Source organism: Dysgonomonas sp. GY75 (genome assembly GCF_015234155.1).
GTDB lineage: Bacteria > Bacteroidota > Bacteroidia > Bacteroidales > Dysgonomonadaceae > Dysgonomonas > Dysgonomonas gadei.
The window spans coordinates 1-115,343 of record NZ_JADCLQ010000017.1 but is presented as its reverse complement, the minus strand read 5'-3'; the positions used below and the strand labels follow the sequence as shown (position 1 = coordinate 115,343).

The window sequence follows — 115,343 nt, the reverse complement described above, 5'->3', positions numbered from 1 at the left end:
GATTTCGCAATTGAGGACTGTAACGGTTATATTCTGACTTTTTCTCAGGAAAATACAAAATAGGGTAGGTTTTTCTTAAATAATAGCCCAAGAAATTCGTTTTATCAAGAGTTAACAAAAACATTGTATATTTGTAAAACGTTAATATTCTTGATGAGAAAACTTACATTTATATCTTTTGTCTTTATCCTTGCGGCATGTAATACTACTAAGAACATTCCGGAAGGGCGCTATCTGTTGGATAGTTATCAGATCAAGCATGATACTAAAAATGCTACGGCCGATTTGGAAGATTTCGTTCGTCAGCAGCCTAACACGAGTCTTCCTCTGCTTGGAAAAGTCCGTCTGGGTATATATAATATGGCCGGACAGGATACAAGTAAGTGGATAAACCGTACTATACAAAAGCTGGGACAAGCGCCGGTCTTGTATAGTGCATCGCAGACAATCATGTCGCAAAATCAGTTGAAGAAGCAACTGAATAACCAGGGCTATCTGAATGCTGAAGCCGATACTACCCTGAAAGTGAAAGGGAAGAAAATGTCTGTTACCTATAATCTGAAAGGCGGTATTCCATATCGTGTACGTAACTATACGCACCAGATAGGCGATACGACTATGGCCCGTATTATGGGAAAGATACCTATCGAGCCATTACTCAAAAAAGGTGATATGTTCGACATGGGCATGTTGGAAGAAGAACGATTGCGGATAAATACCATTATGCGTAATGTAGGCTATTCTACTTTCTCCAAAGAGTATGTATATTTCCGGGCCGATACTACACTTAATTCGCATGAAGTGGATTTGTATCTCGATATTTATCCGAATAAGGATAGTTTGCCTTATCCCCGATATAAACTGAATAATATTACGATTATTTCAGGGGTCAATTCTGTTGATAATGTATCAGGTTCCGGAGGGCAGATAAATACTAACCGATGGTTTTACAGGAATGCAGATACAACGGATTATTATGGGACTAAGATAATACGTGGCAGAAATAAGTTCCTGCGAAATTCTGCCGTGTTGCGTAATAATTATCTGAAGAAAGGGGCATATTATTCCGATTACAATATAACCCGTACATACGAGGCCTACACGAATATGGAGGCTATTAAGCAGGTAAATATTACTACTCAGCCTTCGCGCGAAGACAGTACACACCTGCTGGACGCCACAATCATACTGCTTCCCGCCAATGCTCACTGGTTTAAGGCCGGGCTTGATGGGACCAATACCGCCGGAGATATAGGTATTGCTCCAAGTATTTCATACCAGCATCAGAACTTATTTAACGGATCGGAGCAATTGAGTATCAAACTAAAAGGCGCTTATGAGTTCATCGCCGGAGACAAAAGCGGGGATGTGATGAACAGCAACTTCTATGAGTACGGAATAGAAACGGGCCTTACCTTCCCTCAATTTCTTTTCCCCTGGTTGAAGAAAAGCTGGAGAGAACTGCCATCTTCCAGTACACGGTTTACTGTAGGGCTGAATAACCAGCACAGACAGGAATATACCCGTCAGTTTTTTAACTTAGGCGTAAATTATAGCTGGAATACATATAAGAACAGACTGCGTCACGGTCTGGACTTACTCGATGTAAACTATATCCGTATGCCGTGGGTGTCAGATTATTTCCAGAAGAATTACCTCGATTCTACTAATAATGTCTTGTTGAGAGAGAGTTATAGCGACAAGTTGGTGGCACGTACTGCCTATACGGTTACTTTGGTAAACGGACGCCGCTTCACGGGGCTGTATCCTACCTATTCATTGCGGATGTCGATAGAAGTCGCGGGAGCTTTACCACGTTTGGCAACAACAATAGGCGGGGCAAAAGAGAATGAATTCGGAGAAAAGATGATATTAGGCGTGGCATATGCGGAATATGTGAAAGGAAGCGTCGATTATGCCCATACCTTCTATTTCTCTAAGAAACATTCTGTAGCTTATCACTTGGGACTGGGACTTGCGCAGCCTTACGGTAATTCCGGGATTCTGCCTTTCGAACGGCGTTTTTTCTCGGGAGGAGCCAACAGTGTAAGGGGTTGGAGTACCCGTTCTCTGGGTCCCGGATCATATAAACGCCAGGGAAACAGTGACTTTGTAAACCAGGCCGGAGATATGAAGCTCGAACTTAGTATCGAAAACAGGATGAAGATAACCGATCTTTTCGAATTTGCCCAATTCATCGATGCCGGAAATATATGGACATTAATCGACTATGAGGAGCAGCCGGGAGGACAATTCAAATTCAAATCGTTCTATAAAGAAATAGGCCTGTCTTATGGGATCGGTTTACGAATGGATTTAAGTTTCCTGCTTCTTCGTTTCGATGCGGGGATGAAAGCCTATGACCCGGGGAGGGACCAGTCGGATCGTTTTATTCTTTTCAAGCCAAGGCTGAATAATATGGCATGGCACTTTGGGATAGGATATCCATTCTGATTTGTAGTAAACAGTCTTTAGTTAATATCTTGTATTTTATTACTCTCTTTGAATAGAAACATAAATTTTCAAAGAGATGATAGCTGTCTGTGCATAGATAGTTTATAAAGAAATTATATTTATTTCTGAGAATTTCGGATATTTTAGATTCCTTTAAATTAGCCAACTAAGATAATGCGCTTATTTTTTCGTAATTTTGTATCCATTTTTTGAAGAGATTATGTCAGAAGAGAAAAATATATTTATAAAAGGTGCACGGGTAAACAATCTGAAAAACATTGATGTAGAGATTCCCCGAAATAAATTTGTGGTAATTACAGGACTATCCGGTTCGGGTAAGTCTTCGCTTGCATTTGATACGCTCTATGCAGAAGGCCAACGCCGCTATGTGGAAAGTTTATCGTCGTATGCCCGTCAGTTCTTAGGCCGTATGAATAAGCCCGAAAGCGACTATATCAAAGGCATTCCGCCGGCTATTGCTATCGAGCAACGGGTAAGCGCCCGTAACCCGCGTTCCACAGTAGGTACCTCGACAGAGATATATGAATATTTGCGGTTGCTTTTTGCCCGTATAGGGAAGACTATTTCTCCCGTATCGGGGCAGGAGGTGAAGAAGCATCAGGTGAGCGATATTGTAGAAAAGATGCAATCATATCCGGAGGAAACGCGTCTAGCCATTCTGACTAAAATAATTCTCCGCGACGGCAGGTCTTTGAATGAACAACTCGAAATTTTACAGAAGGAAGGCTTCTCAAGAGTAGAGATAGCCGGTAAATTCGAACGGATTGAGGATGTTCTGGCATCCAAGACCAAATATAAAGCGGACGAATTGCTTCTGCTTATCGACCGCCTTACCTGCGATAAAGACGCGGCCAATATCAGCCGTTTCTCAGAATCCATAGAAACCGCTTTCTTCGAAGGAGAGGGTGATTGTGTGATTCGTTTCTATGTTGATGATAAGGCAGAAAGTTTCGATTTTTCGAGACATTTCGAGGCCGATGGCATCCAGTTTGAAGAACCGTCCGACCTGATGTTCAGTTTCAACAGCCCGGTAGGAGCCTGTCCCGTTTGTGAAGGCTTTGGCCGTGTGATGGGGATAGATGAAGACCTTGTGGTTCCCAATAAAAGCCTGTCGGTATATGAAGACGCCGTAGTCTGCTGGAAAGGAGAGAAAATGAGCGAATGGAAGATGGAGTTTATCCATGCCGCCTCTAAGCATAATTTCCCTGTTCACCGTCCTTATTTCGAATTATCGGATAGCGAACGTGATTTGCTCTGGCATGGTGCGAGAGGCTTGCACGGCATAGACGATTTTTTCAAAATGGTGGAAGAAAACCAGTATAAGATACAATACCGTGTAATGCTTGCCCGTTACCGGGGAAAAACGACTTGTCCGGCTTGCAAAGGTTCGCGGCTTAAACCTCAGGCATTGTATGTAAAAGTAGGCGGTAAAACCATTGCCGACCTCGTATTGATGCCTATATCCGAACTGAAAATATTTTTCGATTCCCTTGATTTGAATGAAACAGATGCGGCTATCGCTAAGCGCCTGTTAACCGATATAAATATCCGTATCCTGTATCTTATGAATGTCGGGTTGGGATACCTTACTTTAAATCGTTTATCGAATTCCCTCTCTGGAGGAGAGAGCCAGCGTATCAATCTGGCTACATCGCTGGGAAGCAGTCTTGTGGGTTCGCTCTATATATTGGATGAACCGAGTATCGGGTTACACTCTCGTGATACCGATTTATTGATCAATGTCTTGCAGGAATTGAAAGCTATTGGTAATACTGTGGTTGTGGTAGAGCATGACGAAGAGATAATACGTGCCGCTGACTATATTATCGACATAGGTCCTAAAGCCGGACGATTAGGCGGTGAGATCGTATATCAGGGAGATGTGGCCGGCCTGCAGAAGCATACCGAAAGTTATACTGTCCGCTATCTGAATGGAGAAGAAAAGATAGATGTTCCCAAAGTAAGGCGCAAATGGAATAACTTCATAGAGATAAAAGGCGCACGGCAAAATAATCTGAAAAATATCGACGTGAAGTTCCCGCTAAATGTGATGACCGTGGTAACAGGTGTCAGCGGTTCCGGTAAATCATCATTGGTATGTGATGTTTTCTATACTGCCTTGGAGCGCCATTATAAAGGAAAGGGAGACCAGATAGTGCAATACAATGGACTGGAAGGTGACCTGAAGCTGATAAAGGATATAGAAATGGTAGATCAGAATGCCATTGGGCGTTCGTCTCGTTCCAATCCTGTGACCTATATAAAGGCTTATGATGAGATTCGCAAGTTATTTGCAGAGCAACCTCTGGCAAAACAATTGCATTTTACTCCGGCTTTCTTCTCCTTCAATGTAGAAGGCGGAAGATGTGAAGAATGTGCAGGAGAAGGTAAGATACTGGTAGAGATGCAGTTTATGGCCGATGTACTGCTCGAATGTGAGGTATGCAAAGGAAGACGTTTCAAGCAGGATGTTTTGGATGTACAATACAGAGGTGCAAGTATCCACGATGTGTTGGAAATGACAATAGATCAGGCTATCGAGTTCTTTGAAGAAGGAAAAGGCAACACGGAAAAGAAAATAGTAAAACGCTTGAAACCATTGCAGGATGTAGGTCTGGGATACGTAAAATTGGGACAGTCGTCTTCATCTTTATCAGGAGGAGAAAACCAACGTGTAAAACTGGCGTTCCACCTTGTGGACGAGAAGCCTGAGCCTACTCTCTTTATATTCGATGAACCTACTACGGGATTGCATTTCCACGATATAAAAACCCTGTTGAAAGCGTTCGATTCTCTGATAAAAAGGGGACATACCATTGTTATCATCGAGCATAACATGGATGTTATCAAATGTGCCGATCATATTATCGATATAGGCCCCGAAGGGGGAAAAGAAGGCGGCTATGTGGTCTGTGAAGGTACTCCTGAGAAGATTGCCAAATGTGAGAAGTCGTATACCGGGAAGTTTTTAAAAGAGAAACTTTAAACACTTTCCAATAACAATTCATATAATCTGAACCATTTCAGATGTTCATATCCCAGTTGTAAATCGACCGTGGCTATATATGTATAGCCCAGTTTTTCATATAATGATATGGCTGCTGCATTGTTGACAGAGACATCCAACCGGATTGATCTCATTTTCAGCCGAATTGCATATTCCTTTGCAAAAGTCATAAGCTTAAACGCCACACCTTTTTGCATAAAATGCGGATGCACTACAAGAGTGTGTACTACAAATACATCTTTGTGATCCGCAGATACATTCCAGTCCGCTTCTTCATAGGCGGTTTCCTGCTTATGGTTCAGAATGATACTGCCGGCTATCCTGCCGGCGGTTTTTAAAACAAACAGGCTCTCGTCTTCAATACCTTCAAGTGCTGTTTGCCGTATAGGGTAAATATGCTTGATCCAGCCGGGATAATTAATATTGGATTCCAGATAATCATTCAGATCATTGTATAGGTCTTCCAGTTCATCTATGTCGTTTATTGTCCCTTTTTCTATAATCATGTGCCTTTTCAACATTAAAACCCACGTTGCCTCATAGCCTCAAAGGTGAGAACGGCAGTGGAAACGGAGACATTCAGCGAGTCTATTTTTCCCCGCATCGGTATTTTTATCCTTGCGTCCGCGTTGGTGAGCCAGAAATCAGTCAGTCCGTCCGCTTCCGTACCCATTATTATAGCCGACGGAACAGAAAAGTCCGTATCCTGGTACCATTGCGAGGTCTGCAATTCGGCAGCAAATGATTTTATCTTCTTATGCCGGAGGAAATCCAACGCATCCCGTGATGAACATACAGCCGTTTGCACGGTGAAAAGGCAGCCTACACTGGAACGTATAGCATTGGGATTGTACAGGTCGGTGGCCGGGTCGCAGATGATGACGGCATCAGCCTGCGCCGCGTCGGCCGTGCGGAGTATCGCCCCCAGGTTACCGGGTTTTTCTACCGCTTCAAGTATGATGATAAATGGGTTTTCAGATAGTTGCAGATCTTTTAAAGTATGGTTTTTCGGTACGGCAAGAGTCAGTAGTCCGTCCGAACCTTCACGGTATGCAATTTTTTCGAACACTGCCTCCGATACTTCGAACAGTTTGTTTTCACCGATAGAATCGAGAACATCCGGATAATCTGTCTTCCGGAATAATTCCGGGCAGACATATACCGAATTTATCTCATAATCAGCCGTCATGGCTAGGCTCAGTTCCCTTGCTCCTTCTATCAGGAAGAGATTTTGTTCCTTGCGCTCTTTGTTTTTGGCGAGTTTTGTGATATTCTTTATTCTTGGGTTTTGCAGGCTGGTTATTTTTTCCATTTGTTTTTTACATCCTTTTCATTTTTAACCGGGTTGCCATAAAAGGCAAAGACAAAAATAACAACTAAGGCGGTTATTTTGTACCTTTGTGCCGGAAAAATCAAAATTAAGGAGATTTATGAGATATATGTGGATACTTTCAATCGGTATTCTATCTATGATAAGTTGTAGTTCGAAAGGGCAAAGCGACGAGGAGAAGCCAGCGGCCGAAGTAAGGAAATATAGCCGTTTTAACGGGAATTACAATAAAACGTTTGCCGATTTGCAGGATGTCCAGATTGAAGCCGCCATCGCAAACGGGGTAGGCCCCCTGGTTTCCAGAGCGGATACAGCCTTGTATGAAGGACAATTGGTACGCATACCGAACGAACTGGATATATACAAGGTGGATAAGCTGAAACACTCGATGCCTTTCCTTGTACCGAAAGCGGCTACCCTGCTGTCGGATATCTGCCTTAATTTCAGGGATTCGCTTATCAGCAAAAAAATGGTCTTATATAAGCCGATTGTTACCAGTATTACACGGACGGATGATGATGTAAAAGGGCTCTCAAGACGTAACAGGAATACGAGCGACAACTCGACACACCGCTATGCCACGACATTCGATATCGCCTGGACACGCTTCGAGAAGGTAAATCCATCAGATCCGCGTACTCTCGACGATGGCAGGCTAAAAGCCGTACTGGGACAGGTCCTCCACGACCTGCGGCAACGCGACCGATGTTATGTGAAGCACGAAAGAAAACAGTCTTGTTTTCATATAACGGTAAGATAAAAAAGTTTTTAGCTGTTAGCTTTTAGCTGATAGCTAGAAAATAATCAAGAAAGCTAATAGCTAAAGGCTATCGGCTAAAAGCTAAGATGAAACGTTACTTCATATATTTATCATACAACGGGGAAAAGTATTGTGGATGGCAGATACAGCCTAATGGCGTATCGGTACAGGAAACAATAGAAAAAGCGTTGTCCACCTTGCTGCGTATGCCGGTATCTATTGTGGGTGCCGGGCGTACCGATGCGGGTGTACATGCCCGTATGATGACAGCGCATTTCGACAGCGAACAGGAAATTACGGATCTGTTATTGCTGGCAAATAAGCTGAACAGCCTCTTACCAAAAGATATTGCCATACAAAAAATAATAGAAGTAAAGCCGGATGCCCATGCCCGTTTCGATGCTGAATCGAGGCTGTACAGATATTATATTACAACCGATAAAGATCCCTTTCTGCATCATCTGAAATATAAGATATACGGAAATCCGGATATAGAAATAATGAATGCCTGCGCAAAGGTATTATTCGATTACGAGGATTTTACCAGCTTCAGCAAGTTGCATACCGATGTGAAAACGAATAACTGCACGATTATGCTTGCCCGGTGGGAACAGGCCGGGAACGATTATATATTCACCATCAAGGCGAACCGTTTTTTGCGTAATATGGTACGTTCCATCGTGGGAACACTGCTTGAAGCCGGACGGGGAAAGATAACCACAGATGATTTCCGGCGCATTATTGAAGCTAAAGACAGGTGTAAAGCCGGGACTTCTGTTCCGGGACATGCCCTCTTTCTGGAAGAAATAGAATATAATAACGATATATTTAACAACGATGAGGATATCTAACCTTTTAAGTGGCAGAACACTGCGTAGATTTATGGAAAGTGAGAAGTCGGGAGGACTTACTCTCATCGTATGCACATTAATATCGATACTGCTCGCCAACTCCAGTATTGGGGCAGGTTATCGTGGTATATGGGATTTTCATGCAGGCAGCCATACTGTCGCAGAATGGATAAACGACGGATTGATGGCTATCTTCTTCCTTTTGGTAGGATTGGAACTGATCCAGGAAATTTATGAAGGTGAGTTGTCGAATATAAAAAGGGCCATGCTGCCTATTTCGGGGGCATTGGGAGGGATGTTGATCCCCGCAGCAATATATATGTCCCTCAACTTCGGAACGGATACACACGCCGGATTTGGGATACCTATGGCAACGGATATTGCTTTCGCTCTTGGTGTACTGTCTTTGCTTGGCAACCGCGTACCTGTTTCGCTGAAAGTATTTCTTACCGCTCTGGCGGTTATCGACGATTTGGGGGCTATCATTGTTATCGCCATATTTTACACTACGTCACTGGCATGGGTGTACCTGATTATCGCATTGGGTATGTTTGTATTATTGCTCACCCTGAATAAGAAATTCAAAGTAACCAATCTTATCCCTTATCTTATAGGCGGTGCCATTATGTGGTACTGTATGCTTCATTCGGGTGTGCATGCGACTATTGCTGGGGTATTGCTCGCCATAACAATCCCGTTCAGGAGAGGGGATGCGAAATGCCTGTCCAACAGGATGCAGCATGCTTTGCATTATCCGGTCGCATTCTTCGTATTACCAGTATTTGCTTTAGCAAATACAGCTATGGTAATAGAGGGTAACTGGGATCAGTCGGTTGGAGAGCCGTTCGCAATGGGTATTCTCCTAGGCCTGATTGTCGGTAAACCTTTAGGTATAACGTTATTCAGCTTTATCTCGGTGAAAACAGGCTTATGCGCACTTCCCAGAGGTGTGAACTGGAAAGCATTGCTCGGAGCAGGTATGCTGGGAGGTATAGGATTCACTATGTCTATATTTATTACTTTACTGGCATTCAAAGGAAATGTGCATTATATCAATGAGTCGAAATTGATGATATTATTGGCGTCTCTGGCATCGGGAATTATTGGTTATGCATGGTTGAGTAATGTGTTGAAGAAAGAAAAGGGATAAAGCAATGGGGGTAACAATACACTATGAAGGAAAGTTGAAATCTGCAAATGATTTTAATGATGTAATAGAAATAATACAGGAATTTTCGGAGTTTAATAATATGTCATACTCTGTCTTTGAGGAAAGCAAGAAATTATTAAAGCGTGTAAAAGATGAACAGGAATGGGATTATGTAAGCTCTGTGAAAGGAATAAGACTTCAACCTCATGAAAATACAGATCCTCTTATTTTCGAATTTGATGAAAATTATTATATACAAGATTATTGCAAAACGCAGTTTGCCGATATAGATATCCATATAAAAATAATATCCGTATTGCGAAAAATAGCTCCTCATTTCGAAGACCTGATCGTAATAGATGAAGGAGAATATTGGGATACTTCAGACAAAGAATATCTACAGCAACTTATTGATGATTGCTTTGATAAAATAAATGAAGTAAAATCACAAAATATTAATATGGAAGGTCCATTCCGTATAAAGTCGGGAAGGATTATTGATCTAATGGAGAATTAAATTATATGTGGTTAGCGCTTGCTTTTGTTTCGGCATTCTTTCTCGGATGCTATGATATATGTAAAAAGAAGTCGGTTGACGGAAATGCTGTCATACCTGTATTGTTTCTCAATACGCTGTTTTGCTCCCTGCTGCTCTTGCCCCTTGTCCTTATATCCAAAGTTTCGCCCGATACGTTAAGCGGTACGATAGGATATGTACCATCCGTCTCTCTTGAAACCCACGGGTATATCTTTATAAAATCGGTCATTGTCCTCACCTCATGGATATTCGGATATTTTGCCATAAAACATCTGCCTCTGACCATCACAGGTCCGATAAATGCCACCCGTCCCGTAATGACATTACTCGGTGCGCTGTTTATATTCGGTGAGCGTTTGAACTTATTCCAGTGGATAGGGGTAATTATAACCATTATCTCCTTCTTCCTGCTCTCTCTTTCGGGCAAAAAGGAAGGGATTAGCTTCCATAAGAATAAATGGATATTCTTTATGGTTCTGGCTTCTGTAGCAGGGGCTGTGAGCGGCCTCTACGATAAGTTCCTGATGCAGCAGTTCAGTTCTACGGCGGTTCAGTACTGGTTCAATACATACCAGTGCCTGCTGATGCTGATAGTTCTTCTTACACTGTGGTATCCTAAACGGGACAAAACGACTCCGTTCCGGTGGAAATGGAGTATAATCCTTGTATCTGTATTCCTTACCATTGCCGATTTTGTCTATTTCTATGCATTGACAGACTCTGATGCCATGATTTCGATTGTATCCATGGTAAGGCGTAGCAGTGTACTGGTATCATTTGCCGGAGGAGTACTGTTCTTCCATGAAAAAAACTTAAAAGGAAAAGCTATAGACCTCGTTTTAATAATTGTAGCAATGTTTTTCCTATATTTGGGGACGAAATAAAAACAGTCAGCAGTTATCAGTTAACAATATATATAATGAAAAAAATAGTATTCACAATAGCCTTTATTATAACGAGCGTAATCTCTCTTCCGGCACAGGAAATAGGCAGTATATTCCTTACCATGCCTGAGAATATTATCTTCGGCCTGGAGGCTGCCCAGAAAGATTTGCTTATTTCTAATCCGGGCGATACAACAGAAATAAAAATTGACAGGGAAACATACGGAGAAGTAAAGAGACTGGCTATGTCGTCCGATTTTATTTCATTACAGACCTCGGAAGTGGGTACAACACAGATAAAGCTGCTGCCGTTGATAAACGATTCCAAGATCGTATGTGTTGTAAAAACCGTATGCGGAAAGGATAGCCTTTGCGATAGCCAGATACAGTTCTATACAACGAAATGGCTACCGATCAATCAGGGAGACCTGTTTCCGAAAAGAGATAAAAACTGGTTTATAAAAGCCGATGCAGACCGGGATACACAGGATTTTAAGAATGCTTATGCGGCTCTGGATATGAATCCGATGAAGATAACCTTGTCTTCTGCCGATAATTCTTTGACACTGGTATATGAAATTAAAAAGTATCTGTCGGAAGAAGATTATAAGAAGATAGAGCCATATCTGATTGAAGATCCTAAGATATTTAACTGGGATAAGTCATCGTATAAATAGGAAGCATTACCGAATTAGTATTCTCAATATACAAAAATAAAGAGGGCGGATATTTTATACATCCGCCCTCTTTATTTTTTATAATCTGGAATATCTATCCCTCATTTCCTGCCACGATATCCTCATACTCAGGATGACGTTGTATATATGCTTTTGTATAAGGGCAGATTGGACGTACCTTATAGCCGTTGTCCCGGATATAATCGAGTAATGTCCTGGTCAGAGCGCCTGCAATGCCCCGCCCTTCCAGTTGAGGGGGAACTTCGGTATGCGTCACCAGAAAAACATTATCCCTCTTCCTGTAATCTACAAGGGACAAGAAACCTTCCACTTCTGTTTCGAAGCGGCTTTTTTCTTCGTTATGTATGATGTTATATTCCATGACTATAATTTTTTATAATTACATATATTGCTGACCGATTGCAGCCAACAGATTAATTTCCTCCGAAGCTGAAGTTTACAGGTATATACATCGGTGATGCCACAGGAGTATTGCCGATCATAAATGTCGGTTTGAGCTGTAGTGATACATTCGATTTCTTAGAACCGATACCCAGAAAGTTTTTGGCAATCTCTGTTACAGCGTCTTTCGAGTTATTCTTCATCAATTTCGCCAGATCTACACCGATAGTAAGCGGCAATGTCTGGGTCTGTCCCGAGGCAATATTCAGGGTCTGGTTAATAGAACCGGTAGTAAACTCGATATCATCCACACTGACGATATATTGCAGGCCATGTAGCAACGCAGCCGATTCATTCGGGTTCTTCACATTTACGTTCAATGTAAAATTGAGCGGAATAGAGGTCGCAGTTCCCGATAGAATGGAGGTTATCTTAGGAATAGATGTTACGGATAAGCCATTGGAAAGATTCATTCCGGATATGGTTAACCCCGTAATCGACTTATAACTGTATTCACAGTTTATCAAGTTATAAGTACTTCTTAATCCCTGTTGAACGCTGTCGCAACCAACCAGTGTAGTTACAACCAATAATAATGCTAAAATTCTCTTTTTCATTCTGATAAATTATTTAGTTTGTGTGTAGTTGATGCTATTTTATTGTGACCATTGTAGCCCCGTATCCGTATTCCCGGAAAGAAGCATCCTGATAATAAACCGATTTATAGTTTGAGTTTAATTCCTTTAGTACCGCATTTTTGAGAATGCCATCCCCTTTGCCATGGATAAAGACTATTTTCTGACCTTTGTTCCGTTTGTTTTCATCCATTACTTCCCTGAACTTCTTCAACTGATATTCCAGAATATCACCTGATGATAAACCGTTTGTATTATCTAAAAGTTCATCGGCATGCAAATCTATTTCGAGTACCGTGTTTTTTTCTTTCTTCACTATGGGTTGTATGCGCGGACGGCCCTCTTTCTGTTTCATGGCCGTTTCTATTTCCGCGGCCGAAATGACAAGTTCTTTTTCCGCAAGGTCGTGGCGGGCTATCGGGTATATAATCGCTTCGTCTTCGAAATAGTCGTTTTCTCTGAAACTATGGAGTTTGTAGAACTTCACGGTATCTATATGTACTTCGACGGAATATGCGTTCTTTAGAGCGAAAGGCTTTTCCTTCTTATAGGCAAAGAACTGGAGGCAGATATGCTCGATATCGTTCAACTCCATTTTGTCGAATTCCTCGATGAACAGCTTTGTATTCGGCTCTATTACGTTTGCATTCCGGCTTACCCATCCGTTGTCGCTCCTGCTCATATAATTGAAAGACAGATAGTAGTTGCTGTCATTTATAAGGTAGCATTCAAAAGCCGTTGTACTCAGGTTTTTTATATCTACAGGCAGGTAAGCAAGGAAAACCGATAATTGCTCTCCCTCTTTCGTCTCTTCCGTTTTATAATCCTCATATTTTTCTTCAACCTTGCCTATTACGGCTTTTTGCTGAACTTCAGCCGTTGGTTTCGATGTTTGTCTTACCTGTGCATCGTTGGCAGGTTCTATGACCACGCATTCGCGTATCAGCACGGGAATGTCGAAGCCCTCGTCGTCTTCTACCAGGGCTATGTCTTTTCCCTGAAACCCTTTTACCACACCGCCTCCTGTTGTGTTTAGAAAGCGGACTTTATCTCCTGTTTTCATAAATCTTAATTATTCAATTTCATTAGTCGTTTTACATAACCCGGCATAATCAAAATAAATTTTGTTTCTGCTCTCGCTATTTAAAACGTTCTTTTAAGCTCTCCTCCGGCTTTTTTATTCACGCAAAGTTGCTTATTTTTGTCGGATAAAAAAAACGAAAGTGGAAGTATCAGTTTTCCGGGATATACGAATTAACGATTACGATTACGGCTTACCCGACAGCCGCATTGCAAAGTACCCTCTGGTTAAACGGGACGAATCAAAACTTTTTGTATACAAGGGGGGAAAAATAACAGATGCCCGTTTCTGTAATTTAGCGGAGTATTTGCCGGACAATAGCCTGATGATTTTCAATAATACAAAAGTGATTCAGGCGCGGTTGCATTTTCAAAAAATAACGGGCGCGCAAATTGAGATTTTCTGTTTAGAACCACATTCTCCAAACGATTATCAATTAAATTTCCAGCAAGCACAGCGATGTTCATGGGTTTGCCTGGTGGGTAATCTGAAAAAGTGGAAAGAAGGGGACCTTATAAAAGAACTGGTTGTAAATGGTGAACCTGTGATGTTCAAAGCTCGCAGGATACAGACCAACGGAGACTCCCATATCATAGAATTTGAGTGGGACAATACCGGTGTTACATTCTCCGAATTGCTCGAAGTAGCCGGGGAATTACCTATTCCACCCTATCTGAACAGGGATACGGAAGAACAGGATAAAGAGACATATCAGACCATTTATTCGAAAATAGACGGCTCGGTAGCTGCTCCTACGGCAGGATTGCATTTCACGCCGGAAGTCTTCGAATTATTGGGTAAGAGCGGAGTAAAGACGGCAGAGGTTACACTTCACGTGGGCGCAGGAACCTTCCGCCCTGTAAAAACTGAGGAGGTGAAAGACCATGTGATGCATTCCGAGTTTATCTCGGTGAAAAGGGATGTAATAGAGCAGCTGCTAAATCATAAAGGAAAGGTAATTGCTGTGGGAACAACCTCTGTACGTACACTCGAAAGCTTGTATTACATTGGTGAACTACTGGAAAAAGACAATTCGTCCGGAGAATTGAAAGTAACACAATGGCAGCCTTATAAAACCTCTACTGAAAAAGAACTTTCGGTAAAGGAATCCTTAACGAATATTCTTACATATCTGGATAAAAATAACCTGACATCGCTTATTGCCGAAACACAGATCATTATAGCACCGGGATATATTTATAAAATTGTCGATGGAATAATCACGAATTTCCATCAGCCAAAAAGTACGCTGCTTTTGCTGGTATCGGCATTTACGGGTGGAGATAACTGGAAGGCTATTTACAAACATGCACTGGATAATGACTACCGCTTTTTAAGTTATGGCGACAGTTCATTATTACTAAAAGAATAATTGATATGATGGAATTATCGGTAATACAAAGCAAGATATACGAGATACGAGGCTGTAAAGTGATGCTCGATTTTGATTTGGCGGAGTTGTACGGAACAGAAACAAAGCGCTTAAAAGAGGCTGTAAGGCGCAATATCAGAAGATTTCCATCTGACTTCATGTTCGAATTGTCAAAAGAAGAATATACCTCTTTGAGGTCGCAAATTGCGTCCTCAAATACAAGAGGGGGAACGCGATATATGCCGTTTGCATTTACGGAACAAGGAGTAGCAATGCTTTCTTCGGTACTTAACAGTGATGCCGCAATAGAAATAAACATCAATATCATGCGGGCCTTTGTTGCTGTACGCCAACTATTAATTAATCCCCCCCTTAATGAAAGCAAGCAATTACAGGATGAAGTAAAAGAACTAAAAGCATATATTGAGGAAGTCTTTGCCGACTATAACGATATGCATGAAGATACACGGATGCAACTCGATCTTATCAATGAAACATTAGCAGAACTTCAGACCAAGCATGTAAACAAACCTCGCAAGCCTGTAGGTTATATCAAACCGGAAGAATAATTCCTCACGTAGATTTGTTTTGCTTGCGAGTTGCTTATAGAGTTCAGATAAAACACGGTTTGCAAAATTGCGCTTGGGGTATTAATTAAAAGCTGAAATAACTGTTACTTTTTCTCCATCATTTTATCTATACGTTACAGATAATAAGCCTGCTATCTGATGAAAGGTTACAATATAAAAAATAAGAAAAAGGTGTTACCTTTGTTACCTTTTAACAAGTAGTAAGTATTAAGTGAAAAACGAAAAGTGAAGAACGGAAAATTATACGGGATACAGATTGTTCACTGTTTACTGACGAGATGTTTCACTCTGTCTGACAAGCTAATTATTAATTTTTCATTTTTAATTATTAATTGTTTTCTGTTACTTTTGTTACTTTTCGATTATGATGTGTTACTATTAAAAGAATAAAGCCGAAATGAAAAAGAAGATTTTATATATCTTTATTATAATTGCTGTTATAGCCATAGCAGCCGGTGCATACGGATATAGTATTATAAGCACGGGATTTAATATAGATAAGACCGTTTATCTCTATATAGATGAAGATAGAGATTATGATGCATTGCTAAAAGAGTTGAAAGATAGTGCGAAAGTAAAAAATATAAGTAATTTCGAGCTGTTGGCTTCCGTTATGGATTATAAAGGTAATTTAAAGACAGGGCGTTATGCTGTCAAACCGGATATGAATATCCTCGATCTTATGCGCCACCTGCGTAGCGGGCATCAGACACCTCTGAACTTGAAATTTAATAATATACGCACCAAAGAAGATTTTGCCGAACGTATTTCCAATCAGTTGGTGTTGGGCAAGGATGATCTGTTAGCAGCTCTAAATAATCCCGAAAAATGTAAAGATCTGGGCTTTACTACAGAGACGGTAGTTGCCATGTTTATTCCCAATACATATCAATTTTACTGGGATGTTACTCTCGATGAATTTCTTCGGAGGATGAAGACTGAATATAGTGATTTTTGGAATAAGAAACGGATGGCGCAGGCAGAGGAATTAGGCCTGTCTCCGGTCGAAGTATCAACACTGGCTTCCATTGTTGAGGAAGAGTGTACTTTTGCCGATGAATATCCGGTTGTGGCAGGATTGTATCTTAACAGGCTCCGTTCGGGCCAGGCATTGCAGGCAGACCCTACGGTTAAGTTTGCAGTGGGTGATTTCAGCCTGCGCCGTATATTGAACAAGCATCTCGAAGTAGATTCTCCATACAATACGTATATGCATACAGGTCTGCCTCCCGGCCCGATCCGGATACCTTCGATCAAAGGGATTGATAGTGTGCTTGATTATACAAAGAGCGACTATCTGTATATGTGTGCAAAAGAAGATTTCTCAGGACGTCATAATTTTGCCCGTACCTATGCTGAACATCAGAGGAATGCGATTAAATACAGAAATGCATTGAATGCGAGAGGGATATATTGAACTGGGCGGTTGTTTTCTTTAGAGATTGCAGCTTAGAACACCTTTAAGATGAATTTCGAATACTATTTTTTCGCCTTCAATTCATCTTCCAGTTTAATCACCTGATCGCGAAACTGGGCAGCTTCCAAAAACTCGAGTTTCTTAGCGGCAGCAGACATCTGCTTGCGTGCTTTTTCGATCGCTTTTTTGAGTTCGTCTTTGGTCATATATTGTATTTTGTCTTCCGATGCTATCGCAATAGATGAATCCTGAGTATACGATTTCACCGAGAATTGTTCCTCTTTACGCAGGCTGAATACAGAGGTACGCGCCTTGCGTATTTGCTGTGGGGTGATGCCGTGTTCTTTATTGTAAGCCATCTGTATCTCACGACGGCGATTGGTCTCGTTTATGGTCTTCTCCATGCTTTCCGTAATCTTATCCGCATAGAAGATCACTTTTCCGTTTACGTTACGGGCAGCACGCCCCACAGTCTGTGTCAAAGAGCGGTGAGAACGCAGGAAACCTTCCTTATCCGCATCCAGGATCGCAACAAGCGATACTTCGGGCAGGTCGAGTCCTTCACGCAACAGGTTTACCCCTACCAATACATCGAATTCCCCGCTGCGTAAGTCATCCATTATCTGCACACGGTCCAGCGTATCCACATCGGAATGGATATAGCTGCACTTCATCCCATTGTTTAGCAAATAGGCTGTTAATTCTTCTGCCATCCTCTTTGTCAACGTGGTGACAAGCGTACGCTCGTTCTTATCCACCCGTGTCTGTATTTCTTCCATCAGGTCGTCTATCTGGTTAAGACTTGGGCGAACGTCGATAGGAGGGTCGAGCAAGCCTGTAGGGCGTATCAATTGCTCAACGACTATACCTTCCGATTTCATCAGTTCATAATCGGCAGGAGTGGCGCTTACATATATCGTTTGAGGTACAAGCGATTCGAATTCTTCAAATTTCAGAGGCCTGTTATCCAGTGCCGCAGGTAAACGGAAACCATACTCTACCAGATTCTCTTTACGGGAGTGGTCTCCACCGTACATTGCCCGTATCTGGGGAATGGTCACATGGCTCTCGTCTATTACGAGCATAAAATCCTCAGGGAAGAAGTCTAGCAGGCAGAACGGACGTGTACCCGGTTTACGGTTGTCGAAATAGCGGGAATAGTTTTCTATACCGGAGCAATGTCCTACTTCACGGATCATCTCCAGATCGTATGTTACACGTTCATAAAGCCGTTTTGCCTCCAGCTGCTTACCTATCGACTGTAAAAAATCGACCTGACGTCCGAGGTCTATCTCTATTTCGGCAATAGCTCTCACCATACGGTCCTTAGTAGTTACGAAAAGGTTGGCAGGATAGATACGAAAATCGTCATACTTATCTATCTTGACTCCGCTCAGAGGATCGAGGCATTCTATACTCTCTATTTCATCTCCCCAGAATACTACCCTCACTATAGGGTCTCCATAGGCAAGAAACACATCGACAGTGTCGCCCTTTACCCTGAAATTTCCGGCTTTTGGCTCAATTTCATTACGGGAATACAGCGCACTCACCAACGCACGCAAAAACACATCACGCACAAGTTTTTGACCGACATGTATAGAGATGGTCGAATTCTCAAAGTCCTCCGGATTTCCCATACCATAAAGGCAGGAAACGGATGATACCACTATAACATCGCGCCGGCCCGACAGCAAAGATGTAGTCGTTGCCAGCCGGAGTTTTTCTATTTCTTCGTTTATCGAAAGGTCTTTTTCTATATATGTATTTGTGGAAGGAATATATGCCTCGGGCTGATAATAATCATAATAAGAGACAAAATATTCGACTGCATTGTCAGGGAAAAAAGTCTTAAACTCACTGTATAGCTGGGCTGCCAGAGTCTTGTTATGGCTAAGTACTAAAGTGGGCTTATTCACATTCTGGATAACATTAGCGACCGTAAAGGTTTTTCCGGAGCCTGTTACTCCAAGCAATGTTTGTGAAGGAAGATTCTGTAAAATGCCCTCCGACAGGGCCGCAATTGCAGCAGGCTGATCTCCGGTGGGGTTGTAGTAAGAAGTTAATTTGAAATCCATCGTTCTGTATCTTTCGGAATTCCAAAGGTAATAAGAATTATGCAGTTATATATTGAAATAGTGCCTATTAACTATTTGGTGAAAATATGTACAATTTTATGAAAAAGCAAAGCAGGGGGTAATCATTATTACCCCTGCTTTTACAATTTGATTATTATTATCAAAAAAAGTATCCTATTGACAAAGAAATATTCCCCGACTTCATCTTACTGCCTTCCGCCCCATTGATATCGGCAAGGCCTATTTGATTATTCAGGCTCAACACAAGTTTATTTATCTCTATACCGACTCCTATACCCACTCCATAGTCCCAGCGTTTCATATCAGAACCTTTCGAAAATATTTCTGTATCCTCTGCCTTGCCATTTATTTTCCCTTTTGCTTTGCCATACATATTATAGCTCAGATAAGGTCCTCCATATACAAATATCTTTTTATCGCCCAATCCGAATGAAGCTTTCAGGTTTACAGGCAATTGCACGGAATTCAGCGTTATATGTCCATCCGACATCCCGAATGAATTCTCTTTTTTCAGGTTCGCTCCTCCGTTTGTATACATCAGTTCGGGCTGTATTGCAAATATATCTGATAATGAATACTCCATCATACCTCCGAAGTGATAACTTACCCTTGCCTTATACTGGTCCGAATTTATACCCTGATTATTCCCGCTTACATACAGATTCGAAAGGTTAGTTCCGGCTTTTACCCCGAAGCGGATTTGGGCACTCATAGTAATAGTTGCGAAACAAAGAACGATGGTAGTTAAAATTAGCTTTTTCATAATAATTGCTTTTATTGATTTAATATTTATTTGATTCCGATTATTTATACTGCGAAGATAAAGCGTGCCGGAAAGTGCTTTTGGAAAAAGAGACGAAATGCTTTATATCGCATACCAAATGCAATATCCGGTATATCAGAGTCAAATTAATATTTTTGAGAGACTGTTTGTATCCGTAACCACTTCGTGGAAAAAATTTAAACAGACTCTTAATTAAAAAATGTATTTTTGCATATTGAACCAGAATATCATGATTATGAAGAAAGTTATTCTCTTTCTGTACCAGTTGTTCATCTTCGCCCCCCTATTTGTACTGGCGACTATTATCACAGCTGTCACAGTAATGATTGGCTGTCTTATAGGTGACCGGACGTTTTGGGGTTACTATCCGCCGCGCCTTTGGAGTAAACTGGCATGCCGACTGGCCTTATGCAGGATTAAGGTGGTACGCCACGGGAAACTCGACCCAGACCAATCGTATGTATTTGTACCTAATCATCAGGGTGCTTTCGATATTTTCCTTATATACGGGTATCTGAACCAGAATATAAAATGGGTTCAGAAACAGGAGTTACGCAAAATACCGTTTGTAGGCAAGGCTTCGGAGATTGCAGGCCATGTTTTTGTGGACCAGTCGAATCTGAAGTCGAGGAAAGAAACTATTATCAAAGCTGAAGAGCAGCTTGGAGAAGGTTCTTCGATGGTAATATTCCCCGAAGGAGCAAGAACAAATACAGGCAAAATGGGGCGGTTCAAACGCGGAGCATTCGTTATTGCAAAAGAAATGGGCCTGCCGGTCGTACCTGTTACAGTAAACGGGCCATTCGACCTGATGAAGATAAACACATACCTCATCAATCCATGCAAACTCGAACTGATCGTCCATGAACCAATTTCGACGGACGACCTTACGGATGAGAATATGCAGCAGTTTATTGACAACTGCCGGGAAATCGTATATTCCGGATTATGGGAAAAATATAAATAACAAAGACTAATAAAAAACGTTATATCTGAATACGAAGCCATTTTTTTGTATTTTTGTGCCTTTACTTAACAACAATCAGCATGAAATCTAAATTTAAGAATATACTGTTCCTGTCATTGATTCTGTTAGCTGCATCTGCATTGAACTTGTCTGCTGAAGGATATAATGATTTGAATATAGCGGGTGTCTCTACTACTGCGCAGGCACCGGATGCTGTTATCACACATACTGTAGTGAAAGGAGAGACTGCATACTCCATAGCCGCTGCGTATAACACCACTGTGCAATCTATTTACAAATTGAACCCGAAGGCCGAAAAGGGAATAAAGACAGGAGATAAGCTGAAAATAGAGAGAGTGAGGAAAGTGACAAACTACAGCAGCCATCTGATTGAATCGAAAGAAACGCTCTATTCCGTATCGCGGATGTATCATATATCTGTAGACGACCTCAAAGACGCGAATCCGGGGTTGGACGAAAAGACATTCAGTAAGGGTAAGACTATCCGGATACCTATGTTTACAGGTGAAACCACAGTTATATCTTCAACTGCAACAAACGGAGGATATGCAAGCCCGAATATGGAATATAAAGTACAGAAAGGAGAAACGTTATACAGTATTGGCAGAAATCAAGGCATATCCGTAGAAGCTCTCCTGAACTCAAATCCTTCGTTGAAAGACGGTGGATTGAAAGACGGAATGACATTGATCATACCCAAAAGACAGATACAGGAGCCGAGAATGACCGGTAATGGGCAAAAGGCTGTACGTGTAGAGACTCCTTATGCAACAAAAGGTGAAACAGTACGCGTAGGAGTATTGCTCCCTTTCCTGGACAAGAACGGCAGTATCCAGAAAGAAAAGCTGGCTGAATATTATGAAGGCTTCCTGCTGGCCGTTAAGGAGATGAAAAGCAAGGGGCTGAATGCCGAAATATATGCATTCGACATTGGTGCCGAAAAAAATACAAAGAAGCTCGAGAGCCTTTTGGGTACAAACGAAATGAAGAATCTACATCTTGTGATAGGAGGTGTGTCTAAACAACAAATAGATGTATTGACCAAATTTTCTAAAAAAACAGGAATTAAATATGTTATACCTTTCGGTTCCACAAATGACATCGAAAATACACCTACCTTATTTCAGATGACCACATCCCACTCCAGCCTGTACTCTGAAATATCAGATGCATTCAAGGACAAGTTCAGGGATTATAATATAATCTTCGTATCCGAAGCCGGTTCCGATAATGATAAATCTGATTTTATGAACATCCTGAAAAAAGAACTGTCAAAGTCGAATATACCGTTCAAATCTACTGCAAGCTCCGACAACCTGATTACAGATATAAGGAATGTGATGGAAGGTACAAAAAAGAACATACTGATCCCTACCTCCTCATCAGAAATCACTTTGCGCAAAATGCTGGCTGCAATGAATTCGCTTACTACAGACGCGGTAACCCTGTTCGGCTATCCCGAATGGCAGACATATTCGCAGCATACAAGCGGGCTGCATAAATATGATTCTTACATTTACAGCATATTCTTCCTCGATGAGCAACAGAATGATGTCAAAGACTTTGCAGGTGAATACAAAAAATGGTACAATAAGAACCTTATAAATTCATACCCTAAATACGGCTATCTGGGATACGATGCAGGACTTTACTTCCTTACAGCCCTCAACAGATACGGCAGTGGCTTTGAGAACAGTATATCTAACCTTAAAGTTCCAACCCTGCAATCTGCTGCACACTTCCAACGCGTAAACGACAGGGGAGGATTTATCAACAACGGATTATATCTTATCCGGTATAAAACAGAGTCAGGCATTGAAAAAACAGATATCAGCAGATAAAAAATGACAAACAGATTCTTTATCCTATTATTCTTATCGTCACTCTTTACCGTTGTTGTAAACGGACAGAACAAAAAGTTCGAACCTGAGTGGAATATAGGTGTCGGGTTCGGTCCCACGCTTTCATCTGTTAGCTTCGACCCTAACAGGGCGCTCAATTACGGGGGAACTATAAGCACTAAAAACCTCCAGCAGTATGCCGGGGGACTTGCTATACGCTATATCACCGAAAAGAATCTGGGGCTTATAGCCGAACTGAACTATTCCCAACAAGGGTGGGAACAATACTTTGAGCCGAGCGAAACGGGAGTACCATCCCCATACGAGCATTCCCATCAATTAAATTATCTGGAACTACCTATCCTTACCCATATCTACTTTGGTAATAAGGTACGTGTATTCTTCAATCTGGGGCCCAAGCTAAGCTTCCTCCTCAGTGACAGCGAAAAGATGAATCAGGCGCTCTCCGACGCACTGGCAGGTGGCGATCTGGGTACTTCTTTTATGACATATCAGTACTATCGTAAAGCCGAAAGAAAGATAGACTATGCCCTTATGGCAGGCATGGGGCTCGAATTCAGGTCGGGTATCGGCCATTTTGCATTAGAAGGCCGCTATACATTCGGCCTTGGAGATATTTACAAAAACAGTAAATCTGATTTTTTCAACCGCTCTGCCAACAGGGTTATTTCTGTTAAGTTGACCTACTACGTTAAGCTATTCTGATATGCCGCGCATATACAAACTTTCAAGGACAGGATTGAAATTATTATATAAAGTACGCCATCACCGGGGACATGGCATACATTCTCCCTTTGTATTCAATCTGGTGACAAAGGTAATAGAAGAAAAAGCGCCTTATCACGCTTATGATGATATAAAATTCGCGCTCGACAGCCTGACGGAAAAACATTTTAAGCTAAATAAACAGAATAAGCTGATGTTTAAGCTGGCCAATCATTTCGAGGTGAAACGCGTTTTGGAAATAGGTTCCGGCTTTGGAGTCAACACCCTTTGTCTGACTGCGCCGTCTTCGAGTATAGAATGTACATGTGTCGAAATATCGGAACAAAAAGCAGCGTTGGCCCGGAAGTTGCATCATAACTGGCCAAGAAAGATAAATTTGTACACGAAAGAAGAATTGCCTGTTTTAGCCGATAAACAGGACTGTATATTGATAGACCTCAACAATTATAATCATCTGCCTGCGGATATAAATAAGTACTTGATGGAACTGTCACATGAAAAAACATTCATTATTGTGAAAGGTATCCGAACAAACAAACGCTATCAGATGTTATGGAGAAGTATTTTAAATATAGAGTCGCGGACAGCTGTACTCGATCTGTTTAATACCGGAATTTTGTTTTTCGACAAACAGCTGTACAAATGGAATTATCAGATCAGTTTTTAAATAGCGTCAGAGATTTTCGTTTGGCAAGACAATAAAGCGGATCAGCATTCGTATTTACTATCTAAACATATCATTGATAAATGAAAAAAAGCTTGGTATATACTAAAACCGGAGATAAGGGAACAACTTCCCTTGTGGGGGGAAAACGGGTAGTTAAATCCCATGTCAGGCTCGAAGCCTATGGGACTGCCGATGAACTGAATTCTTTTGTTGGATTTCTGACAGAAGAGATAGACGATGAGCACGATTTGGAAACATTATCATATATTCAGCACAAATTGTTTACGGTAGGTTCATATCTTGCCACGGAAACCGAAGCAATACCTCCCAAAGCAGCAAGTATAATTACAGAAAAAGATATTGCGCTGCTGGAAAACGAAATGGACAGGATGGACAGCGAACTGCCACCCCTTCGCCAGTTTGTACTACCGGGAGGGAGTGAGTCGGCATCACGGGCTCATATATGCCGGACAGTCTGCCGGAGGACCGAGCGTTGTATATACCGGGTGAAGGAAGAATTTCCGGTCGATGAACACGTGCTAATGTTTGTAAACCGGCTTTCAGACTACTTTTTCTTACTAGCCAGGAAGGAGAGTAATAAGAAAGGAAAAGAAATATTTTGGAATCAGACTTTGATATAAGAAATAAAGTTATATTTTTGCGAAAAATATAACCAAACTGGCAAATAAATAAAACTAAGATATTATGTACTGGACTTTAGAACTTGCATCGAAATTAGAAGATGCGCCATGGCCTGCAACAAAGGAAGAGCTAATAGACTATGCTCAACGTTCAGGCGCACCCCTGGAAGTGATAGAAAACTTACAGGAGATCGAGGACGAGGATGAAATCTTTGATACTATCGAAGATATCTGGCCGGATTATCCGAGCAAGGAAGATTTCTTTTTCAACGAGGATGAGTATTAGCTTTAAGAAGCTGTAAAAGAATCTTAAAAAAGGTAACAAAAAGAGGTTGGGGTGAAAATTCACTCTAATCTCTTTTTGTGTTTTCCCCGGATCTAAAAAGGACGAAAAAACTACGTTAGCATAATACACCAAACTTATGCTAATAAAATTGGTATTTTTTTTTGGATTTTGAACTTATCATGTTGAATTTCTTGAAAATATTATATCTTTATACCGAATTAAAACATAAAAGAAAGGAGTGTACGAGTAGAAACATAACATATTAACAACATATAATTGAGCTTATGCTCTTATTCTCTCAAATCCGAAATTCTACCAAAAAATTTCCTCGAGAATAAGGTTGCGAAGGTTCACGCTCATAGGGCGTGAACTGTTCGTGCTTATTTGAGGAAAAGGTTTTGGTAGAGCCGGGATTTGAAAATAAGCAATTAACGGACAGTTTCACGCCTCTTTGTTTTTGTCGGCTTATGAGAATAAGGGTTACGGTTTGCGAAAACAAAATGAGCGAGCGATTCAAACAAACATTATTATTGCAACCTCATTTTATTTTATAGTAATATATTATTTTTAGAGGTTGCGCCCGACACAAACTTAGGGATTTAATGAGATGAAAAAAGTAATTTTGAAATGTTGTTATTTACTGCTCGCGGTAAGTATGGTAACGGCAGGCTTTGTTTCCTGCTCCAAAGATGAAACACCCTCGCTGCCCACCGATGAGCAAATAGAGGAGATAATCCAAGAGATAACCCCTGAAGCCAACAACGCGTTACTGAGTGAGAATCCTGTAGCTGAATTTAAAAAGCTTGCGGAGGAATATAAAAGTAAGGAAGGCGTGGAGCATGTGGAAACGTCGGAAAGAAGCCTTACCATCGAATTTACAAACGGCGAAATACGCATGTGGTTGAAAACGCCTAAAGAAAGTCAGGAACCTGCCGCTAATGCATCTAACAAGTCATATACTTTGTCCGGATTGTACAAGACAGCGCAGACATATTCTTCTGGAGGTACTCCGCCCAAAGTTTGCCTTATCAATCAGCAATACAATGACGAGTCACGTAAAGTGTACAAAGACAGTATCAGCCATTTGCACACTGCTTTTCAATCGGCAGGCTGGGACGTTACGGAAGTAAACGGCAAAGATTTTACGGCAGACTTCGCACTGACACGGTTGAGCGAATTCGATGTGGTTTATATAATTACGCACGGCGGCATCATAGATGATTATTCCTCTGTAATAGTAACAGGAGAAGAACCGGGAAATTCCTCTAATTCAAAATCTAAATTTGAATGTACTATCAATGAATATCGTGGTGGTAAAGAAGTGGCTGTGAATTACTATGGCATAACAGACTATTATATAAAAAAATATTATGTGCAAACCGATAATCACTTTCCAAATTCATTAGTTTACTTTACAGCGTGCGAGGGTTTGAAAAAGCCGGATCACTTCGGAAAAGCGTTTGCAGATGCAGGCGCCCAAGCAGTTGTAGGGTGGGACGAAACAAACTCTATCGGAAAAAAAACGGGCAATATATTGATGTACGGGTTATTGGAAGGCTATTCCTTGAGTGAAGCGATAGAAAGATTACCTTCGGAACGCAAGACAGAAAATGGTGCGGAAAAGGATGAGAATGGAAATATACAACTCTTTATAGCCAACCTCACTGTTTATCCGCAAGGAGCTAACTTTAAATTTCCAGTGAAGCTAAAACAGGTGAAACGTATGGAACGGTATTATAATGAAGAATTGTCGGCGGCATTCGCTTTTAATTATGATGCGCAGGATAGGCTGACAAAGATAGAAACGAGGAGATACATTATGGAGAGTAGCGAAGACGAAGAACAAGTGCTTACTTTTCCAAACAACAAGATGATTGTAATGACCTACGATGACGGAGACATCGCCACCGCCACGCTGAACAATGATGGAACTGTAGCACGTCTTATCTGGAGTGGCGATCCTAATGACCCTGAATATGGTAATGACAACGCCGAATATACCTATACTGATGGTTATCTGACCAAACAGGAGGATGGGAACGGCGAATCTGAGACTTGGACGTGGGAAAATGGTTGCGTAAAAACCTTCGATACTAGTACTTTCTGGTACACTTTAAACATCGTATACAAGCCGTGTAGCATTGATCTGACAAATATGATGTTCGACAGTGGTTTCGACTTTGGCTTTAGTTCGGCTGGCTGGTTCGGCAAATCGTCCAAATATCTGCCCGACCGCAAGACAGAGTTGGCTACGCATGATTTTAACGGCGACGGCATCATAAATGAACAAGACAACAGAACCGAGAGCTACACGTACGAGACCGATGCATCAGGCTATGTAACCGCTATCTACGTTGATAGTCGCTTAATGTGGCGTATAATATACTACTAATGGGGTGTGAGTGGATTCGATAAAGCTAATATGTTGTTTTTCGATTGGCTCATTCTCTTAGAAAGCAGACTGAGGCGCCTATGTGGCGAGAATAAAGTAATCGGGTGATAAGGAGGAGTATTTCTTATTATTAAATTAATAAGTAGTCCTCAGAATAGAAACAAAAAGTTCTGTATAGTTATGGGACTTTTTGTTTTTATTATGTGTATAACCTGTTAATTATAAATATATTATATAATTAGCACGAGTCTTAGCTTTAAGAAATTAAAAAAATCTTTTCTTCGATATAAATAACTGAAATATGATTTCACAAATATCTAAAACTTTATCTATATATCTGGAGAAAGTTACACGAAATAGAGGTGTTACCTTTTTCCAAAATGAGTTCTTTGAATAACGATAATGACAGGAAAGTAATAATAAAAACAATGCAATATGTGTTACCTTTGTTACCTTTTGGAGATTTTATGAGAAGTATTATAAGCACAGGGAAAAAAGAGTAACACGGAGTTCTTAAAAAGTGACAGGAGAAAAAGATGTCAAGTTTGTCAGATTTGCCTCGCCTTCGCTTCGGCGATTGCTAATTGTCAAGTTTTTTAAAAATTACAAATAAACGAATTATTAATTTTCATTGGCTGACACTGTTGTTTCTTAATTGTTTTTTGTGTTACTTTTGTTACCTTTTTACGGCTTAGCCCCTTTGCGATAGTTTCTTTATTCATAAAAAATAAAATGAGAACACAGAGTTCTTTGAAGAAAAGTAACAGCCCGGAAATAGTGGAAAAGTGTCAACTTTGTCAACTTTTATACAGAAGCCACAACCAAACGAATTATTAGAGCAAACGCATCAAAATTCATAAAGCTGTTTTTCAGCCTCATGTAGGGGCGTATTGCATACGCCCAATTGTGATATTTTGCTATGCGGGCGTATGCAATACGCCCCTACAGGCCTTCGATAGAAGTTGAACAATTTGATGCGTTTGCCCTGACGAATTATTAATTCTTCATTCTTAATTATTAATTATTTTCTATCTTTGCTTACTTGTAGTTTAACTATAAAGAATACATCTAAATAAACATAATAACTGTGTCGAAGAAAGTAGCCGAAACCCCGTTGATGAAACAATATTTTGAAATCAAGAGCAAACATCCTGATGCAATATTGCTGTTTCGTGTGGGTGACTTTTACGAGACTTTTTCACAAGATGCCATCGATGCTGCCGAGATAACAGGAATTACACTTACCCGGCGTGCCAATGGATCGGCACAATTTGTAGAACTGGCCGGATTTCCTCATCATGCATTGGATACTTATCTTCCTAAACTGGTGCGGGCAGGCAAGCGCGTCGCTATCTGCGACCAGCTGGAAGACCCCAAGCTGACCAAGACAATTGTAAAGCGGGGAATTACGGAACTTGTCACTCCCGGGGTATCCATTAATGACAATATCCTTAATCACAAAGAGAACAATTTTCTCTGTGCAGTACATTTTGCGAAAAGCAGCTGTGGTATTTCCCTGCTCGATATCTCCACAGGTGAATATCTTGTAGCAGAAGGGACTAAAGAATATGTAGATAAACTGCTTACCAATTTCTCACCGAAAGAAGTTTTGGTGGAAAGGAGCAAAAAAAAGCTATTTGAAGAATATTTCGGAACACGTTTCTTTATCTTCGAACTCGATGACTGGGTATTTACGGAAGATACTGCCAGAGACAGGTTATTGAAGCACTTTGAAACAAAGAACCTGAAAGGATTCGGCGTGGAACATCTGACAAACGGGGTAATTGCGGCAGGAACAATCCTTCATTACCTCGATGTCACCCAACATACACAGATAGGGCATATCACTTCGCTTTCGCGGATAGAGGAAGATAAGTACGTTCGTTTGGATAAGTTTACTGTCCGCAGCCTTGAACTTATTTCTACCATGAATGAAGGAGGAAAAAGCCTCCTCGACATTCTGGACAGGACAACATCGCCGATGGGCGCCCGTATGCTTCGCCGCTGGATGGTATTTCCGCTGAAAGATGCGAAGCCTATAAACAGCCGGCTGTCTGTAGTTGAATACTTCTTCAAGGACCTGGAATTAAAAGGCCTGCTGGAAGAACAGCTTTCATTGATAGGAGACTTGGAGCGCATTATATCCAAAGTAGCCGTAAACAGAATTACCCCGCGTGAAGTAGTACAGTTGAAAGTAGCATTGAAAGCCATAGAACCTATACGCGAGGCATTTCTGGCATCGAGCGAGCCAAGCCTGAGAGAAATAGGGGAAAAGCTCAATCCATGCCCTATTATCCGCGAACGTATAGAAAAGGAAATACATCCCGATCCGCCTACAATGCTGAATCGCGGGAACGTGATCAATAAGGGAGTAAACGCAGAACTCGATGAGTTGAGGGATATATCGTATTCCGGAAAAGATTACCTGCTGAAAATACAACAACGTGAGACTGAAGCTACCGGAATCTCCTCTCTCAAGATAAGTTTCAATAGTGTATTCGGCTATTATATAGAAGTACGGAACGCGCACAAGGATAAGGTTCCGGCCGAATGGATCCGTAAGCAAACTCTGGTAAATGCAGAACGTTATATCACACAGGAACTGAAAGACTATGAAGAGAAAATTCTGGGTGCGGAAGAGAAAATCCTGTCCCTCGAAACTGCTCTTTTTAATGACCTTGTACTCAGCCTTGTAGAATACATCCCGACTATACAGGTAAACGCGAATCTGATTGCACAGACCGACTGCCTGCTGTCGTTTGCCAAAGTGGCCAAGGAGAACAAGTATATCCGTCCCGAAATCAATGATACAGATGCATTGAAGATAAAGAACGGACGCCATCCGGTCATTGAGAAGCAACTGCCATTAGGCGAATCGTATATAACAAATGATGTTTTTCTGGATAGTAATTCGCAACAGATAATCATTATAACCGGGCCGAATATGGCCGGTAAATCCGCCTTACTTCGCCAAACTGCTTTGATTACACTGATGGCGCAAGCCGGTAGCTTTGTCCCTGCCGAATCTGCCCAGATAGGGTTGGTGGACAAGATATTTACCCGTGTAGGGGCATCTGATAATATTTCGCTGGGTGAATCAACCTTTATGGTGGAAATGAATGAGGCTGCCGATATATTGAATAATCTCTCTCCGCGTAGTCTTGTCTTATTTGATGAGCTGGGCCGGGGGACCAGTACTTATGATGGTATTTCTATTGCATGGGCTATTGTGGAATACATTCACGAGCATCCGAAGGCAAAAGCTAAGACTTTGTTTGCCACACATTACCATGAACTGAATGAGATGGAGAAATCCTTTAAGCGGATTAAGAATTTCAATGTTTCGGTCAAGGAGATGGATAACAGGATTATCTTTCTTCGCAAGCTGGTTCCCGGTGGCAGTGAGCACAGCTTCGGTATTCATGTAGCTAAGATGGCCGGTATGCCCCAAAGCATTGTGAAACGGGCAAACAACATACTCAAGCAATTGGAAACGGATAACCGCAAACAGGGGATATCTAAGCCTATCAAGGATATTAAAGAAAACAGGGAAGGTTATCAGCTTAGTTTCTTCCAGTTAGACGACCCTGTGCTTAGCCAGGTGAGAGATGAAATAAAATCGCTGGATGTCAATAATCTGACGCCAATGGAAGCCTTGAACAAGTTAAATGATATAAAGAAAATAGTTTCAGGTAAATAAAGTGTTAAAGAATTTCAGACACATTGTATTTTTTCATTCCTTTGTATCCCGAAACGAACTTACAAACAATAAGATAGACTAAAAGCTAATGACTCGAAAAAAAATACTTGTAACAGGAGGAGCCGGATTTATCGGGTCACACTTGTGCGAAAGACTTCTTAATGAAGGCAATGAAGTATTATGCTTAGACAATTATTTCACCGGCTCTAAAGAGAATGTCATACACTTACTTAGCAATCCTTACTTCGAATTGATCAGGCATGATGTTGTCCACCCGTTTCATGTGGATGTGGACCAGATATACAACCTTGCATGCCCTGCCTCTCCTGTTCATTATCAGTATAATGCCATTAAGACTATTAAGACTTCCGTCATGGGAGCCATCAATATGCTTGGACTGGCGAAACGCCTGAAAGCGAAAGTACTTCAGGCTTCGACAAGCGAAGTCTATGGCGATCCTCATGTACACCCTCAGCCCGAGTCATATTGGGGAAATGTAAACCCTATCGGGATACGTTCCTGTTATGATGAAGGGAAGCGCTGTGCCGAGACATTATTTATGGACTATCACCGCCAGAACGGGGTAAGGATTAAGATAGTCCGCATATTCAACACGTATGGTCCCCGGATGAATCCGGAAGACGGTCGCGTGGTTTCGAACTTTATAGTTCAGGCTCTGAAAGGGGAGGATATCACCATATACGGGAATGGTACACAGACACGCAGCTTCCAATATGTGGATGATATGGTGGAAGCCATGATAAGAATGATGGCTACTGATGACTCGTTTGTAGGCCCTGTAAATACCGGTAATCCGGGTGAATTCACTATGCTTGAGCTAGCTAATCTTATACTGGAACTAACAGGCTCTAAATCGAAATTAGTATTTAAGCCTTTGCCAAGTGATGATCCTAAACAACGAAAACCGGATATTAGCCTGGCTAAAGAAAAACTGGGCTGGGAGCCTAAGATTCAGTTGAGAGAGGGACTTACAGAAACGATAGCATATTTTGATAATATCCTTAAATAAAGACTTTTACGAAGACATAAATATAACTAAACATGAAACTTTCAATTGTAATTCCTGCATACAACGAAGCCAGAACAATACATCTGATACTGAATAAGGTCTTAGCTGTGGAACTGATAGGTAATTTCGAGAAAGAAATTATCATTGTTAATGACTGTTCAAAAGATGATACGGTAGAGGTCGTAAAAGCCTATATCGCTGAACATCCTCAAGCAGACATGAAACTATTCGAACAACCTGTGAATATGGGTAAAGGAGCTGCCCTACATAGGGGAATCAAAGAGGCTACAGGTGAATACCTTATAATACAGGATGCCGACCTTGAATATGATCCGGAAGAGTACAATATCTTATTAAAACCTGTCATAGACGGATTTGCAGATGTTGTATTCGGCTCAAGATTTATGGGAGGAAAACCTCATCGTATACTCTTCTTCTGGCATTCTATCGGAAATCAGCTATTGACATTCGTTTCCAATATGTTTACCAACCTCAATCTGTCGGATATGGAGACATGCTATAAGTTGTTCCGGTCAGATATTATCAAGTCCATCCCTTTGCAGGAGAGACGCTTCGGATTTGAGCCGGAAGTGACAGCCAAAGTAGCGAGATATCCCCATGTAAGGATCTATGAAGTGGGTATATCCTATTATGGACGGACTTACGAGGAAGGCAAGAAGATAGGCTGGAGAGACGGAGTAAGAGCTTTTATCTGTATGCTTAAATACGGATTATTCAGAATGAAGTGATCTGAATAATATAACTGAACTACAGTTTGGAGAAGAAAGATTCGATTGACCGGGTGAAATTATCCCACGACAACCGTCTCTTTTCTCTTTTGAGATTATCTTTATAGAGTTCTGTATCCGAACTGAAGAACTCCTCTATACCCTCGGCTATATCCCCAGGAGTAGGTTCAGGTACAATCAAACCTGTATTAGAATCCTTAACAGTACTTCCCAGTGCGCCTACATTCGTAGCTATCATAGGCAGCTCCATCTGATAAGCTAAAGCCACCACCCCGCTTTGTGTTGCAGACTTGTATGGCAAGACCAGCACATCTGCTGCAGAAAATAAGGTTGATACCATATCATCGGGGATATATTGTTCAAAGACAACTATATTATCTTTTAAAGGTGATTGATTAATCAGTTCAGTATATTTGCCAAAACTGCCATAACTCTCACCGGCTATGATCAGTTGATAAGAGTCGTCCAGCATTCCCATCGCTTCGATAAGAATATCCAATCCCTTATAATCGCGTATCAGCCCGAAGAAAAGAAGGTTCTTCTTATTTTCCCTAATTCTCAGCGTCTTACATGCCGAGGATTTATCCGTACGTTCAGCATACTGATCGTATATAGGATGTGGCTGTAGTAGTATCTTCGCATCTTTTTTCAGGGAAAGTAAATCCTGCCGGACGGGTTCACTCATGACAATAAATGCATCACATCTATTGAAGAAAAAGCGGGCAAAAGACTTATCCACAAATCTTTTCTCATGTGGGATCGCATTGTGAACAAGGGCGACGACTTTGGTACTTTTATTAAGGAAAAGACATACTGAGCCATAGGCAGGTGCAAGGAAAGACATCCAGTATGGTATAATAAGTAGATCGGGAGCATACTTATTAATATGTCTGGCTGTCCGGATATATGTAAAAGGGTTTATACTGTTCAATACACGATCGCTGTCTATTACAGTAGCAGTATCGCCTTCAGCTACATACTGAGTCTTACCGGGAAATAGAAAATCGGGATAGAGGGTCGTAAACGTGAATGCTTTCACCTCATTCTGCCTGAAAAGTTCTGTATATAACCGGGCATTAAGTTGGGCTAAACCTCCCCTGTAAGGATAAAATGGTGAAAGTATTGCAATTCTCATGGGTCTATCTTATCTAGTATCTTGTATATTCTTGATACAACAGATTCCTCCGTAACCCTCTCCATACAGGCATATTCTTCATTCTCTCTCTGACAAGGTAACTCTCCAAAAACCGAACATGGCCTACATTCTAAATCGACTTGAATAGCATTAGCTATATCTTGTCTAAATCCATAAAAGCCCATTGCCGGATGAGTTGCTCCCCAAACAGATACCACAGGTATCTGCACCAATGAGGCAAGATGCATATTAGCCGAATCCATCGACAGCATGACGTCCAGATATGAGATAAGAAGCATTTCTTTCTGCAAGTTGAGTTTTCCCGTGAGGTTGACCGTATTCGGATACTTGGACGCCCAGTGGGATAATACCTTTTGTTCCTCCTTGCCCGAACCAAACAGAAATACAGTAACTCCCTCTTTCTTAGATAAGATATCAATTATATTCGACATTTTCTCTAAAGGATATATTTTACCCCTATGCTTAGAAAAAGGGGCTATACCAATCCATTTGCCGTTTTTTTCTTTAACAACGGATTTAAGATCTGAAAAATTCCGAGGTACGAAATCAAAGAAATTATTGAATACCATTGGCGCCGGAAAACCCAATTTATCAAAAACTTCCTGGTAGCGCAGCATTGTATGTTTAAGTGGGGGATCCAGTTGCTTATGAGCTATCGCATATTTCTTTTCGCTCTTTCCTTTATCGATGTGTGCAACTTTGTGACCCATGAGAAACATGGAATGGCGTATACTTTTCGACCGCAAAACGTCGTGTACATCAGCCACATGAGAAAACCTCATGGCAAACAACCGTCTCATCACCCTGAAATAACCTATTAATCCCCGGTGCTTCTTCTTAATATCGAGTGGAATAACATTTACATTGAATCCCAGATTCTCGAATAGGGGGGCAAATGCTTTCCGTGTCATTACCGAAAAACGATCTTGAGGATATTTTGCGGCAACAGAATATACAACCGGAACGAGCATAGCCACATCTCCGAAGGAAGATATCCGTATTACCAGAACTTTAGACATAATCGTATAATTTGTGAACTTCTATCGAATTTATTGTGTTTTTGCATATAAAACAGGATTGAGACTAGGATCGTTATACATCTTCATCTGTTTATACACTTTCATATATTTTTTCCCTGTCTCTATATCCTCCAGTAATTCTTCTATCGCCGTAGAAAGATCTTTACGCTGAGTGAGTAGAACCTGGAGCTTCTTCGATGCTTGTTCATTATGATCTGCGGATGTGTTCTTTCTGCCCACTTCCTGTTGCATATGATATATCTTAAGAGCAAGGATAGACAAACGGTCTATCGCCCATGCAGGGCTTTCGGTATTAATACGGGCATCGGACAAAGGGCTTATATTTTTGTACTTATCCAGAAAATAACTGTCTATGAGTTCTACCAGATCTGTTCTGTCCTGATTTGATTTATCTATACGGCGCTTTATTAACAAGGCTTCTGCCGGATTAATATCCGGGTCGCGGATAATATCTTCCAGATGCCATTGAACCGTATCTATCCAGTTTTTAAGATACAGGAAATATTCTATCGATTTCTCAGTATAAGGATTACTGATAGGACTATCTACGTTGTCCGTTCTATGATAATCATTAATTGATTTTTCGAAAATAGCATTACTCAAATCGGTAAAAGTCATGGCTCGTTCTTTATCTTTATATTTATACTATTTGTCTGCCCAGGTTTCCCGGTCTAAATTACGATAGTTTATGGCTTCAGCCAAATGTTTCGGCTCTATTTTTTCGGAACTATCCAAATCTGCAATTGTCCGCGATACTTTCAATATCCTGTCATAGGCCCTGGCTGACAGATTGAATTTGTCCATCGCCGTTTTTAATAACTGCAAACCTGTCTCGTCCGCAGAAGCATACTTGGCAAGAAGCTTTGGAGTCATCTGCGCATTGCAGTATATTCCATCCTCATCTTTGAAGCGTTGAGCCTGTATATCTCTTGCCTTTATAACGCGATCTCTTATCGATTTGCTCGCTTCAGCCGGCGTTTTATCCGATATCTTTTCAAATGGTACGGGAACTATCTCGATGTGTATATCTATGCGGTCAAGGAGCGGACCCGATATCTTGTTCAGATATTTCTGGACAGCGCCGCCTGGACAAACACATTCCTTTTCAGGATGGTTGTAATATCCGCAAGGACATGGATTCATCGAGGATACCAGCATGAAGCTGGCCGGATATTCAACCGAAAACTTCGACCTCGATATAGATATTTTCCGGTCCTCGAGCGGCTGTCGCATAACCTCGAGTACACTACGGCTAAATTCGGGTAACTCGTCAAGAAAAAGAACCCCGTTATGCGCTAAACTGATCTCGCCGGGTTGAGGATAGGCTCCGCCGCCAACCAGTGCCACATCGGAGATGGTATGATGAGGGCTACGAAAAGGGCGTTGAGCCATCAGAGAAGTTTCATTCCCTATTTTGCCTGCAACGCTATGAATTTTGGTTGTTTCCAATGCTTCCTGCAAAATAAAGGGGGGAAGGATCGATGGCATTCGCTTCGCCATCATCGACTTTCCTGCTCCCGGAGGGCCTATCATAATCAGATTGTGTCCGCCCGAAGCTGCAACTTCCAGTGCCCGCTTTACATTTTCCTGTCCTTTTACATCTGCAAAATCAAATTCAAAAATCTGTTGCGCATTATAAAATTCGGCGCGGGTATCTATTATTGTTTTTTCCAGTTCTATTTCTTCATTAAAGAAGTCTACGACTTCGCTTATGTTGTCCACCCCATATACATCCAAATTGTTGACTACAGCCGCTTCACGTGCATTTTTGCGAGGTAGGACCAGACCTTTAAAACCGAGTTCCCTGGCTTTTATGGCTATGGGAAGAACTCCTTTTATGGGAAGTATACTACCATCGAGTGACAATTCTCCCATAATCATGTAGTTTTCAAGCCTATTCGATTTCAGGCCTTCCGAGGCAGCCAGTATCCCGATTGCCAAAGGTAAATCATATGCCGTACCCTCTTTCCTTATATCGGCGGGGGACATATTGATGACGATCTGTTGACGAGGGAATTTATAGCCGTTTATTTGTAGCGCCGAAACTATACGTTCGTGACTTTCCTTTACGGATGCATCAGGAAGTCCGACAAGCATAAACTTTATGCCTTTCGAACAGTTTACTTCTATTGTAACCAATGTTGCAAGTATGCCTTGTACAGCTGCGCCGAAAACCTTTACTAACATCTAAAGGAGTTAATTGAGTAACAAGAAACAAAGATAAAAAAACAATTAATAATTAAGAATGAAAAAAATTAATAATTCGTATGATTGTAGCTTCTGTATAAAAGTTGACAAACTTTACACTTTTACACTATTTTTGCTTGTACCCTTTGTGTAAATCTGCACACCTTTTCAGTGTCATCATTTTTTATTCCCACTTGCCTTATTTTACATACATTAACCATCTATTGTTAAAATCTGACACTTTTACACTATTTTTTTACTATCATTTTCATATTCGTTAACTATATTTAGCCAAAAAGTAACAAAGGTAACACGGAAAGCAATTAATAATACAAATCAGTAGTTGAGTTTTAATGTTCTATTATTTTCTGCTGCACTTCGTTCCGCTTAAACGTTCATTTTGGCATTGCCCAAAACGAACCAAAAGGCTAGCGCTCCTGTTGAGTCGCCTACGCTCCTCGATTTTCAATTCCTCGTGGTACCCAAAACCGTCTTGACGGCTGAATCAAACAAATGGGCTATCGCCCCGTTTGATTCTACCCCGCCTGCCTCACTAATGCGCAAGGGCTGCCTCACATAGGGCTAAAGCATGAAGATACACTGTCCTGTCGCCGCGTCGCGATAACGGCCTCATTCCGCAGGCGGGGCACCCAATCCGTAAAGCGGAGGTGTAGGGCAAAATAGGATAGCTGTTATACACGGCTGATAATCCGGCTAAAGATAACTCCGTATTATTTTGCCCCACCGGAACTGCGATTTTGGGTCGGCGGAGGGATACAGCCTTGATTTTTGTAACTTTTTATCAAGAAAAAGTTAAGAAAAACAAGCCGGATGGCACGTTAGAAAAATAGAACATTAAAACTCAACTACTGATTCGCATTATTCAGGAAAAAATATGGCTAGACTTGTCAATACCTTTTATTTTCTGAATATCTGGATGAAATATCTCTATTTTTACTACTTTTGTTACGTTATAATGAAAAAAGAAACGCCTTGAAATTACCTAATATTGTTGTCCGTATCCTCGCCGGAGCCGTATTCATCGGCTTGCTACTCGGTGGAATACTCATAAATGAGTACACTTTTGTTGTCATATTCTCATTGCTTATTGTATTATGTCTGTATGAATTTTACGGATTGATAGAAAAAGCTGTAAAAGTTCCTGTTATCCGGCCATGGAATATATTAGGAGGATTTTTTCTTTTTTTAGGAGGATTTTACTATTGTGTTTATTCATCATCTGCACTTGCTTTTGTTCCGTATATGATTTACCTGATAGTCCTTTTCATCAGTGAATTGTACATGAAACGTGAGAATCCTATTCAGTCTTTATCCTATTCGCTGCTAGGACAGGTTTATATTGCAGGCTCTTTGGCGCTGACAAATTATCTTGTATTTGCTTATGAACCAGGAAGTTACCATTATATATATATTCTGGCCCTGTTGGTAACTATATGGGTAAACGATACTTTTGCCTATCTTACAGGTATGGCTTTTGGAAAACATCCCTTATTTGAGCGCATATCTCCTAAGAAGTCATGGGAGGGATTCGTTGGCGGAGCAATGGTAGCCATAGCCTCTTCTCTTATTTTTGCACACTTTTTTACCAATCTCTCCACTATCGCATGGCTTGGCTTCGCAGCGGTAGTAGTCGTATTCGGAACCTGGGGCGACCTCTTCGAGTCACTTATAAAACGTACGTTGGGAGTAAAAGATTCGGGGAATATGATACCCGGACACGGCGGCATTCTTGACCGCTTCGACAGTACGATACTGGCTATTCCGGCAGTGTGTGTCTATTTATTACTGATCAGTCTCTGAAAAGAGTTTTAATAAGCTCTTTCCACTATATATTCCACAGCGGCCTCCAACGCCTTGCGCACCTCAGTGTCTGAAACTGTGGCGATTATTTCCTCCGCCCGATTTTTATATTCTTCCATCTTGCGGTAAGCATATTCTATACCTCCATGCTCTTTGGCATAGCTGATAAGCTTATGTATGTTTTCGTCGGTATAGTTGTAAGAGAATATAACAGACAATAGTTCTTTTTTCTCATCTTCCGGAGCGTAACTTATAGCATATAATAAGGGAAGCGTAACTTTTCCTTCACGTATATCGTTTCCTGTAGGCTTGCCGATGGCATCGGTAAAGTAATCGAATATATCGTCCCGTAATTGGAAACAAACTCCGAGATATTCTCCCAATTTGGTAAATCTTTCAACTTCCTCACTTGATGCGTCCACTGACATTGCCCCTATACGCATGCACACGGACATTAGGGATGCTGTCTTTTTCCTGATTACCTGAAAATATTCATCTTCATCCAGAATCAGTTCTTTGACTAGCGAGAGCTGGTTTAATTCCCCTTCGGCAAGGTCGCGGCCCAGATCTGAAACGCGGGATATGATCTCAATATTTCCGGTCAATACACTTTTAATTAAGGCTGTAGATAGAAAATAGTCACCCGCAAGCACGGCCATTTTATTATCGTAAATAGCATTCAGCGAAGCCATTCCTCTCCTTATTTTGGATTCATCAACAACATCGTCATGTATAAGGGAAGCTGTATGCAGAAGTTCTACTGTAATGGCGGAGTTATAAGTCGTATTGTTTATTTCTCCACAGGCCTTTGCCGCTAATAGTAACAGAATGGGACGTATCCGTTTACCATCCGATTTCATTATATAATCTATAATCTCCTGAATCCTTACGTTATTACAAAAGACAGAATCTTTGTAATAGGTATTGAATTTTTTCAGTTCTTCCGTTACTGGTTTTGCTATTAAAAGCTTTTTATCCATACTAAGTTTTGTTGAGTTGCAAATTTAGGAATAATTCGGGTTATAGCATTATATATTTATAACTTTGAACATCATTGGGATATTTTTTAAGGAATAACAAGAACATACTTTACCTTATTGTGTTTTTCCTGTTATATATCAGAAAAACGGTCCCGCTATTTTCCTGTCAATGTAATAACAGGTACGATCATTTCCTCCATAGAAATACCTCCGTGCTGGAATGTATCGGTATAATATGATACATAATGGTTGTAATTATTTGGATATGCAAAAAAAACATCTCCTGTGGCAAAGATATACTTTGTGCTTATATTGGGAGATGGCAATCCTGTCCTCTCCGGAGAATGGATGTCATACACCTTTTTACGGTCATACTCCAGATTCCGTCCGAATTTATAACGGATATTAGAGTTTACACTTTTATCACCTATGACCTTCACCGGATTTTTCACACGTATAGTACCATGATCGGTAGTAAGTACAATCTTATAGCCCATCCCCTTTGCCTTTCGCAAAATATCCATCGTGCTGGAATGTTTGAACCACGAACGGGTAAGCGAACGATAAGCAGCTTCGTCCGAAGCCAGTTCACGTATCATCTTTGACTCGGTACGGGCATGGGACAGCATATCCACAAAATTGATGACAATGACATTCAGCGACTTATTGTTCAATGAATTCATATTCTGGACAAGTTTTTCACCTGATGAAGACGACAGCAGTTTATTATAAGAGAAGGTATATTTCCCTCCGTATTTTTCCAATTGCTTCTGTAAAAATATCTCTTCGTTCAGGTTCTTTCCCTCGTCTTCATCTTCTTCCACCCACAGGTCGGGATAAGACTTTACAATCTGTGATGGCATCAGCCCGGAGAAAATAGCATTGCGCGCATATTGTGTAGCTGTGGGCAAGATGCTGAAATATTCCTCTTCTGAAATATTAAAATCGGCAGCCAGCAGGTCTTTTACTTCCCACCATTGATCGAGACGGAAGTTATCGATCAGGATAAAAAATACTTTTTCTCCCTTGTCTAATAAGGGAAGTATTTTTTTTGGAAAAAGTTCGGGGCTAATTAGTGGCTTGTGCTTTCCATCTTGTATCCATGATTCGTAATTTTTCTTTATATACTTGCAAAAGCTATTATTTGCCTCCTGTTTTTGTACACGTAAAAGGTCTGCCAGGGGGCTTTGTGAAGCATCTAATTCTATTTCCCAATATACTAGTTTTTTGTAAATATCTATCCAGTCGTTAAAATCGGTGGAATCATTGATGTGCGTACTTATCTGAGAAAACTCGTCCCGGTATCCTTCAAGCGTTATTTCGGAAACGATATCATCTTTGTGCAGATTCTTTTTCAGGGACAGGAGTATCTGGTTAGGGTTGACAGGTTTTATCAGATAATCGGCTATTTTTTTGCCTATGGCATGTGTCATGATCCCTTCATCCTCACTCTTGGTAATCATAATAACCGGAATATTGGGATCTATCTCTTTGATAAGGCTCAGAGTTTCCATACCTGCCAGTCCGGGCATGTTTTCATCGAGGAATATAATGTCGAACGATTCGCTCTTTACGCTGTCCAGTGCATCCTGACCGCTGTTCACAGGTGTTACTTCATATCCTTTCTCCTCAAGGAAAAGAATATGAGCGCGCAACACATCTATTTCGTCATCGGCCCAAAGTATCCGTTTTTTTCTCATTCAAAACTTATAGTTACAAGGCAAGCCACATTTATATCTTATAAAGTGGCTTGCTATATCATTTTGCACTTTAGTTAATAATCAAAAGTACAAACAGAAGTCCAATCCTTAAAACGGAGAGGGTTAAAGTTTATTATTTCAGTACCTGGTTAATTGCGTTCAACAGATACTCTTTAGGATCGGAACTGTACTCCCAGAACATAACTCCGGCCATTCCGTTAGTCTTCACGTACTCGCATTTTGCTTTTGCCGATTCTTCATCGTCATAGGTTACAAACTCGCCCTTATAAAAATTGAACAGGTAAGGAGCCTGCGCTGCTTCGTCCCAATATCTGTAATATTCATTCTGGTTTACCAGGCTATCTTTGATAAATGTGTATCCCTTTCCCTGTATTTGTTCGGTTATCGGGTCACCTACTCCTTTCGATGAATCTTTCTTCGTTTTATAGATGCGGCCATAGAAAGCGATGCCCATTACCAGTTTTTCCATAGGTACGCCTGCTGCATTGAAGGCTTTTACAGCTATATCGGCACTATTAGACTCGCTGTACTTATCCGACGCTAAAAGATTGGTGTGATGGATCGCTTTTTCCTTCGATTGGGAGTCATAGGTCATTATATTTACATAGTCGAGGTATTCCTGAGCCTTGCCCATCTCTGTATTGTTTATAAACTCCTGTGAGCCACCGACGGCTGTTGTGAGCAGATATTTCTTGTCCGATGTTTTTTCCAGTTCATCCAATTCGGCCCTGATGGCGGCGAACATCAGCGTATAGTTCTGCTTATCTTCGGGGCGGAATACATTACCTGTGTCCCCTTCCATGGCAGGGTATTCCCAATCTATATCCACTCCGTCGAGATTATATTTACTCATGATCTCAACGGCAGATTTGGCAAATGTCTTTTGTCCTTCGGTAGTCAATACGGCGTCTGAGAAATTCCTGCTCCATGCCCATCCCCCGATCGATATAAGTATTTTCAAATCCGGGTTTTGCTGTTTCAGTTCATTCAGTTTCCTGAAATTGACTGTGTCGGTCGCTTCATTTGTCAGGAAAGCTTTCCCTCCCTGTACATCTACAAAGGCGTAGTTGATATGAGTTATCTTATTAGGGGATATTTTACTCACATCTGTCAGTCCGTTGTATCCGCCTACATATGCAATTATTACAGGTTTGGACCTATCTTCCCCGCTTTTTTTGTTGCAGGAGGATAATATAACAAAGAGTAATAAAATGGAAATAATAATGTTCTTATTCATAATTATTAAATTAGAAATTAATAAAGAATTTCTATTGGGATGTTCCAACTATCTATCCACATTATTTGCCGGTATCCAATGCTGTTTCTATCTGTGCCAATAAGTCCAGCAAATGGCTGCGCTTGATTCCCGATGACGAGGTAGCGGCATTGCGTATGCTCTGGCGCAGATCGATTAATTGTGTACGGGCAATGCCTGTTGCATCCGAAGCTCTTGTTTGTGCCTGCGGAGCCGCATTCTTAGGGTCTACAATGCTGATGAGGGCATTGACATAGTTCTTTTGCAGGTTGCGGCGATAGATGTCGATTGCTTTTCCGTTTGTAAGCTCAGACCATACGCTCTTTTTCAGGTCGTTGAACATATTGATAGCTGTATAAGCACCGGCACCGTTATATGCCTCGTCACGCAACATCTTGTCTATTGTATATTTGCTAATCAGACGGTCCAATGTTCTTTTTTGAACACTTCCGATCGAATTTACCGGATCTACACTTGCTTTTGTTATCAATGTTTTGTCGATCAGCCACTCGGGAGTAGAAAATAACTGTTGGTCGAGAAACTGCATTGCTTCTTTTTGTATGCTTGCCGGAACAAACTCCTCCGAATTACCGGATTGCTCCACTACCAGAGGGGTACGGTAAATACCGGCTATATTTTTGGCAACATGTCCCATATAACGGCCATATTGTGTCACAACTTCTCCATATATGGAAGTTGCCATCGCATAATCTTTATTCGGTTCTTTAGTCCAATCCAGTATTTGCGGCACAATACGTTGCAGGTTTTTTATACCATAGCCGCTTGCCAGCATGGCATTGTCGCCAAGGTCTTCGCTTTGGTTGCGTGGATCGTCAGGATCGGTTTCCGTTCCGAAGGTAAAGCGTTTGTCGCTCCGGAGTTTTTCCATTATTGTCTTGTTTGAGAACGGAATTTCGTCCTCTGCAGTCGCATATTCGGGCAAGTATCTGTAACCCCATTCTATCGACCAGTCATCATATATACCGATACGAGGAAAGAGTCCTTTTTCCGAAATATTATCTTCGGGCTGGGCGATATAATTGAATCGTGCGTAGTCCATTATCGAAGGTGTATGTCCGTTAGCTTCCACCCACTCTTTGTTTCTGAGGTTTTCGACAGGTACGGTTGCCGAAGATCCGAAATTATGCCTCAGCCCTAATGTATGTCCTACCTCATGTGATGATACAAAGCGGATAAGTTCGCCCATCAGTTCGTCGTCGAATTTCAGTTTTTGGGCGCGTTTATCCACATTCCCCGCTTGTATCATATACCAGTTGCGCAATAAGAGCATCACATTGTGATACCAGTTGATATGTGTTTCTATAATTTCACCGCTGCGGGGATCATGTACATGCGGGCCGCTGGCATTCGGTATATCCGAAGGCTTATAAACGATTGCGGAGTGACGTGCATCCTCGAGGCTCCATGTGGAATCTTTAGGCGCTTCCATTCCTATGATCGCATTCTTGAATCCTGCTTTTTCAAACGCTTTTTGCCAGTCGTTGACACCTTGTATGAGGTATGGTACCCATTTCTTTGGCGTGGCAGGGTCTATGTAGAAAACAATCGGCTTTTTAGGTTCTACCAGTTCTCCGTTCACATATTTCTGTAATTCTCCCTCTTTCGGTTCCAGTCTCCAGCGGGTAATTTTCGATTTATAATCTATCCCCTGCGAATTGGAATCGAAGTCGGTATACCTTACCGCAAAATATGCTACGCGGGGATCGAACAAGCGCGGTTTCATCGGTTCTTTCGGAAGCAAAACGAGGGAACTGTTGAGTTCGTATGTCATGGGGTCGTTAGGGAAATACTGTGCTGCCTGAGGCGGGTATCCCATTGGCGGTACCTGCGCATATGTCTTAACCGTTTTGATCTCTACATTTATAGGGTATGCTTTGATGGTGTCTATATAACTCCTGTCGGCAAAGTGGTTTCCGATGCCCCTGTATTTCTTCATGTTGGTGTCGAAGAAGAAAACGTTATTGTCACCATTCAGGAAATCGGTAATATCTATGACGGCGGCAGATGTTTTGCTTACAGAATCTTTATTCAGAGCCTGTATGGCAAATGTAGCCATAATGGGTTGTATATTCGAGTTCTTTACCGACTGATACATGCCTAGCGTATCGTTTGCCTGCTCGAGATATGAGATACTGCGAATAAAGACTTTATTATTAGGTGCTTTTTCGAAACGGATGACGTTTTCCCCTATCTGGTCGCCGGGATAGCCAACCATCGATTTGTACCTGTTCACAGGAGCTTTCGAGATTCTGTTCACTACAAGTATATCGCGTTCCATAATGGAATCGGGAAGTTCGAAGTAGAATTTATCCTTTACCTTATGTACTTTGAAGAAACCGGCATTGGTTTTTGCCTCTTTGGTTATCACTTCCCCGTATGGCTTGGGTGCTCCGGGAGGTGTGGCCGGCTTGGGCGCCGGAGCGGCTGCTTCTTTTTTTTCCTCTTTCTTTTTTCTTTTGAAGGGATTCCTTATTTGTGCGTTTCCGCCTAATATCCCTGCTGTAAGGAATAGAATAAGAATCAGGTTCTTCTTGTGCATAGTTGCGGTAATTAATTGTAAATAAAAATAGTTAATATACAAAACTAAAGAAATTAATATATTAAATGCTAAGTTTTGGATAAATAAGTAGGGTAAGCCCACGAAAATTCATATAATGGTTTTTTGCATTTGTAGGGGCGAATTGAATTGCAAAATCGGCCGAGCCTCAAATTTATCAAAAAAACTTTATCTATATAAGAAACTAATTATTAACCATTAATATTTAAGTATCTTATGAAGTATAAAGAAAAAATAGCCACAGAGATTATCCGGATGATAGAACAGGATTTGTGCAGCATATCAGAAATCTGCAAATCATTTAAAATCAGCCGTAAGACATTTTATGAATGGAAAAAAGAAAAGCCCGAATTTAAAGAAGCGGTAGAAGAAGCCATCGACCACCGCGAAGATGTGATGATAGCCTCGGCACGCATAGGGTTGAAACAGTTGCTGGAAGGCTACGTGCAGAAAAAAGAGAAGGTCACCTATGTCCCCGATAAAAACGATCCGCTGAACGATGTGGAGAAATGCCGTGTAGTGGAAAAGAAATTCTGCCCGCCAAGTATCCGCGCTATAAAGTATGTCCTTGACCGGGAGGAAAGGAAGAAAGACAAAGACCGGTTGCTGGCATCGGAGCGCCGTCCGCTGGTTATCGAAGTACAGGATGAGGAAACCAGGCGCCAACTGATGATATTGCAGGAGAACGGCTTCCGTCCGGGCGGTTCACTCAATCCGGAGGTAGTGGCGGCCGTGGATAGGAAACAGGAAGAAGAACTAAAAGTGAAAAGTGAAGGATTAGAAGTGGAAAATGGGCAAGAGCAGGCAGAGCAAGGGCAAGTTATGGAACAGCCGCCTGTTGCTCAACCGTCCGCCGCTCCGGTAGAGAAACCCAAGGTGAATCTTTATCCGTTTCTGCCTCCGGGATACACATCGAGGACGGATTGAGGAAAGGGAAAGGGAAAAGGAGAAAGTAATAAGTAAAGAGATACGAGTAGACGAGGTACAAGATACAAGTTGTTGACTAATAACAGTTGAATGGAAAACCTGTTACCTTTTATTTTTAAACACGGAGTAAAAGGAGTAGCACGGAGTTTTTAGAAGAAAAAGTGATAATAAAAATTGTGTGAAAAGTCGTCAGGTTTGTCAGGTTTTGTACATAAGCTATCGGCTATCAGCTAATAGCTAAAAATGTGTTACCTTTGTTACCTTTTAATAAAGAAGATGCTTTGCTTTGCTCAACAAGACAAGCTAATTATTAATTTTTCATTCTTAATTATTAATTTTTTTCTGTGTTACCTTTGTTACCTTTTTCGATTTTTCTATCCAACCCAACACCAACAGACTAGGGGCAATAGGGGTTTACCGGTTAATGCAGTAATATTTCTTTTAGCTTTTTCTTTTTGTCAGGGGTAATTTTCAATTGGTTAAGCATATAATCATCTACCGAGCCGCTCATTTCCCTGATGCACGATATTCCGTATTTCAGGTATGCAAGGTCTGTTTTGGTAAGCATAGTGAGTGCTTCCTGGCGGGATTCGGTGAGGCTATCGGCATCTTTTACCAGCTTGGTACGGTCTATCCCTATTCCTGACCACATATAGTCATCCTCTATTACATCCAGAGGGACGTCTAGCGCGCGGAGGAGAAAATAGGTAGCCAGACCACTTTGGTCCTTACCGAGGTAACAATTGTATGCTATCGGGTAATTATTCTCGTCGCAGAGATAATCGAAAAAGCGGGCGTAATCATCTGCAAAGTTTACAATCATATCCTTATATGTATCCTGTGTATAGATTACAGCATCGCCACGAAGAAATTTGCCTTCCAGTACTTTCTGTGAAATAGAGCTATAGCCTTTCTCTGAAATGGGGATACGCACATTATTCGCACCTTTGAAACGGTCTAAAAAGGGCCTTTTCACATCTTCGGACCGTAGATCGATTATCGTCTTTATTTCCAGGCAGGATAATTCGGTACTATCATGGGGAGTCATGCGAAAGAAACTACCCGAACGGAATATTTTGCCCCAACGGATAACACGATTGTCATTTGTTACATATCCGCCTATATCCCGGAAGTTCTGTATACTGTCCATTTCGAAAAAGCGGTTTGTGATAATGTTGGACATTGTTCCTGCAATCTTTATCCGGAAGTATTTACGCTTTTCTACCGAGTCGGAGGTGCTGTTTATTATAGCGATATAGTCATTTGATTTTACAGTATAAGATGGAATGGATGGGAAAACGCTATCATTATCCGACACGAATATTTCGGCCGGAACATTATCTGTTTCCGGGTATAACTCCCATTTTAATGTATAATTACCTTTAGCATCTCTTTCACATAAGGCTATCACTGTAGGTTTGGAAGTACAGCTATACAAGGTAACTAATAATGTAACACAGGTAAATAGTTTTAATTTCATGTCACAAGCAATCATTTTAGTTGAGGCTTCCGACCTCTTTTATTACTTTGGTATCTCTTTAAAACATATGTCAGATAACGATATTATATAAGGTTTTCATCTCCGGATAAACGGAGGTCTTATAGCAAAGATACATTAGTCTGATGTGTTTGTCAATAGAATGCATTCTTTTTGCGAAGATTTACCTTTTTTTTACACTTGAATGTGATTTAACTCTATGATAGGAAATATTTCAACTAATTCCGTATATTTGCCATGTATTAACAATATGGTAAAAGAAGAGGTAAATAATTATCAGGAAAGGACATCTCTGTTAACAATGGATAAAGCCATTTGGAAAGCTCAAATAATACGGGAGAAATATTCAAAGGAAGCAAGCCTGAAGCTTGAAGCTAAAGGCAACTGGTCTTTGTATGCAGGAAGTTCTGTGGATACGATAAACAGAACTATGCCCATATTGACAGGCAATGGCAGTGGCAGTTTCTTCCTTAGTGTGAGTACCTATAGCCGCGTTTATTTTGAATTGGTCTGTGGTAACGAACGATTGATTCTCACTGAAAGACACCTTCCCATGGCCGGAGGCTATAACTTCCGCGATCTGGGCGGTTTCAGAACAATGGATGGACGATATACCAAATGGGGAAAGCTTTTCAGGGCAGACGAATTATCCAATCTTACAGCCGACGATCTGAAATACCTTTCAAGTATACCAATAACTTCTGTTATAGACTTCAGGGCACAAAGCGAATCCCGCCGTTCACCGGACAAACTGCCTCTAACCGTTCATTTTACCTATCCTATAGCTATCACTCCGGGCAATCTCAGTTCGGAAGGAATTCAGGCTAATATGCTGAAAACGAATATCGACTCTCATATGAAACATATGAACCGCTTGCTGGTAAGCAACCCGGCATGCGTGAGAGCCTTTCGTATATTCTTTGCAATCGTGCAGAACAATCTTAGTGCTCCTCTTATATTTCATTGCTCTGCAGGGAAAGACAGGGCGGGTATGGCTACAGCACTGGTACTCTTTGCCTTGGGAGTGGATGAAGCAACAGTTATGGATGATTACCTGATGTCGAAAATTTACCTGAGTGATAAATATGATGCTTTCATAGCAAAGTATCCGCGGGCAGAATCGATATTCACGGTAAAACGTATGTTTCTGCAGGCCGGCATAAATCAGATAAAGAGAGATCACGGCAGTATAATGAATTTCCTTGTCAAAGAACTAAAAGTAGATATAGTGAGAATGAGACGGTTGTATTTGGACTGATAAATACCGGATGAGTATCAGCTCATTATAAAATATCATGATTCACTGAAACAAAAGCGGTACTTTTATTGTTTACCTATTGTACATCGGACAGATCAGACTAAAAATCTATTATAGATAGAATCAATATTAACATTTACACATTCAATTGTTAATACTTGGATTTGAAAATCGCAATCATTATCTTTGTCTATATAGAAACAACATAAATAAATAAATTTTATAATTATGAGCACATCTACATTAAAAGAAAAGAAAGCTGCATCAGTAAATGCAGAAATCGGAACATTTTTAGGTAAAGTATTTGCTTTTAACAGCAGTCTGAAACTTCACCACTGGCATATAACCGGTAAAGGAAGCTATGCCGCACACATTGCACTTGATCAGGCCATCGGCGACCTATTGGATGTAACAGATCGTTTGGTAGAAACTTCTTATGCAGTAAAAGGAGATCTGGATATTGTAATTCCTGAAACAAAGAATCCTACAAACATTGTAAAACATGCCGAGGATTTCTTTAAATATACAGAAGGCCAAAGGGAATTGTTTGCCGAAGCTTTCACTCAGGCAATTATTGATGACTATCAGGAAGCAATCCAACAATTACTGTACCGTCTGAAAAGACTACAATAATTGGAAGAACTACTACAAGAAAATTAAGGAATAGTTGAACAGGGATTATCTATTGATCCCTGTTCTTATTTTGTATAGCTATACAATCATTCTTACAAGGTGAGGGCAGACGAAATATGTGTTTTTATGCAGAAAGTTTATCTATAAGTATAGCTGTTAGCCTTTAGCTGATAGCTTGTAGCTCTTTGAAAAAATGAATTAGCAGATTTGTAAATTAGTATATTAGCGAATGAATGAAATAGTGTAACGTTTTTTAAGAGTTACAAGTTACTGCGCCCTGCGGGCAGTTACGAGTTACGAGGGAAAAAATTAGCTCTGCTGACCGTTGGTTCTTAATTTTTCATTCTTCATTATTAATTGTTTTCCGTGTTACCTTTGTTACTTTTTAACTATATACAGTTAGCAGATGCAAAATAGGCAGTGAAAAATAAGAGAAAAGTTGTCAGATCTGTCAGATTTTAACTGTATACGGTTAAAAAATGTAAATAAGGATAGCGGTTAAAATTCCCGATATTTCGTTTACCCTGTTACAAGGTTATTAAACGCGACTTTGAATAATAAAAATTTATATCTTTGTGCTCCCAACGGAAAATACACAGTAACAAAGAATGAAAACAGATATTGAAATAGCCGGAAGTATCCAACTTGACAAGATTTCAGATGTGGCGAATAAAGCAGGAATCAATGCTGAAGAACTGCATCAGTATGGTAAACATATAGCAAAAATCCCTGTCTCCTTCATCGATGACCAAAAAATGAAGAGGAGCAGTCTTATCCTTGTAACAGCCATCACACCCACAAAAGCGGGAATAGGAAAAACCACCACATCTATCGGCTTAGCTTTAGGCCTGAACAAGATCGGGAAAAAGACAATCGTAGCGCTTCGGGAGCCTTCTCTCGGACCATGCTTCGGGATGAAAGGCGGAGCTGCCGGAGGTGGTTATGCCCAGGTACTCCCGATGGAAGACATCAATCTCCATTTTACCGGAGATTTCCATGCCATAACATCCGCACATAATATGATTACAGCCCTGCTCGACAACTATCTTTACCGGAACAGGGGTACAGATAATTATCTCAAAGAGGTAGTATGGAAAAGGGTGCTCGATGTAAATGACAGAAACCTCAGATATATTGTATCAGGATTGAACGGTTCGGAAAATGGGGTTCCGGCTGAGACGGGATTCGAAATTACTCCTGCATCAGAGATTATGGCAATACTGTGCCTGTCTTCCGATTTGGAAGATCTTAAAAGGCGTATCGGGAATATTATTCTTGGTTATTCTGCTAATGGGAATACTTTCACTGTGAAAGATCTTGGTGTAGCCGGTGCAATTACAGTACTCTTAAAGGATGCGATAAACCCGAATCTGGTGCAAACCACAGAGAAATCTCCTGCAATCATACATGGAGGCCCATTTGCTAATATAGCCCACGGATGCAATTCGTTGATAGCAACAAAGATGGCAATGAGTCATGCCGATTATGTAATCACTGAGGCGGGATTCGGAGCAGATCTTGGTGCAGAGAAATTCTTCAATATCAAATGCAGGAAGGGGCAAATATCACCCAAGCTCACCATCATCGTAGCCACCACCCAAGCTCTGAAAATGCATGGAAATGTACCGATTGAAAGTATTAAGGAGAGAAATACGGAAGGGTTAATAAAGGGATTTGCCAATCTTGACAAGCATATCGAGAACATGAAATCGTTCGGACAAAGCGTTATGGTTGCTCTAAACCGGTATGGTTTCGATTCCGAAGAAGAAATAGAATTGATAAAAGATCACTGTCATCAATTGGGCGTAAGTTTTGCCTTGAATGATTCTTTTACAAAGGGAGGCGAAGGAGCAATCGAATTTGCGGAAGAGGTAGTCAGACAAGTAGAGAACAGGCCATCCCGGAATCTTAGCTTTACATATAAAGATAGTGATTCTATAGAAGAGAAAATTAACAAGGTTGCCAAATCGATATATGGGGCGGCATCAGTCAGAATTGGAGATAAAGCCCGCAAAAAGTTGGCTCTGATTGAGAAACAGGGAATCAATCATTATCCTGTCTGTATTGCTAAAACCCAATACTCATTTTCAGACAATGCTCATGCTTATGGTACACCGACAGGCTTTACTCTTACTGTGAATGATATTGTAATTAACAATGGAGCTGAGTTTATAGTGGCTATTGCCGGAAGCATTATGCGCATGCCGGGCTTACCGGCTGTCCCTCAGGCTGAATATATTGATATCATAGATGGTAAGATTGTAGGACTGAGTTAAGGTGTCGGATCTATCTATTGCTTTGGTAGTTATATCATTAAATATCTTTGTTATTTAAATATGAAACCTGCAAGATTAGTTATACTCATACTCTCATTACTAGCTCTATCGAATGTATCGAAAGGAGGAGATATAATCTCCACTCCGTCCGATGTGCGTATCTACGAAACCTATATAAAGCAGTTTGAAAAGCAGAGGGACAGATCTTTTGAAGAAGTATTGATCAATACCGCCAAATATTTTCTGGGAAAACCATATGTTGCGTCCACTCTTGAGGTATCGGATACAGAGAGAATGGTTGTCAACCTGAGAGAATTTGATTGTACTACTTTTGTCGAAAATTGTATTGCGTTGTCACAGGTTATCAAATCCGGTGATTTTTCTTACAACAATTATCTGCAAACACTAATAACAATGCGTTACCGGGACGGTGAGGTTGTCGGCTATACATCCCGTCTGCATTATACAAGTGATTGGATATATGAAAATGAAAAACATGGGTTGCTGAAAAATATCAGCTCAGAAATTGGAGGGGAGAAGGTTAAAAAGAATATCAACTTTATGACAACACATCCTCAACTATATAAGCATCTCAAAAACAACAAGCAAAACATCGAGAAGCTGGATAAAATAGAAAAAGGTATTTCTAAGAGAAATGCTTATGAAGTACTGCCTACAGTCGCAATCTATAATAATGAGCAAAAAATAAAAACCGGGGATATAATCGTATTTGCTACATCAATAGAGGGTTTAGATTATTCTCATATAGGAATTGCTTATTGGCAAGAAGAGAAGTTGCATTTCATCCATGCATCAAGCAAGGCTAAGCAGGTGATTATTGAACAAAAAACACTTTTAGAGTACTGCCAGGCTTCAAAGAATTGTACAGGCATAACTGTGCTCCGCATTAATCAAAAATAAAAAGTGACGGCTATGGACAACAAAGGTATATTATATAATATGGGAGGCTGGTCACAGTTTTTCTTCTTCTGTTTCCTTTCTTTTTCAGGACTAATTATGGCTACCTTGATTATTCTTCTAATGGTGCCTGCCGATAATCCATTACAATCAGTGCCCTCCATCCAGATTGCACAGGTAATACAAACTGTCTGTCTGTTTTTAATTCCCTCTCTGGTTTATGCTTTTTTGTATCAGGGCAGTATTAAGAATTATTTAAACACCAGGACGCAGATAGACGTATTATTCTTACTTGGTACAATCCTCTTGATTATTTTTATCCAACCGGCTATAAACTGCATAGGGTACTACAACCAGCAGATGATATTACCGGAGTTCTTCGATTGGATGAAGGAATATGAGGAATCGGCGGAGAAAACATTGAAACTGGTATTTGCAGACAGAACAATCATATCCCTTATCATCAATCTTTTGGTGATTGCGGTCTTGGCAGGTTTGACAGAAGAATTCTTTTTCAGAGGCTGCTTACAACAAATAATACTGAAGATTGTGAAAAACCGGCACCTTGCCATTTGGATCACCGCGATTACTTTCAGTGCTATTCACTTACAATTCTACGGATTTGTACCCCGGGTATTATTAGGAGCATTACTAGGTTATCTGTTTGTATGGTCAGGAAACATATGGGTTCCGGTCATTGTGCATATAATGCATAATGCTATAAACGTTGTACTCATTCATATGTGCTATGATACGCCAAAAGGAAGCCAGATAGAGAATTTCCCCTTCGAAGAAAATGCAGTTCTTATATCTGCAAGTTTTATCATATCTGCTTTAATAATATTTATGATATACAGAAGAGGGGTAAATAGGCTAGAATCTGAGAACTAAATATTATCTTTGCAATCTGTTTTTATTTACACTATGGATAGTACGGATAGAAAAGAGGGATATGGCTACCTGATTGATTGGATAGTTCGTTTTGGCGACTTGTTCCTTATTAATATATTTTTTTTACTGGCGTTTTTCATATTCCGCCAAGACGACGAAGTAACCGAAAGCCTTCATTACAGGGAGAAAATCATTGCATTTCTATTGATTAACCTGTGCTATTTTCTGACTTCTTCATTTATACGTTTTCACATTACATCAAACGTTGTATACCTTGATAAAATAGTCCAACGATCGTCAGCATTTATAACTCTTTATGCATTGTTGGTAACTGCAGGATTCTCTATATTCCACATTATAAGTATTCCTATAATTCCTTGGATTGTAGGCTTTTTTATCATGGGGACTATTTTTATAGGATGGCATGTATTATTCCGTCTCTTGTTAAAGTCGTATAGGAAGAAGGGATATAATTATCGGCAAGTCATTATTATAGGAGCAGGAAGTAGTGCTGTAAAAACATACGAATCGCTTATTTTCAGTGAGTTCGGCTACAAAATTTTAGGTTTCTTTGACAACGATGTTTCAAAGAAAGATATATTACCGAATTATCTGGGAAAAATTTCTGATATAGAAGAGTATGTTAAGAATGTTAAAGTAGACGAAATGTTTTGCACCCTGTCAGGAAATCAGGATGAATTAGTCTATGATTTAGTAAGATTTTGCGAAAAAAATATGATCCGGTTCCATCTTATACCTGAGTTTCACAAATATATGAGGAGGCGATTTTCTTTACATTTTATCGAATCTACTCCTGTATTGAGTCTTAGGTATGAGCCTTTACAACATTTTACAAACAGATTTATTAAGCGGACATTCGACCTCATTTTCTCCGGTCTCGTACTGACCCTTATTTTCCCATTTGTATATATCATCTTCGGAGCCATCATAAAATGGTCTTCTCCCGGACCTGTATTCTTTAAACAAAAAAGGACAGGAATAAAAGGAGAAGAATTTTACTGTTACAAGTTCCGGTCGATGCGATTGAATGACGAAGCAAACAAAAAACAAGCCACTGCAGGAGACCCACGTATAACCAAAGTGGGGGCATTTATGAGAAAAACAAGTATTGACGAACTACCCCAGTTTATCAATGTATTCAAGAATGATATGTCCGTTGTCGGTCCTCGTCCGCACATGCTCCAACATACCGACCTCTATAGTTCCCTTATAGATAAATTCATGGTCCGTCATCTGGTGAAACCAGGTATCACAGGATGGGCACAGGTAACCGGATGCAGAGGAGAGACCAAAACCGTAGAGGAAATGGAAGAACGTGTAAAAAGAGATGTATGGTATCTCGAACACTGGACTTTCTTCCTTGACCTGAAGATAATCTACCTCACAGTTGCCAATGTTTTCAAAGGAGACGAAAAAGCGTTTTAGTATATCGATTATTAGTATAATTTGTATTTACTAACCATATAATGTTAAAATCTGACACACTATTTACAGTCATCAGTTAGCAACTTGTATCTCGTATCTCATATAACTTACTACTTATTCCAATACATCAAAGAACTACAAGCTAACGGCTACAAGCTATTAGCTATATCCATAGATAAAGTTTTTCAAAAAGAATAGGAGCCTGTTTAAGTTTTAGCGAAAAATATTATTACAGCCTCTAAATTTCGTGTGGTTGCCCTAGCATTATATGACGTTTATTTATTTTATCCGGATGTTAATTGTATTTTTGTAAAAAAGAATGTCCCTTTTTATCAATCCATGGTTATGAAACATCTGCTTTCCTACATTTATGATAGAAAAAATATCAGGATTTTCAAGAAGTCTTACTTATTGGCTGTCTTTTTTCTGTCCAATGTCTTCCTGTCCTATGCCTCATATACACTACATAGGGCCGATAAACTCGATTTGTCGAACAATGCGATTCTTTGCATGTATCAGGACAAAGATGGTTATATGTGGTTCGGTACATACGATGGATTGAATCTGTATAACGGAAAAAACACTTTTGTTTACAGGTCCGAATTCGATAATGAGTTCTCCTTATGCAGTAATATTATTCACAATATCACACAAGCAGACGAAGGTAATCTGTGGATATCTACGTTCCTGGGGCTGAATAAGTTTTCGTTGAAAGAACGAAAAGTCATAGAATCGTACCCAGAATTGCCGGAGGCCAAGCTTCTGGCAGCGGATAGGAAAGGAAATACATGGGTTATAAGTAAAAAGAACTATATATCCCATTATAACCGGGAGAGTAAGAATTTTACCGATATTCATTTACCCGGGGCCGATATGGATAATGTGAAGGCGCTGTTCGTTGGTGGTGATGACGAACTCTATATGATTACTGCTGATGGGAAATTGAAAAATATAGAAATTGCCGCAGATTCGAAAAATAATGATATAAGGTTGCAGGTAAACGAATCATTACTACACGATAAAAGCATAATAAATGCTTACTATGAAGATAACAAGATTTATTACATAAGTGCCGAAAGAAAACTCTACCTGTACGATCTCTCAGATAATAAGAGAATATTGATCACGGACTTATCTTCGCTGATAGGAAAATATGGAGGGATATCCCGTGTGGTTTCTTTTAAATCCGATTTGTTTGTCTCCTTCAATGATAACGGGTTGATAAGGTTAGATGTAGAGAATGATTATAAACCGGAAACCGTATATCTCGGGATAAGGGTCTTCTGTCTGCTCAAAGATAAAAAACAGGACGTACTCTGGATTGGTACTGATGGGAGAGGAGTGCAAATGTACTATCAGGGACACGATCTGTTCGGAAACATAATATTCGACAATTTTTTTTCGGGTACTCAAAAGCCGGTCAGGTCTATTTATGCGGATGAATCACAGAACCTGTGGGTGGGCACGAAAGGTGATGGTATAATGCGAATCAGGAATTACGATGAACACAATCAGCGTGAAGTGTCTCAGTCACAGGTTTTAAATTACACAACTGCCAATGGGCTATCGAGTAATCTTGTATTTTGTTTCTTGAGAAGTAAATACCGGAATATACTCTGGATCGGGACCGAAGGGCCGGGTTTTTCCTATTATTCATATAAGGATAACACGATAAAATCTTTATCGGAAAAGGATGGAAGTACAATAGGGAAAGTTCATTCGATCTGTGAAGTGAATGATTCTACTCTATGGATGGCGACGGCCGGTAACGGTTTGCTCGAAGTTATCATTAAGGATGAAAATTCCCGTCTTTCAGTCAAATCGGTGAATGAATACATTCTGAAAAATGGAGATAAGACCTGTGTTGAATTCCATTCTATGTTTTACGACGGGGCATCTACCCTATTTGTTGGAAGCCGTGGAGGTTATGGGGTGGCACGTTATAATGTCAAAAGTAAACAGTATGATTTCATACAGATGAAAAATGCTGAAAATACAGCTATCGGAGATGTATTGTGTGTTTATCAGAGCAAAGATTCTACCTTCTATATCGGTGCTAGTTCAGGGATGACCCGCATTCAGTTTTTAAAAGATGGAAATACTGTGATAAAACAGTATGACAGACGGAATGGGATGATAAATGATATGATACACGGAATACTCGAAGATGCTGATGGCTGCATCTGGTTAAGCACAAATAAAGGTCTGATAAAATATAATCCACGCAACGACTTTTTCCATAATTACTCATACCCTGATTTAAAGGTAACAGAGTTTTCCGACGATGCCTATTGGAAGTGTCCACAGACCGGACGGCTTTTCTTTGGTGGTATAAACGGGCTGACATGGGTAGAACCTAAAGAGGTCAATCTGCAAAGTAATTATAAACCTGCCCTGTATTTCTTCGACTTACAGATAGCCGGTGAGAGCCGGTCGCTATACGATTATACAAATAAAAAAGACGGATACCTGGAGATCGGGGCTAATATCTCTTCTTTTACCATTTCGTTTGTCGCAACGGATTATATCAACGGCGAAAATTATGAATACTCGTACCTGCTGGATAACTATAATACAGCATGGACCGAACTCCAGAAAACAAATGAAGTCACCTTCACTAATCTTCCACATGGCGAGTATATACTGAAAGTAAGATACAAAAATGATGTGTTCGATTCGGATGAGAGATATTATTCTCTAAAAATAAGGAAGCTGCCGCCATGGTATCTGACCGGCTGGGCTTATTTGTCATATGTGGTAGCGTTTGCCCTTATATGTTCTTATATCATATACCTTATCCGTAAACGAATAATGGATAAACAAATGCAGATTGCACAGAAGATAAACGAAGAACAGAAAGAAAAGTTATTGGAAGCAAAACTGAATTTCTTTACGAACGTTACTCACGAATTCTGTACCCCTCTGACAGTAATAAAAGGAGTAACTGACTATATTGAAAAATCGGCCGAAGTAGATAAAAATATCCGTAAATATACAGGTATATTACGTGACAATGTAGCTAACCTGAGTGGTCTGATACAGGAGATTCTCGATTTCAGGAAGATGGAGGAAGGCAAGTTCGACTTTAGCTACGTCGAAGAGGCCTCGGTTTCAGATTTGGTGAGAAAGCAAATGGAGTGGTTCATTCCTATTGCAGAAGAAAACAGTATAGCATTTGAAGTTTCAATACCTGCCGATTTATATTGGAATACCAATGTATTCGGATTCAACCGGGTCTTGGTAAATCTGGTTTCCAATGCCTTTAAATATACTACAGAAAAAGGTAAGGTGAAAATATCGGCCGGAATAGATAACGAACAGCTTGTACTTAGTGTTTACAATACAGGACAGGGAATAGAAGATTCGAACATACCATCCATATTCGATCGTTACGGTGTGCTCGAAAATACGGAGGCGAATGACTCTTATCCGTTGATGGCATCACGGCATGGATTGGGACTATCCATTTGCCATGATATAGTGGAGTCTCTTGGCGGAAATATCTCGGTCAGGAGTGAAATCGGTAAATTTGCTGAATTTATAGTAGTATTGCCTGTGCTTCAGGTAACAGAGGAAGAACGTCTGGCAGATGAAGAGAGTAACCTGCCAATGGATGCCGATTCATTGAGACAATCCGCAGGAGAGAAGCAGACAATCCTGATTGTTGATGACAATAAGGATATAGTGTGGCTCATCTCTGATATTTTATCCGACAGTTATCATATCAGGAGTGCCTATAATGTTCCCGAAGCCCTCAAAATTATAGAATCGGAGACCCCTTCCCTTATTATCACCGATATCATGATGCCGGGTATGAATGGTCTGGAGTTTATAAATAACCTGAAGGATGATAAATTTACAAAGCATATACCGCTCGTAATTGTATCGGCTAAAATCAGTGAGAAAGAACAGGCGGAGGGGCTCGATATAGGAGCAGACGCTTATCTGACGAAGCCTTTCTCTTCACTTGTGCTTCGTTCGGTCATAAACCGTTTATTAATGGTGAAAGATGAATTGAAGGACTACTTCTATTCACCCCAAAGTGCGTATAAATATTCAGATGGGCAGTTGATCCATCAGGAAGATAAAGCTTTCATGGATTCCGTTATAGATATTATATCGGATAATATGGAAGAAGAGAACCTACGGCCCGAATTCATCGCCGAAAAGTTGAATATGAGCACCCGTAGCCTTTATCGTAAATTCAAGAAAATAACAACACTTTCCCCTAACGATTTCATTAAAGATTATAGGTTTACACAAGTTGCCAAACTGCTTATCACAACCAACCTCACCATTCAGGAAATCATGTATAAGGTAGGTATTAACAATAAGTCATACTTCTATCGCGAATTCCTGAAAAAGCACAACATGACACCCAAAGAATACCGGCTACGTAAGTAATTAAGGCCTATTTCAGCCTCATTTAGCTTCAGTGTCTTAATATACCAAATAAGTATTTCGGCCCGCCACTGGCAATCTGGTATACTTATTTGGACGAATAGGATAGTCCCTTGTATTTTTATATTAATTAACATTGCTGTACGATTGCTCTGACACCAATAAGTGAAAGGCAAGAGAGATATTGAATAAGTAACAATATATGTTTTCTATAAAACAAACAGTATATATGTTCAATGTACTACAAAATACAGGAATGTTTAACTGCATTTTTTCTCTTGAAAATTTGAGAGAGAGAGAGAGAGAGAGAGAGAGAGAGAGAGAGAGAGAGAGAGAGAGAGAGAGAGAGAGAGAGAGAGACGTAATTTAATAAAAAATAGTCTAATCTTAGCAGAACAGGTACTTAAAGTATCCATTTGTTCTGGATTTTTATACGTTAAAGAATCATTGACCTTATTTCAGAAAGTTAAAAACCTTCTGGAATAAGGTTTTTTTGTGTCTAAATTTTCTGAAAAACCTTCTGATACCCATGTATTGATACATGGTGAACATATTTGATTATTAACTTTTTTAAAATCTTTATTTATGAAGAACCAGCTAATCCTTTATTTATGATGTTCAGGCACTGAGATATTCTTTATCTCTTAAATAAAGTGTGTATTTATTCCCAGTTAACTTAATTAAAATTATATTATGAGAAAATTTGTAGATAAAAATTCAACATGCTACTACAAAAGCTATGGTAGGCGGATACTTTTTTTACTACTCATGTTTATATGTGTTCAATACTCATTTGCCTCCGGATCCGCAAATGACGTGAGAGATATTAATGATGTTACACAAAATGCAGCTACAGTAAAAGGCACCGTAAAAGATCAGAGTGGAGAACCGTTGATCGGTGTTAGTGTTGTGCTTAAAGGAACTACTACCGGAGCTATAACAGATGTAGAAGGAGCATTCTCGCTGAGGGTTCCTGATGGAAATCACACATTGGTTATTTCTCTTGTCGGATTTCATACCCAGGAAATTGCTTTAAAAGGAAAAACCAACTTAGATATAGTGATGGTTGAAGACGCTAAGGTACTTGATGATGTTGTTGTTGTCGGTTACGGTACAATGAAGAGATCTGATGTTGCAACTGCTATTTCAACGATCAAACCGGAAGACTTTAACAGCGGAGGTGCAGCTAGCCGTGATGTTATGAGCTTGCTGGAAGGCAGGGTAGCAGGATTGTCTGTGACTCGCACAGGAGGTAGTTCTCCTACATCCGGGGTTGCCGTTCAGATGAGAGGTGTTGTCTCTATTAATGGAGATAAGAGTCCGCTGATCATTATTGATGGAGTTCCCGGAGGAAATCTTAATCTGTTGCAACCGGGTGATATCGAATCCATGGATATCTTAAAAGATGGTTCTGCTGCCGCAATATACGGTTCTCGCGCAAATGCGGGTGTTATCATTATTACTACTAAAAAAGGAACGAAAGGAACACCTCGATTCGAATATTCTACTTATTTCAGCAGGTATTATAAATTTAACACTCCTGAGTTTATGAATGCAGATGAGTTTAAGTCTGCAATGTCATCTCTAGGTAATGATCCTTCGAGCTATGACAGGGGTGGCAATACAAATATGTATGACGCGATAATTAATAAAAATAATTTATCCCAGAACCATAATTTCTCGGTGACCGGAGGTTCGGAATCCACATCATACAGAGCTTCCGTATTTTATGGCAACCTTAGCGGTATTGGTAAGGCCAACACAAGAGAGCAATGGGGTGGACGTTTTTCAGTAACATCAATAGGACTTGACGATAAGCTGACGTTTCAATCTAATATTTCCCTTATTCAGGAAAATATGAACCGATTGGGAAATGAGGGTTGGGAATCAGCTCTGAAAGCTAATCCTACTAATCCGATGTATAATGAGGATGGGTCATTCTATGAGGATCTTACTTCTGATGAAAATAAGTACGCGCGTTTATTCGAACAAAAAAACAGAAGATATGAAATCACATCGGGACTTGACGCAAAACTGATATTTGAACCGATAAAAGACCTCAAATTTTCTATGTTTGGTAGCTTGACACGTAACAGTTATGACGATAATGTATATTATCAGCAAAATTCCAGAACATCTCTTAACAGTTACGAGGGTGGTGGATATGCAAGCAAATATCATTATGTAAGAAATAAAAGCGCAGTGGAACCTACGGCAGAATATTCCAAATTGTTCCTAGATAAGCATAATGTGTCTATTGTCGGTGGTTATAGCCATCAATATACAGTATGGGAAGAATTCTCAGCGAACAATTCCGGATTCCTTAATGATGCAACAGGAGAGAACGACCTTGGCGCAGGAAGTTACCTGACCACAGGGAAAGCGGGTATGGCTAGTAATAAAGAATCTGAAACTCTGATCGCATTCTTTGGTCGTGTTAATTACATTTTTGACAATAAGTATATCTTGCAGGCGTCACTACGTCGCGAAGGGTCTTCAAAATTTGGAAAGAATAACAAGTGGGGTAACTTCCCTTCAGTATCGGCAGCATGGAATGTATCGAATGAAAGTTTCATGGAGTCCGTTACTGCTCTTTCAAATTTAAAACTGAGAATCGGATATGGAGAAACAGGAAACTCCGGAATCGGCCCATATCAATCGTTAGCAACTTTGGGTACCGGTAATCCTTACTTGACAGATGATGGAACATGGCAGCAGACTTATGGACCTAACAAGAATCCGAATCCGAATCTTAAATGGGAAACCAAAAAGGAATGGAATATCGGTATCGACTTCGGGGTAGTAGGCAATCGTATTAAGGGAGCAATTGACTTATACAAAAGAGAAGCGGATGACTTGTTGCTTCAGAATGTATTAGCTCCGCAGCCTTCTAATATTCATGGAAGTTATACGACTAATATTGGATCTTTATCAAGCGATGGTATCGAACTTACATTGAACGCTACCGCCATATCGACTAAGGATTTGAATTGGAATGTCGCCCTTACAGGATCGAAGATATTTACCAATAAGCTGAAGAAATTCTCTGCAAATTCTGCTGATTATTACTCTACCGGAGGTATTGGAGGATATGGAGATTTGGGCGATGCTGTGCGTCTATATGAAGGAGACGAAATAGGTAATTTCTGGGGCAAGCGTTTTGCCGGATTCGATGCTGATGGCGATTGGCTATTCTATAATAAAGACGGCGAAGCAGTAAGCGCCAATAAAATAACAGATGCGGATAAAACCGTAATAGGTAATGGGGCTCCTAAATGGAGGCTGGGTTTGGTGAATACTGTTTATTATAAAAACTTTGATTTTACAGTCGGATTCATCGGAAAATTCGGTTTTGATATCCTCAACCGTCAGAAAATGGCATACGAAAATGTGGAAACTTTGAGGAGTGGTTATAATGTGTTGAAAACTGTCTTTACTGACGGCGTGGATGCATCCTATCAGTATTCTGATTATTATTTGGAAAATGGTAATTATGTAAAATTAGATAATCTGACAGTAGGATATACGCTGCCAAAGATTCCTTATGTTTCTTCAGCTCGTGTATATGTTACAGCCCGCGACTTGTTTTATATTACAAGTTATTCGGGAGAGTCTCCTGAACTGGATGATACCGGATTATCTCCAAGTATGGCTCCTTATGTGAGTTCCCCTGTAACAAGAAGTTTTTCTATTGGTTGTAATATCCAATTCTGATTATAAATCATTTGAAAAAGTAATAATATGAAAAAGATAGTAAAATATATATCAATGGCGTTTATATCTTCTCTTGTTCTGGCATCCTGTACAGACCTCGATGAAACGGTATATCATAACCATACAACAACAAATTTCTATACATCTAAAGAAGAGGTAATATCAGCTGTGCTACGTCCTTATACGCATAGTGGTGCTACATTCGTCTGTCAATCCCGTGAAAATGTATGGAGACTGAATGAACTCTCTGCAGACCAATTAGCATGGCCTCAAAAAGGGATACATGGTTATGATAATGCAAAATGGATACAATTACATTATCATACATGGGCTACCACTCATGACCAGGTGAAAGGTTGTTGGAATCTTATATTTATGGGACTTGGTTTTTGTAACTCCGGTATCGAAAATCTTGAAGCCCGTGAGGCGTCATCTATGGGTATCACAGAAGCTGAGCGTTTGGCATATATTGCCGAATTGAAGGCTAATAGAGCATACTATTATCTGAATGCAATGAATATATGGGGAAATGTTCCTATCGTGACCTCGGTTGGTGAAGTTCAGTATCCTCCAACAAACTCAAGACAGGAAGTATTTAATTTTGTTGAATCCGAACTCCTGAGTGTTATCAATGATATTCCACTTATGACGAATAAAAATTCAGGTCGTTTGACTAAAGCTGCCGCTTATGCCCTTTTAGCTGATTTATATCTCAATGCAGAAGTCTATACAGGTACCCCGCGATGGGACGATTGTATAACATACTGTAATAAGATTATTGCAGGAGAGGGTGGCTCACAGCAGGGAACAATGAAATTGGATGAAGATATCCTTACTACATATTCAACAACTAATACAACATCCTCATATGAAAATATTTTCGTAATGTCATATGATTATCAGTTGACCACAACGCGTTGTGGATGGTCCGGCGATTTCTATCATTTCCGTCAAAGATATATTAACGGAGGAAACCGTGATGGTAATAATGGTGTTGTGGTTATTCCTACGGCTTATGACGCTTTCGATGACAGAGACCTTCGTAAGAAAGAATGGATGCTTATCGGGCCTCAGTACCAGTATGGAACTAGTATACCTCAAAATGGTACAGTTGAATATGCTAACGAGCCTTTAGTATTTGTGAATGAGATAAGAAAGAAAAAGGCTGGCGGAACAGAATCTAGTATGACTACCGGAGAGGAAAACAGTGGCGCCAGATTCCACAAATACCGTGAAGATATCTTTGGTTCAACTAACTTCTGTAGTAATGACTGGGTATTATACCGCTTAACAGAGATTTATTACATGAAGGCAGAGGCTTTGATGCGTAAAAACGGAGGAACTGCAACTCAGGAAGCAGTTGACCTGATAAATGAAACAAGAGAAAGAGCCTTTACTGCAGAAGATTGGCCGGCAATGAAATATACAACTACAACTCTTACAATGGATGAACTTCTGGCTGAAAGAGGACGTGAGTTTATATTCGAAGGAAAAAGAAGAACGGATCTTATTCGCTTTGGAAAATTCCTTACAGGAAGCTGGTGGGATCATACTCCTACAAATAGTTCTCATCTGTTGTTATTTCCGATTCCTTACGATCAGATGATGGTAAATCCTGGTTTGGTACAAAATCCTGGTTATACAAATTAACCTTAGATAGATATCATCAGCAGCTTTTCTTTTGAAGAGAGTTGCTGATGATTCTTTTTTTATTCAATGTCCTTGTCATAGTATCGTTATTCAAAATCATTACTATAATGAAATAATACAGTAATGATTGTATAAGTGCATCAGGATACCTTTATTGCCGAACAGGATAATTAACCTTTTTCCTATAATAATTATACTTGCATCAAATCTAACCCCTATAACGAAAACATAATGAAGAGAATCCTATTTCTGGCTTTTGCTATATCAATCCTGACTTGCCAAGGTCAGGAGATAAAGGCTGATTATCCGCAGCTTACAGATAACAACCCCACAACCTATTACACAGGTACGCCGGGTAAAAATAAATTGACATTTCAAACCTCATACAGCACGCCTGTATTGAGCTACAAAATATATTCTTCGGGAGAGACACCGGCTCACGATCCTGCTTCCTGGGTATTGAAGGGTTCCAACGACGGAAAGAAATGGACTGTTGTTGACGAACGGAAAGATCAGAAATACTGTTCGCGGTTTCAGGAAATTCTGTGTGTTGTCCAGAAACCCGGTGTGTACACCCAATATATGCTTGAAGCCATGGCCTCAGGTAAAAAAGAAAATGTAATCATTGCCGATGTCCTCTTATCCGATAAAAACATGAAAGCAGGATGGGAGAACTTCAAATACCCTAAAGTCGTATTCGAATCGCTGAACCCGGATACCGAGGGGAGTAAGATCTACCACGATTTGGTTCAAAACCCCGATGAATATGTGAAATATCATACCCAGAAGGTAGCTGAAATATTGTATTACACCGCAGGCGACCCGATGGTCGATGTACAGGAAATAGATTACACATTGAAAGATTATAACGGAGTTTCAGCAAAAGGCGGAAGTTCTCCGGCTATAAATATAGTATACAGCACACAACATATAGAAAAGTCAGCAAAGGAATCTCTTTACAAACTTGATTTCGAAACACGTGGAGTTCTCTATCATGAATTGACCCATGGCTATCAGTTCGAACCGAAAGGAATCGGTAACTATGGAAATAATAAGACTTTTTGGGCATGTATAGAAGGTATTGCCGATGCCGTAAGGGCTGAGGCCGGTTTATTTGATATGAGTACACGCAAGCCGGGCGGTAATTGGATGGATGGTTACCGCACCACCGGCTTTTTTATCCAATGGCTTACAACAAAAGACCCCGATGCTATCCGTAAATTCCACATTACTGTAAGGGATTTGGATGTATGGAGTTTCGATAAGGCTATTAAAGCAGTCTTTGGACAGGAAGCTAGTATTGAAGGTATGTGGAATGAATATCAGGAATTTTTGAAAAAACAATAATCAACATATACAAATGAAGTTAAGCACACTCACTCTTTCTTTCTTACTTATGAGCGGCGTAGTATCCGCACAGGAAAAAGTATCTTTTGTCAATCCGATGATAGGTACGGTGAAAATGGGGCATACATTTCCGGGAGCCTGTGTTCCTCATGGTATTGTCCAATTAAGCCCGGATACGGATACTATCCCTCATAGTATAAATGGCGTATATCAGAAAGATACTTACAAGTATTGTGCAGGTTACCAGCACGACGACAATACCATTGTCGGATTCAGTCATACACATCTTAGCGGAACAGGACACTCCGACCTCGGCGATATACTTATTGTGCCTGTTACCGGCGAATATAAATTTAACCCGGGTGTAGCCGATAAACCACGTTCGGGCTACCGCTCACACTTTTCGCACGATACGGAAGTTTCCCGTCCGGGATATTACGAAGTCGTATTGGATGACTACAAGGTAAAAGCGCAACTGACAGCTACCGAAAGAGTAGGAGTGCATAAATATACTTATCCCGCAAACGAAGAACAAAAATTATTGCTCGACCTTGTTCATGGCATCTATAATTACGATGGAAAGGTATTATGGGCAAGCCTTCGTGTCGAAAACGATACACTGATTACAGGATACCGCATCACTAATGGTTGGGCAAGGGAAAACTATACCTACTTCGCCATATCTTTGTCGAAGCCGATAAAGAACTATGGCTATGTAGACCGCGAAAAACCAAAATATACGGGATTCTGGCGTAAGTTCAATTTACAGAAGAATTTCCCTGAAATAGCAGGACGTAAGATTGTTTCCCACTTCGAATTTGGTTCGGATAACTCTCCGCTTATCATTAAGGTGGCTTTGTCGGGAGTAAGTACAGAGGGTGCATTAAAAAACCTTGAAGCTGAAACTAAAGGTAAATCTTTCGATAAAATCGTAGCAGAAGCATCTTCAAAGTGGGAAAAAGAGTTGAATGTAATAGATGTAGAGGGAGACAGCGATAAAAAGACTATGTTCTATACTTCCCTATACCATACCATGATAAATCCGTCGGTTTATCAGGATGTGGACGGACAATACCGTGGTATAGACCATAATATACATCAGGCGAAAGGATTTACCAACTACACTATATTTTCCGTATGGGATACCTACAGGGCGCTTCATCCGCTGTTCAATATTATCAACAGGGAAAGAAGCGTAGATATAGTGAACTCTATGATAGCCCATTACGAGCAGAGTGTACATAAGGCATTGCCTGTATGGTCGCATATGGGAAATGAAAACTGGTGTATGATTGGTTATCATTCCGTATCGGTACTGGCCGATGCTATCGATAAAGGGCTGAACATTGATAAGAAAAAAGCATTGGAAGCCATGATCAGTAGCTCGAATGTCGATTATTACGATGGAACGGGCGAATATAAGAAATTAGGTTATGTGCCTTTCGATAAAAACGGTAGCGGTTCGTCTATTACCCTCGAATATTCATATGACGACTGGACGATTTACAATACAGCCCTGAAAACGAATGATCAGGCCGTTACGGATACCTACAAGAAAAGAGCCTTGAATTATCATAATGTCTTTGATCCTGAACTGGAATTTGTTCGTGCCCGTTACAGCGACGGACACTGGAAGACTCCATTCAATCTGCTGAGTACACACGGAGAGGGTTTTATTGAAGGAAACTCCTGGAATTACTCATTCTATGTGCCGCACGATGTAAAAGGGCTTATTAAGCAAATGGGAGGAGATAAACAATTTGTACAACGTCTCGATTCTCTTTTCACCATGCATTTACCCGATGAATTCTTTGCCGATACGGAAGATGTTACCCGCGAAGGAGTGATGGGTAACTATGTACATGGCAACGAACCAAGCCACCATATCGCTTACCTGTATGCATGGACTTCGCAACCGTGGAGAACTCAGTATTGGGTACGCGAGATCATGAACCGCATGTATCGTAACTCTATCGACGGACTTTGCGGAAATGACGATTGCGGGCAGATGTCGGCATGGTATATATTTTCGGCTATGGGATTCTATCCTGTTTGTCCCGGTTCGAATGAATATGTGTTCGGCGCTCCGTATTTTCCTTATATGAAAGTCAAGGTGGGCGATGGAAAGTATCTGGAAATAAAAGCAGATAAGGTAAGTGACAAGATGTGTTATGTAAAATCGGTTAAGCTGAACGGAAAGCCTTATACAAAGGCGTATATCACCTATGACGACATAAAGAACGGTGCGGAACTTACATTCGAAATGGCTGCTACTCCTAATAAGAAAAGGACATTCAGCGAAGCAGATAAACCTTATTCATTGTCAAAATAGACAATCTAAAACGTATTATTATGAAGAAATTATACACTCTGATTCTCCTGGTGTCTCTGTCATTGTCTGTTATGGCTCAGGCAGGAAAATCGTTGATGCAACTTCAGCAGGAGTTTGTAGACCTTAGGTTCGGGATGTTTATCCATTTCAATATTCCTACATTTATGGAGGATGATTGGGCTGATCCCGATGCATCTCCGTCAATATTTAATCCTGAGAAACTGGATTGCAACCAGTGGGCTAAGACTGCCAAAGAGGCCAACATGACATACGGGTGCCTGACTACAAAACATCATAGCGGATTTTGTATATGGGACACGAAAACTACCGATTACAATGTGATGAACAGCCCTTTCAGGAGGGATGTGGTGAAAGAATATGCCGATGCTTTCAGGGCGCAGGGGTTAAATGTAATGCTTTATTATTCTATTCTCGATACACATCATAAACTCCGTCCGGGATGGATCACGCCGAAGCATATAGATATGATAAAAGCCCAATTGACCGAGCTATTGACTAACTATGGAGAGATAAAAGCGTTGATTATCGACGGATGGGATGCTCCCTGGTCGCGTATTTCATATGATGAGGTTCCGTTTGAAGATATTTATTCCCTGATAAAGTCTTTACAGCCAAACTGTCTTGTTCTGGATTTGAATGCTGCGAAGTATCCGGCAGAGGTCTTATATTATACGGATATTAAGTCGTATGAGCAGGGTGCAGGACAACATATTTCGAAGGAGAGTAATAAACTCCCCGCATTGTCTTGCCTACCCATCAATTCGGCTTGGTTCTGGAAATCTGATTTCCCCACAACTCCGGTGAAATCGCCCGAAATGCTTGTCAATGACAATATCATTCCCATGAATGAGGTTTATTGTAATTTTATACTGAATGCGGCTCCTAACCGTGACGGGCTGATAGATGCCAATGCGGTCGAGGCTTTCAGAAAGATAGGAAAACTATGGCAAAATAAAGGGCCTGTCGCTAAACTGCCGGCTTATCCTGCCCCCGTTATTTCTAAGAATATTGCAAAGAATAAGAAGACGAATGCCAGCTGGAGCAACGATATGAATATTATGGATTTTGCCAATGACGATAGTTTCCGTTCTGCGTGGGAGTCTAACAGGACAGTAAAAAAGCCCTGGCTCGAAATCATTCTGGATAACACAGAGCAGGACTTCAACCTGATTACCATTGCTCAAAGAGGGGAAAGTAACTTTAGTAAATACCGGATCGAGTATTTTCGTAATAATAAATGGCTACCTCTTTTATCGGGTGAAAACAATGATATAATAAAAGTACATAGATTTGATAAAGTACGGGCCGATAAAGTTCGCATACAGATAGATGAATTTAGTAAACCTCCCGTTATTACGGAATTTGGAGTGTATAACGAAAGATAAAAACTGCACGTTAAAAAAAATAATATGAAAAGTAAATTGCCCTTAGGGCTTCTTCTCTCGGCCTTATTGCTGGTCTCGTCATGTAAGGAAAAAACTCAGATTGCGGATGAATCGGCAGACCTGTCCCTCAATGCTTATGTAAATCCTTTTGTAGGTACATCCGGATTTGGGAATGTTTATCCCGGTTCGCAGATACCTTTCGGGGGAATACAGATAAGTCCCGATACAGATAAAGATTATTATGATGCCGCTTCCGGTTATAAATATAATCATATGACCATTATGGGCTTCAGTCTTATCCATCTGAGCGGAACGGGGATTCCCGATCTCGGAGACTTCCTTTTCATTCCGGGCACAGGGGAAAAGAAGTTTATACCCGGAACACACGAAAATCCCGGTGAGGGTTACCGTTCACGTTATAGCCACGACAGGGAATGGGCTTCTCCAAACTACTACGGAGTCGACTTACTGGATTATGATGTGAAGGCGGAGATGACCTCCGGTATGCGTTCGGGGATATTCAAGTTCACTTTTCCTAAGACAGACAGCGCTTTTGTGATGCTGGATATGGACCATGTACAATGGTTCAAAACGGCATGGTCGCAACTCCGTATAGAAAACGATTCTACTATTTGCGGATTCAAACTGGTGAATGGCTGGGGGCCGGAACGTTATGTTTACTTCGTAGCCCGATTTTCCAAACCGTTTGTCCGTTCGGGTATTATGCAGGATGGGAACCCTGTGATATATGATACAAAACGTTTCCGCAGTGATCGTGTTGCCTATGGAAATAAGATCATGGGATGGCTCGATTTTGAAGCTGGTAATGGAGCCGAAGTTGAGGTAAAAGTAGCGATCTCTTCTACTGGGACATCAGGGGCATATACCAATCTGAAAGAGCTGGAAGGGCAAAATTTCGAAAGCCTTAAAAAGAAAGGAGAAATACTTTGGGCCAAAGAATTAGGAAAGTTCAAGGCCAAAGGAACAAAAGAACAATTGGAGACATTCTATACTTCGGTTTATCATGCGTCCCTGCATCCTTTTGTTTATCAGGACGAGGACAATAAGTACAGAGGACATGACTCGAATATACACCAGGCAGATAATTTTACGAATTATACTGTGTTCTCATTATGGGATACATACCGGGCACACCATCCATTACTTAACCTGATCAATCCGGAACGTAATGCCGATATGGTGAATTCCATGCTGGCACATTACGACCAGAGTGTGGAACGCATGCTGCCTATATGGTCTTTCTATGGAAATGAAACATGGTGTATGATTGGCTATCATGCCGTATCGGTTATTGCAGACGCCATTGTGAAAGATGTGAAAGGATTCGACTACGAACGCGCTTATCAGGCGATGAAAAAGACGGCAATGAATCCTAACTACGATTGCCTGCCCGAATATACAGCGTTGGGATGGGTACCATTCGATAAAGAAAGGGAATCGGTTTCCAAGACACTGGAATATGCCTATGATGATTATTGTATCGCTATGGCTGCAAAGAAATTAGGAAAAGAAGAAGACTACAAATACTTCCTGAACCGTTCGCTTGCTTATCAGAACCTTATAGATCCGGAATCCGGATTTATGCGGGGGCGCGACTCTCATGGAGAATGGCGTACACCTTTCGATGCGGTCGCTTACACCGGGCCGGGATCGGTACACGGTTGGGGTGATATTACCGAAGGGTTCACTTATCAGTATACATGGTATGTGCCTCAGGATGTACAAGGATATATCAATGAAATGGGAGGGAATGAGATATTCGCCCAGCGTCTCGATTCCATGTTCACAATGGAACTCCCTGATGATATCCCGGGGGCGCACGATATACAAGGACGCATAGGGGCGTACTGGCATGGCAACGAGCCCTGCCATCAGATACTGTATCTCTACAATTATGTGAAACAACCATGGAAAGGACAGGAAAAGATACGTTATGTGCTGGATACCTTCTACGGGAACAAGCCTGATGCGTTAAGCGGGAATGATGATTGCGGACAGATGTCGGCATGGTATATCTTCAACTGTATAGGCTTCTATCCCACTTGTCCGTCGAGCAATATCTATGCTATCGGTTCTCCGGGACTCGAAGCCGTAGAGATGACTCTCGGTAATGGGAAGAAAATATCCATGACTACAGAGAATTACAGCAAACAGAATGTCTATATCCAATCTATGACTCTCAACGGAAAGGAGTATAACAAAACTTATATTACCTATGACGATATAAAGAACGGGGCTGATATAAAATTCGTTTTGGGAAGTAATCCGAACAAAGACTGGGGTACGTCCGATGAGTCTGTTGCGCCGTCTATATCGAAACCGAATCAAACATTGCGTTATCAAAAGAGTAATTAAATAGTAAACGGGTGAGAGAAGTGGCAATCCCGGGTGGTTGTCACTTCTTTATTAAATTATGGCAGCAGGTTGGTCGGTTAAACAAAGATAATCTGAGATTTGACGCGATTTGAATATAAAAAATGCAAAAAAATGACTGGAATAATATTATTCTGACTACTTTAGTGAGCTAATTATTTAATAAGTAAATATAATTGAGATAAACCAGATGAACACATTATTATTTCTAGGCAACCTTGGAACCGGGGAGATTATTATCATTGCCATCGTTGTTTTATTATTATTCGGAGGAAAGAAAATTCCTGAACTTATGAAAGGTATCGGAAAAGGCATCAAGAACTTCAAAGATGGGGTGAACGGCCTCGAAGATGATATAAAAGGTACTACTGAAAAGATAGATAACAAGTAAGTTTGTTCTGTCATGTTTAGAATATAGGAAACTCGGGCTTTACAGTCTGGGTTTCTGTTTTTTATAAATTAACCGGGTAATGGGAAGCAGGCTTCTTCATTTGCCCGGATTATCATTCGATTATGGAAATTTCGGAGATCAGGGAGTTTACGCAGGACGGATTTAAGGCTGTACAGAAACTTGCCGGGACATTAATATCTTCCGGCACGATTCATTTGACAGAATCATATTATAGGGAGCTGCTGGCTTCCGCCAATAGTCATCTGTTTTTTATTGCAGATGATGGGAATATTGCCGGAATGCTTACTGTCGGCATATATAAAAGTCCGACAGGGACAAAGGCATGGATTGAAGATGTTGTAGTTGACGGTTCGTATCGCGGGCAAGGTTTAGGCAGATTACTTGTAGAGCATGCGATAGCTTTTTCAAAATCGTTAGGCGCCGATTCATTAATGTTGACATCTAACCCTTCACGTATAGCGGCCAATAAGCTTTATCAGTCCTTGAATTTCACACAGAAGGAAACAAATGTGTACCGTATGACGTTTGAATAAAACTATCAAATAGTAACGCGCCCTGATATTTAAAGCCCGGGTGTTATTTTATTTGTATAATTTTATCTATACAATGCGGATAACAAGCGTGTTACCAGCCAGAGTAATTACGATATGAGAAAAGGGCGAAAAGGTGTTACTTTTGTTACCTTTTTGAGAATTTGTAGGGGCGAATAAACATTCGCCCGATATTGACTGCGGGCGAATGTTTATTCGCCCCTACAGAGAAAAGTAGAACCTGTTACCTTTGTTACCTTTAGCAAGTAGTGAGTTTTAAGTGCTAAGTTGAAAAAATTGTATTTTTGTTTACTGTAAAGTCACTTGTGCGACAGCCTATGCTAACAGCTAAATATATGTCAGATATGTCAGATTTTAACAAAATAGTTACAAACTGCAACTCGTAATTTGAAAATGAATATAATTACATAACAATAAAAATACAATTATGGATATATGTCTCGATTTTGACGGTACATGCGTATCACATGAATTTCCCAAAATAGGGAAAGATATAGGAGCAGTGCCTGTCCTGAAAGAACTGACGGAAAAAGGTCACAAACTAATCCTTTTTTCGATGCGGAGCGACCGTAAGAAAAAAAAGAAAGTGGACGGTCAGGAAGTCATAGTAGAAGAAAATGTACTGACCGAAGCTGTACAATGGTTTGCCGATAACGATATCCCATTATATGGCATACAGAAAAATCCGACACAGCGATTCTGGACTTCTTCGCCTAAGGCATACGGGCATCTCTATATAGATGATGCCAATCTGGGCTGTCCCTTGATTACGGATGATCTCGAATGCGACAGGCCGTATGTGGATTGGGTGAAAGTACGGGAAATGCTTATAGATAAAGGAATCTTATAAAAAGGTAACAGTATGAAAAAGATATTGATGGGACATAATTTCGTAAGAGAAGGATTTGCTTCCCTCGAAGGAAACTATGAAGTTATATATCCCGAAAAACAATTGTTTACGAGGACAGAAATACTGGAGCGGATAGCAGATGTGGATGCTTTCGTTCCTAATTTTTCCTTCCAAACCGATGAAGAAATGATAGATGCAGGTAAAAAACTGCAACTGATAGCCAATTACGGAGTGGGATATAACAACATAGATACCGCTTATGCAGCTACAAAAGGCATTACGGTGACCAACACTCCTCAATCGGTACTGGAACCAACTGCGGAACTATGTTTTGCTTTGATGATGGCAACAGCCCGTAAGGTAGCCTATTACAATCATAAGTTACATAATGGTGTGCGTCTCGACTGGAGTCTGTATGGCGATCTGGGTATGCCTGTCTATGGGCAAACGCTCGGCATATATGGTATGGGGCGTATCGGGCAGGCAATTGCACGTCGTGCGGTGGCCTCGGGAATGAAGATTATCTACTGCAACAGGCATGCATTGCCTAAAGAGGTGGAAGAGAAATACGGCGCGGTATATGTAGATTTCGATACATTGCTCCGGGAAGCTGATGTAATATCACTGAATGCGCCTGCAACAGCCGAAACTTATCACCTGATGGGAGAGCAAGAATTTAAAAAGATGAAGCGTTCGGCTATTCTTATCAATACTGCCCGCGGGCAACTGGTAGATGCCCAAGCTCTGGCTAAGGCCTTACAGGAGGGGGAAATATATGCCGCCGGACTGGATGTGTATGAGAACGAGCCGAAAATTCCGCAGGAACTTATCGGATTGGACAACGTAGTCCTTTCCCCTCATGCCGGAACAAAGACGTATGCTGCCCGTCTGGATATGGAGCAGGAAGTAGCAAAGAATATTATCAATTTTTTTGAAGGAGGGGAGATAGATAAGGTGAACTGATTACAGTTCGTTTTTCTTCAGCTTATCCAGTAATCCTTCACATGCGTCTTCCAGTAAATCGAGAACAAGCTCGAAGCCATCGGCTCCCGAATAATAAGGGTCGGGGATATGGTCATGACCGAATCGTTTCGAAAAATCTACCATGCGGTACACTTTCTTTTCCGATTCCAGATCAGGAGCAAGGCGCATGATGTTATGGTAGTTGCTGTCGTCCATAGCCAGAATGATATCAAACCGGTCAAAATCGCGGCTTGTAAACCTGCGTGACCGTGAATCGAACTTATAGCCCCTGCGTGCGCCATGTTGCCGCATCCGGTGGTCGGGCAAGTCTCCATCATGGTAGCCTGATGTTCCTGCCGAATCGACAGATATTTTATCATCCAGACCCTGTTCCCTGACCATTCTTTTTAGAATGCCTTCGGCGGCGGGAGAGCGGCAGATATTTCCGAGGCAGACAAAGAGGATTTTATATTCTTTCATAAGACTTTTTTAATTTGAGAATGGCAAAGATACAAAATCCTTATCTTAGTTACATCTTAAACTAACCGATTGATATAATGGACAAACACAAACAGGAAAAATCCGAGATAGTCACTCCAGAATATTATTCGGGCAGAGTTCCTGCCTGTGGCGTATTCTGCGGAGGGTGTCCTGTGTATGTAAGGGATAAAAAGCCCTGCCCGGGTGCCGGTATTAACAAAATCAGATGTGATAGTTGTAAGACATTTCACCTTTGTTGCCAGTCGAGAGGAATAGTACATTGCTACGAATGCAGGACATTTCCCTGTTCTAAATTCAAAGGCTTTGCCAAACGCTGGCTGAAATACGGGCAGAACTTCATCGAAAATCAGAAGTTATTGAAAGAAGTAGGAGAACAAGCATTTCTGAATTATTTTAATAATAAGCTGGATGATAGCAAGTAAGCTGGTTATGATTTTCATCTTCGAAGGGTTGATCAGAATTTATATGCCAGTGCTAAAGATACATAAGGGGCGACTTTAAACTCCGGGTCATGCTCTCTGTCCATTGCCTTGAAAAAGGATTTGAGTGTCCTTTTTGTATAATATGCCGGACGAATAGCCGACACGCCGGCGGTTAGTGAAAGAGAGAATGATTTGCCAAGTGTAAATTCGGGGCGGAATCCGGCTACTATATATTGGTGCGTGAACATCATGTCTTCACCGTTCACTTCTTCCAGAGCCATCGAACCATTCATCTCGCCGATGATACCGAGTTTGATATTTTCATGGACCCGCATACCTGCCGAAATTTCCACAGCGTTCATCATGGAGACTTTGACTTCGTAGCGGCCTCCCAATCTCCAATCCAGATAGAGAGAAGGAAATGCCATAGGATAGCCAAACGAGTTGTTTACGGCCAACCCACCGCCTATATCCAGGTTATCTTTCAGATGCCAGATGAAGATAGCACCACCATGCGCCAGAACATTCTTCATCTTAATTCTCGATATATCGGCATGTGCTGTGTATGAGCCTGCTCCCAGAGATGCCAGGAGCGACCAGTTTTTGCTGACAGGTCTCATATGGAGCAGGGATATCTGGGCATTCAGTATTTCCGACGGGCAAAGGTTTGCAGATATATTTTTATTGTTGAACGAAGTATATGAACCGCCTATAGCCAAACCCCATGTCGTGGGGCGGTTGTTTTCGTTCATCTTCACATAGAAGGGTATTTGTATACCTCCCGATATTACTTTTGCATCACCTTTGCCTCCGGTTTTGTTATTATCTATATCTTCATAGCTGGAGGAGCCGATGTATTCAGTCTTTAAGAATGCCTGTGCGTATGTCCCGGTATTTACAGTTGTTATTAGTAGAAGGATAAGTAGGAATCTCATAGATGGGTTGTTTTTAATATTATATGTCTAAGACGGATTTGTTTGTGCAAATATTATATATGGAAAGTCTTTGTTGATAATGTATTTGACGAATGGTATGTTGCTTATGATAAACGGTAAATTTCTTCTCTCCTAATGAGTTATATTTGTAATATGAAAAATTATCTCACAAAAGGCTATATATCCTTTGTTGCTCTCATCTGGCTGATGTTGGCTTCATTATTTCTTTTCCAATATATGAATCAGGTGTCTGTTATAGAGGCTGTCTTGTTTTGTTTTAGCCTGTTCCTGCCAACTTGTCTTATTACATCCTATTTAAGTAATAGCCTGTTGTCTAAAGCAATTAGAAGTAAAAAGATGCGCCGTTTTGTCGTTCAGTTTATTATAGTTATGCTACTGACGGGAATAATTCATCTGGCGATTTTTATCACATTTGAGAAACTGGAAAAAGCAGGAGTTTTTGAACCTTCAGAACTGATGAGGACTCATTATTCTATTATCATTGAATATATAATGACTTTGCCTGCTATTTTCATCATTAACCTTGGATTTTGTGGAACCAGATTCTATTATGAGCATAGTAAGCTTCGGCAAATACATTTGAAAACCCAATTGCAGGTACTTCAGCAGCAGATAAACCCCCATTTTATGTTCAATGTGTTAAATCACATCTATATACTGATGCAAAAGGATGTGAACAGGGCTTCGGAACTTCTGGTAAAATACTCTGAAATATTGCGTTACCAGCTTTATAATGGCAAGGAAGAATTGGTACCATTGAGGCAGGAAATACAGTTTCTGAAAGATGTGATTGAAGTGGAGAAAACCCGTTGGGGCAAAGAACTGCACGTGGATTGTACATGGCAGATAGAGAATGATGATAGATACATACAGCCACTGCTCCTCATTACCTTTATAGAAAATGCATTTAAACATGTCTCCCGCTCTATATCGGAAACAGGATTTGTAAATGTTATGGTGGAGCAAAAAGGAGACTCATTATTGATGGAGGTGAAAAACTCGAAGCCGGTTCAGCAGATAAAAAAGAAGAATGCTTCGGGATTAGGCTTGATCAACGCAAAAGAGCGGCTTGAGATTCTATATCCTGACAGATACAGTTTATTTATAGAAGAAAATGAACAGGTTTATATTATCCGGCTAAATATTACGTTATAAGGTTATACAAATAAAACCTAAAAACTATTCGCTGATATGAAATGTCTGGTAGTGGACGACGAACCTATAGCACGGGACGGAATTATAGATTACATAGAGAAACTCGACTTTCTGGAGGTCTGCGGAGTATGCTCTTCTGCGATAGAAGCAGCAGAGATATTGAAAAAGACAGATGTAGATCTTATTTTTTTGGATATTCAGATGCCCCATCTTACCGGAATTGAATTTTTAGAGGCCTTGGAAAATAAGCCGTTAACGATACTTACCACAGCATATTCTGAATATGCGCTGGAGGGGTTCCGCCTACAGGTAGTTGATTACCTCTTAAAACCAATCACCTTCAAGCGTTTCTTCCAGGCAGCGCAGAAAGCAAAGGAAGTATTTGAACTGAAGAGTCATGTGTATAACGGGAATGTCAATGTGTATGTGCGGCAGGGAGATTCTTTTGTAAAGATCGCTTGGACTGATATATTGTATGTAGAAAGTATGCAAAACTACCTGAAACTCCATTTCAACGATAAAACACTTATTATCCATCAGACAATGACTTCACTCGAAGACATGCTTCCGAAAGATTCTTTTTTCAGGATACACAAATCCTTTCTGGTAAATATTGCCCACATTGAGACGATAAATGGCGGGCGGATCTTTGTCGAAAACAGGGAATTGCCCATATCCAGACAGCGAAAAGAAGAACTTCTGAATACGGTTGTATATAAGAAGCTGATAAGTAAATAATAACAGGATAATATATATCTTTGCTATCCCTTATAGAGTACAAATGGATAGAATAATCAGATATTTAAAGCAGCCGTATCCGGTCAGCGAAAAACCCTGGCAGACTGTTGTCGTTGCATTCATCGCTGTTTTTCTGTTGCTCGTTCTGTTTCAGCCTTTTCAGCTGCAAGGTGAATTTAATAAATGGTTGATAATAGGAGGGTATTCTCTGGTGACGGCAGTATGTACCTCGATTGTTACTTATGCGTTTCCCACAATATTCAGGAAATTTTATAACCCTGCCTGTTGGACTACCTGGAAGAATACACTGAATAAACTGATTATAATCCTGACTATTAGTATTGGTAATTTTCTGTTTGATATTTCTATCAGGCATAGGGAACCAGAGGTTCTCCTATCTGTTTTTACCTTCTATGTGGTCGCTACATTTATAGTCGGGTTAGTCCCTGCTATTGTCATTTCATTCTTTATACAGAATAATGCGCTGAAACGGAACCTGCGCGAGGCAAAAGAGAGTAACGGCAGGCTGCTCGAACGTTTGACTGCCAGTCAACAGACTTTGCCAGCTAATTCCGGCATAATTACATTGAGTGGCACTACTAAAGACTCTATTAGTTTTAACCCCGAAACGCTCCTTTACATCGAGTCATCGGGAAACTATACTACATTTTATTATCAGGAAAACGATATTGTAAAACAAAAGCAACTCAGAGCTACCATCAGTCAGATAGAGACAAACCTGCAATCTTATCCTGACATTGTACGCTGCCACCGGGCTTTTATGGTGAATATAGCACAAGTTGTTTCAGTCACAGGAAATTCATTAGGATTCCAGTTAAAACTAAAATATACAAAGGATGAAGTTCCTGTATCGCGCACCTACACAAAACTCATCCGTACCTGTATTGCGGGTTAAATAAGTTCATTTTTTATTATAACCGGCTTATGATGGGCAGACTTAGCTGTTTGTCACATTTATTGCTGTCTGTCACAGAACTTTTGCAGCAGCCTCTATACGATATATATTTGCTTCAAATTAAAAAACAATTATCGTATGAATAGTATTGCTTTTACTTTAGGCTTTGTCTCAGGATTATTGTTGACTCTATTAATCTATTAATAATTTAACGTATGAAATTCAAACATTTTGTTCCCTTACTTATCGGGCTTGTACTCGGATTCTCTTTAGGCTGGTGGGGCTTCCGCATCATTTTCCCCTGGATTGGCGGCTGGATTACGATCGGTTCGTTGGTCGCATCCCGGCTGAAAGGGAAGAATAAGGATCTGGGGCGTCGTATTACTATTTTAATGATTTCACCGGTGTTTCTTCTCTTTTTGGGAGTCATGCAACGGGAAAATCTGCAACTGGAAGAGAATGTGTTTTATATATTATTATTTATTTCCACCGGACTATTTACCCGGGTACTGGTGCATTATGCCATTGCCAAGATTATCGGGCCGTTGATCTGGGGGCGCGGTTTCTGTGGATGGGCCTGCTGGACAGCCGCTATTCTGGAATGGCTACCGATAAAAGAAAACCGTAAGATTCCGGCTAAATATACCCGTATGCGCTATCTGGTATTTATTGTTTCTATATTGATACCTATAATTTTTATTCTGCTGGGTTACGATTGGCAGACGAATCATATAAATGAAGATGGAGGTATTGTGCAAGGGGGAAAACCTGGGGCTCTCATCTGGTTCCTTGCAGGCAATGGCCTTTACTATCTTGTCGCTGTTATCCTGGCTTTTAAATTCAGGAAGAAACGCGCCTTTTGCAAAATCGCCTGTCCGGTATCGCTGGTTATGAAGGCGCAGACAAGCATCGCTTTGATAAGGGTAAGCCCTTCCGGAAACGAGTGCACCTCTTGCGGTTCCTGCAACCGTAATTGTCCGATGGACGTAGATGTAGTAAATTATATCTCGAAAGGGAAAAAGATAAGTTCAGGTGAATGTATCCTATGCCGGAAATGCGCAGATATATGTCCGCAGGCGGCCATCAGATAAATTCACTGCTTTTCACGCCTATTTTGTAAGAGAGTCATATACAGCCCTCGATATTTCAGCTATCATCCGCATATTCGTGGCCTCGTCTTCCATGGAGTCGGCGACAAAAACAGCAAGTGAATAATAACGGCCATCGGGTAACCGGATGATTGCAATATCATTTTCCGCGGCATTCAGCCCCTCGGCATTGCGGAAAGATGAGCCTGTCTTATGAGCGACAATCGTTCCCGGAGGCAACAGCCCTTTGATCTTCTTCGGACCGGTTGTAGTATCTACCATGGCATTCCACAGAAAGTCGTGGAAATGTTGAGGAAGTATATTACCTGTCCTGAATTTTTCTAATACCCGTGCGGCAGTAAGAGGGGTACTCCAGTTGGTATATTGTACCTCCCACGGGCCATGCATTTCTTCTTCAGTGGCGGCAATGGCAAAATCGGAGAATCCGAGGTCTCTTATATACCGGTCTACGGCGGAAGTACCGCCTACAAAGCGGAACAGGATATCACATCCGTTGTTATCGCTCTGGGAAACTGTATATTTTAAGATTTCGCTAACCGGTAATTCGACGTTTCCATCGGGATAATCGTCTCTAAGAGGGCTATGGGTATCGGGTAAGAGTTCGGCTTTACGAATAAATATTTTATGGTCGAGCGATAGGTTATTCTTATTCAGATAGTCGAGTACTGCCAGTGCCAAATGGAACTTGTAAGTGCTTTGTGTCGGATAATGGAATCCGTTATTAACAGTCAATGTGTCTTTTCCATCGACAATTAGTGCAACTCCGACAGTAGCCCGTTTGCCCCTGATAATCTTTTCTATATCATTTTTTAGTACATCATTTTGGGAAAAAGCATGAGTTGGGGTTGCAAACATGCTTACTTTCGTCGGTTCATGAATTAATTTATAATATTCCTGACTTTTTTGATGTGTGAAATGGCTGATATATTCGATAGGTATATTTTTCTTTTGAGCTACGATATTTTTAAACTGCATAGTGACTAACTTACCATTGAAAGATAATATAATATCATATGTAATAATAACAGGATGTCTTTTGTATTCTTTTATAGTCAACATACCTTGCTTATGCTCAGCTTTAGCGTCGATCACAGATAATTCTTTAAATTCTATTCTATCAGGCCTGGTTATTCTGATAGAATCACCGTTTGAATGTATTGCCCATGCTCTCGATAGATTAAAAATTAATTGTGGACTTTTATTTTCAAAATGGAATTCTTTAGTTGAGATACGCGGATCAACATCTTTGTATATTGTAACATCCTTATCTTTATTTTGGCTGAATCCTGATACGGATATGATATACAGAATAATAATAATTTTAAGTGCTTTTATTTTATTCATATTTTGTTGTATGTTATGTATTACTGGTTAAGGATGAAATATTTAGTGTAACAAATATGACTCTCGACTTCACTTTGATTTTAGATGAAGTTTAACACTTAAGTAGACGCAGGGGTTTGATGATATTATTAGTCTATTAGTCTTAGCTGCTCTTTCAAGCGGTGCATCTCTTCCTGCATGTCATCTATCTTATCCAGTAGATTCCGGATAACATCTATACCCGCCACGTTGATGGAAAGGTCGTAATACCACCGCACATACTGGTCGAGGTATTTTAGCTGGGAGATATGTATGTAGCGCTCATCCCCGACAATACTGACTTGTATAAGGCCTTCGTTTTCCAGTTGTACGATAAAGTCGGGTTCCACCTGATTTTGTATGCAATACTCCTGTATGATGATTAATTCTGATGTCATAACGTTGATTCTTTAGGGTTAAGACTTCGCTAGCTTTTCGAACAATTCCTTTTGTTCTTTATTCAGATTGACGGGTATCTCTATTGAGTATGTTATGATAAGGTCTCCAAACTGCCCGTCTTTTTTGTACACAGGAAATCCTTTGCCTTTCAATCTCACTTTTGTCCCATTCTGAGTTCCTGCCGCTACTTTCAGTTTTACCTTTCCGGTAAAGGTGTCTACAGTCTCTTCTCCTCCAAGAACGGCTGTGTACAGGTTCAGGTTGGCATTGGCGTACAAATCGTTTCCTACCCGTTTAAATTTAGGATCCTCTTCTACAACAAATGTAATATATAGGTCGCCATTAGGCCCGCCGTTTTTACCCGCTGCTCCTTGTCCGGCAAGTTTTATTACCTGCCCGTCGGAAACTCCGGCAGGAATGGTTATGCGCAGGTTCTTACCATCCAGGGTGAGTGTACGTTTATGGGTTTCAGATGCATCCCGCAAGCTTAAATGGAGTTCGGAGGTATAGTCTTGTCCTCTGTACCCTCTGCTTTGCCTGCTACCACCTGACGATCTTCTTCCCCCAAACAGCGATTCAAAGAAGTCGGAAAATCCGCCTTCATCGTCTCCTCCGAAACTATATGAACCTCCTCCGAAACCGCCAAAGCTACCATAGTCGGCAAAACCTCCGTTTTGTGATTGTTGCTGACGGGCTTTTTCGTATTCTTCGGCGTGTTTCCAGTTTTCGCCGTATTCATCATATTTTTTTCGCTTTTCGGGATCGGAAAGCACTTCGTTAGCTTCGTTTATTTGTTGAAATTTTCTTTTTGCTTCCTCATCATTGGGGTTGATATCAGGGTGATACTTCCTTGCCAGTTTGCGGTACGATTTTTTGATGTCGTCAGCACTGGCTGCCTTGGATACGCCCAATATGCTATAATAATCTATAAATGCCATATGTGATTAATTTCAAGATTTAAAAATTTCATTATTCAAAGATTGGGAAAAGCAATCCTTGACTCTTCATTTTATATCTTAGTCTCTCTGTAAGTCCCTTCGTGAGATCAGGGGGCTGTTTTTTCCCTTACCTTTAATTCATTGTATATTTTAAGGCAAGCCCATGCATCAATAGCTGCGTACATTTTCTGTGCATCGGATAGCACATCTGCTTCCCAGTTTGACAGGCGCTGGCCTTTCGATATCCTTTTTTCAAAAAGTATGCCATAAATGCGTTGCAGACCATTATCTTCAATGCCATAATTTTTCACAAAAGACTGGAGTTCAATGAAATTGGATGGAACGAAAGCCGCATTTCGTTTATGAATGGCTGAAAAATCGTCTTTTAAAGAGAGCCCTATTTTTTTGATTGCCGGATTTACCAGAATTTCTGCCAAACAATCAGGTAATCCTATTATATTCAGACGGAAAAGGAAGCAGGTGTCGTCTGTGGATAATTGCATCAGTGCAATCTGATGGGATACACCTTTGCGGAAAGCCGGGCGGGTCTCAGTATCGAACCCGATAGCCGTTTGTTTTTTGAGATAAGCAGCGGCCTTCTCCGCTTCACTTTCGCTTTGTACAACAATTATCCGCCCATCGAATCTCTCCATTGGCATTACGGATAATTCCTCTTTTGAAATTGTTTTTACCATAATTCTTCGTTGTCAGTCTGTTCAAGGTCTTCGTCTTCGAGGGCATCCGGCTCTGTTGAGTATTTTAACGAATGCAGCGCCCGTAAAACGTTTACCAGCTTTTGCCCCCAGTATGCTTTGAAGTTCTCCATACACACATAGAGGGCGTCATTCATATTTTCGGTAATGCCCCGTTCGAATATGGTGATGAAGTTCTTTGTATCCTGATAGATATCCGCAAGGTCTTCACTGATGCTTGCCGATATAGGCGTTTCACTGTATTTCATATCCTGAAGGAATACTTCGAGGTATGTATCGTTGTTTACATATACATTGTATAGTTTGGAGGTGATGAAATTGTATATGTCTTCTGTAACTGTTATCTCCTGTTCTTCGTCATTTACGGTATCGGTTTCCGGAACAAGACTTGCTTTAAGGTATAGCAAGGGTAGGAGTTTGGTTAATTTATCCGTAAGCTCTGTTTCCGTGATTTCTTCGAAATTTTCCAGAAAGGCACAATACTGGACGGCTACAGTTACAAATTCAATCGCATCTTTTGAGTATACTATTTCTTTTAGTTGATCTGTCATTGTTGTTTCTTATTTTATCCGATGCATTTTAGTGTGGATTTTTCTCTGTTTTTTATAAATAACAAATTTAGGCGATTATTTGTTAAGTAACGAAAGGATAAGATATTTTAAATATTTATCTTTTCCCAATATACTTCTTATAATCTATACCCGCTTTCCTTGCCTGCGAATGCTGCATCCGGCGGGGTATCGTATACGATTTCCCATCTTTAATAAAATTCGTCCCTGTTTGTTTGAACCAAAAAGAGATATCGTTTTCTACACAGAGGTCGTGTATTTCCATTATCCAGTCAAAATCACATGCCCGTGTATCCTTTCCCGATTCTCCTCCGGCAGTGACATGCTCCACCCATGACCCTATATCATAAGGCTTTAGGTCGACTCTCTCTAAAAGAGGTTCACAGATGATTATCTTGTGCTTAATCGGGGATTTCTTATAGATAGGTAGACGGTAATCGACCCTGTCCTGATTTTCCACCGTGCAGGCTATAGTCACATTATCGTATCCTCCTCCCCAATCTTCGGGTAGGCCTATATGTAATCTGTCGATTCGCTTGGTTATCATCAAAAAGTTGAGGTCGCTGCGCTCACGTATCATACTCCATGCCTGGGGGCGCCATTCATCGGCATCAGCATGGAAAAAATCGGATGTGAAGCAGGTAAAGACATCCCCGCCGGGAGGAATTTTATATTCTCCGTTTCGTTTTTTCTTTACAGGCTTATCGAAATCCTTAGTCTGTTTAACAATAGTGCTGTCTACACCGCGTCTGGCATCGCCGCGATACATGTAGCAATTGAGACAGCCTGCGCTTATTTTGTGGCAACCGTGCCACGGATTCCAAAGTGATGACATCAGAAATGAAAATCTTTATCTATATAGTGAAATAGTTTTATAAAACATAAATATACAATGTTTGGCTAAGATAATGAAAAAGGATAAATATATAAATTCTGTTACTTTTGTTACTTTTTGGGAGATGTTGTGCACGGGAGCCTGTTAATTACATAAGTGCTGCTTATGAAAAGAGAGAAAAAGTAACAATCAAAAAAATTGTAAAAGGTGTCAGATTTACATACGCTCCGCTCCTGTGACCATTGGTTGTCAGATTTTTGAAACAAGCCTTTTATAAAACACAATAATTATTGCAGATATATTAACGAATAAAGTTTACTTTAGCATAGCAAACAAATTACACAATGGATATCTTTTTGTATGTATTATATTTCCTGATTGCATTGGCTGTTATATCAACCGATATAGCAAAGAAGTTATTCAATAATGCAGGTTTATCTTATTTTGTATTGTTTCTCGCAAATAATGTACTCCTTTTTCTTTCAGTTACTGATAATTTAATATCAAAGCAGGGCTTAAATTTCGCACTGGCAGGATATATTGCATTTTCTCTCTTATTGGTTTATTCATGGATACGTATTCAGTTGGTTCCTTGTAAAACAGATACTGATATTCCTGTGGCTGTAAAGATAGTTTATCAGGGGCGACGTCTTTTATTATTGTCTATGGGGCTTATAACAATTCAGTTGTTAGTTGTTTTCAGCTATGGCATTATCAGTGGTTATGTACCTATAGCCTCCGATAGCTTCAGATATAACAATATCATAGCCTTTTCTTTGTCGCTGCTTACCTTTCTGAACGGATGGTTCAGAGTATTTTTCTTTTCGTTAAGATTACGTATTGTACGGCGGATATTGGTCTCGATATTTATATGGGTGCCAATAGTCAATGTTTTCGTAATCCTTTATATATCAAGGATTGCTTTTAATGAGTATGATCATGCGTGCAATAAAGCTTTTAATGAAAGTATGAGGAGAGAGTCATTTGTATGTGAGACGAAATACCCTTTACTGATGTTGCATGGAGTAGGATTTCGGGACTTTAAATACCTTAATTACTGGGGACGTATTCCCAAGCACCTGATCAAAAACGGTGCTACGGTTTATTATGGACATCAGGAGGCATTAGGTACCATTGAGGGTAACGGATATCTGGTGAAAGATAAAATCCTTGAAATAATAAAGCAGACAGATTGCGGAAAAGTTAATATAATAGCTCATTCGAAAGGAGGACTCGATGCCAGATATACAATAACGGCGCTGGGCATGGATGAGTTTGTAGCGTCGCTAACCACTATATCCACTCCGCACCGGGGGAGTGCACTCGCCGATTTCGGAAATAAGCATTTATCGGATGGGATGTATCGTTCGGTCGCAAATCTCTTTGATAAATATTTCCGCAAAATAGGCGATAAGAATCCCGACTTCTATACGGCAATGCATCAGTTTACAAAAGAATATGCCGAAAAGTTCAATGATGAAACTCCTGATATAGAAGGGATATATTATCAGAGCTATATGTCGCTTATGAAAAACTGCTTGAGTCATAGCCTGCTTTCTGTTCCTTATCTCATTATGTGTTTGCACAATAAACAGAATGACGGATTGGTGAGTCTGGAATCTGCCCGGTGGGGCGAATTCCGAGAAGTATATACAAACAGGCGAAGAAGGGGGATTTCTCATGGTGATATGATTGACCTGACAAGGGGTAATTATAAAAGTTTCGATGTGATAGAAACATATATCAGTATTGTTTCAGATTTGAAAAATAAAGGGTTTTGATATCGATTGGCATACACATATAATATACATGATGAGAAAAGCACAATCAGTTTTTCACTTTATAGCAAAAGTTTATATCTTTGTGCTCCCATATAACATTGATAATAAATAACAACAATAATATGTTTGAAAGTCTAAGTAATAGATTAGAACGCTCGTTTAAGATCCTGAAAGGTGAAGGTAAAATCACCGAAATAAATGTAGCCGAAACGCTGAAAGATGTACGTCGCGCATTACTCGATGCCGACGTTAACTATAAGACAGCTAAGCAGTTTACCGAAACCGTTAAGGAAAAGGCATTAGGACAGAATGTACTTACAGCCGTGAAGCCTGAACAGTTGATGGTGAAAATCGTTCATGACGAACTGGCTGCGTTGATGGGAGGTACGGCAACCGATATAAATCTGAAAGGTTCTCCGGCCGTTATACTTATGTCCGGTCTTCAAGGTTCGGGTAAAACTACTTTCTCGGGTAAGCTGGCGAAATTGCTGAAATCTAAGAAAGGCAAAAATCCATTACTAGTTGCCGGAGACGTTTACCGTCCTGCTGCCATCGAACAATTAAAGATACTGGGTACACAGATAGAAGTTCCTGTATATTCGGAAGAAGATAGCAAGAATCCGGTACAGATAGCGCAGAATGCGATCAAGTTCGCGAAACAGAACGGAAATGACCTTGTAATTATAGATACTGCCGGGCGTCTGGCTATAGACGAGGAGATGATGAAAGAGATTACAGCCGTAAAAGACGCTGTGAAACCTGACGAAATCCTCTTTGTAGTAGACTCCATGACAGGTCAGGATGCTGTAAATACTGCCAAGGAATTTAACGACAGGCTCAACTTCGACGGAGTTGTGCTTACCAAGCTCGATGGTGATACCCGTGGTGGTGCTGCGTTGTCTATCCGTTCGGTAGTGGATAAGCCGATCAAATTCGTGGGTACAGGCGAGAAGATGGATGCACTCGATGTATTCCACCCTGAACGTATGGCCGACCGTATTCTCGGTATGGGTGATATCGTTTCACTCGTGGAAAGGGCGCAGGAGCAATATGATGAAGAAGAAGCGCGCCGTCTGCAAAAGAAGATTGCCAAGAATCAGTTCGACTTCAACGACTTTATCGGACAGATACAGCAGATAAAGAAGATGGGTAACCTGAAAGATCTTGCTTCCATGATTCCGGGAGTGGGTAAAGCGATCAAAGATTTGGATATTGATGATGATGCCTTCAAAAGTATTGAGGCTATCATCTATTCCATGACACCGAAGGAAAGGTCTCAGCCTGAAATTCTGAATGGAAGCCGCCGTCAGCGTATAGCTAAGGGTAGCGGTACCTCTATACAAGAGGTGAATAAACTGATTAAGCAGTTTGATGAAACCCGTAAGATGATGAAGATGATGACACAGATGAAGGGTGGCAAGATGCCTAAGATGAGAAGATAATGTCCTTACAAATAAGATAGTTAGACCCGGCCTGTGATACTACAAGCCGGGTTTTTGTTGTATATACACTATCGTTTAGCTTTTCCTTCCAGTTTAATGTCCTTCTCCAGTGCCTGTTTCTGTACAGCTCTGTAGATGACATCATCGAATGAACTTTCGACTTTGTCTTTATCCATTTTTAATAGTTCGGCTTCTATATGTTGCTGGCGTTGTTTGCTCAGGTCTTTTATTTCCTGTTCCAGCTTTTTACGTTTTTCTATCAGTTTATTCATATAGGTCTGGCGTTCTGTCACAGACATATTCTTCATATTGTCGGGCAAATCTGCAGCAGGAATTTCTGAAAGGGACTTGCCGGACATTACTTCATTGACCAGTTCTTCCGAGCCATAATAAGCGTCTTTATTCGCCGCCGACAGGTTATATTCGGCCCGTCTCGCATTGATAGCCGCATCGCCCTTATTTACTTTTGCACTCTGCATTTGCTTTACTTCTGTCAACTCAGATGATTTACCGTAATAGAGCCGGGTCTTATCCAGTTCATATTGGAGGGAGTTGATGCGGTCATCATAAGGGGTTCTTACCTCTATGTTATTTACGCTCATATCCGTTTGGATATATTCTCCTTTCGTCTTGCCGGCTATCTCTTTCCATATGCGGGCGGCAGTAGGTTCATTCCCCATAAGGATGGTATTGATTACAATCCCTTTCTTTATACCTTCCGAACAGGTTTCTGGGTAATGTACGTCATTTCTGTAGTCCATATGCGGAGGATAATCACCCACAAGGAATATAGCTCTGTAAGTATTAGGCAAGTTGTCCCATTCCATCTTATTCACTCCTTCATATAGTGCCTGATTCACACTTTCCGGTCCGTCTCCGCCACCACTGGCATTCATTGCCATCAGTTGTTCATACAGGTTGTCCATGTCTGTACCCAGGGGTATAATCTTGGTTATGAAATCATCCCCCCTGTCGCGGTAAAAGAGCATACCCACTTCGATATCGGGAACCGGTTCGCTTTGTGAAAGGCTGCTTGTAATGGACCATATCTTTTCCTTTGCTGCACCTATCAATCCCGACATGCTGCCGGTGGCATCTAGTAGAAATACTATCTGCATTTTTGGTCTGGTTGTGCGGTCTGCTTTCTCTTGAAGTCCGTTTGCCGGTAATGCAGGAGTGATAGAACGCCCCGGATTTTTGAGGAAGGCCACGCATGTACAATAGATAAATATACTTACAGGGAGTATCGATAATAGAATGTAAAGTCGCTTTTTCATATGCTTTAGTATTATGTTAATTACCACTTATTTCTAAAGCAAATATAGACTACATTGGTAATACAAACAGGGCAAAACGGGTGAACAGGCTTTCTTAAATGGTAAAAAAGGATTATGACTGTTCTACCGAAGGAAAAGCAAGCCTGCAAAGTCATGTTTTGCAGGCTTGTATGTTTTCTGACAGCCGGGTCTTATTTAGAAGAGATAAGAGATGCGCGAAGTGAATTGTTCGAATTAACACCGATAAACTTAGAGGCAGCACTTAGTTCGGCTGTATCATCATCGGCAGCAGCTTGGTCGGCAGATTCCATTTCAGCAAATTTAGTCAATGCAGAAACTAAAGCATCAGTTGATACATTGTTTTTAGTCAACAAATTGTATGCATATTCATCTGCTTTTTTGTTTTGATCGTCAGTATAAGGAATCTGTATGAGTTCGTTGATTACGGTACCCATTTTGTCTCCTGAGAAAGAAAGCAGTTTTTCCAATTGTGCGGAACCTGCTTTAGTAGCATTATCTTCAGATGCGACTTTTAATAGTGAGTCACGGACATCCTTGTTTGCGATGTGGCCTATCTGAGTAGAAATAACAGCCAGAAGTTCTTCGTCAGATAGTATATCCATCATACCTGTATAAATACGGATGCTACCATCAGTAGTAGCCAGAATATTTACTTCAGGGTTTTCATATATCTTGTAGTTAAGGCTTAGTCCATCTACAGAGATGTAGTTTGTAGCTACCAGACCTGCCAGTCTTTTATAATAATCTGAATCCTCTCCGGCGATAGTATTATTGTTGTCCATAAACTCTACTATCTTCACAGATGCTTTGTTGGCGACTATATCCGAAGCCATATCTCCAGCAACGTCACCTACAGCTTTTGTTACAGACTTACTTGCTTTTTTCAGGGCTTTTCCAAATTGTGCGTTTGCGGGAAGGGATATCGCACACATAACAGCAACGAATACTGTTGCTAAAAATAATTTTTTAGTCATAGTTTTAATTGTTTGTTTAAAATAGGGTTAGTATGTAGTTTCTAATTTAAAAAATCTTCGCGTGTTTATTTGAAGCAATAATTTTTTGTCATGCGCTCTTTCAGGTCGCAAATATATCACATTATTCTTGAATTAAACAATTATAACTTAAAAAATGAAATTTTTAATATTCTCCATACTCTTTTTCAAGTATAGATAAATTTGTTGAGAAAAGATATAAAATATTAAACTGTAAATGTTACTCATTTAGTAGCCAGATACATAGAGCATGTACCCATTGTGTAAGTTTTATAAGATGCCTCCCTGAACCCGTTCTTTAGGAGTGTGTTCGTCATGTCTTTGCCTTGTATAAAGGCCTGTATGGATTTGGGAAGGTAAGAGTACGCCGTTTTATCCTTAGATATGATCCGGCCTATTGTGGGTATAAACAAGTTGGTATATAGCCAGTAACCCTGCTTCATAGGGAAACGTACAGGAACAGTCAGTTCCAGTATCATCAGCTGTCCTCCCGGTTTGAGTATACGCAATATTTCTTTGAGTCCCTTGTCGAGATCCTCAAAATTGCGTACTCCGAAAGCGACCATGGCAGCGTCAAAAGAATTATCGGGAAGAGACAGTGCCATACAATCTTCTTTAGCGAAGCTGATCTTGTCTGATAATCCCGCCTTAGCTACTTTTTTCCGGCCCACCTCCATCATTCCTTCCGATATGTCTATGCCAAGTATAGATTGCGGTTTCAGAATATCATAGGCCTGGATGGCCAGATCTCCTGTACCGGTGGCAATATCGAGTATTGTCTGAGGATTCAGCTTTTTTAGCATGGAAAGTCCCTTTTTACGCCAGCTGATATCGATTCCCATCGACATAGTACGGTTCAGCGTATCGTAATTTTCAGCAATAGAATCGAACATGCGCTCTACCTGAGCTCCTTTGTTTTCGGAACTGGAGTAGGGTACTATTTTTTCAGCGTCGTAGGTCATTTCCGTTAAGCGTTGTTGTATTTATATGTTCTTAAGATAATAGAATATATCTTCATCGTGAATATCGATGATTTTAGTCCTGTTTCCCTCTGCAATCATCTGGAAAGGATCTGTGGAATTATCTACCAAAAGCCAGTAATCGGCAATAGGGATAAACATGGAGAAAAGGTTTCTCATGCCGGCATAATAGCGTCTTACAACTACATCGTCGTCTACATGATGCCCTCCAAACCGTACGCGTTGTTCGACACGTTTGATCGCCAGTTCGGGCGATTCGAGCCAGAAGTAGATAAGGGTAACAAAATAACCCTCCTTTTGTGCCCTGCGTATAAAGTTGGCATAAGATTTGGTCGCCAGTGTGGTCTCTATTGCAAAATCCTCCTGCATACGCAGCATTTCGTTCATGCGCATAATCATAAGGCGGCCGGCATCGATAGCTACCGTCTCGGGTTGGAAAGGAGAGAGGCCTTTGGCTATTTCGTCGGCATTGATAAACTCCTTACAGTCGAGCATTTCCGGAAACATGGCATACGACGCGGTTGTTTTTCCCGCGCCGTTACAGCCTGATATGATATAGAGATTCGGCATCTAAACTAAGTAATAGATAAATTTAATGATATACTTTCGGGTCACAACTTGTTTTTGTCGTTTTACTTACCTTAATAGTAAAAAAAAGCCTGTGGCCTTAACTCCTTTGTTTCAAATATTCGTTTATATTTTTTTCGAGACGTACAGCCACATCAGCAGCTTCTGCCTTTACAAATTTCTCACCTACTATCTTTTCATATAGTTCGATATAGCGTTCAGATACGGAGTTACAGTATTCTTCTGTCATTTCGGGTACTTTCTGTCCGTCTTTACCCTGGAATCCGTTATCCATTAACCATTTGCGCACAAACTCTTTCGACAGCTGGCGTTGTTCTTCTCCTTTATCGAATAGTTCCTGATAGGTATCCGCATAGAAATAACGGGATGAATCAGGTGTATGGATTTCGTCGATCAGGTAAATCTTACCCTCTTTTTTTCCAAACTCGTATTTTGTATCTACAAGTATCAGGTTCTTCTGAGCTGCCATTTCAGTTCCACGCTGGAACAGAGCATAAGTATACTTCTCCAGTTGTTCGTATTCTTCTTTGCTCACCAATCCCTGAGCGATAATCTCCTCTTTCGAAATGTTTTCATCATGTCCTACATCTTCTTTGGTAGTAGGGGTAATAATGGGGGTAGGGAATTTCTCATTTTCTTTCATCCCTTCCGGTAGAGGTACACCGCAAAGCGTCCTTGCTCCGGCTTTGTATTCGCGCCATGCACTACCTGTAAGGTATCCGCGTATAACCATCTCCACTTTATATTGTTCGCACCTCAGACCAACGGTTACCATAGGGTCCGGGGTATCCAGTTTCCAGTTAGGGACAATATCGGCGGTAGCATCCAAAAACTTGGCTGCAATCTGATTCAGGACTTGTCCTTTGTAAGGTATGCCCTGTGGTAATACAACATCGAATGCTGAAATACGGTCGGTAGCGATCATCACCAGTAAATCGTCACCTATCGAATATACGTCTCTCACTTTACCATGATAAACGTTTGTCTGTCCCGGAAAATTAAAATCTGTTCTTACTAAAGTATTCTTCATTTGTTTAAAAATCTAATTTGTTCAGTCTTATAACAAAAAAGTACGCTCAAAGTTACGCCAAAGTTGCTTAAAAAGCAATAAAGATGTTAATTAATAAGCACAGTCCTCTGAGTAACTGATGGCACTGTGGGTGCAAATATTTAACTCCTTGGAAAACACGCTTTCTTGTATAAAAGGTAACAAAGGTAACACATGTTTCAGCTTTTAGCTGATAGCTATTAGCCGTTAGCTTTGGCTATCGCATAAGTGGCTTTACAGTGAACAGTCATCAGTTAGCAACTTGTATCTCCTGTTTTGTCTACCCATACCTCATATAACTTTCAACTTATTACTTGTTAAAAGGTAACAAAGGTTACACTTTTGCAGTATTTTTTTATTGTCATGTTTTTATTATAAAGTGCTGAATTAATAATCATTATCTACAGTTTCCTGTATAGATAAATAAAATTAGAACGAATTACAGTTTTTACTTCTTTTCAAAGCTTAAGCAATAAAAAAGGTGAAAAATATTTTCCACCTTTTTCTATAAATCTAAATTCTTTCACCTTTTACGGTTTTTGTTTTCATCTCTTCCCGCTTTTCTCTTTTATCTTCTCTTTCGTATGCATCCACAATGCTCTGGACGAGTTTATGACGGACAATATCCGTCTTGTTAAATTCGATATAGCCTATCCCTTTCACATCTTTTAGTATGCGCAGGGCATGTTTCAGCCCCGACTGCTGGGACGGCGGAAGATCTATCTGGGTAATATCGCCTGTAATAATCATTTTGGCGTTCATGCCCAAACGGGTGAGGAACATCTTTATCTGGTGCGTGGTCGTATTCTGCGCCTCATCGAGGATAATGATGGCGTCGCTGAGTGTGCGTCCTCGCATAAAGGCTAAAGGAGCTATCTGTATCGTCTTATTTTCGATATAGTCCTTTAGTTTGGCTGGAGCTATCATATCTTCGAGTGCATCATACAACGGTTGCAGATACGGGTCTATCTTATCCTTCATATCTCCGGGCAGAAAACCGAGTTTCTCTCCGGCTTCCACCGCAGGACGGCTGAGGATTATCTTCTTTACCTCTTTATTTTTGAGGGCTTTCACTGCTAGGGCAATAGCTGTATATGTTTTTCCCGAACCCGCAGGCCCGATACCGAATACCATATCATTTTTGTGAAAACTATTTACAAAATTCTGCTGGTTTGGTGTGCGTGCAAAAATCGGTTTGCCGTTCAGTCCGTAGATAATGAGGTTGTCCTGTTTGATTGTATTTGGAGATTTTCCTTTTACAATGTCTATTATATCTTCTTCTGTCAGTTTGTTTCGCTCATTCGCATATTTCTCGAGTTCCCTTATCTTTTCTTCAAAGAGAGGAACATCTTCTGCATTACCGATTACTTTTATGGCATTGCCACGAGCTACGATGCGCAGCTTAGGAAAAAGGGTTTTTAATAGTTGTATGTTGGCGTTGTTTATCCCGAAAAAGACAACAGGGTCTATGTGTTCTAAAATAATTATTTGTTCTATCATTCAATTCTGTATCAAGAATGTACCATGTGATTTATTCTGTTTTGTCGGGTAGTGGTATGTAATGGTATGCAAAGATAAGGATATTCGATAATATATTTCGTTATTCATCTATAATTATTCTTTCAGCCAATATATGCAAAGAATCGATATTGTTGGCTGAAAGATCTAGAAGTTATTCAAAAAAACTATTTGCTCATCTCCCTTGATTTATCTCCCAGATATCCCCCATGATGACGTTTGGCGTAATCGGCGGGTGAGAAATTGATCCTTTTCATTGTACCCACTACAAGTATATCGCCTATTACGGTCATCACTGTGGTAGAGGTGGTCGGTGTCAGTCCAAGATTACAAACTTCCTCCGGCCGGCCGGTTAGGATGCATACATCAGCTTTCTGTGCCAGTAGGCTGTCCGGGTTGCTGGTGATAACAATAAACTTTATTCCCGGAATAAGATTTTTTGCAAGAGATATAAGTTCGATGATCTCCCGTGTCTTTCCCGAATTGGAGATTGCCAGAACGATATCGTTTTCCTGCAATATTCCCAGGTCGCCATGCTGTGCCTCACTCGGATGTAGGAATACAGACGGCGTTCCCGTGGAGCTGAATGTAGTTGCAATGTTTTGTGCAATCTGTCCTGCCTTTCCCATACCGCTGGTCACGAGTTTACCTTTTTTCTTGTTTACCTGTTCTACAATAAGGTCTATGGCCTGCGTGTATGCGTCACTCACCGGGATATTTAGTATGGCACTCGCTTCGGCGCTCAATAGAGAGCGGATATCTTCAGTATTCATATATTTAATTTTTTGCTATGCCAAAGATATAACATTTATCTCATTTTATACAAAAAGGTTTCGGTCTCGGAATCCGAAGATATTACATTAACGAATATAATTCAAACAGCTTCTAAAATTCTTATTTGCTGCAAAACAACGTCTCCATAAATTCCTTCCCTTTTATCAGCCCGTATGCGCCCTTTGGTGATTCGAACTCATCATATAGCTGAACGTCATCTGCTTCTCCGTTCGAACGGTAGATAAGGAAGGGTATAGGCTTGTTTGTATGTGTCTTAATAGCACATGGGGTAGGGTGATCGGGTAGAATGGCGATAGTAACCGGCTCATCCCAGCCTTTAGTCGCTTCATATATTGGCTTCACAACCCTGCTGTCCAGAAATTCGATGGTACGGGTTTTCAACTCATAATCGCCTTCATGTCCGGCCTCGTCGCTGGCCTCAATGTGAAGATATACGAAATCGTCGTTCTTCAATGCTTCGATGGCCGCTTGCGCTTTTCCTTCATAGTTGGTGTTCCATAATCCGGTAGCACCTTTTACATGGATAAGTTTCAATCCTGCATATACGCCGATACCCATAATAAGGTCTACCGCAGAGATTACCGATCCGCTTTTTATTCCGAATAATTCCTGCAAAGTCTGCATCTGCGGGCGGTAACCCGGAGACCATGGCCAGATGCTGTTTGCAGGGTCTTTGCCTTCGGCGATTCGTTTCTTGTTTACAGGATGATCTTTCAATAGTTCCTGCGATTTTAAGATCAGCTGATTCAGGTAATCGGCAGATTCTTTTGCTTCGGGTGTTTCCGGTTTTATCAGGACATCCCTGAATGGTGTTCCTGTAACGTCATGCGGGGCGGTACAATCGAGGTTTTTATTCCCTCCTTCAAGTTTCAGCAGGTGGCGATACGATACTCCCGGATAGAAGCTCACTTTTCCGTCGTTCAGCTCTTTATCCAGAAAATGGATAAGTTCGGCGGCTTCTTCATTCGAAATATGTCCTGCCGAATGGTTTTTTATCTTTCCGTCTTCGATGCAAATAAGGTTGCAGCGCATGGCCATTTCGCCCGGCAGAATATCCACCCCCATACTGGCGGCTTCGAGTGAACCTCTGCCTTCAAAAACCTTAGGCACATCGTACCCGAGTACCGACAAGTTGGCTATTTCACTGCCCGGTTTAAATCCCGGAGGGATGGTATCCAACTCACCGCTTTTGCCTTTGGCGGCAAGCATGTCTATATATGGCTTCTTGGCCACTTGTAATGGAGTTTTATTCCCTAATGCGGCGATAGGCTCATCGGCTGCGCCATCGGCCAGGATTATAATTGTTTTCATAAGACTATATTTAATAAAATTATAAACAGATTAATATTCTGTTTTTCATGGACAGTGAAGGTTACCTTACATTCGCAATACTGATAATATCCGAAAATACCCCCGCGGCCGTGACGCTTGCGCCTGCACCGTATCCTTTTATTATCATAGGGTATTCGTTGTATCGCTCTGTCGTGATCTGTATGATGTTATTACTACCTTCAAGATCATAGAAAGGATGGTTTTGCCCTACCTCCTGTAAGCCTACTTCACATTTTCCATTCTCGTATTTCGTTACAAAACGGAGATGTTTATGTTCGCTTTCCAGTTTCTTACGCCTTTCCTCAAATTCGGAGTCCAGTTGACGGATATTCGCCCAGAATTCTTCAATCGTGCCATTGAAATACTCTTGCGGAACAAACAGGTTCTTTTCCACATCGGCCTGTTCTACCTGATATCCGGCCTCACGTGTAAGGATAACCAGTTTGCGGACAACATCCATCCCGCTGAGGTCGATACGCGGGTCCGGTTCCGAATATCCGCTTTCCTTGGCCAGATAAATGGCTTTGCTGAAAGGAATATCTTTGCTTATGGTATTGAATATGAAATTGAGCGTACCCGAAAGTACAGCTTCTATTTTTACTATTTTGTCTCCCGAATTGATCAGGGAGTTCATTGTATTGATAATAGGAAGCCCGGCGCCCACATTTGTTTCGAACAGGAACTTTATGTTGCGTTCACGTGCTGTATTCTTCAGCTTTATATAGTTGTCGTAGGCAGACGATGCCGCTACCTTATTGGCTGTGACCACCGAAATGTTTTGCGACATCAGGTCTCCATATATCTGTGATACAGACTCACTGGCTGTACAGTCTACAAATACGGCATTGAATATGTTCATATTTATAATCTCGTCGCGCAATATTTCGGGTGAACTTGTTATACCTTTTTCGTCCAGTTCGGTTTTGTAATTATCAAGGTTAATACCTTCGCGGCAGAATAGGGCTTTGCGTCCTCTGGCTATACCCACAACATTTAACTTGAGTGCATACTGTTCCATCAGTTTCGGCTGTTGCTGACGGATTTGCTCTATCAGGTTTCCTCCCACTGTACCGATGCCGACAATGAATAGATTCAATGCTTTATATTCCGACAGGAAAAACGAATCGTGAATAGAGTTCAACGCTTTTCGCAGATACTTATTCTTGATAACGAACGAAATATTTACTTCCGAAGCTCCCTGTGCGCACGCAATGACGCTGATGCCGCTCTTACCGAGTGTTTCAAAAAGCTTTCCGGCAATACCCGGGGTATATTTCATATTTTCGCCAACGATGGCAACTGTGGCAAGTTCGCTTTCGAGCAATACACGGTTGATACTGCCTAATGATATTTCTTTCTCGAATTCTTCTTCAAGTACACTTACAGCGAGTGCCGCATCTGCCGAACGGACGCCTATGGATGTACTGTTCTCGGACGAAGCCTGTGAAACAAGGAACACACTGATGCCATTCTTTGCCAATGCGCGGAATATACGGAAATTGACGCCGATAATACCTACCATACCAAGCCCTTGTACTGTAATCAGGCAAGAGTCGGAGATGGAAGAAATTCCTTTTATCATAGCCTTGCTCTTTTTTATCTCACCATCGTGTGAGATGTATGTCCCCGGTGCTTCAGGCTTGAAGGTGTTCTTTATGCGAATGGGTATATTCTTGTGATATACGGGGAATATTGTAGGTGGATAAATCACTTTTGCCCCAAAGTTACAAAGTTCGGTAGCTTCGGTAAAAGTAAGATTTTCGATTACATGCGCGTTATTTATCACTTTGGGATCGGCCGACATAAAGCCGTCGACATCCGACCATATTTCCAGAATATTGGCATCGAGAGCCGAAGCGAAGATTGCAGCAGTATAGTCTGATCCTCCCCGTCCCAGATTTGTAATCTCCCCTGTAGTTTTACAGGTGGATATAAATCCGGCAACCAATACCTTTTTTGATGAATTTTCGAAAGCGTTGCGTATCAGCTTATTTGACAGCTCCATATCGGGTGTATGTTTTCCGAATGCAGAGTCGGTCTTGATAAGCTGTGTTACATCAAGTACCTCATAGTCTGAGAATGAGTAACTGATTATCAGCGTAGAGAGCCGTTCGCCATAACTGACTATCTTGTCAGACGTTTTTGGCGAAAGGTCATTGATAAGAAATACTCCTTTGAAGATATTACTTAGTTCGTCCAGTAGTTTGTTGACTTCAACTGCCAGTTTCTCGCGTTGAGGTTCGGATATATCAAGTTTGCAGACAACCGTTACATGTTGCTCCACTATTTCCCTGAATTCCCGTTCGTATGAATAATCTCCGGCTGCGGCCAACCGGGAGGTCGTTAATAATTTGTCCGTTATACTTTTGAAAGCTGAAACTACTACGACTATGGGTTCGTTAACCCCGCTTATTATTTTCTTTACGTTTGCTATGTTTGCGGCGGAACCTACGGATGTGCCGCCAAATTTCATTACCTTCATTTAGTATATTGTTGGTTTTGCTTTTATTGCTTTATTTGATATTTAAACTTTTGATGTCTTTTCTGTCTGTGTACATCAGGTTATTTTCTTTTTTCCTGTCTAGCGAAGATCCGCGTTTCAGTATGCGTCCGCTCTCGTATTTAGTGTATGACTTAGTTCCTCCCGTCAGTCTGGCCATAGCAGCCTTAAGCATTGTTTCGTCTTTGTTACCCAACTCTTGTAGCCCATAAGGAAGCATATCCAGATCTTCTGTTTCCCAGCCGTTGTCAGGTGAAAAACCGTTAGCGTAATTAGAAGATTCCGCCGCCGGATATAGTTTATTATGGGACTTGAAAGTTATTGGCCACAGTACATATGTGTTTCTGGTATTGTTTTCTTCATATATAGCCCAAGAACCCACATTTTTACCTACAGTGGTTTCTCCTATAATGTAGATATTTTTACCTGTGTTGCTATAATACGGCTTAAGAGCATTTATAGTCAATTCACTGGCAGATGCAGTATTACCGGTAACTATGAAACAAAGATTATCGAGTTGGTCTCCCAGTTTCGGAATAGAAGCCAGCACTTGTCCTTTATTTGTTTGAACATTATCTGTAAAATACTCGTACATCCAGCTTATTTTCGCTTCATTGGTGTCCGGTAGCCTGTTTAACTGTCCTTGTATTTCGGAGTTATATGTTTTTACTTCAAATAAATTTTCAGTGTTTCTATTTGGTACTAAAGCACTTGTTATAAACTTGGCACTACGAACAAGTCCACCCCCATTGTAGCGCAAATCAAATATCAGATCCTTCACGCCTTTTTCTTTGAATCTGGAGAATATCTTTGAGAGTTCCACATCGTAAGGTAAAGTTGATTCCCCTCCGGCTTCATAAGAATTGTACATTACATAGCCGATACTGCGATTATTCACAGTATATATACTGTCTAAGAAAATCGGATTTTCAACATAACCCGGAGTTACATTTATTGTTTTCGTTTCAGTAATACCTTTTTCCAAATCTGTCTGATTTGTCGCATATTCTATTTTATAACTGCTTTTTCCTTGTAACAATACAGAATACCAATTGTTTTTATTTATTTTTACGTCATCCACTTTTCCGATTAAATAGCCTCGCTTCAAGCCTTGAGTTTCTGTCAGGGAACCTTTCTTCACATAGGTAATCACGTTTGCTACATATGCTACAGCTCCGGATTGATTCAAGAAATAGACGCCAATAAATTCAAATCCAAGATCTGAAGAAGTGGTAGCATTATCAGCTATAGCTGTTTTAGGTATATTTATATGCGTACCCTCCATCCTGGAAAATGGCTGACCATCATATAGGCTGGCTTCATAATCTAACAAACTGTCAAAAAAATCATATGGATCTGAATTGAAACTTAGATTAGATTCGTTTGGTAGCTTATCATTCCATAAATAGAAGTACGACATACTGTCTAGTATCCAATTATTTACATATTCGTTGTCGGTCTCATCCCCCTTATCTGTCGGTTTGCTATCATCATTATCGTCACATGCAGAAAAGAACATGAATAAAGATAAGATAGAGAATAAAAATATCAGTTTTGCTTTCATAAATGTCAGCTATTTAGTGCGTATTATAATAAATTGCCTGCAAACCTCCATGTTTTATAGACGTTTGCAAATATATGGATTATATATCCTTTTACAAAATTAATTCACCTTTGCCCTGCCGCATTATTTCCGGTTCATCGCCCGTACAATCCACGATTGTAGACGCTTCAATACCACCATACCCACCATCGATGACAATGTCGACCAAGTCCTGATATCTTTCATAGATCAGCTCCGGATCTGTAGTGTATTCTATCACTTCATCATCATCTTTAACGGATGTTGTCATAATCGGATTGCCTAAAGTATGAACGAGTTCGCGTATAATATTATTGTCGGGAATACGAATACCTACGGTCTTTTTGTTCTTGTATATTTTGGGAAGGGATGAAGTCGTGTTCAGAATAAACGTAAAGGGACCCGGCAGGTTCTTTTTCATCAGCTTGAATGTATTGTTGTCCACTCTGGCATATTCACTGATATTGCTCAGGTCGTAGCAGATGATAGACAGATTACTCTTCTCGGGATTAATGTCTTTCATCCTGCATATTTTCTCTACCGCCCGTACATTGAGCGCATCACAGCCAATGGCATATACTGTGTCGGTAGGATAGACGATAAGCCCGCCGTCTTGCAAAACTTTTATAATCTTGTCGATCTCTTTCGGATTAGGATTTTCTTCGTATAACTTTACAAGCATAGTATAAATTAAGACAATGGTATTTTCCCTGATAATCAATTATTACTTCTGTAATACAATCGAGCTTTGTGCAGGTATCAATTGTATTATTGTCAAAGATATAGCAATAATCTTTAATCTTTCTTCACAAATTGAAAAAACTTACAGAATTAACATAGACTTAATACCCTTTGATTGTAAAGGATAATTGCTCTTTTGGGGGTTAATCTTTCTTGCAGCGGACCGAAAAGTGATTGTTTCGTGAGCTGGGAGACCAGTCTATGGAACTGGTACTATTGTCTACCCTCCGCTTCCAGGAATTGGCTCCATTGTAGGAGCTGCTGGCCCACCAGTGATTGCTTACACCATAGCCGGTTACCCTGTTTTGATTTGCGAAGCCCACCAGATAGCCTGCAAATCCTCCCTGGTCGGAAGGCTTGCTGGTTCCCAGATATGCGCCTGCTGCTTCTGTGGAATTTTTCATTACATTTCCCACATTTGTGTCAGTTGTTGTAGTCTGGGAGCTGTACAGATCGGGGCGGAGTTTGAGAGCTTCGGTCAGTATATACCATTCTGTGTCGGTTGGCAGATGCCATCCTGAAGGGCATACACCCTGGCGTCTGATCTCGGTAGCAGCTCCGGCTGTACCATATTTCTCATCATTTGCTTCATAAGTAGGAGGGTTATCTACATTGCCTTGGCCGTTTGTGGTATTACCTTTCTGCGAAGAAGCGGCAGCCCAGTTATATAATTTGCCATTCTCCCGGATGCGGGCTGCGGTTGCACCTGTGTTGCTGGGGGTATAATATTGCATGGCAACATAAGTATCCGCCGGACTATTTGTTATCCCTTGTGTATAACGTAAATTCTGTGTCATCCATATTCCTGCATCGATTATAACGACCTCGACAGGGGTACAGCTATACGGACTACCTGCTTTAACTGAATGGAAACGTGCCGTATGGTATGTTTCGCTGTCTCTGGAATCGACCAGATCGGCTTCGGGGCCGGCTAAAGATGGAGGGATCGTATTTATAGGATACGCGACCAGCGGTTGCCATTTACTGCCTGTCCACACATGCACACCCGGACATAGGCGGTCGGCTTCACTGGTTTCTATTTTTTTTGTGTTATATACAACTGTACCTATATAGTCGGAATTACTCGTGGCTCCGCTGGCGATGGTCAGGCTATTGTTCGCGGCCAGTTCCACGCGTGGCAGCATCAGTCCTTTGTTGCTGGTGCCATTCGGATTTTCTTTCAGGTCCAGCAATGCTCCTTTCAGCGGTTCCTCGTTGGAACCGATTGTTACTTGTGAAAAAACTCCTCCGGGAGTTAAGGCAAGTATTGCAATGAATATGTGAAGGAATGGAAAACGGATTTTCATATTGACCGGTATTATCATTATAAACAAATAAGGGAAAAAGTAGTTCTTAATGAATAAAAAAATCGTGATATCTAGGTTTAGCTTTATTCGATTGAGAAAGATGAGCCTCTGTGTATATTTCCGGGAAGATATGAGGTTATTATAAATAACGGCCCATAAATAGTATTTTATGAGCCGCAGATCAGGTATTATTTTGTTTATTTCTTTTCGATATAATCTTCAACAATTGCCTGAGTCAGACCCATATTGGAGAATCCTCCGTCATGGAACAGGTTCTGCATGGTTACCATGCGCGTCAGATCTGAGAACATAACGATACAGTAGTCGGCACAAGATTCTGCGCTGGCATTACCCAGTGGGGACATCTTCTCTGCAAAGTCGAAGAATGCGTTCATTCCGCCGATTCCTTGTCCGGCAGTAGTCAATGTAGGTGATTGGGATATTGTATTTACACGGACTTTTTTATCGCGGCCATACACATAACCGAAGCTGCGTCCAAAAGATTCAAGTAATGCTTTTGCATCAGCCATATCGTTATATCCGGTAAATGTACGTTGAGCAGCAATGTGGGTAAGTGCAAGTACAGAACCACCTTCGGCAATAGCATCCAGTTTTTTCGCAACCTGCATCATCTTATGGAAAGAGATAGCTGAGATGTCGAGTGTCTTGTCTAAGAATCCATAATCAAGGTTGTCATATGCTCTCTCTTTGCGAAGGTTCACCGACATACCGATTGAGTGGAGTACGAAATCGATCTTGCCACCAAGAGCTTCCATCGATTGTACGAATACTTGTTCAAGGTCTTCTACACTGGTAGCATCGGCAGCAATAACTTTTGCATTCAGTTTTTCTGACAGGGCTTTGGTCTCACCCATTCTTACGGCTACCGGAGTATTCGATAGTGTAATAGTTGCTCCTTGTTCCACGGCTTTTTCGGCCACTTTCCATGCAATTGATTTTTCGTTCAATGCACCGAAAACGATTCCTCTTTTACCTTTTAATAAATTGTTACTCATTTTTATCGTTATTTGATGATTATTAGCTACTTAAAAAAACTGTGATAGCTGTTCGTTAATTCTTTATCGCACAAAAATAGTAAAAATGTGCAATAATTGGTGCTAATAGATATAAAATTTACAGGATGTGCCCTTAAGTTGCCGGAACTTCGGCTTTCTTCTTACCTGTAAGAATTACCAATAATACCGCGCTTATGATAATCAATAAGCCAAACAGGCCGTTCCATCCGAATGGTTCGCCAAAATGGAGTATCCCCACTGCTGTAGCTACTACGGGTTCTAACGATCCGAGTATGGACGTAATGGTAGACCCTGCGTGCTTTACGGCTGCAACAAGCGCCAGATTGGATATAACTGTCGCAAATAATGCCAGGCCGATAAGATTGAAAACGGATGGTATATCCGGCAAAAGTTCGATGCCTGTAGTAGAATAGGAAAAGACAGCAAAGATAAATCCACCGAAGAGCATTACATAGAAAGTAATGGTTTCGGGCTCCAGTCTCTTTATTTCGGGGCTATTGAGCCATACGATATAGATGGAATAGGTGAAAACGGTCATCAATACAGCCAGTAACCCTGTTGTATTGATGAATCCGGAATCGCTCCAGCATAGCATAGCCACACCGGTCAGAGATAAGACAGCTGCAAATAAGAGATTCCGTGACAATTTCTCCCTGTAGAATATAATCATCATACAAGAAACCGAGACAGGGTAGAGGAAGTGTATAGTAGTGGCAACCCCGCTCGAGATATAATTATAAGAGTAGAGCAGTCCCATAGCCGTCAGCGTATATAACAGGCCCAGACAGAGAAGTTGTGCGGCAGCCTTAGGTGATATCCGGAGATTCTTTTTCCTGATAAGGCATACTGCTCCTATTAGTAACACCGAAATCAGGCATCTGTAGAAAAGTATAGATGGCGCATGCATCCCCGTTTTTAGTAATGGAATGGAGAAGAATGCAATGAGCCCGAATGTTCCCGATGAGATGAGCGCTAGTATGATACCTTTTGTCTTATTCATGTTGTCTCTTTTAAACGGGTGCAAAGGTACCAATTATTTTACTAAACTATCTGTTTATTAGATACTGTCTTTTATAGGCTCCTCTACCTTGAAGCTGTCTTCCATCAATTTGTATTTTTCGTGCTTCAATTCGTATTCCCTGTTGCTCTGCTTGATGATTAGAATTGTCCTTTCCTCTGTGTCGAAAGCATAAATTATCCCATATGCTTTCTCTCTGTTTTTAGTCATTTTATATTTTACAGAAGAAGATTCATATTGTCCGAACCTACCGGATGCGACAGGCTCTTTGGTAACATCAAAGTCTTGAGATAGTTTCGAAAAATAATTTTCCAGCATTTCTTCGTGATCGGTTTCAAAAGGAGATATAGATACAAAAAAGATTGTTTCACTACTGAACTTTTCTTCAGCATCAATATAGGCTCCTCCCCCTGCGCTCTTCTCTGTTTTCACTATCCAGTATGACGGATATTTGAATGATATGCCTTCGTAGGATAATTCTTTATCCGGTTGTTTTTTGCATGAGGCAAGAGGTAAAAGTAAGATGAGGATTAAGGTACTTAGTCTAAGCTGTATGGATTTTGTCATAGTAGTTCTGTTTTGTGCAAATCTAATAAATATATTTCAGACGCCTGATGCCTGTCGAATATTTGATTAATAAACCAAATGTTCGCAAAAATAAAAACCCTTCACTATCAGTAAGTAAAGGGTTTATATATTTTAATAGGGAAGTTTTATTATTCAGGTTGCCCTTCCGGGGTAATCATATCCGGGTTAACTGTACCTTTTTTAATCTCTATCTCCACATTCTTGGGCGGCTCTTCCGTTTCCTTTAATATCTCTTCGGAACGGGAAACCCACTGACGCTCACCAAATATCTTCTTCAGGTCCTCGGCAAATATAACCTCTTCCGTTACCAGCAGATTTGCCAGTTTTTCATGACCGTCGGAATGTTTACGAAGCAGGGCTTTAGCTCGTTCATATTGTTCGTTTATCATTGCCTGCACTTCCTTATCTATCAGCAGGGCAGTTTCTTCACTATAAGGTTTGGTGAAACCATAGGCCTCGCCTGATGAATCATAATAGCTTATATTAGGCAACTTGTCGCTCATTCCTAAATATGAAATCATAGCATATGCCTGTTTGGTCACCCTTTCCAGATCATTGGCCGCACCGGACGATATGTGACCGACAAACACTTCCTCGGCAGCACGGCCTCCAAGGAGCGCACACATTTCATCCAGCATTTGCTCTTTGGTTGTAATCTGCCTTTCTTCGGGCAGGTACCATGCAGCACCCAGAGCCTTGCCCCGCGGAACAATGGTAACTTTCACCAAAGGATTAGCATATTGCAGGAACCAGCTTAATGTGGCATGTCCGGCCTCGTGTATGGCAATGGTCTTTCTCTCATCGAGAGTTGTCACTTTATTCTTCTTTTCCAGACCTCCCACAATACGGTCTACTGCATTGGTAAAGTCATCTTTCTGAACAACTTTCTTCCCTTTACGGGCTGCAATCAGCGCGGCTTCATTACATACATTGGCAATGTCTGCTCCAGAGAATCCAGGTGTCTGGCGGGCAAGGAATTCCACATCCACTGAGTCGTCGATCTTTACAGGACGAAGATGTACTTTAAATATTTCCTTACGGTCGTTCACATCCGGTAAATCAACGGTTATCTGACGGTCGAAACGTCCTGCACGAAGTAGTGCTTTATCCAGAATGTCGGCACGGTTGGTTGCAGCAAGAATGATGATACCGCTGTTTGTACCGAAACCGTCCATTTCCGTTAACAACTGATTCAATGTGTTTTCACGTTCATCGTTCGAGCCCATATTCAGGTTGCGTCCACGGGCGCGTCCGATAGCATCTATCTCGTCGATAAAGATAATACAGGGCGATTTCTCCTTAGCCTGCTTGAACAAATCCCTTACACGGGATGCTCCCACACCGACGAACATTTCCACAAAGTCGGAGCCCGACAGGGAGAAGAACGGAACATTCGCCTCTCCTGCAACGGCTTTTGCCAACAATGTCTTTCCTGTTCCCGGAGGGCCTACAAGCAATGCGCCTTTTGGTATTTTACCACCTATTTCTGTATATCGTGAAGGATTCTTAAGGAATTCCACGATTTCTTCTATTTCTTCTTTGGCTTCCGAAAGTCCGGCTACGTCTTTGAATGTAACGCGCAGATCGGAACCTTTGTCATATAGCTGGGCTTTTGACTTGCCCACGCTGAATACTCCGCCGCCACCGCCGGAACCACCGCCTGACATACGTCGCATCATATAAATAAAAAGTCCGAATATCAATACGATAGGCAGGAAGCTCAATAGTATGTCCCACGCACTGGTAGTATTTGGCTCATAGCTGACATCGATGTTGTAGTTATGTTCAGCCCTTACCTTGTCGTAAAAGTCAGAAAATTTATCGGCAGAAGGTATTTTTACCAGAATGGAGGGTTTATCACCCGCCTTATCCGCATCAGCCTTAAATACATGATTGACCGAATCTTTGCGGACAGTGGCCTTTAATGTATTGCTTTTATTGTCGACTACAATCTTGCTTATGCTATTATCTTTCACATAACCCTGAAATTCGGACCATGCTATCTCTTTCTGAATTCCGCCCGTATTCTCGGAGAAAAAGTACATTCCGATAATGGCAGCGAACACGATCAGGTATACCCAATAGAGATTAAAGGGCATCTTCGGGCCTTTCATCCCTGGCGTTTTCGGCTTGTTATTTTCTCCTTTATTATAATTATCCATATACTATTTTGATGATAATATCTTTTTAATTCGTTTTTGGTTTTACGGAATACAACAATCAATAAAGGCTATTTGTTGTCAGTCGATATCAGGGATACTTTCCAACTTGGCATCGGCCCATAAATGCTCGATATTATAGAATTCACGCAATTCCGGTAAGAACACGTGTACAATAACCGTACCATAATCTATTCCTACCCACCGGCCTTCTCGTAATCCGTCGATAGAAATAGGGCGTTCTTTCTTCTTTTTTTTCAGTGAATCTACGATCTCATCAGAGATAGCACCTACTTGGGTAGGCGTATTTCCTTCGCATATAACAAAGTATTGGCAGATAGTTCCTGGTAGTTCTGTCATATCTACTATGACAATATTCCTTGCTTTTTTATCCTGACATGCAGCTACGATGCTGTTTGCTAAACTTTTACCTTCTTTCATTCGTAATTATAAAGTGTTTGAATCTGTTTGAACCTACAAATATAAGGGGTTTTTTGAACAAATCGCTTATATATTATAGAAGAACAAAGATTTAAATGAAGAAAGATGAAGAGGTAAAATAAAATCAACCTACTTTTGTATCATGAAAATATATGACCTGATAACAATAGTAGGCCCAACCGCATCCGGCAAAACTAACTTTGCCTGTCATTTGGCTCATTCTCTCGATACTGAAATCATCAGCGGAGATTCACGGCAAGTATATAAGTCTATGGATATAGGCACAGGAAAGGATTTAGCAGATTACATCGTAGATGGGGAAAATATACCTTATCACCTCATAGATATCCGCGAGGCAGGCGATAAGTATAATATTTTCGAATATCAGTCAGATTTTCATCAGGCTTATACCGATATTAAAAGCAGAGGTAAATTCCCCATTTTGTGCGGAGGTTCGGGACTTTATATAGAGTCTGTTCTGAAAGGATATTCTCTAGTGAATGTTCCTGAAAATAAGGAATTAAGGAAGAAATACGAGAAATACAGTTTGCCGGAACTTACTGATATATTGGCAACATTCAAAAATCTCCATAACACTACCGATATAGATACAGCCCAACGTGCTATCCGGGCCATAGAGATAGAGGTATATAAAAGAGAGTATCCATTGGAGCAAAACGAATTCCCTCCGCTAAGCAGCCTTGTTGTCGGAGTAGATATTGACCGGGAACTTCGCCGCGAAAAAATATCGAAGCGCCTTAAGGCCCGTCTCGATGAAGGAATGATAGAAGAGGTGCAAAATATATTGAATAAGGGGGTAGAGCCTGATGACCTCATTTACTACGGACTGGAATACAAATATGTCACACTCTATCTGTTAGGGAAACTACCTTATCAGGAAATGTTCTCACAACTCGAAATCGCCATCCATCAGTTCGCCAAACGACAGATGACCTGGTTTAGGGGGATGGAAAAGAGGGGAACCCATATCCACTGGATAAATGCATCACTACCCATGAACGAAAAGATAGAGAAAGTTCTGAGACTTCTTCAAAAATGATAAAAAGAAAAACACAACGATACTCTTCAAACTTGATGTAACTATTTCCGTTATATCGGAATACAGCAAATGCAATGTTCTTTAAAAAGCTGTTCGAATAAGATATTCTGCCTGTTGTGAGTCGTTTTAAGTATCTTTTTTAACCGTTTTTTTCTTGGTTTTTGCCTTCTGGATCTGTGCTAAAATTACGTAAAAGATCCGAATAGAAGCCAGCAAAGGTAGTTGGATGCTTATTTTTATTTAATACTTCTAAAGTTTAACCATTACGTTTTGGGTTAATGCCGGGTTAAATCATAAAATTGGATATATATTCTTGTTTCTTGAATAGGATTTCAGTATTCATGTAAATTATATAGAATAGATTTACAGTGGATTAAACAGCCTCTTATTTAAGCATCATGAAAAAAATATTTTTTATCACTACCCTGATATTCTTATTTTCTGTCTGTCATGCTTCCGGAGAGGAAAAATGAGCAGAGGGGAATCTCTCCGGTATAACCTCCGGAGACTATGAGAAAGGCCCATCCTTCGATTAGATGAAACTCGTTATAAACTCTGTTCAGATACAAGTTATACCCGTAAGAAATAAGTAATAACTAATTATAAAAAACCAATTTAATGAAAAAATTACTATTTTTTTGCCTCGGCATAAGTATTTTGCTGAGTTGTAAGACTGAGAAAGTGCACGATTATGAAATCGTCAAAAGTGATCTGCGAGCCCCGGCCTATCCTCTGATAACGATAGACCCTTATACTTCGGGCTGGTCGTTTACCGACAACCTCTATGATGGAAATGTAAAGCACTGGACAGGCAGCGATTTTCCTCTTATCGGTGTAGTGAAAGTGGATAATAAGGTCTATCGCTTTATGGGAATAGAAGAAACTCCCATGCAGACAGTCGTTCCCAATTCGGAACAAGGCGGCTGGACAGGAAAATATATAACCACTAAGCCTGCCGGGAACTGGTTCAATAAAGACTTCAATGATGCCGGATGGAAAGAAGCGCCTGCTGCTTTTGGTTCTATTCCACAGGAAATTACAGCTAAGACAGAGTGGAATACCGAGTACATATGGGTAAGGCGTGTTATCAATCTGGATGAAGACTTATCAGGGAAGAAGGTATATATCGAATACTCCCATGACGATGATGCGATTATCTATATCAACGGTATAGAAGTCGTTAATACAGGAAATGCCGCTAAGAAAAATATTCTGGCTCCATTGTCAGAGGAGGTCGTTGCTACACTGAAAAAGGGAGAGAATATCATTGCCGGTTACTGTCACGATCGCGGAGGATTGGCCCTGCTTGATTTTGGGCTGGTAATGGAAAAAGATCATAAGAGATTATTCGAAACCACAGCTGTTCAGAAATCTGTAGATGTACAAGCAACACAGACTCATTATACATTCGCATGTGGTGAAGTAGATCTCAAACTGACTTTCACCGCACCTTTATTTATGGAAGACTTGGCTCTTCTTTCGCGTCCCGTAAATTACATTTCATACAATGTTTCATCTAACGATGGCAAAGCACACGATGTAAGCCTGTACTTCGAAGCTTCACCTGTTTGGGCGCTAGACAAACCCTTGCAGCAATCGGTGAGTGAAGGATTCGAAGACGGAGATCTGATGTTCCTTAAGACCGGTAGTCTGGACCAGAAAATATTAGGAAAATCGGGCGATAACGTACGCATAGACTGGGGGCATTTTTATCTGGTAGCCGAAAAGAAGAATACGATATCAGGTATAGGAGACGCTGAAGAATTGAGAGCAAACTTTATAGAAGGCGTCAAAAAAGAATCTACCGATAAAAGGGAGAATACCGGTGATAAGCTGGCCCTGACCCGTTCATTGGGCTCTGTAAATAATGCTGTTGCCGGAAAAATAATGATCGGTTATGATGACATATACTCTATCCAGTACTTCGGAGAGAATCTGAGGCCGTATTGGAACAAGGGAGGAGACCAGACTATTACAGGTGTTTTCCATAAAGCAAATCAGGAATATGATAAGCTGATGGAAAAAGCATACCTTTTTGATAAAGAGTTAATAACAAAAACAGCACAGGCCGGAGGTAAAGAATATGCCGAACTCTGCGCCCTTGCCTATCGTCAGGCTATTACGGCTCATAAATTGGTGGAAGCACCGAACGGGGATTTACTCTTTTTATCGAAAGAAAATTTCAGTAACGGTTCCATTGGTACGGTAGACGTAACATATCCGTCAGCGCCTCTTTTCCTTTACTACAATCCTGAACTGGCAAAAGGTCTGCTAAACCATATCTTCTATTACAGTGAAAGCAACAAATGGGTAAAACCTTTCCCTGCTCATGATGTAGGTACTTATCCTCTTGCAAACGGACAGACATATGGTGGAGATATGCCGGTAGAGGAAGCAGGAAATATGCTGGTTCTTACTGCTGCGGTTGCTCACATAGAGGGAAATGCCCAGTATGCTGAAAAACATTGGGATGTGCTGACTACATGGACTGATTATCTCGCTGAAAACGGGCTCGATCCCGAAAACCAATTATGTACAGATGACTTTGCCGGACATTTTGCACATAATGTTAATCTTTCTATAAAAGCTATAATGGGTGTTGCATCGTATGGTTATCTGGCCGATAAATTAGGTAAAAAAGATGTGGCAGAGAAATATACCTCCAAAGCAAAAGAAATGGCGAAGGAATGGGTGAAAATGGCAGATGACGGAGATCACTATCGTTTAACATTTGACAAGCCTGGAACATGGAGTCAGAAGTATAATCTGGTTTGGGATAAAATATTGGGTATGGGTATCTTCCCTGCGGAGGTTGCACAAAAAGAAATTGCTTATTATCTTCGCAAACAGAATAAATACGGGTTGCCTTTGGATAACCGTGAAACCTATACCAAAACAGATTGGATCATATGGACAGCTACTCTTACTCAAGATCAGGAAACGTTCCAGAAGTTTATCAGTCCGCTATACTTATTTATGAATGAAACTCCCGACAGGGTACCTATGTCAGACTGGGTATTTACTGATCGGCCAAATCAGCGCGGGTTTCAGGCAAGATCAGTAGTGGGAGGATATTATATAAAAATGTTAGATCGTTAATTAAAAACACAAAAAAAATGAGGAGAATAGGATTATTATTCTTAAGCATTGTCGGTTTGCTGGGCGCGGCAAAAGCACAGCAAGCAGAATTAGTTGACTATGTCAGTCCCTTAGTGGGGACCCAGTCGAAATTTTCTCTCTCCACGGGCAACACCTATCCTGCGATAGCCATGCCTTGGGGAATGAACTTCTGGATGCCCCAGACCGGGAAAATGGGTGACGGCTGGGCCTATACCTACGATGCCGACAAGATTCGCGGTTTCAAGCAGACACACCAGCCCAGTCCCTGGATCAACGACTACGGCCAGTTCGCCATCATGCCGGTAACCGGAGAAGCCGTTTTCGACCAGGACAAACGGGCCAGTTGGTTTTCCCATAAGGCCGAAATTGCCAAACCATATTATTATAAAGTTTATCTTGCCGACCATGATGTGGTAACAGAGATGGCTCCAACAGAAAGAGCAGTCATGTTCCGCTTCACATTCCCCGAAAACGATAAGTCGTTTGTCGTAGTAGATGCCTTCGATAAAGGCTCATACATCAAAATCATACCCGGTGAAAACAAGATAGTCGGATATACCACCAAGAACAGTGGAGGAGTACCCGAAAACTTCAAGAACTATTTCGTTGTCGTATTCGACAAGCCGTTTACATACAAGGCATCCGTGGCAAGCGGCAGTATCACCGAAGGAGGACTCGAAGTATCCGATAACCATGCCGGAGGGATAATAGGCTTCTCCACTAAAAAAGGAGAAACTGTACACGCAAAAGTAGCATCCTCCTTCATCAGTCCCGAACAGGCCGAAATCAACCTGAAAGAACTCGGTAACGACTCATTCGACCAAATAGCTCAAAAAGGACGCGACCAATGGAACAAGGTACTGGGACGCATTGTAGTGGAAGATGATAACATAGACAACCTGCGCACATTCTACTCATGCCTTTACCGTTCGGTACTCTTCCCCCGCAGTTTCTATGAAATAAATGCAGAAGGAAAGACCGTACATTACAGCCCCTACAACGGAGAAGTACTACCCGGTTATATGTTCACCGACACAGGCTTCTGGGATACCTTCCGCTGCCTGTTCCCGTTCCTGAACCTGATGTATCCCGAGATGAACACCAAAATGCAGGAAGGACTGGCCAATACCTATAAAGAAAGTGGATTCCTCCCTGAATGGGCCAGCCCCGGACACCGCGGCTGTATGGTAGGCAACAACTCGGCATCGGTCGTAGCCGACGCCTATCTCAAAGGACTCAAAGGCTATGACATCGAAACACTCTGGCAGGCCGTTATACACGGAGCCAATGCCGTACACCCTAAAGTAAGCTCTACCGGACGTCTGGGCTGGGAGTATTACAACAAGCTGGGATATGTCCCTTACGATGTGAAGATAAATGAAAATGCTGCCCGTACACTCGAATATGCATACGACGACTGGTGTATCTACCAGCTGGGTAAGAAACTGGGTAAACCTGCCAAAGAAATAGACATCTATGCCAAACGCGCGATGAACTACAAGAACCTGTTTGACCCCGAACATAAGCTGATGCGCGGTAAGAACCAGGACGGCACGTTCCAGTCCCCGTTCAACCCGTTGAAATGGGGGGATGCCTTTACCGAAGGCAACAGCTGGCACTATACCTGGTCGGTATTCCACGACCCCCAGGGCCTGATAGACCTGATGGGGGGCAAGGCAGGTTTCAACCGGATGATGGACTCCGT

General features: G+C 40.9%; 92 protein-coding genes (1 of these 92 running past the window's edge). 51 read left to right on the top strand and 41 right to left on the bottom strand.

Annotation, left to right across the window (positions count from 1 at the left end; all coding sequences use genetic code 11):
* From IR083_RS09605 to uvrA, 3 genes are all read left to right on the top strand, one after another.
* On the top strand, positions 1-63 hold the end of the coding sequence (locus tag IR083_RS09605; RefSeq protein WP_006800720.1) for a VOC family protein. Its footprint begins 333 nt before the window's first position; the window shows 63 of its 396 coding nt (coding positions 334-396); the start codon falls outside the window, past its left edge; it ends in the stop codon at positions 61-63.
* 90 nt (positions 64-153) lie between these two features.
* Entirely contained in the window at positions 154-2,454 is a 2,301-nt protein-coding gene (locus tag IR083_RS09600; RefSeq protein ID WP_194224124.1) for a BamA/TamA family outer membrane protein, read from the top strand.
* A gap of 220 nt (positions 2,455-2,674) precedes the next feature.
* Positions 2,675-5,461, top strand: a complete 2,787-nt coding sequence (gene uvrA / locus IR083_RS09595; RefSeq protein ID WP_194224123.1) for an excinuclease ABC subunit UvrA — start codon at positions 2,675-2,677, stop codon at positions 5,459-5,461.
* Here the strand turns inward: uvrA and IR083_RS09590 are convergent.
* Together IR083_RS09590 and IR083_RS09585 are read right to left on the bottom strand one after the other, a co-directional pair.
* Entirely contained in the window at positions 5,458-5,988 is a 531-nt protein-coding gene (locus tag IR083_RS09590; RefSeq protein WP_194224254.1) for a GNAT family N-acetyltransferase, read from the bottom strand. The two genes, uvrA and IR083_RS09590, sit on opposite strands and share 4 nt — an antisense overlap.
* A 14-nt stretch (positions 5,989-6,002) precedes the next feature.
* Positions 6,003-6,794: a TrmH family RNA methyltransferase gene (locus tag IR083_RS09585; protein ID WP_194224122.1), complete on the bottom strand. Its 792-nt coding sequence runs from the start codon at positions 6,792-6,794 to the stop codon at positions 6,003-6,005.
* A gap of 118 nt (positions 6,795-6,912) precedes the next feature.
* On the opposite strand from IR083_RS09585, the gene IR083_RS09580 reads away from it, so the two are divergent.
* The 6 genes from IR083_RS09580 to IR083_RS09555 all read left to right on the top strand — a co-directional run bounded on the left by IR083_RS09580 (position 6,913) and on the right by IR083_RS09555 (position 11,672).
* A complete protein-coding gene (locus IR083_RS09580; RefSeq protein WP_006800725.1) occupies positions 6,913-7,572 on the top strand; it encodes a DUF5715 family protein in 660 nt (219 codons plus the stop codon).
* A gap of 86 nt (positions 7,573-7,658) precedes the next feature.
* Entirely contained in the window at positions 7,659-8,423 is a 765-nt protein-coding gene (truA, locus tag IR083_RS09575; protein WP_006800726.1) for a tRNA pseudouridine(38-40) synthase TruA, read from the top strand.
* Complete coding sequence (nhaA, locus tag IR083_RS09570; RefSeq protein ID WP_194224121.1) at positions 8,410-9,573, top strand: Na+/H+ antiporter NhaA; 1,164 nt, start codon at positions 8,410-8,412, stop codon at positions 9,571-9,573. Before truA ends, nhaA begins: the two co-directional genes overlap by 14 nt.
* A gap of 4 nt (positions 9,574-9,577) precedes the next feature.
* Positions 9,578-10,090, top strand: a complete 513-nt coding sequence (locus IR083_RS09565; RefSeq protein WP_194224120.1) for a hypothetical protein — start codon at positions 9,578-9,580, stop codon at positions 10,088-10,090.
* A gap of 5 nt (positions 10,091-10,095) precedes the next feature.
* Positions 10,096-10,995, top strand: a complete 900-nt coding sequence (locus IR083_RS09560) for a DMT family transporter (protein WP_194224119.1) — start codon at positions 10,096-10,098, stop codon at positions 10,993-10,995.
* A 35-nt stretch (positions 10,996-11,030) separates the two neighbouring features.
* The gene (locus IR083_RS09555) at positions 11,031-11,672 is read left to right on the top strand and encodes a DUF3256 family protein (RefSeq protein ID WP_194224118.1); all 642 of its coding nucleotides are present in this window, start codon (positions 11,031-11,033) and stop codon (positions 11,670-11,672) included.
* A 94-nt stretch (positions 11,673-11,766) separates the two neighbouring features.
* On the opposite strand, the gene IR083_RS09550 is transcribed toward IR083_RS09555, so the two are convergent.
* Genes IR083_RS09550 through IR083_RS09540 form a run of 3 tightly spaced genes read right to left on the bottom strand, consistent with a single transcriptional unit; the run spans position 11,767 to position 13,772 of the window.
* Positions 11,767-12,054, bottom strand: a complete 288-nt coding sequence (locus IR083_RS09550; protein ID WP_194224117.1) for a GNAT family N-acetyltransferase — start codon at positions 12,052-12,054, stop codon at positions 11,767-11,769.
* Between the two features lie 52 nt (positions 12,055-12,106).
* Positions 12,107-12,691, bottom strand: a complete 585-nt coding sequence (locus IR083_RS09545; RefSeq protein ID WP_006800732.1) for an LEA type 2 family protein — start codon at positions 12,689-12,691, stop codon at positions 12,107-12,109.
* Between the two features lie 34 nt (positions 12,692-12,725).
* A complete protein-coding gene (locus IR083_RS09540; protein ID WP_006800733.1) occupies positions 12,726-13,772 on the bottom strand; it encodes a DUF2027 domain-containing protein in 1,047 nt (348 codons plus the stop codon).
* A gap of 160 nt (positions 13,773-13,932) precedes the next feature.
* On the opposite strand from IR083_RS09540, the gene IR083_RS09535 reads away from it, so the two are divergent.
* The 3 genes from IR083_RS09535 to mltG all read left to right on the top strand — a co-directional run bounded on the left by IR083_RS09535 (position 13,933) and on the right by mltG (position 17,169).
* The gene (locus tag IR083_RS09535; RefSeq protein ID WP_194224116.1) at positions 13,933-15,162 is read left to right on the top strand and encodes an S-adenosylmethionine:tRNA ribosyltransferase-isomerase; all 1,230 of its coding nucleotides are present in this window, start codon (positions 13,933-13,935) and stop codon (positions 15,160-15,162) included.
* A 5-nt stretch (positions 15,163-15,167) separates the two neighbouring features.
* Positions 15,168-15,731 (top strand): ORF6N domain-containing protein, encoded by a 564-nt coding sequence (locus tag IR083_RS09530; RefSeq protein WP_194224115.1) that lies wholly within the window; start codon positions 15,168-15,170, stop codon positions 15,729-15,731.
* Between the two features lie 418 nt (positions 15,732-16,149).
* On the top strand, positions 16,150-17,169 hold the full coding sequence (gene mltG, locus IR083_RS09525; protein WP_194224114.1) for an endolytic transglycosylase MltG: 1,020 nt from the start codon (positions 16,150-16,152) through the stop codon (positions 17,167-17,169).
* 62 nt (positions 17,170-17,231) lie between these two features.
* Here mltG and uvrB read toward each other — a convergent pair whose 3' ends face one another.
* The gene (gene uvrB, locus IR083_RS09520) at positions 17,232-19,247 is read right to left on the bottom strand and encodes an excinuclease ABC subunit UvrB (protein ID WP_006800737.1); all 2,016 of its coding nucleotides are present in this window, start codon (positions 19,245-19,247) and stop codon (positions 17,232-17,234) included.
* A 160-nt stretch (positions 19,248-19,407) separates the two neighbouring features.
* Positions 19,408-20,031: a porin family protein gene (locus IR083_RS09515; protein WP_194224113.1), complete on the bottom strand. Its 624-nt coding sequence runs from the start codon at positions 20,029-20,031 to the stop codon at positions 19,408-19,410.
* Between the two features lie 256 nt (positions 20,032-20,287).
* Here IR083_RS09515 and IR083_RS09510 point away from each other — a divergent pair, with 256 nt between their 5' ends.
* The 10 genes from IR083_RS09510 to IR083_RS09465 all read left to right on the top strand — a co-directional run bounded on the left by IR083_RS09510 (position 20,288) and on the right by IR083_RS09465 (position 33,093).
* Positions 20,288-21,019: a lysophospholipid acyltransferase family protein gene (locus IR083_RS09510; protein WP_044216538.1), complete on the top strand. Its 732-nt coding sequence runs from the start codon at positions 20,288-20,290 to the stop codon at positions 21,017-21,019.
* An 80-nt stretch (positions 21,020-21,099) separates the two neighbouring features.
* On the top strand, positions 21,100-22,881 hold the full coding sequence (locus IR083_RS09505) for a LysM peptidoglycan-binding domain-containing protein (RefSeq protein WP_194224112.1): 1,782 nt from the start codon (positions 21,100-21,102) through the stop codon (positions 22,879-22,881).
* A gap of 3 nt (positions 22,882-22,884) precedes the next feature.
* A complete protein-coding gene (locus IR083_RS09500) occupies positions 22,885-23,607 on the top strand; it encodes a porin family protein (protein ID WP_194224111.1) in 723 nt (240 codons plus the stop codon).
* A 1-nt stretch (position 23,608) separates the two neighbouring features.
* Positions 23,609-24,295: a class I SAM-dependent methyltransferase gene (locus IR083_RS09495; protein ID WP_194224110.1), complete on the top strand. Its 687-nt coding sequence runs from the start codon at positions 23,609-23,611 to the stop codon at positions 24,293-24,295.
* A gap of 80 nt (positions 24,296-24,375) precedes the next feature.
* Positions 24,376-24,936, top strand: a complete 561-nt coding sequence (locus IR083_RS09490; RefSeq protein WP_006800743.1) for a cob(I)yrinic acid a,c-diamide adenosyltransferase — start codon at positions 24,376-24,378, stop codon at positions 24,934-24,936.
* 64 nt (positions 24,937-25,000) lie between these two features.
* Positions 25,001-25,222 carry a DUF2795 domain-containing protein gene (locus IR083_RS09485; RefSeq protein ID WP_006800744.1) on the top strand — a complete coding sequence of 74 codons (222 nt, stop codon included), beginning with the start codon at positions 25,001-25,003 and terminating at the stop codon, positions 25,220-25,222.
* Between the two features lie 607 nt (positions 25,223-25,829).
* The gene (locus tag IR083_RS09480; RefSeq protein WP_194224109.1) at positions 25,830-27,614 is read left to right on the top strand and encodes a DUF4595 domain-containing protein; all 1,785 of its coding nucleotides are present in this window, start codon (positions 25,830-25,832) and stop codon (positions 27,612-27,614) included.
* A gap of 1,117 nt (positions 27,615-28,731) precedes the next feature.
* The gene (gene mutS, locus IR083_RS09475; RefSeq protein WP_185095964.1) at positions 28,732-31,314 is read left to right on the top strand and encodes a DNA mismatch repair protein MutS; all 2,583 of its coding nucleotides are present in this window, start codon (positions 28,732-28,734) and stop codon (positions 31,312-31,314) included.
* A gap of 88 nt (positions 31,315-31,402) precedes the next feature.
* Positions 31,403-32,344: a UDP-glucuronic acid decarboxylase family protein gene (locus IR083_RS09470; RefSeq protein WP_194224108.1), complete on the top strand. Its 942-nt coding sequence runs from the start codon at positions 31,403-31,405 to the stop codon at positions 32,342-32,344.
* 32 nt (positions 32,345-32,376) lie between these two features.
* Positions 32,377-33,093, top strand: coding sequence for a glycosyltransferase family 2 protein (locus IR083_RS09465; protein ID WP_194224107.1), 717 nt, complete (start codon positions 32,377-32,379; stop codon positions 33,091-33,093).
* Positions 33,094-33,112: 19 nt separating this feature from the next.
* On the opposite strand, the gene IR083_RS09460 is transcribed toward IR083_RS09465, so the two are convergent.
* Genes IR083_RS09460 through IR083_RS09445 form a run of 4 tightly spaced genes read right to left on the bottom strand, consistent with a single transcriptional unit; the run spans position 33,113 to position 37,476 of the window.
* Positions 33,113-34,228, bottom strand: a complete 1,116-nt coding sequence (locus IR083_RS09460) for a glycosyltransferase (protein WP_194224106.1) — start codon at positions 34,226-34,228, stop codon at positions 33,113-33,115.
* Positions 34,225-35,268, bottom strand: a complete 1,044-nt coding sequence (locus IR083_RS09455) for a glycosyltransferase family 9 protein (RefSeq protein WP_194224105.1) — start codon at positions 35,266-35,268, stop codon at positions 34,225-34,227. Before IR083_RS09455 ends, IR083_RS09460 begins: the two co-directional genes overlap by 4 nt.
* 30 nt (positions 35,269-35,298) lie before the next feature.
* On the bottom strand, positions 35,299-35,907 hold the full coding sequence (locus IR083_RS09450; RefSeq protein WP_194224104.1) for a DUF4254 domain-containing protein: 609 nt from the start codon (positions 35,905-35,907) through the stop codon (positions 35,299-35,301).
* A gap of 27 nt (positions 35,908-35,934) precedes the next feature.
* Entirely contained in the window at positions 35,935-37,476 is a 1,542-nt protein-coding gene (locus IR083_RS09445; RefSeq protein WP_006800752.1) for a YifB family Mg chelatase-like AAA ATPase, read from the bottom strand.
* A gap of 993 nt (positions 37,477-38,469) precedes the next feature.
* Here IR083_RS09445 and IR083_RS09440 point away from each other — a divergent pair.
* On the top strand, positions 38,470-39,297 hold the full coding sequence (locus tag IR083_RS09440; protein WP_194224103.1) for a phosphatidate cytidylyltransferase: 828 nt from the start codon (positions 38,470-38,472) through the stop codon (positions 39,295-39,297).
* Between the two features lie 8 nt (positions 39,298-39,305).
* Here the strand turns inward: IR083_RS09440 and IR083_RS09435 are convergent, their stop codons facing one another.
* The 4 genes from IR083_RS09435 to IR083_RS09420 form a co-directional block, all read right to left on the bottom strand.
* The gene (locus IR083_RS09435) at positions 39,306-40,277 is read right to left on the bottom strand and encodes a polyprenyl synthetase family protein (RefSeq protein WP_194224102.1); all 972 of its coding nucleotides are present in this window, start codon (positions 40,275-40,277) and stop codon (positions 39,306-39,308) included.
* Between the two features lie 155 nt (positions 40,278-40,432).
* Entirely contained in the window at positions 40,433-41,977 is a 1,545-nt protein-coding gene (locus IR083_RS09430) for a bifunctional response regulator/alkaline phosphatase family protein (protein ID WP_194224101.1), read from the bottom strand.
* Between the two features lie 133 nt (positions 41,978-42,110).
* The gene (locus tag IR083_RS09425; protein WP_194224100.1) at positions 42,111-43,235 is read right to left on the bottom strand and encodes a glycoside hydrolase family 18 protein; all 1,125 of its coding nucleotides are present in this window, start codon (positions 43,233-43,235) and stop codon (positions 42,111-42,113) included.
* Positions 43,236-43,296: 61 nt separating this feature from the next.
* Positions 43,297-45,813, bottom strand: a complete 2,517-nt coding sequence (locus IR083_RS09420; protein ID WP_006800757.1) for a zinc-dependent metalloprotease — start codon at positions 45,811-45,813, stop codon at positions 43,297-43,299.
* A gap of 234 nt (positions 45,814-46,047) precedes the next feature.
* On the opposite strand from IR083_RS09420, the gene IR083_RS09415 reads away from it, so the two are divergent.
* Positions 46,048-46,758 carry a phBC6A51 family helix-turn-helix protein gene (locus IR083_RS09415; RefSeq protein ID WP_194224099.1) on the top strand — a complete coding sequence of 237 codons (711 nt, stop codon included), beginning with the start codon at positions 46,048-46,050 and terminating at the stop codon, positions 46,756-46,758.
* A 421-nt stretch (positions 46,759-47,179) separates the two neighbouring features.
* Here IR083_RS09415 and IR083_RS09410 read toward each other — a convergent pair whose 3' ends face one another.
* Positions 47,180-48,238, bottom strand: a complete 1,059-nt coding sequence (locus IR083_RS09410) for a tyrosine-protein phosphatase (RefSeq protein ID WP_194224098.1) — start codon at positions 48,236-48,238, stop codon at positions 47,180-47,182.
* A gap of 268 nt (positions 48,239-48,506) precedes the next feature.
* Here IR083_RS09410 and IR083_RS09405 point away from each other — a divergent pair, with 268 nt between their 5' ends.
* From IR083_RS09405 to IR083_RS09325, 17 genes are all read left to right on the top strand, one after another.
* Positions 48,507-49,514: a tyrosine-protein phosphatase gene (locus IR083_RS09405; protein WP_242052396.1), complete on the top strand. Its 1,008-nt coding sequence runs from the start codon at positions 48,507-48,509 to the stop codon at positions 49,512-49,514.
* 228 nt (positions 49,515-49,742) lie between these two features.
* Positions 49,743-50,147 (top strand): DUF5856 family protein, encoded by a 405-nt coding sequence (locus tag IR083_RS09400; RefSeq protein WP_006800761.1) that lies wholly within the window; start codon positions 49,743-49,745, stop codon positions 50,145-50,147.
* A 608-nt stretch (positions 50,148-50,755) separates the two neighbouring features.
* Complete coding sequence (locus IR083_RS09395; protein ID WP_194224097.1) at positions 50,756-52,423, top strand: formate--tetrahydrofolate ligase; 1,668 nt, start codon at positions 50,756-50,758, stop codon at positions 52,421-52,423.
* 60 nt (positions 52,424-52,483) lie between these two features.
* Complete coding sequence (locus IR083_RS09390) at positions 52,484-53,344, top strand: N-acetylmuramoyl-L-alanine amidase-like domain-containing protein (RefSeq protein ID WP_194224096.1); 861 nt, start codon at positions 52,484-52,486, stop codon at positions 53,342-53,344.
* A 12-nt stretch (positions 53,345-53,356) separates the two neighbouring features.
* Positions 53,357-54,232 carry a CPBP family intramembrane glutamic endopeptidase gene (locus IR083_RS09385; protein WP_006800764.1) on the top strand — a complete coding sequence of 292 codons (876 nt, stop codon included), beginning with the start codon at positions 53,357-53,359 and terminating at the stop codon, positions 54,230-54,232.
* Positions 54,233-54,265: 33 nt separating this feature from the next.
* Positions 54,266-55,678: an undecaprenyl-phosphate glucose phosphotransferase gene (locus tag IR083_RS09380; protein WP_006800765.1), complete on the top strand. Its 1,413-nt coding sequence runs from the start codon at positions 54,266-54,268 to the stop codon at positions 55,676-55,678.
* Between the two features lie 345 nt (positions 55,679-56,023).
* Positions 56,024-60,082, top strand: coding sequence for a hybrid sensor histidine kinase/response regulator transcription factor (locus IR083_RS09375; protein ID WP_199343217.1), 4,059 nt, complete (start codon positions 56,024-56,026; stop codon positions 60,080-60,082).
* Positions 60,083-60,772: 690 nt separating this feature from the next.
* Complete coding sequence (locus IR083_RS09370) at positions 60,773-63,793, top strand: SusC/RagA family TonB-linked outer membrane protein (protein ID WP_194224094.1); 3,021 nt, start codon at positions 60,773-60,775, stop codon at positions 63,791-63,793.
* Positions 63,794-63,820: 27 nt separating this feature from the next.
* Positions 63,821-65,443, top strand: coding sequence for a RagB/SusD family nutrient uptake outer membrane protein (locus IR083_RS09365; protein ID WP_006800769.1), 1,623 nt, complete (start codon positions 63,821-63,823; stop codon positions 65,441-65,443).
* A 231-nt stretch (positions 65,444-65,674) separates the two neighbouring features.
* Entirely contained in the window at positions 65,675-66,790 is a 1,116-nt protein-coding gene (locus IR083_RS09360) for a basic secretory family protein (RefSeq protein WP_194224093.1), read from the top strand.
* A gap of 13 nt (positions 66,791-66,803) precedes the next feature.
* A complete protein-coding gene (locus IR083_RS09355) occupies positions 66,804-69,122 on the top strand; it encodes a GH92 family glycosyl hydrolase (protein ID WP_194224092.1) in 2,319 nt (772 codons plus the stop codon).
* Between the two features lie 20 nt (positions 69,123-69,142).
* Complete coding sequence (locus tag IR083_RS09350) at positions 69,143-70,528, top strand: alpha-L-fucosidase (RefSeq protein WP_194224091.1); 1,386 nt, start codon at positions 69,143-69,145, stop codon at positions 70,526-70,528.
* 24 nt (positions 70,529-70,552) lie between these two features.
* Positions 70,553-72,904, top strand: a complete 2,352-nt coding sequence (locus IR083_RS09345; RefSeq protein WP_194224090.1) for a GH92 family glycosyl hydrolase — start codon at positions 70,553-70,555, stop codon at positions 72,902-72,904.
* A 208-nt stretch (positions 72,905-73,112) separates the two neighbouring features.
* Positions 73,113-73,313 (top strand): twin-arginine translocase TatA/TatE family subunit, encoded by a 201-nt coding sequence (gene tatA, locus IR083_RS09340; protein WP_006800774.1) that lies wholly within the window; start codon positions 73,113-73,115, stop codon positions 73,311-73,313.
* Positions 73,314-73,435: 122 nt separating this feature from the next.
* A complete protein-coding gene (locus IR083_RS09335) occupies positions 73,436-73,867 on the top strand; it encodes a GNAT family N-acetyltransferase (RefSeq protein WP_199343216.1) in 432 nt (143 codons plus the stop codon).
* A gap of 445 nt (positions 73,868-74,312) precedes the next feature.
* Positions 74,313-74,735, top strand: coding sequence for a hypothetical protein (locus IR083_RS09330; RefSeq protein ID WP_194224089.1), 423 nt, complete (start codon positions 74,313-74,315; stop codon positions 74,733-74,735).
* Between the two features lie 12 nt (positions 74,736-74,747).
* Positions 74,748-75,698 carry an NAD(P)-dependent oxidoreductase gene (locus IR083_RS09325; RefSeq protein WP_194224088.1) on the top strand — a complete coding sequence of 317 codons (951 nt, stop codon included), beginning with the start codon at positions 74,748-74,750 and terminating at the stop codon, positions 75,696-75,698.
* Here the strand turns inward: IR083_RS09325 and IR083_RS09320 are convergent, their stop codons facing one another.
* Positions 75,699-76,178 carry a low molecular weight protein-tyrosine-phosphatase gene (locus IR083_RS09320; RefSeq protein ID WP_194224087.1) on the bottom strand — a complete coding sequence of 160 codons (480 nt, stop codon included), beginning with the start codon at positions 76,176-76,178 and terminating at the stop codon, positions 75,699-75,701.
* Between the two features lie 77 nt (positions 76,179-76,255).
* Here IR083_RS09320 and IR083_RS09315 point away from each other — a divergent pair, with 77 nt between their 5' ends.
* Positions 76,256-76,621 (top strand): DUF3795 domain-containing protein, encoded by a 366-nt coding sequence (locus IR083_RS09315; RefSeq protein ID WP_194224086.1) that lies wholly within the window; start codon positions 76,256-76,258, stop codon positions 76,619-76,621.
* Between the two features lie 32 nt (positions 76,622-76,653).
* Here the strand turns inward: IR083_RS09315 and IR083_RS09310 are convergent, their stop codons facing one another.
* Entirely contained in the window at positions 76,654-77,556 is a 903-nt protein-coding gene (locus IR083_RS09310; RefSeq protein ID WP_194224085.1) for a DUF6268 family outer membrane beta-barrel protein, read from the bottom strand.
* 153 nt (positions 77,557-77,709) lie between these two features.
* On the opposite strand from IR083_RS09310, the gene IR083_RS09305 reads away from it, so the two are divergent.
* The 4 genes from IR083_RS09305 (at position 77,710) to IR083_RS09290 (ending at position 81,477) form a co-directional block, all read left to right on the top strand.
* Positions 77,710-78,732, top strand: a complete 1,023-nt coding sequence (locus IR083_RS09305; RefSeq protein ID WP_194224084.1) for a sensor histidine kinase — start codon at positions 77,710-77,712, stop codon at positions 78,730-78,732.
* 36 nt (positions 78,733-78,768) lie between these two features.
* Positions 78,769-79,470 (top strand): LytR/AlgR family response regulator transcription factor, encoded by a 702-nt coding sequence (locus tag IR083_RS09300; RefSeq protein WP_194224083.1) that lies wholly within the window; start codon positions 78,769-78,771, stop codon positions 79,468-79,470.
* A gap of 43 nt (positions 79,471-79,513) precedes the next feature.
* Entirely contained in the window at positions 79,514-80,386 is an 873-nt protein-coding gene (locus tag IR083_RS09295; RefSeq protein ID WP_194224082.1) for a LytR/AlgR family response regulator transcription factor, read from the top strand.
* 215 nt (positions 80,387-80,601) lie between these two features.
* A complete protein-coding gene (locus IR083_RS09290; protein ID WP_194224081.1) occupies positions 80,602-81,477 on the top strand; it encodes a 4Fe-4S binding protein in 876 nt (291 codons plus the stop codon).
* Between the two features lie 18 nt (positions 81,478-81,495).
* Here the strand turns inward: IR083_RS09290 and bla are convergent, their stop codons facing one another.
* From bla to IR083_RS09260, 6 genes are all read right to left on the bottom strand, one after another.
* Positions 81,496-82,839 (bottom strand): class A beta-lactamase, subclass A2, encoded by a 1,344-nt coding sequence (gene bla, locus IR083_RS24645; protein WP_242052395.1) that lies wholly within the window; start codon positions 82,837-82,839, stop codon positions 81,496-81,498.
* 128 nt (positions 82,840-82,967) lie between these two features.
* Entirely contained in the window at positions 82,968-83,255 is a 288-nt protein-coding gene (locus IR083_RS09280; protein WP_006800787.1) for a chaperone modulator CbpM, read from the bottom strand.
* 18 nt (positions 83,256-83,273) lie between these two features.
* The gene (locus tag IR083_RS09275; protein ID WP_006800788.1) at positions 83,274-84,194 is read right to left on the bottom strand and encodes a DnaJ C-terminal domain-containing protein; all 921 of its coding nucleotides are present in this window, start codon (positions 84,192-84,194) and stop codon (positions 83,274-83,276) included.
* 107 nt (positions 84,195-84,301) lie between these two features.
* Positions 84,302-84,889, bottom strand: coding sequence for a 3'-5' exonuclease (locus tag IR083_RS09270; protein ID WP_044216499.1), 588 nt, complete (start codon positions 84,887-84,889; stop codon positions 84,302-84,304).
* A complete protein-coding gene (locus tag IR083_RS09265; protein ID WP_006800790.1) occupies positions 84,883-85,458 on the bottom strand; it encodes a DUF5063 domain-containing protein in 576 nt (191 codons plus the stop codon). Before IR083_RS09265 ends, IR083_RS09270 begins: the two co-directional genes overlap by 7 nt.
* Before the next feature lie 115 nt (positions 85,459-85,573).
* A complete protein-coding gene (locus IR083_RS09260; RefSeq protein WP_194224080.1) occupies positions 85,574-86,311 on the bottom strand; it encodes a DUF5131 family protein in 738 nt (245 codons plus the stop codon).
* A 344-nt stretch (positions 86,312-86,655) separates the two neighbouring features.
* On the opposite strand from IR083_RS09260, the gene IR083_RS09255 reads away from it, so the two are divergent.
* Entirely contained in the window at positions 86,656-88,092 is a 1,437-nt protein-coding gene (locus tag IR083_RS09255; protein WP_194224079.1) for an esterase/lipase family protein, read from the top strand.
* Positions 88,093-88,214: 122 nt separating this feature from the next.
* Positions 88,215-89,534 (top strand): signal recognition particle protein, encoded by a 1,320-nt coding sequence (gene ffh / locus IR083_RS09250; RefSeq protein WP_194224078.1) that lies wholly within the window; start codon positions 88,215-88,217, stop codon positions 89,532-89,534.
* A 68-nt stretch (positions 89,535-89,602) separates the two neighbouring features.
* On the opposite strand, the gene IR083_RS09245 is transcribed toward ffh, so the two are convergent.
* From IR083_RS09245 to rsfS, 17 genes are all read right to left on the bottom strand, one after another.
* Positions 89,603-90,811 (bottom strand): vWA domain-containing protein, encoded by a 1,209-nt coding sequence (locus IR083_RS09245; protein ID WP_194224077.1) that lies wholly within the window; start codon positions 90,809-90,811, stop codon positions 89,603-89,605.
* 191 nt (positions 90,812-91,002) lie between these two features.
* Positions 91,003-91,806: a M48 family metalloprotease gene (locus IR083_RS09240; protein WP_194224076.1), complete on the bottom strand. Its 804-nt coding sequence runs from the start codon at positions 91,804-91,806 to the stop codon at positions 91,003-91,005.
* A gap of 242 nt (positions 91,807-92,048) precedes the next feature.
* Positions 92,049-92,786, bottom strand: a complete 738-nt coding sequence (ubiE, locus tag IR083_RS09235; protein ID WP_006800796.1) for a bifunctional demethylmenaquinone methyltransferase/2-methoxy-6-polyprenyl-1,4-benzoquinol methylase UbiE — start codon at positions 92,784-92,786, stop codon at positions 92,049-92,051.
* Between the two features lie 21 nt (positions 92,787-92,807).
* Complete coding sequence (locus tag IR083_RS09230; protein ID WP_006800797.1) at positions 92,808-93,374, bottom strand: zeta toxin family protein; 567 nt, start codon at positions 93,372-93,374, stop codon at positions 92,808-92,810.
* 97 nt (positions 93,375-93,471) lie between these two features.
* Positions 93,472-94,422: a phosphoribosylaminoimidazolesuccinocarboxamide synthase gene (locus IR083_RS09225; protein ID WP_006800798.1), complete on the bottom strand. Its 951-nt coding sequence runs from the start codon at positions 94,420-94,422 to the stop codon at positions 93,472-93,474.
* Between the two features lie 531 nt (positions 94,423-94,953).
* Positions 94,954-95,940: a PhoH family protein gene (locus IR083_RS09220; protein WP_194224075.1), complete on the bottom strand. Its 987-nt coding sequence runs from the start codon at positions 95,938-95,940 to the stop codon at positions 94,954-94,956.
* A 185-nt stretch (positions 95,941-96,125) separates the two neighbouring features.
* Positions 96,126-96,731 carry an SIS domain-containing protein gene (locus IR083_RS09215; RefSeq protein WP_194224074.1) on the bottom strand — a complete coding sequence of 202 codons (606 nt, stop codon included), beginning with the start codon at positions 96,729-96,731 and terminating at the stop codon, positions 96,126-96,128.
* A gap of 121 nt (positions 96,732-96,852) precedes the next feature.
* On the bottom strand, positions 96,853-98,064 hold the full coding sequence (locus tag IR083_RS09210) for a cofactor-independent phosphoglycerate mutase (protein ID WP_194224073.1): 1,212 nt from the start codon (positions 98,062-98,064) through the stop codon (positions 96,853-96,855).
* A gap of 61 nt (positions 98,065-98,125) precedes the next feature.
* Complete coding sequence (gene thrA, locus IR083_RS09205) at positions 98,126-100,567, bottom strand: bifunctional aspartate kinase/homoserine dehydrogenase I (RefSeq protein WP_194224072.1); 2,442 nt, start codon at positions 100,565-100,567, stop codon at positions 98,126-98,128.
* Between the two features lie 31 nt (positions 100,568-100,598).
* Positions 100,599-102,149 carry a S41 family peptidase gene (locus IR083_RS09200; protein ID WP_194224071.1) on the bottom strand — a complete coding sequence of 517 codons (1,551 nt, stop codon included), beginning with the start codon at positions 102,147-102,149 and terminating at the stop codon, positions 100,599-100,601.
* A 91-nt stretch (positions 102,150-102,240) separates the two neighbouring features.
* Entirely contained in the window at positions 102,241-102,849 is a 609-nt protein-coding gene (locus IR083_RS09195; RefSeq protein WP_006800804.1) for an L-threonylcarbamoyladenylate synthase, read from the bottom strand.
* 202 nt (positions 102,850-103,051) lie between these two features.
* Positions 103,052-104,215 (bottom strand): fibrobacter succinogenes major paralogous domain-containing protein, encoded by a 1,164-nt coding sequence (locus tag IR083_RS09190; protein ID WP_194224070.1) that lies wholly within the window; start codon positions 104,213-104,215, stop codon positions 103,052-103,054.
* A gap of 197 nt (positions 104,216-104,412) precedes the next feature.
* Positions 104,413-105,231, bottom strand: a complete 819-nt coding sequence (locus IR083_RS09185; protein WP_006800806.1) for an enoyl-ACP reductase — start codon at positions 105,229-105,231, stop codon at positions 104,413-104,415.
* Between the two features lie 133 nt (positions 105,232-105,364).
* Positions 105,365-106,252, bottom strand: a complete 888-nt coding sequence (locus IR083_RS09180) for a DMT family transporter (RefSeq protein WP_194224069.1) — start codon at positions 106,250-106,252, stop codon at positions 105,365-105,367.
* 57 nt (positions 106,253-106,309) lie between these two features.
* Positions 106,310-106,837: a hypothetical protein gene (locus tag IR083_RS09175; RefSeq protein WP_194224068.1), complete on the bottom strand. Its 528-nt coding sequence runs from the start codon at positions 106,835-106,837 to the stop codon at positions 106,310-106,312.
* A gap of 149 nt (positions 106,838-106,986) precedes the next feature.
* Positions 106,987-109,020: an ATP-dependent zinc metalloprotease FtsH gene (gene ftsH, locus IR083_RS09170; protein ID WP_006800809.1), complete on the bottom strand. Its 2,034-nt coding sequence runs from the start codon at positions 109,018-109,020 to the stop codon at positions 106,987-106,989.
* Between the two features lie 78 nt (positions 109,021-109,098).
* A complete protein-coding gene (rsfS, locus tag IR083_RS09165) occupies positions 109,099-109,458 on the bottom strand; it encodes a ribosome silencing factor (protein WP_006800810.1) in 360 nt (119 codons plus the stop codon).
* A 142-nt stretch (positions 109,459-109,600) separates the two neighbouring features.
* Between rsfS and miaA the strand changes: the two genes are divergently transcribed.
* The 3 genes from miaA to IR083_RS09150 all read left to right on the top strand — a co-directional run.
* On the top strand, positions 109,601-110,518 hold the full coding sequence (gene miaA / locus IR083_RS09160) for a tRNA (adenosine(37)-N6)-dimethylallyltransferase MiaA (RefSeq protein WP_194224067.1): 918 nt from the start codon (positions 109,601-109,603) through the stop codon (positions 110,516-110,518).
* A gap of 618 nt (positions 110,519-111,136) precedes the next feature.
* Positions 111,137-113,617 carry a glutaminase domain-containing protein gene (locus IR083_RS09155; RefSeq protein WP_194224066.1) on the top strand — a complete coding sequence of 827 codons (2,481 nt, stop codon included), beginning with the start codon at positions 111,137-111,139 and terminating at the stop codon, positions 113,615-113,617.
* A 17-nt stretch (positions 113,618-113,634) separates the two neighbouring features.
* The coding region (locus IR083_RS09150; protein WP_194224065.1) for a GH92 family glycosyl hydrolase at positions 113,635-115,343 on the top strand (1,709 nt) is incomplete at its 3' end.

Bases quoted from the DNA above. Each gene is read 5' to 3' on its own strand.
- IR083_RS09600 (WP_194224124.1), top strand. From the start codon at position 154: ATGAGAAAACTTACATTTATATCTTTTGTCTTTATCCTTGCGGCATGT.
- uvrA (WP_194224123.1), top strand. From the start codon at position 2,675: ATGTCAGAAGAGAAAAATATATTTATAAAAGGTGCACGGGTAAACAAT.
- IR083_RS09590 (WP_194224254.1), bottom strand. From the start codon at position 5,988: ATGATTATAGAAAAAGGGACAATAAACGACATAGATGAACTGGAAGAC.
- IR083_RS09585 (WP_194224122.1), bottom strand. From the start codon at position 6,794: ATGGAAAAAATAACCAGCCTGCAAAACCCAAGAATAAAGAATATCACA.
- IR083_RS09580 (WP_006800725.1), top strand. From the start codon at position 6,913: ATGAGATATATGTGGATACTTTCAATCGGTATTCTATCTATGATAAGT.
- truA (WP_006800726.1), top strand. From the start codon at position 7,659: ATGAAACGTTACTTCATATATTTATCATACAACGGGGAAAAGTATTGT.
- nhaA (WP_194224121.1), top strand. From the start codon at position 8,410: ATGAGGATATCTAACCTTTTAAGTGGCAGAACACTGCGTAGATTTATG.
- IR083_RS09565 (WP_194224120.1), top strand. From the start codon at position 9,578: ATGGGGGTAACAATACACTATGAAGGAAAGTTGAAATCTGCAAATGAT.
- IR083_RS09560 (WP_194224119.1), top strand. From the start codon at position 10,096: ATGTGGTTAGCGCTTGCTTTTGTTTCGGCATTCTTTCTCGGATGCTAT.
- IR083_RS09555 (WP_194224118.1), top strand. From the start codon at position 11,031: ATGAAAAAAATAGTATTCACAATAGCCTTTATTATAACGAGCGTAATC.
- IR083_RS09550 (WP_194224117.1), bottom strand. From the start codon at position 12,054: ATGGAATATAACATCATACATAACGAAGAAAAAAGCCGCTTCGAAACA.
- IR083_RS09545 (WP_006800732.1), bottom strand. From the start codon at position 12,691: ATGAAAAAGAGAATTTTAGCATTATTATTGGTTGTAACTACACTGGTT.
- IR083_RS09540 (WP_006800733.1), bottom strand. From the start codon at position 13,772: ATGAAAACAGGAGATAAAGTCCGCTTTCTAAACACAACAGGAGGCGGT.
- IR083_RS09530 (WP_194224115.1), top strand. From the start codon at position 15,168: ATGATGGAATTATCGGTAATACAAAGCAAGATATACGAGATACGAGGC.
- mltG (WP_194224114.1), top strand. From the start codon at position 16,150: ATGAAAAAGAAGATTTTATATATCTTTATTATAATTGCTGTTATAGCC.
- uvrB (WP_006800737.1), bottom strand. From the start codon at position 19,247: ATGGATTTCAAATTAACTTCTTACTACAACCCCACCGGAGATCAGCCT.
- IR083_RS09515 (WP_194224113.1), bottom strand. From the start codon at position 20,031: ATGAAAAAGCTAATTTTAACTACCATCGTTCTTTGTTTCGCAACTATT.
- IR083_RS09510 (WP_044216538.1), top strand. From the start codon at position 20,288: ATGAAGAAAGTTATTCTCTTTCTGTACCAGTTGTTCATCTTCGCCCCC.
- IR083_RS09505 (WP_194224112.1), top strand. From the start codon at position 21,100: ATGAAATCTAAATTTAAGAATATACTGTTCCTGTCATTGATTCTGTTA.
- IR083_RS09500 (WP_194224111.1), top strand. From the start codon at position 22,885: ATGACAAACAGATTCTTTATCCTATTATTCTTATCGTCACTCTTTACC.
- IR083_RS09495 (WP_194224110.1), top strand. From the start codon at position 23,609: ATGCCGCGCATATACAAACTTTCAAGGACAGGATTGAAATTATTATAT.
- IR083_RS09490 (WP_006800743.1), top strand. From the start codon at position 24,376: ATGAAAAAAAGCTTGGTATATACTAAAACCGGAGATAAGGGAACAACT.
- IR083_RS09485 (WP_006800744.1), top strand. From the start codon at position 25,001: ATGTACTGGACTTTAGAACTTGCATCGAAATTAGAAGATGCGCCATGG.
- IR083_RS09480 (WP_194224109.1), top strand. From the start codon at position 25,830: ATGAAAAAAGTAATTTTGAAATGTTGTTATTTACTGCTCGCGGTAAGT.
- mutS (WP_185095964.1), top strand. From the start codon at position 28,732: ATGAAACAATATTTTGAAATCAAGAGCAAACATCCTGATGCAATATTG.
- IR083_RS09470 (WP_194224108.1), top strand. From the start codon at position 31,403: ATGACTCGAAAAAAAATACTTGTAACAGGAGGAGCCGGATTTATCGGG.
- IR083_RS09465 (WP_194224107.1), top strand. From the start codon at position 32,377: ATGAAACTTTCAATTGTAATTCCTGCATACAACGAAGCCAGAACAATA.
- IR083_RS09460 (WP_194224106.1), bottom strand. From the start codon at position 34,228: ATGAGAATTGCAATACTTTCACCATTTTATCCTTACAGGGGAGGTTTA.
- IR083_RS09455 (WP_194224105.1), bottom strand. From the start codon at position 35,268: ATGTCTAAAGTTCTGGTAATACGGATATCTTCCTTCGGAGATGTGGCT.
- IR083_RS09450 (WP_194224104.1), bottom strand. From the start codon at position 35,907: ATGACTTTTACCGATTTGAGTAATGCTATTTTCGAAAAATCAATTAAT.
- IR083_RS09445 (WP_006800752.1), bottom strand. From the start codon at position 37,476: ATGTTAGTAAAGGTTTTCGGCGCAGCTGTACAAGGCATACTTGCAACA.
- IR083_RS09435 (WP_194224102.1), bottom strand. From the start codon at position 40,277: ATGGATAAAAAGCTTTTAATAGCAAAACCAGTAACGGAAGAACTGAAA.
- IR083_RS09430 (WP_194224101.1), bottom strand. From the start codon at position 41,977: ATGAGAAAAAAACGGATACTTTGGGCCGATGACGAAATAGATGTGTTG.
- IR083_RS09425 (WP_194224100.1), bottom strand. From the start codon at position 43,235: ATGAATAAGAACATTATTATTTCCATTTTATTACTCTTTGTTATATTA.
- IR083_RS09420 (WP_006800757.1), bottom strand. From the start codon at position 45,813: ATGCACAAGAAGAACCTGATTCTTATTCTATTCCTTACAGCAGGGATA.
- IR083_RS09415 (WP_194224099.1), top strand. From the start codon at position 46,048: ATGAAGTATAAAGAAAAAATAGCCACAGAGATTATCCGGATGATAGAA.
- IR083_RS09410 (WP_194224098.1), bottom strand. From the start codon at position 48,238: ATGAAATTAAAACTATTTACCTGTGTTACATTATTAGTTACCTTGTAT.
- IR083_RS09405 (WP_242052396.1), top strand. From the start codon at position 48,507: ATGGTAAAAGAAGAGGTAAATAATTATCAGGAAAGGACATCTCTGTTA.
- IR083_RS09400 (WP_006800761.1), top strand. From the start codon at position 49,743: ATGAGCACATCTACATTAAAAGAAAAGAAAGCTGCATCAGTAAATGCA.
- IR083_RS09395 (WP_194224097.1), top strand. From the start codon at position 50,756: ATGAAAACAGATATTGAAATAGCCGGAAGTATCCAACTTGACAAGATT.
- IR083_RS09390 (WP_194224096.1), top strand. From the start codon at position 52,484: ATGAAACCTGCAAGATTAGTTATACTCATACTCTCATTACTAGCTCTA.
- IR083_RS09385 (WP_006800764.1), top strand. From the start codon at position 53,357: ATGGACAACAAAGGTATATTATATAATATGGGAGGCTGGTCACAGTTT.
- IR083_RS09380 (WP_006800765.1), top strand. From the start codon at position 54,266: ATGGATAGTACGGATAGAAAAGAGGGATATGGCTACCTGATTGATTGG.
- IR083_RS09375 (WP_199343217.1), top strand. From the start codon at position 56,024: ATGAAACATCTGCTTTCCTACATTTATGATAGAAAAAATATCAGGATT.
- IR083_RS09370 (WP_194224094.1), top strand. From the start codon at position 60,773: ATGAGAAAATTTGTAGATAAAAATTCAACATGCTACTACAAAAGCTAT.
- IR083_RS09365 (WP_006800769.1), top strand. From the start codon at position 63,821: ATGAAAAAGATAGTAAAATATATATCAATGGCGTTTATATCTTCTCTT.
- IR083_RS09360 (WP_194224093.1), top strand. From the start codon at position 65,675: ATGAAGAGAATCCTATTTCTGGCTTTTGCTATATCAATCCTGACTTGC.
- IR083_RS09355 (WP_194224092.1), top strand. From the start codon at position 66,804: ATGAAGTTAAGCACACTCACTCTTTCTTTCTTACTTATGAGCGGCGTA.
- IR083_RS09350 (WP_194224091.1), top strand. From the start codon at position 69,143: ATGAAGAAATTATACACTCTGATTCTCCTGGTGTCTCTGTCATTGTCT.
- IR083_RS09345 (WP_194224090.1), top strand. From the start codon at position 70,553: ATGAAAAGTAAATTGCCCTTAGGGCTTCTTCTCTCGGCCTTATTGCTG.
- tatA (WP_006800774.1), top strand. From the start codon at position 73,113: ATGAACACATTATTATTTCTAGGCAACCTTGGAACCGGGGAGATTATT.
- IR083_RS09335 (WP_199343216.1), top strand. From the start codon at position 73,436: ATGGAAATTTCGGAGATCAGGGAGTTTACGCAGGACGGATTTAAGGCT.
- IR083_RS09330 (WP_194224089.1), top strand. From the start codon at position 74,313: ATGGATATATGTCTCGATTTTGACGGTACATGCGTATCACATGAATTT.
- IR083_RS09325 (WP_194224088.1), top strand. From the start codon at position 74,748: ATGAAAAAGATATTGATGGGACATAATTTCGTAAGAGAAGGATTTGCT.
- IR083_RS09320 (WP_194224087.1), bottom strand. From the start codon at position 76,178: ATGAAAGAATATAAAATCCTCTTTGTCTGCCTCGGAAATATCTGCCGC.
- IR083_RS09315 (WP_194224086.1), top strand. From the start codon at position 76,256: ATGGACAAACACAAACAGGAAAAATCCGAGATAGTCACTCCAGAATAT.
- IR083_RS09310 (WP_194224085.1), bottom strand. From the start codon at position 77,556: ATGAGATTCCTACTTATCCTTCTACTAATAACAACTGTAAATACCGGG.
- IR083_RS09305 (WP_194224084.1), top strand. From the start codon at position 77,710: ATGAAAAATTATCTCACAAAAGGCTATATATCCTTTGTTGCTCTCATC.
- IR083_RS09300 (WP_194224083.1), top strand. From the start codon at position 78,769: ATGAAATGTCTGGTAGTGGACGACGAACCTATAGCACGGGACGGAATT.
- IR083_RS09295 (WP_194224082.1), top strand. From the start codon at position 79,514: ATGGATAGAATAATCAGATATTTAAAGCAGCCGTATCCGGTCAGCGAA.
- IR083_RS09290 (WP_194224081.1), top strand. From the start codon at position 80,602: ATGAAATTCAAACATTTTGTTCCCTTACTTATCGGGCTTGTACTCGGA.
- bla (WP_242052395.1), bottom strand. From the start codon at position 82,839: ATGAATAAAATAAAAGCACTTAAAATTATTATTATTCTGTATATCATA.
- IR083_RS09280 (WP_006800787.1), bottom strand. From the start codon at position 83,255: ATGACATCAGAATTAATCATCATACAGGAGTATTGCATACAAAATCAG.
- IR083_RS09275 (WP_006800788.1), bottom strand. From the start codon at position 84,194: ATGGCATTTATAGATTATTATAGCATATTGGGCGTATCCAAGGCAGCC.
- IR083_RS09270 (WP_044216499.1), bottom strand. From the start codon at position 84,889: ATGGTAAAAACAATTTCAAAAGAGGAATTATCCGTAATGCCAATGGAG.
- IR083_RS09265 (WP_006800790.1), bottom strand. From the start codon at position 85,458: ATGACAGATCAACTAAAAGAAATAGTATACTCAAAAGATGCGATTGAA.
- IR083_RS09260 (WP_194224080.1), bottom strand. From the start codon at position 86,311: ATGTCATCACTTTGGAATCCGTGGCACGGTTGCCACAAAATAAGCGCA.
- IR083_RS09255 (WP_194224079.1), top strand. From the start codon at position 86,656: ATGGATATCTTTTTGTATGTATTATATTTCCTGATTGCATTGGCTGTT.
- ffh (WP_194224078.1), top strand. From the start codon at position 88,215: ATGTTTGAAAGTCTAAGTAATAGATTAGAACGCTCGTTTAAGATCCTG.
- IR083_RS09245 (WP_194224077.1), bottom strand. From the start codon at position 90,811: ATGAAAAAGCGACTTTACATTCTATTATCGATACTCCCTGTAAGTATA.
- IR083_RS09240 (WP_194224076.1), bottom strand. From the start codon at position 91,806: ATGACTAAAAAATTATTTTTAGCAACAGTATTCGTTGCTGTTATGTGT.
- ubiE (WP_006800796.1), bottom strand. From the start codon at position 92,786: ATGACCTACGACGCTGAAAAAATAGTACCCTACTCCAGTTCCGAAAAC.
- IR083_RS09230 (WP_006800797.1), bottom strand. From the start codon at position 93,374: ATGCCGAATCTCTATATCATATCAGGCTGTAACGGCGCGGGAAAAACA.
- IR083_RS09225 (WP_006800798.1), bottom strand. From the start codon at position 94,422: ATGAAGAATACTTTAGTAAGAACAGATTTTAATTTTCCGGGACAGACA.
- IR083_RS09220 (WP_194224075.1), bottom strand. From the start codon at position 95,940: ATGATAGAACAAATAATTATTTTAGAACACATAGACCCTGTTGTCTTT.
- IR083_RS09215 (WP_194224074.1), bottom strand. From the start codon at position 96,731: ATGAATACTGAAGATATCCGCTCTCTATTGAGCGCCGAAGCGAGTGCC.
- IR083_RS09210 (WP_194224073.1), bottom strand. From the start codon at position 98,064: ATGAAAACAATTATAATCCTGGCCGATGGCGCAGCCGATGAGCCTATC.
- thrA (WP_194224072.1), bottom strand. From the start codon at position 100,567: ATGAAGGTAATGAAATTTGGCGGCACATCCGTAGGTTCCGCCGCAAAC.
- IR083_RS09200 (WP_194224071.1), bottom strand. From the start codon at position 102,149: ATGAAAGCAAAACTGATATTTTTATTCTCTATCTTATCTTTATTCATG.
- IR083_RS09195 (WP_006800804.1), bottom strand. From the start codon at position 102,849: ATGCTTGTAAAGTTATACGAAGAAAATCCTAATCCGAAAGAGATCGAC.
- IR083_RS09190 (WP_194224070.1), bottom strand. From the start codon at position 104,215: ATGAAAATCCGTTTTCCATTCCTTCACATATTCATTGCAATACTTGCC.
- IR083_RS09185 (WP_006800806.1), bottom strand. From the start codon at position 105,231: ATGAGTAACAATTTATTAAAAGGTAAAAGAGGAATCGTTTTCGGTGCA.
- IR083_RS09180 (WP_194224069.1), bottom strand. From the start codon at position 106,252: ATGAATAAGACAAAAGGTATCATACTAGCGCTCATCTCATCGGGAACA.
- IR083_RS09175 (WP_194224068.1), bottom strand. From the start codon at position 106,837: ATGACAAAATCCATACAGCTTAGACTAAGTACCTTAATCCTCATCTTA.
- ftsH (WP_006800809.1), bottom strand. From the start codon at position 109,020: ATGGATAATTATAATAAAGGAGAAAATAACAAGCCGAAAACGCCAGGG.
- rsfS (WP_006800810.1), bottom strand. From the start codon at position 109,458: ATGAAAGAAGGTAAAAGTTTAGCAAACAGCATCGTAGCTGCATGTCAG.
- miaA (WP_194224067.1), top strand. From the start codon at position 109,601: ATGAAAATATATGACCTGATAACAATAGTAGGCCCAACCGCATCCGGC.
- IR083_RS09155 (WP_194224066.1), top strand. From the start codon at position 111,137: ATGAAAAAATTACTATTTTTTTGCCTCGGCATAAGTATTTTGCTGAGT.